Source organism: Streptomyces sp. F63 (genome assembly GCF_018070345.1).
Taxonomy (GTDB): Bacteria; Actinomycetota; Actinomycetes; order Streptomycetales; family Streptomycetaceae; genus Streptomyces.
The window spans coordinates 1-115343 of sequence record NZ_JAGPXX010000015.1 but is presented as its reverse complement, the minus strand read 5'-3'; the positions used below and the strand labels follow the sequence as shown (position 1 = coordinate 115343).

General features: G+C 71.4%; 100 protein-coding genes, 4 tRNA genes and 1 pseudogene (1 of these 105 running past the window's edge). 26 read left to right on the top strand and 79 right to left on the bottom strand.

The window, feature by feature from the left end; translation table 11 throughout:
• The 5 genes in view from rplB to rpsJ are tightly spaced (at most 39 nt apart) and all read right to left on the bottom strand, a layout consistent with a single transcriptional unit that may run on beyond the window.
• A protein-coding gene (gene rplB, locus KBZ10_RS17300; RefSeq protein ID WP_210988545.1) for a 50S ribosomal protein L2 crosses the window boundary here: on the bottom strand, positions 1-693 show its 5' portion. The gene continues 144 nt to the left of window position 1, outside the view; 693 of the gene's 837 nt are visible here — the first part of the coding sequence; the start codon lies at positions 691-693; its stop codon lies beyond the left edge, outside the window.
• 39 nt (positions 694-732) lie between these two features.
• On the bottom strand, positions 733-1065 hold the full coding sequence (gene rplW / locus KBZ10_RS17295; RefSeq protein ID WP_030542565.1) for a 50S ribosomal protein L23: 333 nt from the start codon (positions 1063-1065) through the stop codon (positions 733-735).
• Positions 1065-1739 carry a 50S ribosomal protein L4 gene (gene rplD, locus KBZ10_RS17290; protein ID WP_210988544.1) on the bottom strand — a complete coding sequence of 225 codons (675 nt, stop codon included), beginning with the start codon at positions 1737-1739 and terminating at the stop codon, positions 1065-1067. The genes rplW and rplD overlap by 1 nt, the downstream gene beginning before the upstream one ends.
• A 7-nt stretch (positions 1740-1746) precedes the next feature.
• Positions 1747-2391, bottom strand: coding sequence for a 50S ribosomal protein L3 (gene rplC / locus KBZ10_RS17285; RefSeq protein ID WP_019707822.1), 645 nt, complete (start codon positions 2389-2391; stop codon positions 1747-1749).
• Between the two features lie 13 nt (positions 2392-2404).
• Positions 2405-2713 (bottom strand): 30S ribosomal protein S10, encoded by a 309-nt coding sequence (gene rpsJ / locus KBZ10_RS17280; RefSeq protein WP_004571821.1) that lies wholly within the window; start codon positions 2711-2713, stop codon positions 2405-2407.
• A gap of 525 nt (positions 2714-3238) precedes the next feature.
• On the opposite strand from rpsJ, the gene KBZ10_RS17275 reads away from it, so the two are divergent.
• Positions 3239-4123, top strand: coding sequence for a hypothetical protein (locus tag KBZ10_RS17275; RefSeq protein ID WP_210988543.1), 885 nt, complete (start codon positions 3239-3241; stop codon positions 4121-4123).
• 88 nt (positions 4124-4211) lie between these two features.
• Here KBZ10_RS17275 and panD read toward each other — a convergent pair whose 3' ends face one another.
• Complete coding sequence (panD, locus tag KBZ10_RS17270; RefSeq protein ID WP_210988542.1) at positions 4212-4634, bottom strand: aspartate 1-decarboxylase; 423 nt, start codon at positions 4632-4634, stop codon at positions 4212-4214.
• Positions 4635-5054: 420 nt separating this feature from the next.
• Between panD and KBZ10_RS17265 the strand changes: the two genes are divergently transcribed.
• The 3 genes from KBZ10_RS17265 (at position 5055) to KBZ10_RS17255 (ending at position 11320) form a co-directional block, all read left to right on the top strand.
• Positions 5055-5261, top strand: coding sequence for a hypothetical protein (locus tag KBZ10_RS17265; RefSeq protein WP_210988541.1), 207 nt, complete (start codon positions 5055-5057; stop codon positions 5259-5261).
• A gap of 3 nt (positions 5262-5264) precedes the next feature.
• Positions 5265-8873, top strand: coding sequence for a SpoIIE family protein phosphatase (locus tag KBZ10_RS30600; RefSeq protein WP_374223367.1), 3609 nt, complete (start codon positions 5265-5267; stop codon positions 8871-8873).
• Between the two features lie 170 nt (positions 8874-9043).
• Entirely contained in the window at positions 9044-11320 is a 2277-nt protein-coding gene (locus KBZ10_RS17255) for a glycoside hydrolase family 44 protein (RefSeq protein WP_210988540.1), read from the top strand.
• A 225-nt stretch (positions 11321-11545) separates the two neighbouring features.
• Here the strand turns inward: KBZ10_RS17255 and KBZ10_RS17250 are convergent, their stop codons facing one another.
• From KBZ10_RS17250 to rpsL, 8 genes are all read right to left on the bottom strand, one after another.
• On the bottom strand, positions 11546-11749 hold the full coding sequence (locus KBZ10_RS17250) for a DUF1214 domain-containing protein (protein WP_210988539.1): 204 nt from the start codon (positions 11747-11749) through the stop codon (positions 11546-11548).
• A complete protein-coding gene (locus tag KBZ10_RS17245; RefSeq protein WP_210988538.1) occupies positions 11746-12189 on the bottom strand; it encodes a DUF1254 domain-containing protein in 444 nt (147 codons plus the stop codon). The genes KBZ10_RS17250 and KBZ10_RS17245 overlap by 4 nt, the downstream gene beginning before the upstream one ends.
• Positions 12186-12554: a hypothetical protein gene (locus KBZ10_RS17240; RefSeq protein ID WP_210988537.1), complete on the bottom strand. Its 369-nt coding sequence runs from the start codon at positions 12552-12554 to the stop codon at positions 12186-12188. Before KBZ10_RS17240 ends, KBZ10_RS17245 begins: the two co-directional genes overlap by 4 nt.
• Positions 12555-12664: 110 nt before the next feature.
• Entirely contained in the window at positions 12665-14257 is a 1593-nt protein-coding gene (locus tag KBZ10_RS17235) for a DUF1254 domain-containing protein (protein WP_247702514.1), read from the bottom strand.
• Positions 14258-14497: 240 nt separating this feature from the next.
• Positions 14498-15691 (bottom strand): elongation factor Tu, encoded by a 1194-nt coding sequence (gene tuf, locus KBZ10_RS17230; protein WP_210988535.1) that lies wholly within the window; start codon positions 15689-15691, stop codon positions 14498-14500.
• A 213-nt stretch (positions 15692-15904) separates the two neighbouring features.
• Positions 15905-18043, bottom strand: coding sequence for an elongation factor G (gene fusA / locus KBZ10_RS17225; protein WP_210988534.1), 2139 nt, complete (start codon positions 18041-18043; stop codon positions 15905-15907).
• Positions 18044-18081: 38 nt separating this feature from the next.
• A complete protein-coding gene (gene rpsG / locus KBZ10_RS17220; RefSeq protein WP_019707816.1) occupies positions 18082-18552 on the bottom strand; it encodes a 30S ribosomal protein S7 in 471 nt (156 codons plus the stop codon).
• 2 nt (positions 18553-18554) lie between these two features.
• Positions 18555-18926, bottom strand: coding sequence for a 30S ribosomal protein S12 (rpsL, locus tag KBZ10_RS17215; protein ID WP_003948652.1), 372 nt, complete (start codon positions 18924-18926; stop codon positions 18555-18557).
• A gap of 616 nt (positions 18927-19542) precedes the next feature.
• Between rpsL and KBZ10_RS17210 the strand changes: the two genes are divergently transcribed.
• On the top strand, positions 19543-20361 hold the full coding sequence (locus tag KBZ10_RS17210) for a L,D-transpeptidase family protein (RefSeq protein ID WP_210988533.1): 819 nt from the start codon (positions 19543-19545) through the stop codon (positions 20359-20361).
• 36 nt (positions 20362-20397) lie between these two features.
• Here the strand turns inward: KBZ10_RS17210 and KBZ10_RS17205 are convergent, their stop codons facing one another.
• The 9 genes from KBZ10_RS17205 to KBZ10_RS17165 form a co-directional block, all read right to left on the bottom strand.
• Positions 20398-20871: a DUF1707 and DUF4190 domain-containing protein gene (locus KBZ10_RS17205; protein ID WP_210988573.1), complete on the bottom strand. Its 474-nt coding sequence runs from the start codon at positions 20869-20871 to the stop codon at positions 20398-20400.
• 243 nt (positions 20872-21114) lie between these two features.
• A complete protein-coding gene (locus KBZ10_RS17200) occupies positions 21115-25020 on the bottom strand; it encodes a DNA-directed RNA polymerase subunit beta' (protein ID WP_210988532.1) in 3906 nt (1301 codons plus the stop codon).
• 140 nt (positions 25021-25160) lie between these two features.
• On the bottom strand, positions 25161-28643 hold the full coding sequence (gene rpoB, locus KBZ10_RS17195; protein ID WP_210988531.1) for a DNA-directed RNA polymerase subunit beta: 3483 nt from the start codon (positions 28641-28643) through the stop codon (positions 25161-25163).
• A gap of 613 nt (positions 28644-29256) precedes the next feature.
• A complete protein-coding gene (rplL, locus tag KBZ10_RS17190; protein ID WP_210988530.1) occupies positions 29257-29646 on the bottom strand; it encodes a 50S ribosomal protein L7/L12 in 390 nt (129 codons plus the stop codon).
• 99 nt (positions 29647-29745) lie between these two features.
• Positions 29746-30306 (bottom strand): 50S ribosomal protein L10, encoded by a 561-nt coding sequence (gene rplJ / locus KBZ10_RS17185; protein ID WP_019707811.1) that lies wholly within the window; start codon positions 30304-30306, stop codon positions 29746-29748.
• Positions 30307-30666: 360 nt separating this feature from the next.
• Positions 30667-31590 carry a hypothetical protein gene (locus KBZ10_RS17180; RefSeq protein ID WP_210988529.1) on the bottom strand — a complete coding sequence of 308 codons (924 nt, stop codon included), beginning with the start codon at positions 31588-31590 and terminating at the stop codon, positions 30667-30669.
• Positions 31591-31730: 140 nt separating this feature from the next.
• Entirely contained in the window at positions 31731-32447 is a 717-nt protein-coding gene (gene rplA / locus KBZ10_RS17175; protein WP_210988528.1) for a 50S ribosomal protein L1, read from the bottom strand.
• A gap of 91 nt (positions 32448-32538) precedes the next feature.
• Positions 32539-32973 carry a 50S ribosomal protein L11 gene (gene rplK / locus KBZ10_RS17170; RefSeq protein WP_019707809.1) on the bottom strand — a complete coding sequence of 145 codons (435 nt, stop codon included), beginning with the start codon at positions 32971-32973 and terminating at the stop codon, positions 32539-32541.
• A gap of 896 nt (positions 32974-33869) precedes the next feature.
• Positions 33870-34604 carry a GntR family transcriptional regulator gene (locus KBZ10_RS17165; protein WP_210988527.1) on the bottom strand — a complete coding sequence of 245 codons (735 nt, stop codon included), beginning with the start codon at positions 34602-34604 and terminating at the stop codon, positions 33870-33872.
• 230 nt (positions 34605-34834) lie between these two features.
• On the opposite strand from KBZ10_RS17165, the gene KBZ10_RS17160 reads away from it, so the two are divergent.
• Genes KBZ10_RS17160 through KBZ10_RS17145 form a run of 4 tightly spaced genes read left to right on the top strand, consistent with a single transcriptional unit; the run spans position 34835 to position 38440 of the window.
• Entirely contained in the window at positions 34835-35575 is a 741-nt protein-coding gene (locus tag KBZ10_RS17160; protein ID WP_210988526.1) for a helix-turn-helix transcriptional regulator, read from the top strand.
• Entirely contained in the window at positions 35572-36996 is a 1425-nt protein-coding gene (repSA, locus tag KBZ10_RS17155) for a replication initiator protein RepSA (RefSeq protein WP_210988525.1), read from the top strand. The genes KBZ10_RS17160 and repSA overlap by 4 nt, the downstream gene beginning before the upstream one ends.
• A gap of 2 nt (positions 36997-36998) precedes the next feature.
• Positions 36999-37193 (top strand): AlpA family transcriptional regulator, encoded by a 195-nt coding sequence (locus KBZ10_RS17150; RefSeq protein WP_125623142.1) that lies wholly within the window; start codon positions 36999-37001, stop codon positions 37191-37193.
• Positions 37193-38440, top strand: coding sequence for a site-specific integrase (locus KBZ10_RS17145; RefSeq protein WP_210988524.1), 1248 nt, complete (start codon positions 37193-37195; stop codon positions 38438-38440). The genes KBZ10_RS17150 and KBZ10_RS17145 overlap by 1 nt, the downstream gene beginning before the upstream one ends.
• Before the next feature lie 74 nt (positions 38441-38514).
• Here KBZ10_RS17145 and nusG read toward each other — a convergent pair whose 3' ends face one another.
• The 3 genes from nusG to KBZ10_RS17130 form a co-directional block, all read right to left on the bottom strand.
• Positions 38515-39387: a transcription termination/antitermination protein NusG gene (nusG, locus tag KBZ10_RS17140; RefSeq protein WP_210988523.1), complete on the bottom strand. Its 873-nt coding sequence runs from the start codon at positions 39385-39387 to the stop codon at positions 38515-38517.
• 73 nt (positions 39388-39460) lie between these two features.
• The gene (gene secE / locus KBZ10_RS17135) at positions 39461-39751 is read right to left on the bottom strand and encodes a preprotein translocase subunit SecE (protein ID WP_210988522.1); all 291 of its coding nucleotides are present in this window, start codon (positions 39749-39751) and stop codon (positions 39461-39463) included.
• Positions 39752-39858: 107 nt separating this feature from the next.
• Positions 39859-39931, bottom strand: a tRNA-Trp gene (locus tag KBZ10_RS17130).
• Positions 39932-40168: 237 nt separating this feature from the next.
• Here KBZ10_RS17130 and KBZ10_RS17125 point away from each other — a divergent pair.
• Together KBZ10_RS17125 and KBZ10_RS17120 are read left to right on the top strand one after the other, a co-directional pair.
• Positions 40169-40792, top strand: a pseudogene (locus KBZ10_RS17125) (aminotransferase class I/II-fold pyridoxal phosphate-dependent enzyme); the annotation flags it as partial.
• Positions 40793-40908: 116 nt separating this feature from the next.
• Positions 40909-41967: an adenosine deaminase gene (locus tag KBZ10_RS17120; protein ID WP_210988521.1), complete on the top strand. Its 1059-nt coding sequence runs from the start codon at positions 40909-40911 to the stop codon at positions 41965-41967.
• Positions 41968-42171: 204 nt separating this feature from the next.
• Here KBZ10_RS17120 and KBZ10_RS17115 read toward each other — a convergent pair whose 3' ends face one another.
• The 6 genes from KBZ10_RS17115 to KBZ10_RS17090 form a co-directional block, all read right to left on the bottom strand.
• Complete coding sequence (locus tag KBZ10_RS17115) at positions 42172-43227, bottom strand: UDP-N-acetylmuramate dehydrogenase (RefSeq protein WP_210988520.1); 1056 nt, start codon at positions 43225-43227, stop codon at positions 42172-42174.
• A gap of 263 nt (positions 43228-43490) precedes the next feature.
• On the bottom strand, positions 43491-43925 hold the full coding sequence (locus KBZ10_RS17110) for a MaoC family dehydratase (protein ID WP_210988519.1): 435 nt from the start codon (positions 43923-43925) through the stop codon (positions 43491-43493).
• Between the two features lies 1 nt (position 43926).
• A complete protein-coding gene (locus KBZ10_RS17105) occupies positions 43927-44379 on the bottom strand; it encodes a MaoC family dehydratase N-terminal domain-containing protein (RefSeq protein WP_210988518.1) in 453 nt (150 codons plus the stop codon).
• 222 nt (positions 44380-44601) lie between these two features.
• On the bottom strand, positions 44602-44766 hold the full coding sequence (gene rpmG, locus KBZ10_RS17100) for a 50S ribosomal protein L33 (RefSeq protein WP_003948671.1): 165 nt from the start codon (positions 44764-44766) through the stop codon (positions 44602-44604).
• Between the two features lie 83 nt (positions 44767-44849).
• Positions 44850-44922 (bottom strand) — tRNA-Met (locus KBZ10_RS17095).
• A 46-nt stretch (positions 44923-44968) separates the two neighbouring features.
• Positions 44969-45041, bottom strand: a tRNA-Thr gene (locus KBZ10_RS17090).
• A gap of 234 nt (positions 45042-45275) precedes the next feature.
• Here KBZ10_RS17090 and KBZ10_RS17085 point away from each other — a divergent pair.
• Positions 45276-46592, top strand: coding sequence for an amidohydrolase family protein (locus KBZ10_RS17085; protein WP_210988517.1), 1317 nt, complete (start codon positions 45276-45278; stop codon positions 46590-46592).
• A 179-nt stretch (positions 46593-46771) separates the two neighbouring features.
• Positions 46772-47434 (top strand): NAD(P)H-binding protein, encoded by a 663-nt coding sequence (locus KBZ10_RS17080; RefSeq protein WP_210988516.1) that lies wholly within the window; start codon positions 46772-46774, stop codon positions 47432-47434.
• 92 nt (positions 47435-47526) lie between these two features.
• Here the strand turns inward: KBZ10_RS17080 and KBZ10_RS17075 are convergent.
• Positions 47527-47608: transfer RNA gene (locus KBZ10_RS17075), tRNA-Tyr, on the bottom strand.
• Positions 47609-47800: 192 nt separating this feature from the next.
• On the opposite strand from KBZ10_RS17075, the gene KBZ10_RS17070 reads away from it, so the two are divergent.
• Entirely contained in the window at positions 47801-48289 is a 489-nt protein-coding gene (locus tag KBZ10_RS17070; protein ID WP_210988572.1) for a YajQ family cyclic di-GMP-binding protein, read from the top strand.
• Between the two features lie 137 nt (positions 48290-48426).
• Here KBZ10_RS17070 and KBZ10_RS17065 read toward each other — a convergent pair whose 3' ends face one another.
• Positions 48427-49302 carry an ATP-binding protein gene (locus KBZ10_RS17065; protein ID WP_210988515.1) on the bottom strand — a complete coding sequence of 292 codons (876 nt, stop codon included), beginning with the start codon at positions 49300-49302 and terminating at the stop codon, positions 48427-48429.
• Between the two features lie 371 nt (positions 49303-49673).
• On the opposite strand from KBZ10_RS17065, the gene KBZ10_RS17060 reads away from it, so the two are divergent.
• Entirely contained in the window at positions 49674-50318 is a 645-nt protein-coding gene (locus KBZ10_RS17060; protein WP_210988514.1) for a GNAT family N-acetyltransferase, read from the top strand.
• A gap of 112 nt (positions 50319-50430) precedes the next feature.
• Here the strand turns inward: KBZ10_RS17060 and KBZ10_RS17055 are convergent, their stop codons facing one another.
• The 12 genes from KBZ10_RS17055 to KBZ10_RS17000 all read right to left on the bottom strand — a co-directional run bounded on the left by KBZ10_RS17055 (position 50431) and on the right by KBZ10_RS17000 (position 63323).
• Complete coding sequence (locus tag KBZ10_RS17055) at positions 50431-50823, bottom strand: YccF domain-containing protein (protein ID WP_210988571.1); 393 nt, start codon at positions 50821-50823, stop codon at positions 50431-50433.
• Between the two features lie 437 nt (positions 50824-51260).
• Entirely contained in the window at positions 51261-52118 is an 858-nt protein-coding gene (htpX, locus tag KBZ10_RS17050; protein ID WP_210988513.1) for a zinc metalloprotease HtpX, read from the bottom strand.
• Positions 52119-52414: 296 nt separating this feature from the next.
• On the bottom strand, positions 52415-53986 hold the full coding sequence (locus tag KBZ10_RS17045) for an NADH-quinone oxidoreductase subunit N (RefSeq protein ID WP_210988512.1): 1572 nt from the start codon (positions 53984-53986) through the stop codon (positions 52415-52417).
• Complete coding sequence (locus KBZ10_RS17040) at positions 53983-55593, bottom strand: NuoM family protein (RefSeq protein WP_210988570.1); 1611 nt, start codon at positions 55591-55593, stop codon at positions 53983-53985. The genes KBZ10_RS17045 and KBZ10_RS17040 overlap by 4 nt, the downstream gene beginning before the upstream one ends.
• A 30-nt stretch (positions 55594-55623) precedes the next feature.
• Entirely contained in the window at positions 55624-57855 is a 2232-nt protein-coding gene (locus KBZ10_RS17035; RefSeq protein WP_210988511.1) for an NADH-quinone oxidoreductase subunit L, read from the bottom strand.
• Entirely contained in the window at positions 57852-58256 is a 405-nt protein-coding gene (nuoK, locus tag KBZ10_RS17030; RefSeq protein WP_210988510.1) for an NADH-quinone oxidoreductase subunit NuoK, read from the bottom strand. The genes KBZ10_RS17035 and nuoK (KBZ10_RS17030) overlap by 4 nt, the downstream gene beginning before the upstream one ends.
• Entirely contained in the window at positions 58256-59014 is a 759-nt protein-coding gene (locus KBZ10_RS17025; protein ID WP_210988509.1) for an NADH-quinone oxidoreductase subunit J, read from the bottom strand. The genes nuoK (KBZ10_RS17030) and KBZ10_RS17025 overlap by 1 nt, the downstream gene beginning before the upstream one ends.
• Positions 59011-59661 (bottom strand): NADH-quinone oxidoreductase subunit I, encoded by a 651-nt coding sequence (locus KBZ10_RS17020; RefSeq protein WP_210988508.1) that lies wholly within the window; start codon positions 59659-59661, stop codon positions 59011-59013. The genes KBZ10_RS17025 and KBZ10_RS17020 overlap by 4 nt, the downstream gene beginning before the upstream one ends.
• Positions 59661-60626, bottom strand: coding sequence for a complex I subunit 1 family protein (locus KBZ10_RS17015; protein WP_210988507.1), 966 nt, complete (start codon positions 60624-60626; stop codon positions 59661-59663). The genes KBZ10_RS17020 and KBZ10_RS17015 overlap by 1 nt, the downstream gene beginning before the upstream one ends.
• Positions 60623-62029: an NADH-quinone oxidoreductase subunit C gene (locus KBZ10_RS17010; RefSeq protein ID WP_210988506.1), complete on the bottom strand. Its 1407-nt coding sequence runs from the start codon at positions 62027-62029 to the stop codon at positions 60623-60625. The genes KBZ10_RS17015 and KBZ10_RS17010 overlap by 4 nt, the downstream gene beginning before the upstream one ends.
• Positions 62026-62922, bottom strand: a complete 897-nt coding sequence (gene nuoB / locus KBZ10_RS29530) for an NADH-quinone oxidoreductase subunit NuoB (RefSeq protein ID WP_374223366.1) — start codon at positions 62920-62922, stop codon at positions 62026-62028. Before nuoB ends, KBZ10_RS17010 begins: the two co-directional genes overlap by 4 nt.
• On the bottom strand, positions 62913-63323 hold the full coding sequence (locus KBZ10_RS17000) for an NADH-quinone oxidoreductase subunit A (RefSeq protein ID WP_210988504.1): 411 nt from the start codon (positions 63321-63323) through the stop codon (positions 62913-62915). The genes nuoB and KBZ10_RS17000 overlap by 10 nt, the downstream gene beginning before the upstream one ends.
• A gap of 273 nt (positions 63324-63596) precedes the next feature.
• On the opposite strand from KBZ10_RS17000, the gene KBZ10_RS16995 reads away from it, so the two are divergent.
• From KBZ10_RS16995 to rarD, 6 genes are all read left to right on the top strand, one after another.
• Positions 63597-64823 (top strand): sensor histidine kinase, encoded by a 1227-nt coding sequence (locus KBZ10_RS16995; protein ID WP_210988503.1) that lies wholly within the window; start codon positions 63597-63599, stop codon positions 64821-64823.
• A 210-nt stretch (positions 64824-65033) separates the two neighbouring features.
• Positions 65034-66353: a sensor histidine kinase gene (locus KBZ10_RS16990; protein ID WP_210988502.1), complete on the top strand. Its 1320-nt coding sequence runs from the start codon at positions 65034-65036 to the stop codon at positions 66351-66353.
• A gap of 223 nt (positions 66354-66576) precedes the next feature.
• Positions 66577-67236 (top strand): response regulator transcription factor, encoded by a 660-nt coding sequence (locus tag KBZ10_RS16985; protein ID WP_210988569.1) that lies wholly within the window; start codon positions 66577-66579, stop codon positions 67234-67236.
• 595 nt (positions 67237-67831) lie between these two features.
• Positions 67832-69781, top strand: a complete 1950-nt coding sequence (locus KBZ10_RS16980) for a 2-oxoacid:acceptor oxidoreductase subunit alpha (RefSeq protein ID WP_210988501.1) — start codon at positions 67832-67834, stop codon at positions 69779-69781.
• Positions 69774-70913, top strand: a complete 1140-nt coding sequence (locus KBZ10_RS16975) for a 2-oxoacid:ferredoxin oxidoreductase subunit beta (protein ID WP_210988500.1) — start codon at positions 69774-69776, stop codon at positions 70911-70913. Before KBZ10_RS16980 ends, KBZ10_RS16975 begins: the two co-directional genes overlap by 8 nt.
• Before the next feature lie 252 nt (positions 70914-71165).
• Positions 71166-72263 carry an EamA family transporter RarD gene (gene rarD / locus KBZ10_RS16970; protein ID WP_374223365.1) on the top strand — a complete coding sequence of 366 codons (1098 nt, stop codon included), beginning with the start codon at positions 71166-71168 and terminating at the stop codon, positions 72261-72263.
• A gap of 194 nt (positions 72264-72457) precedes the next feature.
• Here the strand turns inward: rarD and KBZ10_RS16965 are convergent, their stop codons facing one another.
• The 3 genes from KBZ10_RS16965 to KBZ10_RS16955 form a co-directional block, all read right to left on the bottom strand.
• On the bottom strand, positions 72458-72868 hold the full coding sequence (locus KBZ10_RS16965) for an ester cyclase (RefSeq protein ID WP_210988498.1): 411 nt from the start codon (positions 72866-72868) through the stop codon (positions 72458-72460).
• Positions 72869-72970: 102 nt separating this feature from the next.
• Entirely contained in the window at positions 72971-73570 is a 600-nt protein-coding gene (locus KBZ10_RS16960; protein ID WP_210988497.1) for a Uma2 family endonuclease, read from the bottom strand.
• A gap of 150 nt (positions 73571-73720) precedes the next feature.
• Complete coding sequence (locus tag KBZ10_RS16955; RefSeq protein ID WP_210988496.1) at positions 73721-74383, bottom strand: alpha-ketoglutarate-dependent dioxygenase AlkB; 663 nt, start codon at positions 74381-74383, stop codon at positions 73721-73723.
• Positions 74384-75002: 619 nt separating this feature from the next.
• Between KBZ10_RS16955 and KBZ10_RS16950 the strand changes: the two genes are divergently transcribed.
• Positions 75003-76334: a M28 family peptidase gene (locus tag KBZ10_RS16950; protein ID WP_210988495.1), complete on the top strand. Its 1332-nt coding sequence runs from the start codon at positions 75003-75005 to the stop codon at positions 76332-76334.
• Between the two features lie 260 nt (positions 76335-76594).
• On the opposite strand, the gene KBZ10_RS16945 is transcribed toward KBZ10_RS16950, so the two are convergent.
• From KBZ10_RS16945 to KBZ10_RS16905, 9 genes are all read right to left on the bottom strand, one after another.
• Positions 76595-77590: a sulfite exporter TauE/SafE family protein gene (locus tag KBZ10_RS16945; protein ID WP_210988494.1), complete on the bottom strand. Its 996-nt coding sequence runs from the start codon at positions 77588-77590 to the stop codon at positions 76595-76597.
• Positions 77587-78183 (bottom strand): rhodanese-like domain-containing protein, encoded by a 597-nt coding sequence (locus KBZ10_RS16940; protein WP_210988493.1) that lies wholly within the window; start codon positions 78181-78183, stop codon positions 77587-77589. The genes KBZ10_RS16945 and KBZ10_RS16940 overlap by 4 nt, the downstream gene beginning before the upstream one ends.
• A gap of 273 nt (positions 78184-78456) precedes the next feature.
• Positions 78457-79845, bottom strand: coding sequence for a rhodanese-like domain-containing protein (locus KBZ10_RS16935; protein ID WP_210988492.1), 1389 nt, complete (start codon positions 79843-79845; stop codon positions 78457-78459).
• A gap of 259 nt (positions 79846-80104) precedes the next feature.
• Positions 80105-81328, bottom strand: coding sequence for an FAD/NAD(P)-binding oxidoreductase (locus tag KBZ10_RS16930; protein ID WP_210988568.1), 1224 nt, complete (start codon positions 81326-81328; stop codon positions 80105-80107).
• Between the two features lie 151 nt (positions 81329-81479).
• A complete protein-coding gene (locus KBZ10_RS16925; protein ID WP_210988491.1) occupies positions 81480-82448 on the bottom strand; it encodes an ABC transporter permease in 969 nt (322 codons plus the stop codon).
• 262 nt (positions 82449-82710) lie between these two features.
• Positions 82711-83679 (bottom strand): ABC transporter ATP-binding protein, encoded by a 969-nt coding sequence (locus KBZ10_RS16920; protein WP_210988567.1) that lies wholly within the window; start codon positions 83677-83679, stop codon positions 82711-82713.
• A 612-nt stretch (positions 83680-84291) separates the two neighbouring features.
• Positions 84292-85677, bottom strand: a complete 1386-nt coding sequence (locus KBZ10_RS16915) for a sigma-E factor regulatory protein RseB domain-containing protein (RefSeq protein WP_210988490.1) — start codon at positions 85675-85677, stop codon at positions 84292-84294.
• 355 nt (positions 85678-86032) lie between these two features.
• On the bottom strand, positions 86033-87043 hold the full coding sequence (locus KBZ10_RS16910; protein ID WP_210988489.1) for a polyprenyl synthetase family protein: 1011 nt from the start codon (positions 87041-87043) through the stop codon (positions 86033-86035).
• Between the two features lie 308 nt (positions 87044-87351).
• Positions 87352-87651: a hypothetical protein gene (locus KBZ10_RS16905; RefSeq protein ID WP_210988488.1), complete on the bottom strand. Its 300-nt coding sequence runs from the start codon at positions 87649-87651 to the stop codon at positions 87352-87354.
• 531 nt (positions 87652-88182) lie between these two features.
• Between KBZ10_RS16905 and fahA the strand changes: the two genes are divergently transcribed.
• Positions 88183-89406, top strand: coding sequence for a fumarylacetoacetase (gene fahA / locus KBZ10_RS16900; RefSeq protein ID WP_210988487.1), 1224 nt, complete (start codon positions 88183-88185; stop codon positions 89404-89406).
• Between the two features lie 66 nt (positions 89407-89472).
• On the opposite strand, the gene KBZ10_RS16895 is transcribed toward fahA, so the two are convergent.
• The 15 genes from KBZ10_RS16895 to KBZ10_RS16825 all read right to left on the bottom strand — a co-directional run bounded on the left by KBZ10_RS16895 (position 89473) and on the right by KBZ10_RS16825 (position 106105).
• Complete coding sequence (locus tag KBZ10_RS16895; protein WP_210988486.1) at positions 89473-89652, bottom strand: hypothetical protein; 180 nt, start codon at positions 89650-89652, stop codon at positions 89473-89475.
• 98 nt (positions 89653-89750) lie between these two features.
• Positions 89751-91403, bottom strand: coding sequence for an NADH-quinone oxidoreductase subunit NuoN (gene nuoN, locus KBZ10_RS16890; protein WP_210988485.1), 1653 nt, complete (start codon positions 91401-91403; stop codon positions 89751-89753).
• Positions 91400-93043: an NADH-quinone oxidoreductase subunit M gene (locus KBZ10_RS16885; protein WP_210988484.1), complete on the bottom strand. Its 1644-nt coding sequence runs from the start codon at positions 93041-93043 to the stop codon at positions 91400-91402. Before KBZ10_RS16885 ends, nuoN begins: the two co-directional genes overlap by 4 nt.
• 2 nt (positions 93044-93045) lie before the next feature.
• Positions 93046-94986 (bottom strand): NADH-quinone oxidoreductase subunit L, encoded by a 1941-nt coding sequence (gene nuoL / locus KBZ10_RS16880; RefSeq protein ID WP_210988483.1) that lies wholly within the window; start codon positions 94984-94986, stop codon positions 93046-93048.
• A 12-nt stretch (positions 94987-94998) separates the two neighbouring features.
• Complete coding sequence (nuoK, locus tag KBZ10_RS16875; protein WP_210988482.1) at positions 94999-95298, bottom strand: NADH-quinone oxidoreductase subunit NuoK; 300 nt, start codon at positions 95296-95298, stop codon at positions 94999-95001.
• Positions 95295-96116 carry an NADH-quinone oxidoreductase subunit J gene (locus KBZ10_RS16870; protein ID WP_210988481.1) on the bottom strand — a complete coding sequence of 274 codons (822 nt, stop codon included), beginning with the start codon at positions 96114-96116 and terminating at the stop codon, positions 95295-95297. Before KBZ10_RS16870 ends, nuoK (KBZ10_RS16875) begins: the two co-directional genes overlap by 4 nt.
• Complete coding sequence (nuoI, locus tag KBZ10_RS16865) at positions 96113-96724, bottom strand: NADH-quinone oxidoreductase subunit NuoI (RefSeq protein ID WP_210988480.1); 612 nt, start codon at positions 96722-96724, stop codon at positions 96113-96115. Before nuoI ends, KBZ10_RS16870 begins: the two co-directional genes overlap by 4 nt.
• A complete protein-coding gene (gene nuoH, locus KBZ10_RS16860) occupies positions 96714-98126 on the bottom strand; it encodes an NADH-quinone oxidoreductase subunit NuoH (protein ID WP_210988479.1) in 1413 nt (470 codons plus the stop codon). Before nuoH ends, nuoI begins: the two co-directional genes overlap by 11 nt.
• Positions 98123-100735 (bottom strand): NADH-quinone oxidoreductase subunit G, encoded by a 2613-nt coding sequence (locus KBZ10_RS16855; RefSeq protein ID WP_210988478.1) that lies wholly within the window; start codon positions 100733-100735, stop codon positions 98123-98125. Before KBZ10_RS16855 ends, nuoH begins: the two co-directional genes overlap by 4 nt.
• Positions 100732-102066: an NADH-quinone oxidoreductase subunit NuoF gene (nuoF, locus tag KBZ10_RS16850; RefSeq protein ID WP_210988566.1), complete on the bottom strand. Its 1335-nt coding sequence runs from the start codon at positions 102064-102066 to the stop codon at positions 100732-100734. Before nuoF ends, KBZ10_RS16855 begins: the two co-directional genes overlap by 4 nt.
• A 59-nt stretch (positions 102067-102125) precedes the next feature.
• Complete coding sequence (gene nuoE / locus KBZ10_RS16845) at positions 102126-102926, bottom strand: NADH-quinone oxidoreductase subunit NuoE (protein ID WP_210988565.1); 801 nt, start codon at positions 102924-102926, stop codon at positions 102126-102128.
• 41 nt (positions 102927-102967) lie between these two features.
• A complete protein-coding gene (locus KBZ10_RS16840; protein ID WP_210988477.1) occupies positions 102968-104290 on the bottom strand; it encodes an NADH-quinone oxidoreductase subunit D in 1323 nt (440 codons plus the stop codon).
• A 109-nt stretch (positions 104291-104399) separates the two neighbouring features.
• The gene (locus tag KBZ10_RS16835; RefSeq protein ID WP_210988476.1) at positions 104400-105176 is read right to left on the bottom strand and encodes an NADH-quinone oxidoreductase subunit C; all 777 of its coding nucleotides are present in this window, start codon (positions 105174-105176) and stop codon (positions 104400-104402) included.
• Positions 105173-105727, bottom strand: coding sequence for an NADH-quinone oxidoreductase subunit B family protein (locus KBZ10_RS16830; protein WP_030548135.1), 555 nt, complete (start codon positions 105725-105727; stop codon positions 105173-105175). Before KBZ10_RS16830 ends, KBZ10_RS16835 begins: the two co-directional genes overlap by 4 nt.
• 18 nt (positions 105728-105745) lie before the next feature.
• Complete coding sequence (locus KBZ10_RS16825; RefSeq protein WP_019707756.1) at positions 105746-106105, bottom strand: NADH-quinone oxidoreductase subunit A; 360 nt, start codon at positions 106103-106105, stop codon at positions 105746-105748.
• An 818-nt stretch (positions 106106-106923) separates the two neighbouring features.
• Between KBZ10_RS16825 and KBZ10_RS16820 the strand changes: the two genes are divergently transcribed.
• Positions 106924-107751 carry a C40 family peptidase gene (locus KBZ10_RS16820; RefSeq protein WP_210988475.1) on the top strand — a complete coding sequence of 276 codons (828 nt, stop codon included), beginning with the start codon at positions 106924-106926 and terminating at the stop codon, positions 107749-107751.
• 139 nt (positions 107752-107890) lie between these two features.
• Here the strand turns inward: KBZ10_RS16820 and KBZ10_RS16815 are convergent, their stop codons facing one another.
• The 4 genes from KBZ10_RS16815 to KBZ10_RS16800 form a co-directional block, all read right to left on the bottom strand.
• On the bottom strand, positions 107891-108316 hold the full coding sequence (locus KBZ10_RS16815) for a PIN domain nuclease (protein WP_210988474.1): 426 nt from the start codon (positions 108314-108316) through the stop codon (positions 107891-107893).
• A complete protein-coding gene (locus KBZ10_RS16810) occupies positions 108313-108522 on the bottom strand; it encodes a type II toxin-antitoxin system VapB family antitoxin (protein ID WP_210988473.1) in 210 nt (69 codons plus the stop codon). Before KBZ10_RS16810 ends, KBZ10_RS16815 begins: the two co-directional genes overlap by 4 nt.
• A gap of 66 nt (positions 108523-108588) precedes the next feature.
• Positions 108589-109875 (bottom strand): geranylgeranyl reductase family protein, encoded by a 1287-nt coding sequence (locus tag KBZ10_RS16805; RefSeq protein WP_210988472.1) that lies wholly within the window; start codon positions 109873-109875, stop codon positions 108589-108591.
• A 248-nt stretch (positions 109876-110123) separates the two neighbouring features.
• Positions 110124-111122 carry an asparaginase gene (locus KBZ10_RS16800; protein WP_210988471.1) on the bottom strand — a complete coding sequence of 333 codons (999 nt, stop codon included), beginning with the start codon at positions 111120-111122 and terminating at the stop codon, positions 110124-110126.
• Between the two features lie 237 nt (positions 111123-111359).
• On the opposite strand from KBZ10_RS16800, the gene KBZ10_RS16795 reads away from it, so the two are divergent.
• Both KBZ10_RS16795 and KBZ10_RS16790 read left to right on the top strand, forming a co-directional pair.
• A complete protein-coding gene (locus KBZ10_RS16795; RefSeq protein ID WP_210988470.1) occupies positions 111360-111815 on the top strand; it encodes an Lrp/AsnC family transcriptional regulator in 456 nt (151 codons plus the stop codon).
• 248 nt (positions 111816-112063) lie between these two features.
• Entirely contained in the window at positions 112064-113725 is a 1662-nt protein-coding gene (locus KBZ10_RS16790) for a cation:proton antiporter (protein WP_210988469.1), read from the top strand.
• A gap of 147 nt (positions 113726-113872) precedes the next feature.
• Here the strand turns inward: KBZ10_RS16790 and KBZ10_RS16785 are convergent, their stop codons facing one another.
• Both KBZ10_RS16785 and KBZ10_RS16780 read right to left on the bottom strand, forming a co-directional pair.
• The gene (locus KBZ10_RS16785) at positions 113873-114565 is read right to left on the bottom strand and encodes a demethylmenaquinone methyltransferase (RefSeq protein ID WP_210988468.1); all 693 of its coding nucleotides are present in this window, start codon (positions 114563-114565) and stop codon (positions 113873-113875) included.
• A gap of 57 nt (positions 114566-114622) precedes the next feature.
• Positions 114623-115343: Uma2 family endonuclease (locus tag KBZ10_RS16780; protein WP_307847486.1), on the bottom strand; the 721-nt coding region annotated here is incomplete at its 5' end.

The window sequence follows — 115343 nt, the reverse complement described above, 5'->3', positions numbered from 1 at the left end:
GTGGTCGACGGGGTTCATCACGACACCGCGGACGGTCGGGCGGACGCCCTTCCAGCGCATGCGGCCGGCCTTGCCCCAGTTGATGTTCGACTGCTCGGCGTTGCCGACCTCGCCGACCGTGGCGCGGCAGCGGACGTCGACCAGGCGGATCTCACCGGACGGCATGCGGAGGTGGGCCATGGTGCCCTCCTTCGCCAGCAGCTGCACCGAGGCGCCCGCGGAGCGGGCGAACTTGGCGCCGCCGCCGGGCCGCAGCTCGATGGCGTGCAGCGTGGTACCGACCGGGATGTTGCGCAGCGCCAGGTTGTTGCCCGGCTTGATGTCCGCGCCCGGCCCGTTCTCGATCCGGTCGCCCTGCTGCAGTCCGCGCGGGGCGAGGATGTAGCGCTTCTCGCCGTCCGCGTAGTGCAGCAGCGCGATGCGCGCGGTGCGGTTGGGGTCGTACTCGATGTGCGCGACCTTGGCCGGCACGCCGTCCTTGTCGTGACGACGGAAGTCGATCACGCGGTAGGCGCGCTTGTGGCCACCGCCCTGGTGGCGAACGGTCACACGACCGGCGTTGTTACGGCCGCCCTTGCTGTGCAGGGGGCGGACCAGCGACTTCTCCGGCGTGGACCGCGTGATCTCGACGAAGTCGGCGACGCTGGAGCCACGACGGCCCGGGGTCGTCGGCTTGTACTTGCGGATACCCATTTCTCAGTCCTCGTCCGATTCCGGACGACTCGGACTCCCTTAGGAGACCGGGCCGCCGAAGATGTCGATACGGTCGCCCTCGGCGAGGGTCACGATGGCGCGCTTGGTGTCCTTGCGCTTGCCGTAACCGGTGCGGGTGCGCTTGCGCTTGCCCTGGCGGTTGATCGTGTTGACCCCGGTGACCTTGACCGAGAAGACCGCCTCGACGGCCTGCTTGATCTGGGTCTTGTTGGCGCGCGGGTCGACGATGAACGTGTACTTGTTCTCGTCCAGCAGCGCGTAGCTCTTCTCCGAGACCACCGGCTTGACCAGGATGTCACGGTGGTCCGTGAAGGTCTTGCTGGTGACCGCGGTTGCCGTTGCCTCGCTCATCAGGCGTTGCTCCCTTCGAGCTCAGCCTCGGAGGCGACAGCCTTGGCGGCCGCGGCGGGACCCGCCACGAAACGCTCGTAGGCGGCCTGCGTGAAGACCACGTCGTCGGAGACGAGCACGTCGTACGTGTTCAGCTGGCCCGGCTCCAGGAGGTGCACCTGGGGCAGGTTGCGGGCGGAGAGCCACGCGGCCTCGTCGGACCGCTCGGCGACCAGGAGCACGTTCTTGCGCTCACTGACCTTGCCCAGCAGGGTCTTCGCGGCCTTGGTGGAGACCTCGCCCTCGACCACGCCGGTGACGACGTGGATGCGGCCGTGGCGCGCCCGGTCCGAGAGGGCACCGCGGAGCGCGGCGGCCTTCATCTTCTTCGGGGTCCGCTGCGAGTAGTCGCGCGGCACGGGACCGTGCACGACGCCACCGCCGGCGAACTGCGGCGCGCGGGTCGAGCCCTGACGGGCGCGGCCGGTGCCCTTCTGGCGGTACGGCTTCTTGCCGCCGCCGCGGACCTCGCCACGGGTCTTGGTCTTGTGCGTGCCCTGGCGGGCAGCGGCCAGCTGGGCGACGACGACCTGGTGGATCAGCGGAATGCTGACCTGCGCGTCGAAGATCTCCGCGGGGAGCTCGACGGTCCCGGCCTTGTCGCCTGCCGGCGAAAGGATGTCAATGGTGCTCATCGTTACCTCAGGCCCCCTTGGCCGCGGTACGGACCAGGACGAGGCCGCCGTTCGGACCAGGAACCGCTCCCTTGATCAGGAGCAGGCCCTTCTCCGCGTCAACGGCATGGACGGTCAGGTTCTGGGTGGTGACCCGCTCGTTGCCCATGCGGCCGGCCATGCGCAGGCCCTTGAACACGCGGCCCGGCGTGGCGCAGCCGCCGATGGAGCCCGGCGAGCGGTGCTTGCGCTGGGTGCCGTGGCCGGCGCCGAGGCCGGCGAAGCCGTGGCGCTTCATGACACCGGCGGTGCCCTTGCCCTTGCTGGTGCCGGTCACGTCGACCTTGACACCGGACTCGAACACCTCGGCGGTGACCTCCTGGCCGAGCGTGTACTCACCGGCGTCGGTGGTACGCAGCTCCACCAGGTGGCGGCGCGGGGTGACGTCGGCCTTGGCGAAGTGGCCCTTGAGGGGCTTGTTCACCTTGCGCGGGTCGATCTCGCCGAAGGCGATCTGGACGGCGTCGTAGCCGTCGGAGTCAGCGGTACGGACCTGGGTCACGACGCAGGGGCCGGCCTTGACGACGGTGACCGGGACGACGCGGTTGTTCTCGTCCCACACCTGCGTCATGCCGAGCTTCTCGCCCAGGACGCCCTTGATCTGCTTAGCCATCTCGCGCGTCACCTCAGAGCTTGATCTCGATGTCGACGCCCGCCGGCAGGTCGAGACGCATGAGCGAGTCGACGGTCTTCGGCGTGGGGTCGAGGATGTCGATGAGGCGCTTGTGCGTGCGCATCTCGAAGTGCTCGCGCGAGTCCTTGTACTTGTGCGGCGACTTGATGACGCAGTACACGTTCTTCTCTGTGGGCAGCGGCACCGGGCCCGCGACCGACGCACCAGTGCGCGTCACCGTCTCGACGATCTTCTTCGCCGAAGTGTCGATGACCTCGTGGTCGTAGGCCTTGAGCCGGATGCGGATCTTCTGTCCCGCCATGGCTACTTCGTAGTCCTGTCTCTCGTAACGCTCTGGGACCCGGCGGGTGAGCGTCTCTCTCCGACCCACGCGGTCGGGCGTGTCGCACTCCCGCCAGTACGGATTTCCCGAAGGATTTCCCTGCTGAGGGGTGCGGACCGAAGACCGCGAGCCGGGGGAAGACACCCACCGGGCGCCTGGCCGGTACCCCGCTGACGCTTCCCGGAAGATTCCCGTACTTCCGCCCCTGATGAGAGGCGACGAGTACTGCGGGACTCGCTTCCAGTCCTCCCGGCGGGAGGCGCGCAGCATCGGCACTCAACCGAGCAACCTGGACAGTGTGCCACACGGGGCAGGCCCGTAGCCAATTGGGAACCGGGGATCGTACCCCGCGAAACGGCCCCGGAACCCTCCGCCGCACCCTGCTTCCGCGAAGCCGTCCGCAGAGCGCTTCCGTCAAGAACAAGACGGTTCGAATCACACCTTCGTGCGAACACCATACCCATACCCGGAAGAAGCTCACCGGCCGGACCTACCGTCCACCGCATGGTCAGCTCATCGCACGAGGCGATGCACCGGATCTTCCAGGAAGACCCCGGCATCTTCGCCCGGACCTTCGACAGACTCGGCATTCCTTTCACCGATCCCGTCGCGGTCTCTCTGCTCCCCACCGATCTCACCGAGATCAAGCCGCTGGAACGGCGGCTCGACACACTCCTGCGCGTCGACACGGCTCACGGCGACAGCTACCTGCTCGCCGTGGAGGCCCAGGGCAGAAAGGACCCGGACAAACACGGCAGCTGGGCCTACTACCTGTCCCATCTGTACGCCAAATACCGCATGCCGCCCGTGCTGCTGGTGGTCTGCCAGGAAGAATCGACCGCTCGCTGGGCATCGGCACCGCTCCACATCGGCCCGCCGCAGTGGCGCACCCTCACCATCCGGCCGCTCGTTCTCGGGCCGCACAACGTCCCACTCATCACGGACTCGTCGACAGCGGCCCGCGACGTTCCGCTCGCCACGTTCGCCGCCATCACCCACGGTAAGCATCCCTGTGCGGATACCATGCTGAAATCGCTGGCTACCGCGCTGAAGACCCTCGACGCCGAGACAGCGACGATCTTCAGGGAGCTCACCGAACTCGGCCTGGGCAAGAGCCCGGGCGCTCAGATCTGGAGGGACCTCATGGCCATCGACCTCTCCTTCTTCCGTTCGGAGACGTCTCAGAAGCTGCGCGAGGAAGGCCGGGCGGAAGGCCGGGCGGAGGGCCGGGCGGAGGACATCCTCATGATCCTCGAAACCCGCGGGCTCCCCGTCTCCGGCGACGCGCGCGAGCGCATCACCGGCTGCGCCGACCCCGAGATCCTCCGTCACTGGCTGAGCCGGGCGGTCACCGCCGACCATGCCGAGGAGATCTTCGCCGAGGAATGAGGCGGCCTCCGGCCCGCCCGCCCGCGTGCGGTGGGCGGGCGGGCCGGGCCGTTCCTGCTCGGCACGCGTCCGCCCGGTTCCGCATCCGTCAGCCGACCGGGACCGCCTGCGGGCTGCGCCGCTGCTCGCTGCCCGGGACGGGCGCGGAGGCGTCGCTGCCGAGTTCGACGATCCGGTTGTCCGCGTCGACGTGCACCACGCGGGGCTTCAGCGCCCGTGCCTCGGCGTCCTCGACCTGGGCATAGCTGATCAGGATGACCAGATCGCCGGGATGCACCAGATGGGCGGCGGCGCCGTTGATGCCGATGACCCCGGAGCCCCGCTCGCCCTCGATGACGTAGGTCTCCAGCCGGGCGCCATTGGTGATGTCCACGATGTGCACCAGTTCGCCGGGCAGCAGGTCCGCGGCGTCCAGCAGATCGGCGTCGACGGTGACGGAGCCGACATAGTGCAGGTCGGCCTGGGTCACGGTGGCACGGTGGATCTTGGACTTGAACATGGTCCGAAGCACGAAGAAACTCCCGATTCGTCTGCTCCCTGCCTGCTTCGGCAGGTCAAGGGCGTTCACCGGAGGCTACATCGTTCCGTATGCCCAGTCAGCTGCCGGCAGGTGTTCGAGGGCTCACACCGACGAGTGGCCGGTGCGATGACGGCGCACTCCTCCAGCTCACCGCGCATAACGCTGCACCGGCCCATGACCATCGACGTCAAGATGGCGGATCTTCCGTGGGCGTGCCGGGGACGGCCGGCCGTCCTTCACGCACAGCAGACAGTGGGTGTGGCGGTTCGGCGAGGTGACAGGCGCCTCGGTGCCGTGTTGAGCCGAGCAGAGCGCGCTTCACGCCACGGCACCGATCGACTCCGTAGTGTGACATTGCGCAAATTCGAGGGTACGTTGCACAGCGTGACATCGAGGACGCGGAGGCAGCTCATGGGGGAGTCGCGAGACGACGAGCAGCTCGGTCTGCGCCTGACGGCTGTAGCGGCGTTGGGGTTCGTGCTGATCATTCCGCCGTTCTTGGCGCGGTTCGATCACATGGGCCAGGTCCTGGGCGTCCCCGTTCTCGCGGCTTACCTCTTTCTCGTCTGGGCGATCGTGATCGGTCTGGTCGCCGTGATCGGCCACAGATCGAGGTAGGCCGTGCTCCAGACCTGGTTCATCGTCGCAGTTTCGGCCGGATATCTGGGCCTGCTCTTCGCTGTGGCCTTCTACGGTGACCGGCGGGCGGATTCCGGTCGGAGCATCATCAACAATCCCACGCTCTACGCGCTGTCCTTCGGCGTGTACGCCACCTCGTGGACGTACTACGGCAGCGTGGGCTGGGCCGCCAGGGCCGGAGTCGGCTTCCTGCCGATCTACCTGGGGCCGACGCTCATGCTCGCGCTGGGCTGGCTGGTGCTGCGCAGGATCATCCGGACAAGCCACCGGCACCGGGTCACCTCGCTGGCCGACTTCGTCTCCGCCCGCTACGGCAAGAGCACCGCACTGGGCTGTCTGGTGACGATCATCGCTGTGGTGGGAGTTGTTCCCTACATCTCGCTGCAGCTCAAGGCGGTCTCCCTCACCTTTACGGTCATTCGGCGGCACCCCGTGGTCACGTCCGATCCTGGCCCTGTCCCGCTCTTTCAGGACACCGGGTTGTACGCAGCGCTGGTGCTCGCCGCGTTCACCATCGTCTTCGGCACCCGTCATCTGGACGCCACCGAACGCCATGAGGGCATGGTCGCTGCCATCGCGTTCGAGTCCGTGGTCAAGCTCGTGGCGTTCCTCTCGGCCGGGATCTTTGTGGTCTTCTGGATGTTCGGGGGGTTCCACGACCTGTTCTCCCGGGCCGCGGACGCCGGCCTCACCACGCTGTTCACGCTGCGCGAGCAGACCGGCTACGGCATGTGGGTCTGGCTCACGGTGCTGTCCATGCTGGCGATCGTGCTGCTGCCCCGGCAGTGGCAGATCAGCGTTGTCGAGAACGTCGACGAGAACCACCTCAGGCGGGCGATGTGGCTGTTCCCGCTGTACCTGCTCGCGATCAGCATCTTCGTGCTGCCGATCGCAGCCGGCGGCCTTCTGCGGTTCGGACAGACCGTCGACGCCGACACCTATGTGCTGACCCTGCCGATGGCCGGAGGCCAGGAGGCACTCGCCCTGCTCGTCTTCATCGGCGGCCTCAGCGCGGCCACCAGCATGGTCATCGTCGAGACGACCGCACTCAGCACCATGGTGTCGAACTCACTCGTGATGCCGCTGCTGCTGCGCGGCACATCCCGGCTGGCGCACCGGGGCAACCTCGCCGGGCTGGTGCTGGGCATCCGCCGGGCGACCATCGTGCTGATCCTGCTGCTCGGGTACGCGTACTTCCGGGTTGCGGGCGAGCAGACGGCATTGGTGTCGATCGGCCTGGTGTCGTTCGCGGCTGTGGCACAGTTCGCGCCCGCCATCCTGGGCGGCCTGTTCTGGAAGGGTGGAACCCGCCGGGGCGTGCTGGTCGGCCTGGTGGCGGGGTTCGCCGTGTGGGCGTACACCCTGGTGCTGCCGACCTTCGCCGATGCCGGTTTGCTGTCTGCTTCCTTCTTGCGGGAGGGCCCGCTCGGCCTTGGGCTGCTCCGGCCACAGCAGCTGTTCGGCCTGGCGGGGATGGACCCGATCAGCCATGCGATGTTCTGGAGCGCACTGCTGAACTTCGGCGGCTATGTCGCAGTCTCCCTCGCGGACCGACCGGACGCTGCCGAGCGGGCGCAGGCGGTGCAGTTCGTCGACGTTCTCGAAGAGCCGGTCAGGGAGCGGCGCTGGCAGGTCCGTGCCACGGTCGGCGAACTGCAGAGCCTGCTGGAGCGCTTCCTCGGACGGGAGGGCGCCCAGCGGGCGTTGCGCTCCTACCCCGGGAGGAAGCCCGGCTCACCGGCCGCCGAAGCGCCGCCGGAGCTGGTCCATCACGCGGAAGCCCAGCTCGTCGGTTCGGTAGGCGCCGCGTCCGCACGGCTTGCGGTCGCCGCGGTGGCCGGAGAGGAGGAGGTCGGCACCGATGAAGTGATGGAGATGATCGGCGAGGCGTCGCAGCGGGTCGAGCTGGTCCGGTGGCGGCTGAAGTTGCTCTACGACGCGACCGGCGGCATCGGCACCACCCTCGATGTGACCCGTACAGCCGAAGAGCTGACGCAGGTCGCCGTTCCGCGCTTCGCCGACTACGTCGCCGTCGACCTGGCCGAGTCCGTGCTGCGCAATGAGGAACCGGGGATGAACGGCATAAGCACCGGCAGCAAGCGGATGCAGCGCGCGGCCGTCAGCGGTATCCGGGACGACGCTCCCTTCTTCGCCGTCGGTGACCTGATCACCTTCGGGCCGTCCTCGCCACAGGCCCGCAGCGTCGAGAGCGGGCAGGCGGTCCTGGTGCCCCGTCTGCGTGATGCCACGCGTTGGCAGGAGGTGGACCCCGCGCGGGGCTCCCGCATCATCGGCTACGGGATCCATTCGCTCATCACGGCGCCGCTGTCCGCCCGCGGCGTGCTGCTGGGCGTCGTCCACTTCTGGCGCTCCGAGAAGCCCGAGCCCTTCGATCAGGACGATCTGTCCCTCGCGGCCGAACTGGCCACCCGAGCCGCCGTGTCCCTCGACAACGCACGCCGCTACACCCGCGAGCACGGCTTGGCCGTGGCGCTGCAGCGGAGACTGCTGCCCCGCGCGCTGCCCGAACAGAACGCCGTCGAAGTCGCTTCCCGTTACCTCCCCGCGCAGGCAGTCGGCGGCGACTGGTTCGACGTCATCCCGCTGCCGGGCGCCAGGGTGGCGCTGGTCATGGGCGACATCGTCGGGCACGGACTGCATGCCGCGGCCACCATGGGGCAGCTGCGCACCGCCGTGCACAACTTCTCCACCCCCCTGGACCTGCCGCCCGACGAGCTCCTCAGCCACCTCGACGAGTTGGTCTCCCTTATCGACCAGGACACGATCGCGGCCGGCGACAAGACCACCGTCACCGGTGCCACCTGCCTGTACGCGGTCTACGACTCCGTGTCCGGCAACTGTGCCATCGCCAGCGCCGGCCACCTTGCGCCCGCGCTCGTACACCCCGACGGGACGGTGGAGTTCCTGGACCTGCCGTCCTGCCTTCCCCTCGGCATCGGCGGACAGCCCTTCGAAGGCGCCGAGTTGCGTCTGCCCGAGGGCAGCAGGCTCGTCCTGTTCACCGACGGCCTCGTCGAGCGCCGCGACCTGGACGTCGACACCGGGCTCCAGTTGCTCCGCGAAACGCTGGCGCACGCGGACCGTTCGCCCGAGGAGACCTGCGACGCCGTGCTCGACGCCCTGCTCCCGGAGTCCCGGAGCGACGACATCGCGCTGCTCGTCGCCCGTACGCGGCTGCTGGGGCCGGGGCAGGTCGCCGAGTGGGACGTGGAGTGCGAGCCTGCCGCCGTTCGCCGCGTACGCGCTGCCGTGTCCGCCCGGCTCATGGAGTGGGAGCTGGAGGACCTCGTGTACACCACGGAGCTGATCTGCAGCGAACTGATCACCAACGCCATGCGCCACGCCACGGGGCCCATCAAGGTGCGGCTGATCCGCGACCGTTCGCTCACCTTCGAGGTCTCCGACCACAGCAGCACCTCGCCGCATCTGCGCTACGCGGCCGGCACGGACGAGGGCGGACGGGGCCTCTTCCTCGTGGCCCAGTTCGCCGCGCGCTGGGGCACGCGCTACACCAGGGACGGCAAGGTCATCTGGGCGGAGCAGGCGACACCGGGGACGCTCGGCGGCTGACCGGCGCCGCCCGCGGACCCGGCCGCCCGCCGCGCAGGCCCACCGGAGCTGACCACCGCAATCGTGAAAGCGCTTGCCCACGCTCTTGACACCAAGTGACCAAGCCATGACAGTTCGATGGGCATTCGACGATGAAAGCGCTTCCACTCCAGCCGTACGAGAGGGACCTCATGCGTCTCAGAACCGCCTTAATCCCCGTGGCGATGGCCGGGGTCATCGCCACGGGCGTGCCCCTGCCCGCGACGGCGGCCGCCGCGGTCGGCCCGGCCCTGACTGTCGACGCGACCGCCGCCGGGCACTCCATCAGCCCGTACATCTACGGGATGAACTTCGCCGACAAGGACCTGGCCTCCGACCTGCGGCTGCCGGTCCACCGCTGGGGCGGCAACCACACCACCCGGTACAACTTCCGCAACGACACCACCAACCGGGCCTCGGACTGGTACTTCGAGAACATCCCCAACGACAACCCCGACCCCGGCAGCCTGCCGAACGGATCCGAGACCGACCGCTTCGTCGAGCAGAACCGGGCGACGGGCACTCAGACGATCCTGACCGTGCCCCTGCTCGGCCAGGTCGCCAAGGACCGGTCCAGGGCCTGCGGCTTCAGCGTGCAGAAGTACGGGCCGCAGCAGTCCACCGACCCCTGGTCGCCGGACTGCGGCAACGGCAAGACACCGGACGGCACGCCCATCACCGACAACGACCCCGCCGACACCAGCGTCGAAGTCGGTCCGCAGTACGTGACCGACTGGATCAACCACCTCAAGAGCCGCTACGGCGGCGCGGCCGGTGAAGGGGTGCGGTTCTACAACCTGGACAACGAGCCCGACCTGTGGCACTCCACGCACCGCGACGTCCGCCGCAAAGGGCTGGGGTACGACGAACTGCGCGACCTCACCTACCGGTACGCGGCAGCCGTCAAGGCTGCCGATCCCGCAGCCAAGACACTGGGGCCCGTTGGCTGGGGACTGAACTCCATCTTCTACTCGGGACTCGACCAGGACGTCTGCGGCCGGACGGGCTGCTGGAGCGACCCGCCCGACCGGGCAGCACACGGCGGCCAGGACCTGGGCCCGTGGTACCTGGACCGGATGCGCGCCTATGAGAGGGAGCACGGCACCCGCATCCTGGACTACTTCGACATCCACCTGTACCCCCAGCAGTCGGGAGTGCACAGCAAGGAGGCCGGCGACGCCGCCACCCAGGAACGCCGGCTGCGCTCCACGCGGCAGCTGTGGGACCCCACTTACGTGGACGAGAGCTGGATCAACCGCCCGGTCCAGATGATCCCCCGGATGCGGAAGCTGGTCGACGACCACTATCCCGGCACCAAGCTCGCCATGACCGAGTACAGCTGGGGAGCCTACGGGCACATCAACGGCGCCCTGGCCCAGGCCGACGTCCTGGGCATCTTCGGCCGGGAGGACATGGACCTGGCCTCGCTGTGGACCGCGCCGGAAAGCAACGAACCGGTCGCGCACGCCTTCCGCGTCTACCGCAACTACGACGGCAAAGGCGGCGCGTTCGGGGAGACCTCCCTCCCCGCGGTCAGTGAGGACCAGGGCAAGCTCGCCGTCTACGCGGCCCGGCGCGCCTCCGACGACGCCCTGACCGTTGTGGTGATCAACAAGAGCGGAACAGACCTCACCAGCTCGGTCGAGATCAACGGCGCCGGCAGCGGCACGGCCGAGGTCCACCGCTACAGTGCCGGACACCTGGACGGCATTCTCCGCGAGAACGACCAGACCGTTACGGCCGGCGCGTTCACGGCCGGCTTCCCCGCCGACTCCATCACCCACCTCGTCCTGCCCCCGGGCGACAGTGGCGGTGAGGACACCGAAGCGCCCACCGCGCCGGGCGAACCCACCGCTTCGGACATCACCGCGGACCGCGTCACCCTCAGCTGGCCGGCGGCCACCGACAACACCGGCGTCACCGGCTACGACGTGTATCGGCTCGACGGCGACACACCCGTCAAGGTCGCCGCCACAACCGGCACCTCGCAGACCATCACCTCACTGCAGCCCGACACCGCGTACACCTTCGCCGTCAAGGCCCGTGACGCCGCCGGCAACCTCTCACCGGCCTCACCCGGCGCCACTGTGCGCACCATGGCCGGACCCGCGCAGCAGTGCAGGGTGGACTACACCGTGGCCGACCACTGGCCCGGCCGTTTCACGGCCAATGTGAAGATCATCAATACCGGTGACGAGCCCATCGACGGCTGGCTGCTGAGCTGGGACTTCACGGGCGGACAGCGCGTCGACCAGGGCTGGGCCGCCCAGTGGAAGCAACGAGGCACAACGGTCACCGCGCAGAACCTCGGCTGGAACGCGAAAATCGCAGCGGGCGCCTCGACCACCATCGGCTTCAACGGCAGCCGCACCCAGGACGGCCCCGCACCGACCGCCTTCACCCTCAACGGGCACGCCTGCGGCACCTGATCCGGCACACACCACCTGACCCGACCGGACCGGTGGGAAGCGGCGGTAGCTCCCCCGGCGGACACTCCTTGCCGTGCCCGAAGCCCCAGCGGCACGGCAAGGAGTGCTCCATGACGTCTGTTCCCCCACGCAGCACGACGACGCCCGGGCCCGGGAACGGGCTCCGCGTCCCTGCGACGCCGCAGGACGGAAGCCGGCCGATCACCTCACCCGCGGCCGGCTTCCTCACACCGGTTCGATCTCGCCCGGACGCCAGCTCTGGTCGAACCAGCTTTCGAGCGGGCCGTAGAGCCGCAGCACGACGAACCACCCCTTGCCGGGCACCGTCCGGATCCCGGTCGCCTCCCTGCCCCGCGGGGCGGTGGGGCCGAAGTGGAGGACCGTGTCCCCGCCGGCCTCGGCCCGCACGCCGTCCGAGAGGCTGTTCACACTCGGCTGGGGGTCATCGGTGCGCAGCAGGGACCGGGTCCGGGGGGGGCGCAGGCGGTGACGGACCAGAAGTTCTTCGCCGGGATGCCGCCCGGAAGAGTGAGCGTGTAGCCGCGTGCGCCGTCGAGCAGCACGCCGGTGGAGTCCTCCGCCGTGTAGACGTACTGGGATCCCGTCCCGACGGCCGCCGCGGCCGAGAGCGGATAGCTCCGCGCCTGGAGCAGGCCCTCCGTACCGCTGAGCGCCCGCAGCACCCAGGAGGAGAAGGTCGGCGGCCGCACGACGACGTATCCCTCGGGAAGGTCACCGCCGTGGCCCGGGGGCAGGAAGAGGTACTTGCCGCCCTCTCCCCTGTCGGGTCCGGCGATGCCCATGTCGGTGACATGGCGCTGCCAGAGGTCGTTGACGAAGCACAGCGGGTTCCCCGGCGCCTCGATCACGTGGGTCCGTCCTGGGCGAGTGCCAGGCACGTCATCCCGTACGTCGTCTCCGTGTTGGCGGTGAGCACCAGCGGGGCCGAAGTGCACCGCGGGACCAGGCAGCCGATCGTGTGGGAGTCGATGCCGATGGCACGCAGGCCGCGTCGCATGGCCACCATCGAGGCACCGGGCACACAGTTCAGGAACACCTCGATCCCGCGCAGCAGATCGAGCGCGTCATAGCTGCGGGTCACCGTGTCGGGCAGGGGCATGCCGTCGAAGAAGTCCATCGTGCCGAAGACCGTCTCCAGCCGGTCCGGACTGCGGATCGACGTGAGGGTGTCGGCCGGAGTGCCCGGGCTGGGGGCGTCGTGCACCTGTACCACCGCGTTCCTCCCGAAAGAGGTCGTGTGGTGAGCACTGCGTTCCAGTCGTTCCGCACGCCGGCCGCCGTCCGGCCTGCGGCGACGACCGCCAAAGGGGCCGGGCAGGGAGGTCAGTCCACCGCCTCGACCTCGCCCGGCCGCCAGGTCTTGTCGAAGAACGGCCGCAGTGGGCTGTAGAGCCGCAGGACCACGAACCACCCCCGGGCCGGCACGGTCCGGATCCAGTTGCCCTCCGGCACGCCGTCCGGGCGGACGGGCCCGAAGTGCACCGTGGTCGTGCCGTCGGCGGCGGCGACCGCCGCCGGGGTGGGGTAGTCCTGGCTGCCGGCCCGTGGGAACCGCTGCGGCGTGTCGATCATCGACCGCGTCTGGTTGTCGTAAACGGTGACCGACCAGAACCGGGCGGCGGGGATAGCCGGCGGAAGCACCAGGCGGTGGTGTCTGCCGCCGTCGAGTGCCCGGCCCTCCCGGTCCGCGAACGAGAACAGGTACTGCGAGCCCACTCCCGTCAGCCTCGTGGCGAACGTCGGACTGATGCCCACGGCCAGGTACCACCACCAGGACCGCAGGTTCAGCTTCCGGGCACCGCTGCTCGGACGGGGCTCGACGCCCTTGTCGGTGATGTCCGCGGGCGGGGTCATGAAGTCGTGGCCGGACGCGAGCAGACCGTTGACCCACTGCGAGGACGGGCCGTAGAAGTGCGCTCCTTCCTCGGGACGCGGACGGCTGGCAAGGGTGCGGGCCGTGGCGTTGCCCACCGCGGCCGCCTCGGTGAGGAGCCTCCGCATCCGCGCGTCCGGCCGGAAGGGCTCGCCCTTGACGATCCCGACCGCGGCCAGCGGACCGGCGATCTCCGGATCGAACGACTCGGCCGGCTGGTCCTGGACCAGCTCGTTGGCGAGATCGAAGTACGTCACGTCCGCGGGCGGAACCGTGTTGAGGGGCAGCCCGGATGCCACGACGAAGCGCGGTGGACCGGGCCTGCGCAGAGCGGCGGTCCACGTCTCCGCGGTCCACGGCAGCGGCGGGGCGGTGCCCCCGGTCACGATCTCCCCCACGCTCGTTCCGTACAGGCCCGGCACGTAGCGGTGGATACGCAACCGCTCCTTGATGCGCTCGACCGCCGGCTTCGGATCGCCGTCCTCAAGGAACGCCCGGCCGGCCAGGATGAGCCGCGTGGTGCGGACCCGGTGCCTGAAGAACCCGCCTTCCGGAAGCGGGCCCGCATAGCCGGGCGGTACGAAGAGGTAGGTGCCCCCGGTTCCGCGATCCGGTCCGGGCAGGCCGGGATCGGCGACCCAGCGGAACCACAGGTCATTGACGAAGCTGAGGGTGAGGGGCGGCATCTCCACCACCACGGGCCCCTCGGTCAGGTCGAGGAAGGTCAGGAAGTAGACGGTGTCCGCGTTCCCGGTCAGCACCAGCGCCCCGGGGTCCATGAACTCCGGGAAGAGCAGGACGTCGTGGTCCTTGGCCCCCGTCGCCAGGAAGCCCTTGCGCGCCGCCCACACACTGACGCCGGAGTAGGCGTCGAGGAACGCGCGGATGCCGTCCAGCCGGTCCAGATGGTCGTAGAGGCGGTCGGCGGTCTCCTCGGTGGGCATGCCCAGCGGGAAGTCCAGAGTGCCCAGGTGCGTCTCCACCCGCTCGGGAGTCGAGATGGACTCCAGGGCCCGAGGTGAGAGCTGTGCGGCTCGCTGCAAGGAAAACGCTCCGTTCTCGGAGAAGGCGTCCTGTCGGCCATGAGCCATACATACCGCGGAGAGCCGCACCGCACCTGGGCCGTTGGAGGGCATCGGGACCGCGGTGTGGGGGATTCCGCCTGCCCGGCTGTTCACTGACCGCGCACGGTACAGCGGGCAGCGCGAAGGGCCCGTACGACCGGAGTCGTACGGGCCCTCGCGTGCCGGCCGGGGCCGGCGGTGCCTAGACGGCGACCGGGGTCACTTGACGATCTTGGTGACCTGGCCGGCGCCGACGGTCCGGCCACCCTCGCGGATGGCGAACTTGAGGCCCTCCTCCATGGCGACCGGCTGGATCAGCTGGACGGACATGGAGGTGTTGTCGCCCGGCATGACCATCTCGGTGCCCTCGGGGAGGGTCACGACGCCGGTCACGTCCGTGGTACGGAAGTAGAACTGCGGGCGGTAGTTGTTGAAGAAGGGGGTGTGACGGCCACCCTCGTCCTTCGACAGGATGTACGCCTGCGCCTCGAACTCCGTGTGCGGGGTGACCGAGCCCGGCTTGATGATGACCTGGCCGCGCTCGACGTCCTCGCGCTTGATGCCACGGAGGAGCAGACCGACGTTCTCACCGGCCTGACCCTCGTCGAGCAGCTTGCGGAACATCTCGATGCCGGTGACCGTGGTGCTGGTCTTCTCCGGCTTGATGCCGATGATGTCGACGTTCTCGTTGACCTTGAGGACACCACGCTCGATGCGGCCGGTGACGACCGTGCCGCGGCCGGTGATGGTGAAGACGTCCTCGATCGGCATCAGGAACGGCTTGTCGGTGTCGCGCTCCGGCTCCGGGATCGCCTCGTCGACGGCCTGCATGAGCTTGAGGACGGACTCGCCCCACTCCTTGTCGCCCTCGAGCGCCTTCAGCGCCGAGACGCGCACGACGGGGAGGTCGTCGCCCGGGAACTCGTACTCGGAGAGCAGCTCACGGACCTCGAGCTCGACGAGCTCCATGATCTCCTCGTCGTCCACCATGTCGGCCTTGTTCAGGGCGACGACGATGTACGGCACGCCGACCTGGCGGGCCAGGAGCACGTGCTCCTTGGTCTGCGGCATCGGGCCGTCGGTGGCGGCGACCACGAGGATGGCGCCGTCCATCTGCGCCGCACCGGTGATCATGTTCTTGATGTAGTCCGCGTGACCCGGGCAGTCAACGTGGGCGTAGTGACGCGACTCGGTCTGGTACTCGACGTGCGCGATGGAGATGGTGATACCGCGCTGGCGCTCTTCCGGCGCCTTGTCGATCTGGTCGAAGGCCGAGGCCTCGTTCAGGTCCGGGTACGCGTCGTGCAGCACCTTGGTAATCGCCGCGGTGAGCGTCGTCTTACCGTGGTCGATGTGACCGATGGTGCCGATGTTGACGTGCGGCTTAGTCCGCTCGAACTTCGCCTTCGCCACTGGGGTCCTCCTGTGGACTGGTGCTGTACTCCATCCACACTTTGCGGATGGGTTCAGGTGGTCTTTCCGAACCGACCAGGACCCCGAGGGGATGCCCTTGGCCGTATTCGCTTGGGGGCAGACTGCCGGGGCCCCCGCCGCGGACCATGACGGCCCGCGGCGGAGATTCCCGCAGCCTTGTGTGCTCCAGCCTAATAGCTGAGCAGCCTAGTGCTACTCGCCCTTGGCCTTCGCGATGATCTCCTCGGAGACGTTCCGCGGAACCTCGCCGTAGGAGTCGAACTGCATGGAGTAGCTCGCGCGACCGGAGGTCTTGCTGCGGAGGTCACCGACGTAGCCGAACATCTCCGACAGCGGGACCAGCGCCTTGACGACACGGGCGCCGCTGCGCTCGTCCATCGCCTGCACCTGGCCACGACGCGAGTTGAGGTCGCCGATCACATCACCCATGTAGTCCTCGGGGGTGGTGACCTCCACGGCCATCATCGGCTCCAGCAGCACGGGGGACGCCTTGCGGGCGGCCTCCTTGAACGCCTGGGAACCGGCGATCTTGAACGCGAGCTCCGAGGAGTCCACGTCGTGGAAGGCACCGTCGAGCAGGGTGACGCGGACGCCCACCATCTCGTAGCCGGCCAGGATGCCGAACTGCATGGCCTCCTGACAGCCCGCGTCCACCGAGGGGATGTACTCCTTGGGGATGCGGCCACCGGTGACCTTGTTGACGAACTCGTAGGCCGAGCCGTCCGTGGCCTCCAGGGGCTCGATCGAGATCTGCACCTTGGCGAACTGGCCGGTACCGCCGGTCTGCTTCTTGTGCGTGTAGTCGACCTTCTCGACCATCTTGCGAATCGTCTCGCGGTAGGCGACCTGCGGCTTGCCGACGTTGGCCTCGACCCTGAACTCGCGCTTCATGCGGTCGACCAGCACCTCGAGGTGCAGTTCGCCCATGCCGCCGATGATGGTCTGGCCGGTCTCCTCGTCCGAGTGGACCTGGAAGGAGGGGTCCTCGTCCGAGAGCCGCTGGATGGCGACACCCAGCTTCTCCTGGTCACCCTTGGACTTGGGCTCGATCGCGACCTCGATGACCGGGGCCGGGAAGTCCATGGACTCCAGGATCACCGGGTTCTTCTCGTCGCAGAGCGTCTCACCGGTGGTGGTCTGCTTCAGGCCCATGACGGCGACGATGTCGCCGGCGCCCACGCCCGAGATCTCCTCACGCTTGTTCGCGTGCATGCGGTAGATCTTGCCGATGCGCTCCTTCTTGCCCTTCACGGAGTTGAGCACCGCGGTGCCCGCCTCCATGCGGCCGGAGTACACCCGGACATAGGTGAGCTTGCCCAGGTGGGGGTCGCTCATGATCTTGAAGGCGAGACCGGCGAACGGCTCCTCCTCGCTGGGCTTGCGCTTGATGACCGTCTCCGGGTCCTTCACGTCGGTGCCCTCGATGGCCTCGACGTCCAGGGGGGACGGCAGGTAGCGCACGACCGCGTCGAGCAGGGGCTGAACACCCTTGTTCTTGAACGCGGTACCGCAGAACACCGGGGTGAAGGTCGGCTGCCCCTCGTTCTCCGAGTGCGTGGAGGCGATCGTGGCACGGCGGATGGCGGCGATGAGCTGCTCCTGGGTGGGCTCCTGGCCCTCCAGGTACATCTCCATCATCTCTTCGTCGTGCTCGGCGATGGTCTCCAGCAGCTTGCCGCGCCATTCCTCGGCAGCCTCGGTGTGGGTGTCCGGGATGTCGACGACGTCGTACATCTCGCCCTTGGTCGCCTCGGCGGACCAGACCAGGGCCTTCATCGCCACGAGGTCGACGACGCCCTTGAAGTCCGCCTCGGCACCGATCGGGAGCTGCATGACCAGCGGCACCGCGCCCAGGCGGTCCACGATCATGTCGACGCAGCGGTGGAACTCAGCGCCGGTGCGGTCGAGCTTGTTGACGAAGCAGATGCGCGGAACGCCGTAACGGTCCGCCTGCCGCCACACCGTCTCGGACTGCGGCTCCACACCCGCGACACCGTCGAACACCGTGACCGCGCCGTCGAGGACGCGGAGCGAACGCTCCACCTCGACGGTGAAGTCGACGTGGCCCGGGGTGTCGATGATGTTGATGGTGTGATCGACGTCGTTCAGGGGCCAGTGGCAGGTCGTCGCGGCGGACGTGATGGTGATGCCGCGCTCCTGCTCCTGCTCCATCCAGTCCATCGTGGCAGCGCCCTCGTGGACCTCACCGATCTTGTAGCTCACACCGGTGTAGAACAGGATCCGCTCGGTGGTGGTCGTCTTGCCCGCGTCGATGTGGGCCATGATCCCGATGTTGCGGACCCTGGCCAGGTCAAGTGAAGTGGTGGCCATATGGCTCAGTCTTCTCTCGGTCTCGATGGGGGTAGCGACTACCAGCGGTAGTGCGCGAAGGCCTTGTTGGACTCGGCCATCTTGTGGGTGTCCTCGCGGCGCTTCACGGAGGCGCCCAGACCGTTGCTGGCGTCCAGGAGCTCGTTCATGAGCCGCTCGGTCATGGTCTTCTCCCGGCGGGCGCGGGAGTAGCCGACGAGCCAGCGCAGCGCGAGGGTGGACGCGCGGCCGGGCTTGACCTCGACCGGCACCTGGTAGGTGGCGCCACCGACACGGCGGGACTTGACCTCAAGGGTCGGCTTGATGTTCTCCAGAGCGCGCTTCAGCGTGATGACCGGGTCGTTGCCGGTCTTCTCGCGGAGGCCCTCCATGGCGCCGTAGACGATGCGCTCGGCGGTGGAGCGCTTGCCGTTCAGCAGCACCTTGTTGATCAGCGACGTCACCAGAGGAGAACCGTAGACCGGGTCGATGATGACCGGGCGCTTCGGGGCGGGGCCCTTACGAGGCATGCTTACTTCTCCTTCTTGGCGCCGTAGCGGCTGCGGGCCTGCTTGCGGTTCTTGACACCCTGGGTGTCGAGAGAGCCGCGGATGATCTTGTAGCGAACACCCGGCAGGTCCTTCACACGGCCACCACGCACGAGCACGATGGAGTGCTCCTGCAGGTTGTGTCCCTCACCCGGGATGTAAGCGGTGACCTCGATGCCGCTGGTGAGACGCACACGTGCGACCTTACGCAGGGCCGAGTTCGGCTTCTTCGGGGTGGTGGTGAACACACGCGTGCAGACGCCGCGCCGCTGAGGGGAACCCTCGAGCGCGGGCGTCTTGTTCTTCTCGACCTTGTCCTGCCGGCCCTTGCGGACCAGCTGCTGGATCGTAGGCACCGTTTCTCCGGTTTCTGTGTGCCAGTCTCGTTAAAGCTAACCTGGGATTTTGTACGGATTCCCGACCACTTCCCCGACCCACGCGGTCGGGTGTGTCGAAGCTGCGGACTTCCTGCGGGGCAGTCAGGACACAGATGTCGGTGTCGCGGACCGTAACGGCCTCCGGCCCCCGGACGGGAGGCGTTTCCCCCGCCGAAGACGGGACGAAATGCGCGCACGGGAGCCCAGGGACACCCCAGGCACAAGGTCAGAGCGTACCTACCGCATGGGCTCCGGTCAAAACAAGTCCGCGCGGGCAGTGGAGCGACGGACAGGGGAGTGAATCCGGCCCCGGGCCTTCGTCTCCCCGGTCTCCGCCGGTTCCCGCGCCGCCCCGGGAACCGATGCCCGCGGGGCTCCGCGGCCGGGCCCCCGCCGCGTTCCCCGGACCGCCGGCACCGTCTCCGCGCCGTGCGGGGCCGGGCACTCCGGGGGAGGCTGGGCCGGAACGCGGAAGCCGCCCGGCGCGCCCGCCCGCCGGCACCGCGGCCGGAGCCGCGTCCCACCCCTCCCCCTCCCGACCCGTATCCGACAACCGGCCGGCGCGTCCGGCCGGGCAGCGCAGAGGAAGCAGCCCATGCCGTTCCCCCCACCTCTCTTCCGTCCCACCGGTGCCGTGCTCGCCGCGGCCGGCTCCCTCCTCGCCCTCGCCACGCTCGGCGGAGCGGCGGTTCCGGCCTCGGCGCAGGCCCCGCACACCCGCCCCCGGGCCGCTGCCCCGGGGAACGGCGGCGGACCCGCCGTACCGGAGCTGCCGGCCGCGGAGCCCGGTGGCGCTCCGGCACGCGCCCTGCCGGCCTCCGTGGTGAGAGGGCGCAGCACCCAGCTGATCACGGTGAGCGCCCTGGGCACGTACGCCACCGTCACCGCCTGGGACAAGGAGGACGGCACCTGGAGACCGGCTTTCTCCACCGGCAGGGGCCGTGTCGGCGGGAACGGCGTGGTCGACGGCGCCGCGCGGAAACAGGACACCTCGACCACCCCGTCCGGGACCTACACCCTGACCGAGGGCTTCGGTCTCGAACCCAGCCGGACCGCCATGCCCTACACCCGCGTCGACGACCGGCACTGGTGGGTGGAGGACACCCGGTCGAAGTACTACAACCAGATGCGCACTCCGGAGGAGATGGACTACCCCCTCACGACGCAGGGCCCCCACGCCAGCGAGCACCTGGTGGACTACCCCGTCCAGTACGCCAAGGCGCTGGTCATCGACTTCAACCGGTGGCCGGCCGTACCCGGACGCGGGGCGGGAATCTTCCTGCACGTCAACGGCCCCGGGCCGACGGGCGGCTGCGTCTCGGTGCCGTACCGGACGATGGACCGGATCCTGCGCTGGATCACCCCGTCCGCGCATCCCGTGATCTCCATCGGCTGGCAGCCGGGGCCGCGGTGAGCCACCGCGCGGAGGCGCTGCGCCGTGCCCGTGCGGTCAAGCCGCGGCCGCCACCACCAGCAGCACGAAGAACAGACCGAACGCTATCGACAGCCAGCCGATGACGATCCCCGCTGTGGCGAAGCCCTCGCCGCCCTCTCCCGTCCTGCGGATCTCGGCCCGCGCCTTGTGGCCCAGGATCACGGCGGGGATGGCCGTCAGGCCCCAGGTCATCGGGGAGAGAATGCCGCAGACCAGGGCGCCGGTGGCGCTGCCGTTCGTCCGGGTGGGCATGGGCGGGGCGGGCAGGAACGTGTGCGGGACCGCGAACTGCGCCGGGTGCGCGGGGAAGCTCTGGGGCACCGGCCCCTGGGGCAGGTCGGCGACGATGGCCTGCAACTGGCCGTGCGTCTGCGCCTGGTAGGCCCGGCCGATGCGCTGCTCGTACTCCCCCTGGGAGAGCCGGCCCTCGGCGAAACCGGCCTTGAGCACGTCCACCGCGCGCTCCCGGTCCGCGTCCGAGGCGCGCATCACCGACATCTGCGGAAGGTGCACGGGCTGAGTGGGCTGCATGTGCTGCGGGGGCTTGCCCCCCTGCCACGGTTCGAATGTCACCGCAGAACCTCCCCGTCTCGCGTCTCCCCCTCATCATCCCCGACGCAGGGCGGGACCGGGGAGTTCCGGTGGAGGGCCTTCGCTCCCCCGGGCTCCCGGAAACGCCGCAGGGCGGCCACTCCGCGGGGAGTGGCCGCCCTGGAAGACGCAGGCCCGGGCCTACTGGTTGTACGGACCGTAGTCGTAGTCCTCCAGCGGGACCGCCTGGCCGGAGCCGGTGCCGAAGGGCGAGTAGTCGATGTCGTCGTAGCCGACGGCCGAGTACATCGCGGCCTTCGCCTCCTCGGTGGGCTCCACCCGGATGTTGCGGTAGCGGGACAGGCCCGTACCGGCCGGGATGAGCTTACCGATGATGACGTTCTCCTTGAGGCCGATCAGGGAGTCCGACTTGGCGTTGATCGCCGCGTCGGTGAGGACCCTGGTCGTCTCCTGGAAGGACGCCGCCGACAGCCAGGACTCGGTGGCGAGCGAGGCCTTGGTGATACCCATCAGCTGCGGACGGCCGGAGGCCGGGTGGCCGCCCTCCTGCACCACACGGCGGTTCTCGCCCTCGAAGCGCGTGCGCTCCACCAGCTCGCCCGGCAGCAGCTCCGCGTCGCCGGACTCGATGATCGTCACGCGGCGCAGCATCTGCCGGATGATGATCTCGATGTGCTTGTCGTGGATCGACACACCCTGCGAGTTGTAGACCTTCTGCACCTCGCCGACCAGGTGGACCTGGACGGCACGCTGCCCGAGGATGCGCAGCACGTCGTGCGGGTTGGTGGCACCCACGGTCAGCGGCTGGCCGACCTCGACGTGGTCGCCCTCGCCCACCAGCAGACGGGCCCGCTTGGAGATGGCGTAGGCCGTCTCGTCGGAGCCGTCGTCCGGGGTGACGACGATCTTCTTCGTCTTCTCGGTCTCCTCGATGCGGACCCGGCCGGCCGCCTCGCTGATCGGGGCCACACCCTTGGGGGTACGGGCCTCGAAGAGCTCGACGACACGGGGCAGACCCTGCGTGATGTCGTCACCGGCCACACCACCGGTGTGGAAGGTACGCATCGTCAGCTGGGTGCCGGGCTCACCGATCGACTGGGCCGCGATGATGCCGACGGCCTCGCCGATGTCCACCAGCTTGCCGGTGGCCAGGGAGCGGCCGTAGCAGTAGGCGCAGGTGCCGACCGCCGACTCACAGGTGAGGACGGAGCGGGTCTTGACCGTCTCCACGCCGTGCGCGACGAGCTGGTCGATGAGCACATCGCCCAGGTCGACGTTGGCCGGCGCGATGACCTTGCCGTCCACGACGACGTCCTCGGCGAGCATCCGCGCGTACACGCTGGACTCGACGTCGTCCGCCTTGCGCAGCGTGCCGTCGGTGCCCTTGACCGCGATCCGCAGCTTGAGACCGCGCTCGGTGCCGCAGTCCTCCTCACGGATGATGACGTCCTGCGAGACGTCCACCAGACGACGGGTGAGGTAACCGGAGTCGGCGGTACGCAGGGCGGTGTCCGCGAGACCCTTACGGGCACCGTGCGTGGAGATGAAGTACTCCAGCACGGAGAGACCCTCGCGGAAGGACGCCTTGATCGGCCGCGGGATGGTCTCGTTCTTCGCGTTGGACACCAGACCGCGCATACCGGCGATCTGACGCATCTGCATCATGTTTCCGCGAGCACCCGAGTCGACCATCATGAAGATGGGGTTGGTCTTCGGGAAGTTCACGTTCATGGCCTCGGCGACCTCGTTCGTCGCCTTGGTCCAGATCGCGATGAGCTCCTGGGTGCGCTCGTCCTTGGTGATCAGACCGCGCTCGTACTGCTTCTGGACCTTCTCGTCCTGCGCCTCGTAGCCCCGGATGATCTCCTTCTTGGCCTCGGGGACCACGATGTCGGAGATCGAGACGGTGACACCGGAGCGGGTGGCCCAGTGGTAGCCGGCCGCCTTCAGGTTGTCGAGGGTCGCCGCGACCGTCACCTTGGGGTAGCGCTCCGCGAGGTCGTTGACGATCTCGGAGACCTGCTTCTTGCCCACGACGTGGTCGACGAACGGGTAGTCCTCGGGCAGCAGCTCGTTGAAGAGCGCCCGGCCCAGGGTGGTGCGGAGCCGGAAGCCGTCACCGATCTGCCAGTCCTCACCGCCCTCGGTGGCCTGGTCGGCCGGCGGGGTCCAGCCGCGCGGCGGGACCGTGCCGGCCTTGAAACGGATGTCGATCTTCGCCTGGAGCGAGAGCTCCCCGGCGTCGAACGCCATGATCGCCTCGGCGGTGGACGCGAACGACCGTCCCTCGCCCTTGACCTCGCGCTCCTCGGGCTCGGTGGTGAGGAAGAACAGACCCAGCACCATGTCCTGGGTCGGCATCGTCACCGGACGGCCGTCGGCGGGCTTGAGGATGTTGTTCGAGGACAGCATCAGGATGCGGGCCTCGGCCTGCGCCTCCGCGGAGAGCGGCAGGTGCACGGCCATCTGGTCACCGTCGAAGTCCGCGTTGAACGCGGTGCAGACGAGCGGGTGGATCTGGATGGCCTTGCCCTCGACCAGCTGCGGCTCGAAGGCCTGGATACCGAGGCGGTGCAGCGTCGGCGCACGGTTCAGCAGCACCGGGTGCTCGGCGATGACCTCTTCGAGCACGTCGTACACGACCGTGCGGCCGCGCTCGACCATGCGCTTCGCCGACTTGATGTTCTGCGCGTGGTTGAGGTCCACCAGGCGCTTCATCACGAACGGCTTGAAGAGCTCCAGCGCCATGGCCTTCGGCAGACCGCACTGGTGCAGCTTGAGCTGCGGGCCGACGACGATCACGGAACGGGCCGAGTAGTCGACGCGCTTGCCGAGCAGGTTCTGGCGGAACCGGCCCTGCTTGCCCTTGAGCATGTCGGACAGCGACTTCAGCGGACGGTTGCCGGGGCCCGTGACGGGGCGGCCGCGGCGGCCGTTGTCGAAGAGCGCGTCGACGGCCTCCTGCAGCATCCGCTTCTCGTTGTTGACGATGATCTCGGGCGCGCCGAGGTCGAGAAGCCGCTTGAGGCGGTTGTTCCGGTTGATCACCCGGCGGTACAGGTCGTTCAGGTCGGAGGTCGCGAAGCGGCCACCGTCCAGCTGCACCATCGGACGCAGGTCCGGCGGGATCACCGGGACGCAGTCCAGCACCATGCCCTTGGGGCTGTTGCGGGTCTGCAGGAAGGCGGAGACGACCTTGAGGCGCTTGAGCGCCCGGGTCTTCTTCTGGCCCTTGCCGGTCCGGATGATCTCGCGGAGGCGCTCGGCCTCCTCGTCGAGGTCGAAGGTCTCCAGGCGCTTCTGCAGCGCGGCGGCGCCCATCGAGCCGTCGAAGTAGGTGCCGAAGCGGTCGCGCAGCTCGCGGTAGAGCAGCTCGTCGCCCTCCAGGTCCTGGACCTTGAGGTTCTTGAAGCGGTTCCACACCTCGTCGAGACGGTCGATCTCGCGCTGGGCGCGGTCCCGGAGCTGCTTCATCTCGCGCTCGGCGCCCTCGCGCACCTTGCGGCGGACGTCCGCCTTGGCGCCCTCGGCCTCCAGCTCGGCCAGGTCGGTCTCGAGCTTCTTGGCACGCGCCTCGAGGTCGGCGTCGCGGCGCTGCTCGACCTGCTGGCGCTCGACGGAGACATGGGCCTCCAGCGAGGGCAGATCGCGGGTGCGGCGCTCCTCGTCCACGTACGTGATCATGTACGCGGCGAAGTAGATGACCTTCTCCAGGTCCTTCGGGGCGAGGTCGAGCAGGTAGCCCAGCCGCGACGGAACGCCCTTGAAGTACCAGATGTGGGTGACGGGAGCGGCCAGCTCGATGTGGCCCATCCGCTCACGGCGCACCTTGGCGCGCGTGACCTCGACGCCGCAGCGCTCGCAGATGATGCCCTTGAAGCGGACGCGCTTGTACTTTCCGCAGTAGCACTCCCAGTCCCGGGTCGGACCGAAGATCTTCTCGCAGAAGAGTCCGTCCTTTTCGGGCTTGAGGGTGCGGTAGTTGATGGTCTCCGGCTTCTTGACCTCGCCGTGCGACCACTGACGGATGTCGTCGGCGGTGGCCAGGCCGATCCGCAGCTCGTCGAAGAAGTTGACGTCGAGCACTTTGTCGTCAATCCCTCTTTCGGGGTTTGTCGCCGCTGCCGAGGGGGGCGCCTGCCGGCTGCGGCTGTGTCTTCATCATGGTCTGGACGGTCCGGGCCGGCCGGGCCCGCCACCTGGGGCGGCGGGTCCCGGCCCGGCCGTCAGACCTCTTCGACGCTGCTCGGCTCGCGCCGGGACAGGTCGATGCCGAGCTCCTCCGCGGCGCGGAAGACGTCCTCGTCGGTGTCACGCATCTCGATGGACATGCCGTCCGAGGACAGCACCTCCACGTTGAGGCAGAGCGACTGCATTTCCTTGATGAGCACCTTGAAGGACTCGGGAATGCCGGGCTCGGGGATGTTCTCGCCCTTGACGATGGCCTCGTAGACCTTCACGCGGCCGGTGACGTCGTCGGACTTGATGGTCAGCAGCTCCTGGAGAGCGTAAGCGGCGCCGTACGCCTCCAGCGCCCACACCTCCATCTCACCGAAGCGCTGGCCACCGAACTGGGCCTTACCACCCAGCGGCTGCTGGGTGATCATCGAGTACGGACCGGTCGACCGGGCGTGCAGCTTGTCGTCGACCAGGTGGTGGAGCTTGAGGATGTACATGTACCCGATCGAGATCGGGTCCGGGAACGGCTCGCCGGAGCGTCCGTCGAACAGCCGCGCCTTGCCGGAGCCCTGCACCATGCGGTCGCCGTCGCGGTTGGGGATCGTGGCCTCGAAGAGGCCGGCGATCTCGTCCTCGCGGGCGCCGTCGAACACCGGGGTGGCGACGTTGGTGCGCGGCGCCACCTCGTCGGCGCCGATGGCCTTGAGGCGCTGCATCCACTCCTCGTCGCCCTCGACCTTCCAGCCCTGGCTGGCGAGCCAGCCGAGGTGGATCTCCAGCACCTGTCCCGGGTTCATCCGGGACGGGACGCCGAGCGGGTTGAGGATGATGTCGACGGGGGTGCCGTCCTCCAGGAACGGCATGTCCTCGACCGGCAGGATCTTGGAGATGACGCCCTTGTTGCCGTGACGGCCGGCGAGCTTGTCACCGTCGGTGATCTTGCGCTTCTGGGCGACGTAGACGCGGACGAGCTGGTTGACGCCGGGCGGCAGCTCGTCGCCCTCCTCGCGGTCGAAGACGCGGACGCCGATGACCTTGCCGGTCTCGCCGTGCGGCACCTTCAGCGAGGTGTCACGGACCTCGCGCGCCTTCTCACCGAAGATCGCGCGGAGCAGCCGCTCCTCCGGGGTCAGCTCGGTCTCGCCCTTGGGCGTGACCTTGCCGACCAGGATGTCGCCCGCGACGACCTCGGCACCGATACGGATGATGCCGCGCTCGTCGAGGTCGGCGAGGACTTCCTCGGAGACGTTCGGGATGTCCCGGGTGATCTCCTCGGGGCCCAGCTTGGTGTCACGGGCATCGACCTCGTGCTCCTCGATGTGGATCGAGGAGAGGACGTCGTCCTGCACCAGACGCTGGCTGAGGATGATCGCGTCCTCGTAGTTGTAGCCCTCCCACGGCATGAACGCCACGAGGAGGTTCTTGCCGAGGGCCATCTCGCCCTGCTCGGTGGAGGGGCCGTCGGCGAGGACCTGTCCCTCGACCACCCGGGCGCCCTCGTCCACGACGACCTTCTGGTTGAAGGAGGTGCCCTGGTTGGAGCGGGAGAACTTGGCCACCCGGTAGGTGGTGTAGGTGCCGTCGTCGTTGGCGACGGTGATGTAGTCCGCGGAGACCTCCTGGACCACACCGTCCTTCTCCGCCTTGATGACGTCACCGGCGTCAACCGCGCAGCGGTACTCCATGCCGGTGCCGACCAGCGGCGCCTCGGCCTTCAGCAGCGGCACGGCCTGGCGCATCATGTTCGAGCCCATGAGCGCGCGGTTGGCGTCGTCGTGCTCCAGGAACGGGATCATGGCGGTCGCGACCGACACCATCTGGCGCGGCGAGACGTCCATGTAGTCGACCTCGGTCCCGGGGACGTAGTCGACCTCACCGCCGCGGCGGCGGACCAGGACCCGGCCCTCGGCGAAGTGGAAGTCGTCCGTCAGCGGGGCGTTGGCCTGCGCGATGACGAAGCGGTCCTCCTCGTCGGCCGTGAGGTAGTCCACGTGGTCGGTGACGACACCGTCGGTGACCCGGCGGTACGGGGTCTCGACGAAGCCGAACGCGTTGACCCGGCCGTACGAGGCCAGCGAGCCGATCAGACCGATGTTCGGACCCTCGGGCGTCTCGATCGGGCACATGCGGCCGTAGTGCGAGGGGTGGACGTCACGGACCTCGAAGCCGGCCCGCTCACGGCTCAGACCGCCCGGGCCCAGCGCCGACAGGCGGCGCTTGTGGGTCAGCCCCGAGATGGGGTTGGTCTGGTCCATGAACTGGGACAGCTGGCTGGTGCCGAAGAACTCCTTGATGGAGGCGACGACCGGCCGGATGTTGATCAGGGTCTGCGGCGTGATCGCCTCGACGTCCTGGGTGGTCATCCGCTCGCGGACAACGCGCTCCATCCGGGCCAGGCCGGTGCGGACCTGGTTCTGGATGAGCTCGCCGACGTTGCGCAGGCGGCGGTTGCCGAAGTGGTCGATGTCGTCGGTCTCGACGACGATCTCCTGGCCCTCGGCGCTGACCGACTCGGTCTCGCCCGCGTGCAGCTTCACCAGGTACTTGATGGTGGCGATGATGTCGGCGGTGGTGAGCACGCCGGCGTCCAGCGGCTCCTCCCCGCCGAGCTTCTTGTTCACCTTGTAGCGGCCGACCTTGGCGAGGTCGTAGCGCTTCGGGTTGAAGTAGAGGTTCTCCAGCAGGGTCTGCGCGGCCTCGCGCGTGGGGGGCTCACCCGGACGCAGCTTGCGGTAGATGTCGAGCAGCGCGTCGTCCTGACCCTGGGTGTGGTCCTTCTCCAGGGTGGCGCGCATGGACTCGTACTCGCCGAACTCCTCCAGGATCTGCTCGGTGGTCCAGCCGAGCGCCTTGAGCAGGACGGTGACGGACTGCTTCCGCTTGCGGTCGATACGGACACCGACCATGTCGCGCTTGTCGATCTCCATCTCCAGCCAGGCACCCCGGGACGGGATGATCTTGGCGGAGAAGATGTCCTTGTCGGAGGTCTTGTCGATCGAGCTGTCGAAGTAGACACCCGGCGAGCGGACCAGCTGCGAGACGACGACACGCTCGGTGCCGTTGATGCAGAAGGTGCCCTTGTCGGTCATGAGCGGGAAGTCGCCCATGAAGACCGTCTGGGACTTGATCTCGCCGGTCTCGTTGTTCGTGAACTCGGCGGTGACGAAGAGCGGCGCGGCGTACGTGAAGTCGCGTTCCTTGCACTCCTCGAGGGAGTTCTTCGGCGGCTCGAAGCGGTGGTCGCGGAAGGTCAGCGACATCGACCCGGAGAAGTCCTCGATCGGGGAGATCTCTTCGAAGATCTCCTCCAGACCGGACTTCGTGGGGACGTCCTGCCCACTCTCCAGGGCCGACTCGACCCGGGCCTTCCAAGCGGCGTTGCCGAGCAGCCAGTCGAAGCTCTCGGTTTGCAGCGCAAGGAGGTTGGGAACCTCAAGAGGCTCCTGGATCTTTGCAAAGGAGATGCGCAGCGGGGCGGTGCTGGCGCCGTTGTTCGTATTGGCGGTCGAGGCGTTGCGCGAGGCGGCCAAGAGGGGGTCCTTCCGAGGGCTCGGACTCACTACGCGCGTACCGGCCCCGTTCCGTGCGCGGAGAAGACGTCCCAGGTCAGATCCCTGGTCCGGGGAGTCTTCAGCAGCTTTCGAGAACGGGTCATGCCCCTGGTGACGGGCAGAGGGCAGCTAACAGGCAGCGCAAAGGGTCAGTGTAGCCACAAGGCACACTGATGTCCAGAGCAGATTTCCGGAGACCGGCGCAGTACCACTCTCTCCCTCCGGGAAGTGACGGCCGCCCCCTCGGAAAAGGGGCCGCACTTCGTTGTTCCTCACGCTGTCCAACGCCTGCGGCAAGGTTTCCCACTTCGTACGCGATCCATGCATCGAACCCGGGATCGATGTCGCGGCGCGTGGAGAGAATCGCGTGCCGCGGTGCCGTACGTCAAGGCCCCCGCCTCGCGAAGATCGTTCCGGAGGCACCGCCGGAGCAGCGGTGATCACCATACCTGCCGGGCCCGGCAGGGCAAGGACGCCCGCCACACCGGCCCCGGAGAACGCCCGAGGGCGGCCACCCGTGCGGGTGGCCGCCCTCGGATGCGGCACCGGAGCGGACGGCCTCACGGAGGCGCCCGGCTTCAGGCCGCAGGGGTCACTTGACCTCGACGGAGGCGCCGGCGCCCTTGAGGGACTCGGCGGCCTTGTCGGCCTGCTCCTTGTTGACCTTCTCGAGGACCGGCTTCGGGGTGCCGTCGACGAGGTCCTTGGCCTCCTTGAGACCCAGGGAGGTCAGCTCACGCACGACCTTGATGACCTGGATCTTCTTGTCGCCGGCGCCGGTGAGGATGACGTCGAACTCGTCCTTCTCCTCGGGGGCCTCGGCGGCGGCACCACCGGCGGCACCGCCGGCAGCGGCGACGGCGACCGGGGCGGCGGCCTCGACGTCGAACTTCTCCTCGAAGGCCTTCACGAACTCGGAGAGCTCGATGAGGGTCATCTCGCTGAACTGCTCGAGCAGGTCTTCCTGGGACAGCTTCGCCATGATGGCGTCCTTCCACTCATTCGGCAGGTGCCGGATCTACATTTCGGCGGGCGTGCGCCTGGCGGCGTTACTTCACGGGCCCGCTGCGACCGCGTCCGCTTATTCGGCGGACTCGGCCTCGGCGGGAGCCGGCGTACCGGCACCGCCCTGCTCGACCTTGCTGCGCAGCGCGTCCGCGGTGCGGACGAACTTCGAGAGCGGGGCCTGGAAGGTCGCCGCGGCCTTGGCCATGGACGCCTTCATGCCACCGGCCAGCTTGGCGAGCAGCACCTCGCGGGACTCGAGGTCCGCAAGCTTCTTGAACTCGTCGGCGGACAGCGCCTTGCCGTCAAGGACACCGCCCTTGATGACGAGACTGGGGTTGTCCTTGGCGAAGTCACGGAGACCCTTCGCCGCCGCGACCGGGTCACCGGTCACGAAGGCCACGGCCGACGAACCCGCGAACAGGTCGTCGATCGTCGTGATCCCGGCTTCGTTAGCCGCGATCTTGGTCAGCGTGTTCTTCACCACACGGTACTGAGCGTTCTCACCGAGCGAACGGCGCAGCTCCTTGAGCTGAGCCACGGTGAGACCGGTGTACGCGGTCACAACGGCCGCGTTGGAGTTCTGGAACTTGTCCTTCATCTCCTCGACGGCATCGACCTTGTCGGGCCTCGCCATGAGCCTCGGCCTCCTTCCGGGTGATGATCCTCGACTGACCTCACGATCAGCCGCACACGTCGCCGGACCGCCCGCATCGGGCACGCGAAGAAGGGGGCTCAACAAGAACGAAACGCCCCGGTGCAGGCGCACGGGGCGTGGCTCGACCACGGAAGCCCCAAGGGCTCCGGGGGAGTCTCTCCTCATTCACCTGCACGGGCCGTCCGCGGAAGCGGATCCTTCGGCCACCGCGCACTCGGGAGCGCACGGCAACGACCAGCGGTCTTTGGCTACCGCAGCAGCGTACGCGGACGGCCCGTGTGCAGGCAAATCGGAACGGCGCCGGCCCGGGCGGCCGGGCCGGGACGGCGCACCGGCCGATCAGGCTCCGGCCGCCAGCTCCTCCATCATCTCGGTGAAGTCGAAGGTCTCGGCCGCCGGCGGTGCCGTCACATCCGCCTTCGCCCCGTAATCGGAGTAGACGGCCGATATGTTCACCGTGCCCTCCGGGCTGTCCATGCCGATGTCCATCTTCACCGGGTAGTTGTCCTCGTTGACCCAGACCTCGGTGTCGTAGCCCGTGATCCCGCTCTTCTCCAGATTGGCGATGAGCTCCTTGCGCTCCTTCGCGTCCAGCAGCTTGAGCGACTCGTTGGCCTCCATCATCTCCTTGACCGAGAGCGTGCCCTTGTAGTGCCGGGTCTGCATGCCCTCGACCTTCTCCTCGCCGAGGTCCTTCAGGTTGGGGGACTCGAGCAGCATCGCCATCTGCTGGGCGGGATCCTGGTTCATCTCCTCCAGGCCGCCGGTCATCTGCTTGCTGAGCGCCTCGTCCCCGGAAGCCTCCGCCATCGCGGCGATGTCCATCTTCATCCAGCGCTTGCCGTCCATCTCCGCGCCGGCCTCGGCACCCATGTCCATGTACATGACGTTGTCCAGCCACATCATGCGCATGGACTTCGGGCCGCCCTTCGCGCCGCCCCCGTTCGCCAGCGCGGAACCGCTCATGGTCATATCCATGACCATCGGGTCCCAGCCCATGACCCCGGACATCTCCATCTCGCCGCCGCCCTCCGCGGAGTCGGGCATCGACATGGTCATCCGGACCTTCGCCGACTTCGCCTCCGCGGTCTTCTCAAAGGCCGCGGTGATGGCCTCGGCCGGCGACAGGATCGTCTTCTGCTCCCCTGCGGCCTTCTCCGGCGCACCGGAGGTCTTCTCGTCGCCCCCACAGCCCGCCACACCGGCGAGCACCGCCACGGACGCCGCAGCGGCGCCCAGGCGCTTCCACACGGACTTGTTCATTTCCCCGCCCCTCACTTCTGTCTGGTTGCGCCTGCACGGTAGCGCAGTCCGCTGACACAGCGAACGGACATACGACAGGCCCCGCGCCTCAGAATGAGGTGCGGGGCCCGTCGGTCACAGCGTGCCGCTGCCGTCGTCGGTCAGACGGCGGCCTCCTCCTCAAGGAGGTTGCGGGTGCGGTTGGCGTCCAGCTGGATGCCGGGGCCCATCGTGGTGCTCAGAGTCGCCTTCTTGATGTAGCGGCCCTTGGCGGCGGACGGCTTGAGGCGGGTGATCTCCTCCAGCGCGGCGCCGTAGTTCTCCACCAGCTGCTTCTCGTCGAAGGAGAGCTTGCCGATGATGAAGTGGAGGTTCGCGTGCTTGTCGACGCGGAACTCGATCTTGCCGCCCTTGATCTCGGTCACGGCCTTGGCCACGTCCGGGGTCACGGTGCCGGTCTTCGGGTTCGGCATCAGGCCACGGGGACCGAGCACGCGGCCCAGGCGGCCGACCTTGCCCATGAGGTCCGGGGTGGCGACGACGGCGTCGAAGTCCAGACGGCCCTTGGAGACCTCGTCGATCAGTTCGTCGGAGCCGACGATGTCGGCGCCCGCGGCCTCCGCGGCCGCTGCACGCTCACCGGTCGCGAAGACCAGGACCCGGGCGGTCTTGCCGGTGCCGTGCGGAAGGTTCACGGTGCCGCGCACCATCTGGTCCGCCTTGCGCGGGTCGACACCCAGGCGCATGGCGACCTCGACGGTCGCGTCGAACTTGGTGGGAGAGGTCTCCTTGGCCAGACGGACGGCCTCGAGCGGGGCGTAGAGCTTGCCCGTCTCGATCTTGGCGTCCGCAGCGCGGAGGGACTTGCTGCGCTTCACTGCTGCTCCTCGGGTTCTTGGGAGTCGTGGTGCGGGCCGCGCCGGCCCTTCCACGGTGACGGTGCGAGGGGGCCCTCGACCGGGACGGGCGTCAGCCCTCGACCGTGACGCCCATGGAGCGGGCGGTGCCGGCGATGATCTTCTCGGCGGCGTCCAGGTCGTTGGCGTTCAGGTCGGGCATCTTGGTGGTGGCGATCTCACGCACCTGGTCGCGGGTGATCTTCGCGACCTTCTTGACGTGCGGCTCGCCGGAGCCCTTGTCCACGCCCGCGGCCTTGAGGATCAGCTTCGCGGCCGGCGGGGTCTTCGTCACGAAGGTGAAGGAGCGGTCCTCGTAGACCGTGATCTCCACCGGCACGACCATGCCGCGCTGCGACTCGGTCGCGGCGTTGTAGGCCTTGCAGAACTCCATGATGTTGACGCCGTGCTGGCCCAGCGCCGGGCCGACCGGCGGGGCCGGGTTGGCGGCGCCGGCCTGGATCTGGAGCTTGATCAGCCCCGTGACCTTCTTCTTCTTGGGAGGCATTGCTCTCTCCGGGTCCTAGTGAGAGGTTTCCGCCCCGGTCCGGTCATCCGGACGGAGGCATACCGCACCACGATAGCGGGTAGGACAGTGCGGCCAAAAACCGAGCAGGTCAGACGGTCCCCGTGCTCCCGCGCACGGGATGTCCGGAGAGCCGTCCGACCTGTTCGGAAGCTGTCTCGGGCGCGGCCCCGGAGGGGCGGGCGCCCGGTTCCTAGTTCTTCTGGAAGTGATACGAGAAGTCTCTCACGTGGGATTCTCCCTCGCCACGCCCTTCTGACCTGCATTGGCGCGCTGATTGGCTGTCATGGTCTGTCAACGCCGGTTCTCCTTGGACGGCCCACGGACGGCCCGTCTGTCTAGCCTTCTTGATCGCGTCTCGCCTTCAAGATCGCTTCGCGCGCAGCCGGTGAGAAGTCCTGGCCGCAGGCTCTACAGACGTAGTCGCCTGTCTGGGCGCCTAGGTACCGCTCCTTGTCGAATCCGGCTGAATGGTCGCAAGGCGTCTGATCTATACCTGAGTGAGTCATAGCGACAGCGTAGGGACCGCGTGAGGTCGGTGGAGCAGGTTTGGGCGGTGGCCTGCCCGGTCTGGGGTCGAGCATGATCAGGGGGCCGTACGCTTGCCAGCAACTCGGGCAGGCTTCACCCCTGCCCGCAATGTGACCGAGTGGCCCCCTGGTCTTGCTCGACGCGGGACCCGGACCGGGGAGGTGCCTAAAGCTGCGGAGCCGACCGGCCCCGCCGGCCTTTTCCTCGGGCCCGTTGCACGTAGCGCGCCGCCGGGCGCGGCCAGCCGGGGCGAAGACAGGAGGCAGGCCGCGCCGCAGAGGCGGCGCGCGCCCGCGCCGTGCGCGGGCCTTGATGAGGTAGAGAAACCTGTAACCGACTTGCTGGGCTCAGCTGCTCAGGCGGTACTCAAGGACGTAGGAACCGGCGTCCAGCAACATCTGATTCACTTCGACCGGTCGGTCCTCAGCCGTGTAGGCGATACGGCAGATCTCAACTACGGGCGTACCTGGGGCCAATCCCAGAGCGGTCCGCTCGTCCTCGCTGGGCATGCGGGCGCGCAGTTCTTCACTGAACCGCACTGGTTCGGCTCCGAGTTCGGCAAGACGGGCGTAGCTTCCACCCGGGCCGGTGTTCTCCTGAGCGATGGCAGTCCCCCGTACCAGTTCGGCCGGAAGGTATGACGTAGCCATCTGAACCGGACGGTCTTCCACCACGAACTTGCGGCTTCGAACGATCACCGGGGCGCCGGGTTCCATGTTCAGGCAACGGCTCACCTGGTGAGGTGCCTCGGTCTCGTAGACCTGCACGTCGGCCACCAGAGGCCGCTGGGCCACGTCCGCAGACCAGATGGATTGTCCAGCAGCCCACCGCGACTTAGCCAAGCGATCATTCGCCACACGCCGGATCGGACGGAACTGTCGAACGTAGGTCCCGGAGCCTGGGCGAGCGACGGCGAGTCCTTCGCTCACAAGGATCTTGAGGGCCTGGTTCGCGGTCATCTTGGCTACGCCGTACTTGCGTACGAGCGACGGTTCACCGGGCAGTCGATCACCCGGTGTCAGCTCACCGGACTCGATCAGCGCCCGGAGATCGTCGGCGATCTGCCGCGCAGTCTCGGGCATGCTCCACTCTCCGTGCTCCCTAGGGTGGTTTCTCTTCCCACCCTAGCGCACCCCCCCTGTGCACACCCCCCGGTGCGCGGCCGCACGAGACCCGGATAAGCCCGTTGACATCCCTAGGGAGGATCGGGGAATATCTCCCTAGGGAGGTAGAACTCCCACGCAAGAAGGGGCGACGCCCTACCGCCAAGCAGACGCGTCGCCCCTCGTGTCCCTCGAAGGGAGCTTCCATCATGCCCGCGACGCTGACTGCGACGCACTCCCAGACATGTAACGAACGGCTTCGTGGCGCCATGGTCGCCGCGAACGTGACGATCGAGGGCCTCGCCGACCGGCTCCGCATCGATCCCAAGTCGGTGGAGCGGTGGATCACCTCGGATCGCACTCCGCACGCGAGGAACGCGCACGCCGCTGCGAAGATCCTGCACGCGGACGCCTACCACCTGTGGCCGCGTCTGGATGAACGTCGCCGGTCGGTGGCCACGCCCCGGGATGAGCTGGTGACCTGCTACCCGACGCGGAGCGTGGTCCCGCTGGACCTGTGGCGCTCGCTGCTGGCCGATGCGGTCGGCACCATCGACATGGCGGTGGCGAACCCGCTGTTCCTGGCGGACGCGGTGTGGGACCTGCCCGGCCTGCTCGCCGACAAGGCCGCCGCCGGTGTCCGGGTGCGCCTGGTCGGACCGGCCTCCGGATCTCCGGCAACGGTGGCGGACGTCTTCCCCTCGCTGCTGTCGGTGCCCGGTATCCGGCTGGCCGAGCACGGAGGACTGCACGCTGATGTGGTCCGGGCCGATGATGACTTGATCGTCACCACTCCGGTGGATGGCATGGCCCCGGTCCTCTCCCCGGTCATGCACCTGCGCCGCCTCGGCCCGGCCCCGCTGACCTCTGGCTACCTGACCGCCCTGGATCACCTCTTCGCCACCGCCACCCCGGTCCGCGCTCCCCGGCTGCGGGCGGTGGTCGCATGACGGCCCAGTCCGTCGCCCCTGCGGCCGTGGCCGGTGCTGCGGCCGCTTGCGGCGTTGACCCCGTGCCCCTGGCCGACCTGCTCCGGGTGGCGAACTCGCCCGGCTTCGACCGCTGGCAGGAACAGATCCGCCGCACCGGTGGCTGCTCGGACCCCATCCACCTGCAAGGCTCCACGGTCACCCGTGACGCGCGGACCGGGGATGTCCTGTACTCCTACAGCACCGATGCCGAGCCGGGTGGTCGGCTGCGGGTCGCCTGCGGTAACCGCCGGGCCTCGCGCTGTCCCTCCTGCGCCTGGACCTACGCCGGGGACACCTTCCACCTGATCCGCGCGGGCCTGGTCGGCGACCCCGGGAAAGGCGTCGCTCCCACGGTGCGGGCGCACCCGAAGGTGTTCGCCACCCTGACCGCCCCGTCCTTCGGCCCGGTCCACAACCGTCCCGCCTCCGGCCGCTGCCGCTGCGGTGCCGTCCATCCGGAGGGAGCTCCCGAACTCGGCACGCCCCTGGACGCGGAGCGCTACGACTACGCGCATGCCGTGCTGTGGAACAACCATGCCGGGGATCTGTGGCGCCGCTTCACGATCTACCTGCGCCGGGAGATCGCTGCCCGTGCCGGGCTCTCCCAATCCGCATTGAGGGAGGTGTGCCGGGTCTCCTTCGGCAAGGTCGCCGAGTTCCAGAAGCGCGGCGCGGTCCACTTCCACGCCATCGTGCGCCTCGACGGCCCCGACGGTCCCGGAGACGTCCCGCCCGCCTGGGCCCGGGTCGAGCTGCTGTCCGAGGCGATCCAGGCTGCCGCCCGGCGGGTCTGCGTCCCGGTCCCGGCCGCCGGTGACTTCCCCGCCCGGGTCCTGCGCTGGGGCGATCAGGTGGACGTACGCCCCATCGGCACGGACGACGGCCAGGAGCTGACCGAGCAGGCGGTGGCGGCCTACGTGGCCAAGTACGCCACCAAAGCGGCCGAGACCACCGGCACCGTGGACCGCCGGATCGGAGAGCTGCGCGAGCTGGACCGGCTGGCCGACCTGCCCGCCCACACCCGCCGCCTGATCGAAGCCTGCGCCGACCTGGATGCGGCCTACCCGGACCGCAAGCTCTGGGCCTGGGCCCACATGCTCGGCTTCCGGGGCCACTTCTCCACCAAGTCCCGCCGCTACTCCACCACCCTCGGCGCGCTCCGCCAGGTCCGGGCCGACTACCGCGCCCGGCAGGAACGCGCCGCTCGCGGCCTCCCGGACCCGGACGACCTGGAGGGCTCCACGCTGGTCCTCGCGCACTGGACCTACGCCGGACACGGCCACACCCCCGGCGAATCCTGGCTCGCCTCCACTATCGCCCGGGACATCCGCACCAACCGCGAAACCGCCCGCGAAGCCCTGGCAGACCTGCCCGGCCTGGACGACGACGGGGAGTGGTGACCGTGCGCCGACAGCTTCCCACCCGCTACCTGACCCCCATCGACCTCGCGGACCTGCTCGGGGTGCCCGTCGAAACCGTGTACCAGTGGCGCCGCAAGCGCACCGGTCCCCGCGGCTTCCGGGTTGGCCGGCACCTGCGCTTCGACCCCGAAGACGTACGGGCCTGGGTCGAGTCCCAGATGGAAGGAGCTGCCTGATGGCCGGGCACATACAAGACCGCTGGTACAAGACCGAACCCGGCCCGGACGGCAAGCCCGTCAAGGTCAAGACCGACCGGCACGGCTCCGGCCTGCGCTACCGCGCCCGATACATCGGCCCGGACGGCTCGGAGAAGTCCAAGAGCTTCCCCGACCGGCAGAAACGCCACGCTGAGCAGTGGCTGGCCCACATCGAAGCCGACATGTCGCGCGGCCAGTACATCGACCCGAAGGCCGGGAAGATCACATTTCAGCAGTACGCCACGGACTGGCTGGCCTCTCAGACGACAGACCCGAGTACTCGCGTGGCGGTCGAGAGCCGGTTACGGCTGCACGCCTTCCCCCACCTGGGGAACCGGCCGCTCTCGTCCTTCCAGCCGTCGCACCTGCGTGCATGGGTCCGCCTACTGGAAGACACCGGGGCTGCCAGCTCGTACCGCCGTGTGATCTTCGGGAACGTCTCGGCGGTCCTGTCGGCCGCGGTCGATGACGGCTACCTGGCCCGCAACCCGTGCCGGGCGGGCTCGGTCCGGCCTCCGAAGCCTTCGCCCGGGCGGGTGACGCCCTGGTCGGCTGATCGGGTCTTCGCTGTCCGTGAGGGCCTGCCCGACCGCTTCCGGGCAATGATCGACGTCGGCGCCGGATGCGGGCTGCGACAGGGGGAGATCTTCGGTTTGCCCGTGGACGACGTTGATCCCTTGGCGGGCAGGCTGCACGTCACTCAGCAGATCAAGTTGGTGAACGGGCATCTGCTCTTCGCGCCGCCGAAGAACGGCAAGCTCCGTGACGTGCCTCTCCCCGATTCGGTCGCCCGTGCCCTGGCCGAGCACGTGACTGCCTTCCCTCCAGTGGAGATCACCTTGCCGTGGTTGCGGCCGGACGGTCCGCCTGTGACCAAGCTGCTCTACTTCACGGGCGCTGAGCTGGGTGCGCTTCGGCGGACCGACTTCAACCGGCACGTCTGGAAACGCGCGCTCGTTGCAGCCGGGGTGATCCCTGAGCCGGGGCCCGGGGAGCGGTACAAGGAAGCCCGTGAAGATGGGATGCACGCGCTACGGCACTTCTACGCCTCGGTGCTCCTGGACGCGGGCGAGAGCATCAAGGCCGTGAGCGCCTACCTCGGCCACGCTGACGCGGGCTTCACGCTGCGGACGTACACGCACCTGATGCCTGCCAGTGAGACCCGTACCCGCAAGGCTGTCGATGCGGTCTATCGCAAAGCCTGGGGGCGGCCCACGGCCCGGTGACGGCCTCCAGCACGCGAGAGAGCCCCTGCCCAACGGAAACCGCTGGTCAGGGGCTCTTTCGTGAGCTAGAACACTCAGTTCTTCTGGATCTGGTCGAAACTCAGCTCGACCGGGGTCTCGCGGCCGAAGATCTCGACCAGGCCCTTGACCTTCTTCGAGTCGGCGTTGATCTCGTTGATGGTGGCCTGCAGGGTGGCGAACGGGCCGTCGGTGACGGTGACCGAGTCGCCGACCTCGAAGTCCAGCACCTGAACCTCGACCTTGCGGCTGGGCACCGGGACACCCGCCTCCTCGGCCGCGGCCTTGGCGGCCTTCTCCTCGGCCTCCGGGGCGAGCATCTTGACGATCTCGTCCAGCGTCAGCGGGTACGGGTCGTAGGCGTTCCCCACGAAGCCGGTGACACCCGGGGTGTTCCGGACGACGCCCCAGGACTCGTTCGTCAGATCCATGCGCACCAGCACATAGCCGGGGAGCTTGTTCTGGCGGACGTTCTTCCGCTCCCCGTTCTTGATCTGGACGATCTCTTCCTCGGGGACCTCGGCCTGGTAGATGAACTCCTCGACGTTCAGCGAGACGGCGCGCTGCTCCAGGTTGGCCTTCACGCGCTTCTCGTAACCGGCGTACGTGTGGATCACGTACCACTCGCCGGGGAGGGCGCGCAGCTCGCGGCGGAGCTCTTCGACCGGGTCGGCCTGGGGCTCCTCGGCCACGGCGGGCTCGGCGGACGCCTCGTCCTCCGCGCCTTCCGCTGCCTCGGCCACGCCCTCGGCGGACTCGGCCGGCTCCGCGGTCTCGGCCACGGCCGGCTCCGCCGGCTCCGCGGCCGGTCCGGTGCTCTCGGTGCCGTCGCCGACCGTGTCCGGTGCAGCCTGGGCCGCCTCGGCCGTCGCCGCAGCCTCTTCGCCCTCGTCGGGCTCGATGGCGTCGTTCAGGTTCGGGTCAGACACGGTGGCTGCTTCTTCCTGGCTTCAAGGGGTTGAACATGCGTCGTGGGGCGCCGAGAGCGGCGCCGACGCGGGATCAGCCGAAGACGTACTTGACGGCCTCGGCGAATCCAAAGTCAATCACAGTCACCAGGGCAATCATGATGACGACGAAGATGATCACCACGGTGGTGTAGGTCGTGAGCTGGTTGCGGGTGGGCCAGACGACCTTCCGCAGCTCGGCCACGATCTGCCGGTAGAAGAGCGCGAGCCGGCCCAGAGGACCCTTCTTGCCGCGCTTGCCGCCGCGCCGGACCTTCTTCTGCTCATCCGCCTCGTCGGACCGACCGCTCTCAGGCGTGTCGATGGAGCCCAGGGCGTCCGTCACTCGTCCTCACCTGAATCCGGGTCGTGGCCGTGCCGCGCCCGGTGGAGCCGCACGGCGGTGCGTTGTCGTACGTACCTGCGCACACATCCTGGCGAAGATGCGTGTAGCAGGGCCGGAGGGACTTGAACCCCCAACCGCTGGTTTTGGAGACCAGTGCTCTACCAATTGAGCTACGACCCTTTGTCCCCCTCAACCTACCGCATCCGGCGCGCCCCATGGAGTGGGCGTGACCGGAACGGCCGTGAGGGCCAACGCCCAGTGAGTGTACGTGTTCTGCGGCCGGGCGTCGAACAGGTACCGGCCCGGGGCCCGCACGGGACCGGCCCGGCCGTTCCCCCAACGACCGCCCGCCCCTCCCGAGACGGGCGTTCCGTCCGCACCGCACCGCCCCGGACCGGCCGGCGGGTGTCCGCCCGTATCGCCGCGATCTCCGAGTCCGCGACTCTCGCCGGTGCCACCGGTCCCCCCGGCCGGCGGCCTGCCCGAGCTCGGGGCCGCCATCGCCGAGAGGACCCGGCGCGATTCCGGCTACGAGATCGAGGCCTCGCAGGTGCTCGTCACCAACGGCGGCCAGCAGGCGGTCCACGAGGCGTTCGCCACGCTGCTCGATCCGGGCGACGAGGTCATCGTCCCCGCCCCGTACCGGACCACCTGTCCGGAGCCGATCCGGCTGGCCGGCGGGGTGTCGGTGCCGGTCATCGCGGACGAGACCACCGGCTACCGGGTCACCGTGGAGCGGCTGGAGGCGGCGCGCGCCGGGAACACCAGGATGCTGCTGTTCGTCTCACCCTCGAACCCGACCGGAGCCGTCCACGGCCGGGCGGAGGTGGAGGCGATCGGCCGCTGGGCGGCCGGGACGGCCTGTGGGTGATGACGGACGAGATCCGCGAACACCTCGTGTACGGCGACGCCCGGTTCACGTCGACGCCCGTGGTGGTGCCGGAGCTGCGGGACAGGTGCGTGGTCGTGAACGGCGTGGCCGAGACGTACGCCATGACCGGCTGGCGCGTCGGCCGGGTGATCGGCCCGCGGGACGTGATCGGGGGGCGGCCGGTCCGCAGTCGCACGCGAGTCGGCCGGCGGCACGCGGAAGCGTTCGGAGAGGCGGATTCCGGAATCCCTACCGTGGCGGGCGGGTCATACGGCAGGATTTTGGGATGTCGCCGCACCACCACGGGAATCCCCCGCTCCCCCGCACTGTCACACGCGATGTCCGGCTGCTGCCGAAGGCCCATCTGCATCTGCACTTCACCGGCTCGATGCGGCCCACCACGCTGCTCGAACTCGCCGACAAACACGGTGTGCACCTGCCGGAGGCGCTGAGCGGCGGCGAGCCCCCGAAGCTGCGGGCGACGGACGAGCGGGGCTGGTTCCGGTTCCAGCGGCTCTACGACATCGCCCGGTCGTGCCTGCGGACCGCCGAGGACATCCAGCGGCTGGTGCGCGAGGCCGCGCAGGAGGACGCGCGGGACGGTTCCGGCTGGCTGGAGATCCAGGTCGACCCCACCTCGTACGCGCCGCGCCTCGGCGGGCTCATCCCCGCCATGGAGATCATCCTGGACGCGGTGGACGCGGCGTCGCGGGAGACGGGCGTCGGGATGCGGGTGCTCGTGGCGGCGAACCGGGTGAAGCACCCGCTGGACGCGCGCACCCTGGCTCGGCTGGCCGTGCGCTACGCGGACCGCGGGGTGATCGGCTTCGGGCTGTCGAACGACGAACGGCGGGGATTCGCGCGGGACTTCGACCGGGCGTTCGCCATCGCCCGGGCCGGCGGGCTGATCGCCGCCCCGCACGGGGGCGAGCTGTCGGGGCCCGGCAGCGTACGGGACTGCCTGGACGATCTGCACGCCGACCGGGTGGGCCACGGGGTGCGGGCCGCGGAGGACCCGCGGCTGCTGGAGCGGCTGGCCGAACGGGGCGTGGCCTGCGAGGTCTGCCCGGCGTCCAACGTGGCGCTGGGCGTCTACGAGAAGCCGGAGGACGTGCCCCTGCGGAAGCTGTTCGACGCGGGGGTGCCGGTGGCGCTGGGAGCGGACGACCCGCTGCTGTTCGGGTCGCGACTGGCGGACCAGTACGAGCTCGTCCGGTCGGTGCAGGGGTTCACCGATGCGGAGCTGGCCGAACTGGCGCGGCAGTCCGTGCGGGCGTCCAGGGCCCCGGAGGACGTGCGGAAGCGGATGCTCCGCGGCATCGACGACTGGCTCGCGGCCGAGTAGGGGAAGCGGCCGCGCAGGGGAAGCGGCGGAACGGGTGGCGAGCCGGAAGCGGCCGCGCAGGGCGGGGCACCGCCGCCCGGTCCGTCCGCTCCCGGAGGCCGCGCGGCGTTCGTACGGTGCCGTCCTATCCCGGGGGCCGGGCGGCGTTCGTACGGTGCCGCGGCGGCCCGCGGGCGCCGGCGCAGCAGCATCCGCGCGAATGCGCTAGAGGCTGACGCCCACCGTCACCGGTTCGTTGACCAGGGTCACCCCGAAGGCGTCGCGTACACCGTCGCGGACCTCCCGGGCCAGGGCGAGGAGGTCCTCGGTCGTGGCCTCACCGCGGTTGGTGAGCGCCAGGGTGTGCTTGCCGGAGATACGGGCCGGGCCGGTGCCGTAGCCCTTCGTGAAACCGGCCTTGTCGATCAGCCAGGCAGCCGAGGTCTTGACCCGCCCCTTCCCCGCCGGATACGCGGGAGGCTCGGCGCCGGGACCGAGGCGGTCGGCGACGCGCGCCAGGAAGGCGGCGTGCTCGTCGGCGTCCAGAACGGGGTTGGTGAAGAAGGAGCCCGCGGACCAGGTGTCGTGATCCTCCGGGTCCAGCACCATGCCCTTGCCGGCACGGAGTCCGAGGACGGTCTCCCGGGCGGCGGAGGCCGGGACACGCTCGCCCGGCTCGACTCCCAGGACACGGGCCGTCTCGGCGTACTTCAGGGGCGCCGACAGACCGCCCGCGTCCTCCAGTTCGAAGCGCACGCGCAGGACGACATGGCGGTCGGGGTCGGACTTGAAACGGCTGTGGCGGTAGGAGAAGCCGCACTCCGCGCCGGGGATGGTCACCGTCTCGCCGGACAGCCGGTCGTAGGCCACCACCTCGGTGAGCGTGGTGGCCACCTCCTGCCCGTAGGCCCCGACGTTCTGGATGGGCGTCGCCCCGGCGGAGCCCGGGATGCCGGCGAGGCACTCGACCCCGGCAAGGCCCGCGTCGACGGTGCGGGCCACGGCGTCGGACCAGTTCTCCCCGGCAGCCAGTTCGAGCCGGGTGCCGTCGAGCTCGAAGCCGCGGGTGGCGATGCGCAGGGCCGTGCCGTCGAATCCCTTGTCGGAGATGACGAGGTTGCTGCCGCCGCCGATGAGGAGGAGCGGGGTGCCCGCGGCGTCGGCTTCGCGGACGGCCGCGACCACCTCTTCGTCCGTCACCGCGGTGACCAGGCGGTTGGCCGGGCCGCCGAGGCGGAAGGTGGTGAGCGGGGCCAGCGGGGCGTCGTGGAGTACCTGCACGGTCACAGCGTACGGGGCCGCCTCCGGCGCGGCCGTGCCCGGCCCGGGCGGGGCCGCCTCCGGCGCGGGCGTGCCCAACCGGGGCGGGGGCGGTTCCGAGCCGGGTGCTCGTCGCGTGCCGGGCGCGGCGCCGGTTCACCGCGCTTCGCGCGGGTGTTCTCCCTCCCGCCCGCCCGTTTCCCCGGAGCGGAGGAACGGGCGGGCGGGGCGGGGCCGGGGTGGGGTGGGGTGGTGGCCGGGTCGTCGTTCCCGTCCGGCTCCGGTCAGCTCAGCTGGACCACCGCGCGGGACATGCCCAGGACCTTCTGGCCCGCGCTCGTCGCCGTCAGGTCGACCCGGACCCTGCGGGTGTCCTCGCCCAGCTTCGCGGCGACCTTCGCCGAGACCTCGATCACGGCGCCCTTGTCGTCGTCCGGTACCACCACCGGCTTGGTGAAGCGGACCCCGTACTCCACCACCGCCGCCGGGTCGCCCGCCCAGTCGGTGACGACGCGGATCGCCTCGGCCATGGTGAACATGCCGTGCGCGATGACGTCCTCCAGCCCGACGCTCTTCGCGAAGCGCTCGTTCCAGTGGATCGGGTTGAAGTCGCCGGACGCGCCCGCGTAGCGGACGAGGCCGGCGCGGTCCACCGGGAAGCTCCGGGGCGGCAGTTCGGTCCCGGGCTCGACGTCGTCGTAGGAGAGGGCGGCGGCCATGTCAGTTCTCCTCCGGAGCGCGGGAAACGATCACGGTGTGGGCGGTGACCACATGCTCGCCGGCGGCGTCGTGGACATCGCCGCGGATGTCGAGGATGTCGTTGCCCGCGAGGGTCTTGACCTCGTCGATGGTGGTGGTGACCGCGAGCCGGTCGCCGGCGCGCACCGGGCGGCTGTAGACGAACCGCTGGTCGCGGTGGACCACCCGGCTGTAGTCGAGGCCGAGCTGCGGGTCGTCGATCACCTGCCCGGCCGCCCTGTACGTGAGCGAGAACACGAAGGTCGGCGGGGCGATCACATCCGGGTGACCGAGTGCCCGGGCCGCCTCCGGGTCGGTGTAGGCCGGATGCGGGTCACCGACGGCCTCGGCGAACTCCCGGATCTTCTCGCGTCCGACTTCGTACGGCGCGGTGGGCGGGTACGCCCGGCCGACGAAGGACTGGTCGAGCGCCATCTGCTCGGCACCTCCTGCTCGGGGCTGATGCTGATCGGTCTACCAGATGGCCCCGGTCGCCCCGGCCGTGGTCATCCGGCAGACCGTTGGCCCGGTCGTCCGATACCCCTCCGGGCCACCGCCGGCAGACCCTGCGGGCCCCGTCGACCAGCGGGTTCACGGGACCCCGGCAACGCCATGAGGCCGCCCCCGGCGGGGGCGGCCTCATGGACGAGCCTGTTGTTATCGCGTCTCGCGGTGCGCGGTGTGCGCGTTGCAGCGCGGGCAGTGCTTCTTCATCTCCAGTCGGTCCGGGTTGTTGCGCCGGTTCTTCTTGGTGATGTAGTTCCGCTCCTTGCACTCCACGCAGGCCAGCGTGATCTTCGGGCGGACGTCGGTGGCAGCCACGTGAGTGCTCCTTGGACGAACAGTGGATGAACGCAGAAAGAGTAGCCGATCGAAGGACTGAGCCTGCAATCGGCTACTGTTCGTAGCGGTGACCGGACTTGAACCGGTGACACAGCGATTATGAGCCGCTTGCTCTACCGACTGAGCTACACCGCTTCGATGTCGGACAACCCGCCGCCAGGACGGATTGTTCCCACACCAGAGCCCCAATACGGAATCGAACCGTAGACCTTCTCCTTACCATGGAGACGCTCTGCCGACTGAGCTATTGGGGCGAGCGATGAAGACATTACACGCTGACCGGCCGAAGGTGAAATCCGTATCGGCCCCGCCCGCCCCTGCCGCTCACCGCCCGGCCGCCCCCTCCCCCGCGCCCCGGCGACCTCACCGGTACGACTATTCCGCTCCTGCTCGTGGCCGCCGCGGAGGCCGCCTAGGCTCGCCTCACGCTTCGTGACCTTTACCCCGGAACCCGGACGGAACCGCCCGCAGAAGCCCGCAGGAGCGCGATGCCCGACAGCCGCCGACCGCAGCCCTCCGGCAGCCAGGGCGCTCCCGAGCCGTCCGCGCTCGTCCTGTCCGGCGCCCGGCTCCCCGACGGCCGCACCGTGGACGTCCGGCTCAGCGGAGGGTGCATCGAGGCGGTCGGCACGGCCGGGAGCCTCACCCGCTTCCCCGGTACGGGAGAGCACGCCGGGAGCCGCGCGGGGGATGCCGCCCGGATCGACCTCAGCGGCTATCTCCTGCTCCCCGCGCCGGCCGAGCCGCACGCCCACACCGACACCGCACTCACCGCCGACGGGGACGGCCCCGCCCCCTGCAGCGCAGACGACGTGCAGCGCCGCACCACCGAGGCGGCCCTGCTCCAGCTGGGGCACGGCGCCACCGCCCTCCGGGCACACGTCCGCGTCGGCGGAGTACACGGGCTGCGGGCCCTGGAGGGAGCCCTCCAGGCGCGGCGGGCGCTGGACGGGCTGACCGATCTGACGACGGTCGCCGTACCGCGCGTGCTGACGGGGGCGGCGGGCGCGGACGGGCTGGCGATACTGCGGGACGCGGTCAAAATGGGCGCGGCGGTCGTCGGCGGCTGCCCGGATCTCGATCCGGACCCCTCCGGCCATGTCGAGGCCGTGCTCGGGGTGGCGGCCGAGCACGGCTGCCCCGTCGACCTCCACACGGAGGGTGACGACCCGGCGCGACTGGCGCGGCTGGCGGCGATGGCCGGCGGGCTGCGGCCCGGGGTGACCATCGGACCGTGCGCGGGGCTCTCACTGCTTCCCCGGCCGGACGCGCGCCGGGCGGCCGACCGGCTCGCGGCAGCGGGCGTCTCCGTCGTCCTGCTGCCGCAAGGCGGGTGCGCGGCCATGGAGTGCGACGGAGCGGTGCCCCCGGGACCACCGGCTCCCGCTGCCGCCCCGGTGCGGTTGCTGCGGGCGGCCGGGGTGCGGGTGGCCGCGGGCAGCGGGGCGCTGCGGGACGCGGCCAACCCCGTGGGGCGCGGCGATCCGCTGGAGGCCGCGTATCTGCTGGCCGCGCAGGGCGGGGAGAGCCCGGAGGCGGCCTACGCGGCGGTCAGCGACCGCGCCCGGGCCGTCATGGGGCTGCGGCCGGTACGGCTGGAGGCCGGCTTCCCGGCGGAGTTGCTGGCGGTACGGGGGGAGAGCGTGGCCGGGGCGCTGTCGCTGGCGTACAGCCGGATCGTGGTGCACGAGGGGCGGATCGTGACCCGTACCAGCGCGGTGCGCGAGTATTGCGGCTCGGACACGGTGGCCTCGCTCGACCTGCCCCGCCAGGCGCGGCAGGGGCCGCGGAGCGACACTCCCTGACGGACGGCCGTGCGCCGGGACACGTGGCCGTCGGAGGGCCGGGGCGGGAGGGCGCGGGGCGGTGCGGTGCGGCAGCCGGCGTGCAGTCATCCGAGGGGCGTGGAGAGGACTTCGGTGGCGCCTGTGTGACCAGCGCGCCCTCTGTCTGCGGCTCACGCCCTCGGCGTACGGTCGGAACCATGCGCATTGTCATCGCTGGAGGACACGGTCAGATCGCACTGCGGCTGGAGCGGTTGCTCGCCGGGCGCGGTGACGAGGTCGCGGGCCTCATCCGCCGTCGCGAGCAGGGGGACGACCTGCGGGAAGCGGGAGCCGAACCCGTGCTGTGCGACCTGGAGTCGGCCATCACCGAGGAAGTCGCGGCCCATCTGCAGGGCGCCGACGCGGCGGTCTTCGCGGCGGGCGCCGGACCGGGCAGCGGCACCGCCCGGAAGGACACCGTGGACCGGGCGGCCGCGGAGCTCTTCGCCGCGGCGGCCGAACGGGCCGGGGTGCGGCGCTTCCTCGTCGTCTCGTCGATGGGGGCCGACAGCGAGCCGCCCCCGGGCACCGACCCGGTCTTCGCCGCCTACCTCCGGGCGAAGGGCGCGGCGGACGCCGCCGTACGGGCCCGCACCGGACTGGACTGGACGATCCTGCGGCCGGGCCGGCTCACCGACGATCCGGGGACGGGGCTGGTCACGCTCGCCGAAAGCACCGGGCGCGACGCGGTGCCGCGGGACGACGTGGCGGCGGTGCTGGCCGCGCTGCTGGACGAGCCGGGCACCATCGGCCGGACGCTGGAGCTGATCAGCGGCACGGTCCCGGTGGCGGAGGCGGTGAAGGCCGCCGGGGCGGGCTGAACGGAGACGAACGGAGAGAAGTGAGGACCGGACGGGGCACGAAGAAGGCCCCTGATCTGCTGAACGCAGGTCAGGGGCCTTTTCGTTTCCTGTGGCGGCGCCAGGATTCGAACCTGGGAAGGCTGAGCCGGCAGATTTACAGTCTGCTCCCTTTGGCCGCTCGGGCACACCGCCTGGGAAGTGCCGCCGCCGTCCCGCTCGGTGGCGGTGCTCGGTGGCAACGTCGTAAACCATACCCGATGAACCGGGGTGGTCCGCCACCCGGTTGATCGCGGTTGGATCATGAGTCGGATGGCTAGGCTGGGCGCCGCGGGCCGGGATGGTGCCGCAATAACGGATGATCTACGGATGAGGAGCCAACTCACGATGGCCGACTCCAGTTTCGACATCGTCTCGAAGGTCGAGCGGCAGGAGGTCGACAACGCTCTCAACCAGGCCTCCAAGGAGATCTCGCAGCGCTACGACTTCAGGAACGTCGGCGCGTCGATCGAGTGGTCGGGCGACAAGATCCTGATGCAGGCGAACTCGGAGGACCGGGTCAACGCGATCCTGGACGTCTTCCAGTCCAAGCTGGTCAAGCGCGGGATCTCCCTCAAGGCACTGGACGCCGGGGAGCCGCAGCTCTCCGGCAAGGAGTACAAGATCTTCGCGAGCATCCAGGAGGGCATCTCCCAGGAGAACGCGAAGAAGGTCGCGAAGATGATCCGCGACGAGGGCCCGAAGGGCGTCAAGGCACAGGTGCAGGGCGACGAGCTGCGGGTGTCGTCCAAGAGCCGGGACGACCTGCAGGCGGTGCAGCAGCTCATCAAGGGCGCGGACCTGGACTTCGCGGTGCAGTTCGTGAACTACCGGTGAGGCCGGTGGCCTGAGGTCCGCGTCCGCGCGGCCTGCTGCGACACAGCGAGGGCAGTACGTCGGAATCGCCGTCCGACGCACTGCCCTCGTTGTGCGTTTCTCGTTGTGCGTTGCGGTGTCCGGGGCGTCGTGCCGTGTCAGCCGGCGGCGAGTTCCGGGGATGCGACGGCTGCCAGGGCGCGAGCCACGGACAGGGCACGGCCGGGATTGCCGCCGGAGGCGCGGTGCACCGCGTCCCTGAGCCGGGGCGGCACCCCGTGGCGGGCGAGGAGTTCGGCGGTCGCCGCCGTGTCGAGCGGCGGCAGGGTGATGGTGTCCCGGGGCGTGGCGCCGCAGAGGGCGAGGGCCACGGGTTCGCGCGGTTCGCCGGGCACGATGCGCTCGGCGATCAGCAGGCGCAGCTCCGCCGGGACGGTTCCGGCGCCCGGGTGCAGGACGGAGCGCAGCAGCAGCACGCTCTCCTCGTCCAGCCACTGGGCGTCGTCGATGACGAGAAGCACCGGCCACTCCCCCGCCAGTCTGCGGAGGAGCGCGGGTACCGAGGCGGCGGGTGCGGCACCGAGCGGGCCGCCCCTGCGGGCCCGGCCGGTGGACGCACCCGCGGCGCGGCGGCCTCCGGCGGCACGGGCACCACCGGTGCTCCGGCCGCCGCCGCGGACGGTGGCGCGGGGGAAGCCGGCTCCGGCGGTGCCCGGTCGCGTACCGCCGCCGGAGCGGAGGCCGGTGCCGGCGGTGGGCAGGCTGCCGGGGAGCGAGCGGAAGGACATCCCGGGCAGCGGGGCGAGTGCCGCGGTCGGGATGGCGGCGAGCAGTTCGGTGGCGGCGGCGCCGGGCACGCTCCGGTCGCGTTCGCCCGGGACCAGGCGGAGCACGGTCTCGCCGCGCGACTCGGCGGTCGCCGCGACCGCGTCCAGGACCGCCGAGCGGCCGGCTCCCGGCGCGCCGGTGAGCACGGCGCGGCCGTGGGTGCGCAGGGTGCCGTGCAGCCGGTCGAGGAGATCCGAGCGTCCCACGGGGGCTCCCGGTCGTCCGGCGGTTTCTCCGCCGTGCACTGTCGACCGCATGACACGTCCACCGCCTTCGCGCGCCGTTGCGTCGCCGCATCGTGTTCCACGGGCCGCGATCCCGTGTCCCGGATGGGGAGTTGGGGTGGAGACGGGATCGCGGAGCGCGGGGGACCAGCCGGACCGGGTCGCCACAGAGGGGGAGGTGGTGACCGGTTCTTCGAGCGTAGGTTCGGGGCGGCGGGCCCGATACGGGGAAAACCCTTGTCGGGACCCTGGCCCGCCGCCCCCGGGGTGCGGGTGCTCCGGTGTGCCGTGCCGGTGGGGACGCGGGGGCGGGGGCTGGTGGACGGGCTCCGCCGGTCCACCAGAATGGGGCCATGGACGGCATCCCGGGTGACGGCGCGCAGGCCCTTCCCGACGGCCACGAGGGCGGTGCTCCCGGCCTCGCGGCGAGCGGTGTCCCGGAGGCAACGGCGGACGGCCCTCCCGGCGTCGTCCTCCGGGCCGCCGGGGAGGACGAGTTGGCGGCCGTCGCCGCGCTGCGGTGGCAGTGGGTGCTGGAGAACGGGGGAACGCCCGTCACCACGCGCGAGGAATTCCTGCGGCACTTCGCCGCCTGGGCGCGGGAGAACGCGGCGTCGCACCGCTGTGTGGTGATGCTGCGCGGCGCGGAGGTCATCGGGATGGCGTGGCTGGCGGTCGTACGACGGGTACCGAGCCCGCGGGCGTTGGAACGGGCGTCGGGCGATGTGCAGTGCGTGTACGTCGTCCCGGCGGAGCGGGGCGCCGGGCTGGGCGGGCTGCTCATCGACGCCGTGCGGGAACTGGCGCGGGAGTCGGGGCTGGAGCGGGTGACGGTGCACTCCAGCCCCCGGGCCGTCCCCGCGTACGTTCGGCACGGATTCGCGGTCTCGCCGCAGCTCCTTCAGGCGGCGGGGGGCGGGGGCCCCGCCGGTTCTGCCGGCCCCGCCGGTTCCCCGGGACGTCCGGGGACCCCGGTCGCGGGTTCCTCCGGGAGCTGAGCCGCCCCGTGGGCCGGATCCGGTGGGCGGAGCCGGTGGGCGGAGCCGGTGGGCGGGGCCGGTGGGCGGATCCGGTGGGCGACCGCGCGCCACCGCTTCGACGGCCGCGGCCTCAGCGGGTGGCGAACGGACGGTCCGTCGGGACGATCTCGCGGCCGAGCGGCATCAGGGAGATCGGGATCAGCTTGAAGTTGGCGATGCCCAGCGGAATTCCGATGATCGTCACGCAGAGGGCAAGGCCGGTGACGATGTGCCCGAGAGCGAGCCACCAGCCCGCGAAGATGATCCAGACGACGTTGCCGATCAGTGAGCCCGCGCCCGCGTCGCGCCGCTCGACGGTCGTCTTGCCGAACGGCCACAGGGCGTAGCCCGCGATCCGGAACGACGCGATGCCGAACGGGATCGTGACGATCAGGACGAAGCAGATGAGCCCGGCGAGCACATAGCCGAGGGCCAGCCAGAATCCGGAGAACACAAGCCAGATCAGGTTCAGAAGTGTCTTCACTCCTCCAGCCTGCCAGAGGTGGGCCTCGTTGCCCGCCTTGACGACGGCCGCCGAGGTCCTGGCCGTCCGCTGCCCGGACTCGCCGAGCGGCCAGGCGGCCAGGAACGGGTTGTAGTACGTCATACCCGCGTACCGGGTGCCCGCCGAACCGGCCTTGCGCAGTTTCCCGGTGATCTCGGTGAGGTTGGCGCCGATGGTCTGTGAGGCCCTGGCGAGATCCGGGCCCCGGGGAGCTCCCTGGCACGGCCCCGGGGGCAGGACGGGGACACCGGGGCCTGCCCGGGCCCGGTTCACCGGCCCGGCCGGTGCCGCGGGAGGAGGCCGGTGCCGCGGGAGGAGGCCGGTGCGCCGGGCCCGCCCGCGCACCGGGGTGCTGCGGACCCCGGTTCCCGGGCCGGGCTCCGGGCTCCCGTCTCCCGGCGCGGGCGGGCGTTCCCTCAGCGGCCGCCCGCCATGCGCTCCAGCCGGGCAACGCGCTCCGCCATCGGCGGGTGGGTCGAGAAGAGTTTCGACACCGTGCCCGGGCGGAAGGGGTTGACGATCATCATGTGGCTCGCTGTCTCCAGGCGCGGCTCGGGGGGCAGCGGCAACTGCTTCGACCCGGCGTCGAGCTTGCGGAGGGCGCTGGCCAGGGCCAGCGGGTCACCGGTCATCCCGGCGCCGGACGCGTCGGCCTCGTACTCCCGGGACCTGCTGACCGCGAGCTGGATGAGCGAGGCCGCGAGCGGGCCGAGCAGCATGATCAGCAGGAAGCCGAAGAGCCCGGGGCCCTCGTCGTCGTCGGTGCGGCCGAAGGGGATCAGCCAGGCGAAGTTCACCAGGAACATCACGACGGAGGCGAGGGCGCCGGCGACCGAGGAGATCAGGATGTCGCGGTTGTGGACATGGCTCAGCTCATGGCCGAGGACGCCGCGCAGCTCGCGCTCGGTGAGGATGCGCAGAATGCCGTCGGTGCAGCAGACGGCCGCATGGCGCGGATTGCGGCCGGTCGCGAAGGCGTTCGGCGCCTGCGTCGGGGAGATGTAGAGCCGCGGCATGGGCTGCCGGGCGGCGGTGGAGAGCTCACGGACGATGCGGTACAGCTGCGGGGCCTCGAACTCGCTCACGGGGCGGGCCCGCATCGCGCGCAGGGCGAGCTTGTCGCTGTTCCAGTACGCGTAGGCGTTGGTGCCGAGCGCCACGAACACCGCGACGAGGAGGCCCGTACGGCCGAAGAGGCCACCGATCACGATGATCAGTGCCGAGAGTGCGCCGAGGAGTACGGCGGTCTTCAGCCCGTTGTGCCGGCGGTGCACGGTACGCCCTCCTGGTGCTGGGGTGGGGAACTTGCCGCTCTGTGCTCCACCTTCGAGTGGCCCCTTCCTCTTCCCGGTCAACGCGGGACGGGAACGGTGAGTTCCCAGGTGGCCGCGGGGTGCGCGGGATGCCGCCGGGCCGGGCGCGGGCGCGCGGCCGCCCGTGGCCGCGGCCTGCCGGCCCATGAGCGCGGAGACCGCGCCCGGGCGTACGCCCTGGTGCTCCGGGCAGCGGGCGGGGTGCCGGCCGGCCGCGCCCGGCGGGCCCGTCCGCGCCGGGGACGGCCGTGATCAGGTCACAGCAGGGCGGCGGTGGCGAAGCGCAGGACGAGCTGCGGAGCGCCGGAGAGAGCGACGCCCAGGACGGCGGCGAGGCCGATGGCGGCGGTCAGGGGAGCCGGGGCCCCCGGCGGCCGGGGAGGGGCGGTGGGCGGTGCGGTGGCGGCCCGCGCGGCCCCGGCCGGTGCGGTCGCTGTCCGCGGGGCGGCCGCGGCCGGTTCGCGGGCCGGCCCTCGGAAGAGGACCGCCGTCCAGCGGAGGTAGTAGGAGAGCGCGATCACGACGTTCACGGCCATGACGGCCGCGAGCCAGCCGAGTCCGGCCTCGACCGCCGTCGCGAAGACCGCCACCTTGGCGAAGAGCCCGATGATCCCCGGCGGCAGCCCGGCGAGCGCGAGCAGGAAGAAGCCGAGGGCGAGCGCGGCCGCCGGGCGGGCGCTCCACAGGCCCCGGAAGTCGCTGATCCGGCCCTCCGGTCGCGTGCGGACGACCAGGGCGGTGACGCCGAAGGCACCGAGGTTGACCACCGCGTACATCAGGGCGTAGGCGACGGTGGTGCCGATGGCGCCGTTCGGGTCGTCCGTGTACGCGGCGGCGGCGATCGGCACCAGCAGGTAGCCGGCCTGGCCGACGGACGACCAGGCCAGCAGGCGGACGGCGCTGTGCGGGCGGTCGGGGCGCTGGCGCAGCGCGGCGGCGTTGCCGGCCGTCATGGTGAGCGCGGCGAGCACGGCGACCACCGGGCCCCAGATCTCCGCGTACGAGGGGAACGCCAGGGCGGTCACCAGGATCAGGCCGGAGAACCCCGCCGCCTTGCCGACCACCGACAGATAGCCCGCGATGGGCACCGGCGCGCCGACATAGGTGTCGGGCACCCAGAAGTGGAAGGGCGCGGCGGCCGTCTTGAACGCGAAGCCGACGAGGGTGAGGGCGACGCCCGCGGTGGCGAGGGTGGACAGCCGCGCGGGCACCGTGCCGAGTCCCTCCGCCACCCGCGAGAGGTGCATCGAGCCGGTGGCCGCGTAGACGAAGCTCACGCCGAGCAGCATGACGGCGGTGGCAACCACGGACGACAGGAAGAACTTGAGCGCCGCCTCGGAGGAGAGCCGGTTGCCGCGCCTCAGGCCGACGAGGGCGAAGGCGGGCAGCGAGGCGACCTCCAGGGCGACGACCAGGGTGGCCAGATCGCGGGAGGCGGGGAGCAGGGCGGCGCCGGCGGCGGAGGCGAGCAGCAGGAACCAGTACTCGCCGGCGGGAAGACCGAGGTCCCGGACGGTGTGCACGGAGAGCAGGGCCGTCAGCAGCGCCCCGCCGAGCACCAGGAACTGGAGGGAGAGCGCGAACGGATCGGCCGCGTAGCTGCACGTGTCGGGCGCGGCGGTGAGGCAGAAGGTGCGCCGGCCGCCGCCGAGCAGCGGCAGCAGGGCCAGGGCCGCGAGGACGAGGCCCGCGAGCGCGAGGGCGCCGAGCAGCGGCTTGCGGCGCTCTGGCAGGAAGAGGTCGGCGACGAGCACCACCAGGGCGGCCGCGGCGGCGATGGCGGGCGGGGCGATCGCGAGCCAGTCGACGGACTGGACGAGGGAGGTCATCGGCTGCCTCCGGTCAGGAGCGTCTGCACGGCCGGATCGGTCAGACCGAGGAGGGCCGCGGGCCAGAGGCCGGCGAGGACGGTGAGGACGACGAGCGGGGTCCAGGCCGCGAACTCGGGGCCCCGGACGTCGGTGAACACGGCCGGTGCGGCCTCGCCGCCGTCGGGACCGTCGCCCATGCAGACGCGGCGGACGACGACGAGCAGGTACGCGGCGGTGAGCAGGGTCCCGAAGGCGGCCACCGACATGAAGACGAGGAAGGCGGGCCGGCTCAGACCCTCGGCGGGCCGGAAGGCCCCGAAGAGAGTCAGCATCTCGCCCCAGAAGCCGGCGAGCCCGGGGAGGCCGAGTGAGGCGACGGCGGCGAAGGCGAGCAGTCCGCCGAGCCGGGGGGCGCGGCCGTAGAGAGCGCCCCCGGAGACGCCGGCGAGCCGGTCCAGGTCGGCGGTGCCGTAGCGCTCCTTGACCGCGCCGACGAGGAAGAAGAGGAGGCCGGTGATGAGGCCGTGGGCGACGTTGGCGAAGAGGGCGCCGTTGACGCCGGTGGGGGTGAGGGTGGCGATGCCGAGCAGCACGAAGCCCATGTGGCCCACGGAGGAGTAGGCGATCAGGCGTTTCAGATCGCCGCCCGCGCCGCTGCGGGCCAGGGCCAGGCAGGCGAGGGACCCGTAGACGATGCCGGCGACGGCGAAGGCGGCCAGATACGGGGCGAGGGTCAGCATGCCGTCGGGGGCGATGGGCAGCGCGATGCGGACGAAGCCGTAGGTGCCCATCTTCAGCAGGACACCGGCGAGGAGGACGGACCCGGTGGTGGGGGCGGCGGTGTGGGCGTCGGGGAGCCAGCTGTGGAACGGCCACATCGGGGTCTTCACGGCCAGGCCGGCGCCGATGGCGAGCACGGCGATCAGTTGCGTGGTGTGACCGATCGACGACCCGTTGTCAGTGGCGAGTGCCACCATGTCGAACGTGCCGCCGCGGAGTCCGAGGAGGAGGAGGCCGAGCAGCATCACGACGGAGCCGAGCAGCGTGTAGAGGATGAACTTCCAGGCCGCCCGCTCCCGGCCCTCGCCGCCCCAGCGGGCGATGAGGAAGTACATCGGGATCAGGACGGTCTCGAAGGCCAGGAAGAAGAGGAGGAGGTCGAGGACGGCGAAGGTGGCGAGGGTGCCGCCCTCCAGGAGGAGGAGCAGCGCGACATATCCCCGGGCGGAGGGGGCTGAGGGGGCGGAGGTTGCTGAGGGGGCCGCAGGACCGGACCCGGACCCGCCGGGTCCGCGGTAATAGGCGTGGACCGCGCACAGGAAGGTCAGCAGCGCGGTCAGCACGAGAAGGGGGAGCGAGACGCCGTCGACGCCGAGGTGGATCCGGGTGTCCAGGGCGGGGATCCAGCCGACGTCCGTGGTGGCCTGCATGCGGGCGGGGTCGTCGCGGTCGAAGCCCACGGCCAGGGCGACGGACAGCAGCAGGACGGCGCCGGTGACGGTGACGCCGTGGCGGAGTACGGCCTGTTCGGGGCCCCGGCCCCTGAGACCGGGGGGCGCGGGGAGCAGGGCGGCGGCGGAACCCAGCAGGGGGAGGAGGACGATCGCGACGAGGAGGTACCGCATCACGGTGTCATTGAGCAGGCCACTCACGGGTCACGCTCCGGTTCCGGTGGCGACGAGGACGGCGGTTACGGCCAGGACGACGGAGCCCGCGAGGAGGGCGCCCAGATAGGTCTGCACATTGCCGGTCTGGGCGCGGCGGACGGCCGCGCCCACGAGGCCGGGTCCGGCGGCGGCAGCGCGGACCCAGGTGTCGACGACCTCGCGGTCGAGGAAGGCCACCAGTCGCGCGGCGGCGCGGACGGGCAGGACGAAGGCCGTGGAATAGAGCCGGTCGAGGTGGAAGCCGGCGGCGGCGTGGCGGTGCAGCGGGCCGAGGAGGAGCCGTCCGGGGTCGGCCGGGTCGGGGGCGGAGGCGATGTCCCCGTAGGCCGGTTCGTGAGTGGCGATGGCCTCCGCCTCGGAGCGTGCGGGCTCCGGGGTGCCCGGGTGCGCGGGCACGGCCGCCACCGCGAAGGGGCGCGCCGGGCGGGCCAGGGCTGTGGTGTGCCGCCAGGTGGCGTAGGTGAGGAGGATGCCGACGAGGGCGAGACCGGTACCGAGGACGGAGGTGACCAGGGTCGGGGCGAGCGAGTCGCCGTCGAACCAGTGGGGCAGCCACCCCACGGCGGCGCCGAGCCCGGCGGCGGGGAGGAACAGCACCCAGAGCACGGCGTTCATGACGACCGGGGTGCGGGTGTGGTGCGGGGTGCCGGGCGCGGGGCCCGGGGCGTCGGCCGGCGCGGGCTCCCGGCCGGGGAGGGAGTCCACGGCCGCGGTGGCCGGCGCTCCCGTCCCCGCGCCCGCCTCGGCCGCGGGGACGGCGGCTTTCCCGGGCCGCGCGCCGTCGCGGGCGGCGTCGGCGGCGTCGGCGGCGGCGTCGGCCGGGCCCGGCTCCGCGCCCCCGCCGGTGCCGGTCGCGGCGGCGGACGCGCGGGCGCCGGGGACGCCCATGAGCAGCCAGAGGCGGGTGGCGTAGGCGGCGGTGAGGAGGGCGGTGAGCAGTCCGGCGGCGAGCACGGTCCAGCCCGCGGCGGCCGGGATGCCCGGGGCCTCACCGAGGGCGGCGTGCTCGGCGGCGCCGAGTACGGCCTCCTTGGAGAAGAAGCCGCTGAACGGCGGGACGGCGGCCAGGGCGAGCAGCGCCACGGTCATCGTCCAGAAGGCGTCGGGCGCACGCCGGCGAAGCTCCGGCATGCGGGACATGGCGGCGAGCGAGTTGGTCCCGGCGACGTGGATGAGCACGCCCGCGCCGAGGAAGAGGAGGGCCTTGAAGGCGCCGTGGGTGAGGAGGTGGAAGACGGCGGCACCGCGCTCGCCGACGGCCAGGGCCCCGGTCATGTAGCCGAGCTGTCCGAGGGTGGAGTAGGCGAGGACGCGTTTGATGTCGTCCTGGGCGAGCGCGGCGAGCGCGGAGCCGGCCATCGTCACGGCGGCCATCAGCCCGAGGACGACCAGCGCGGCGGCGGAGGAGGCGAAGACGGGCAGCAGCCGGGCGACGAAGTAGACGCCGGCGGCGACCATCGTCGCCGCGTGGATCAGCGCGGAGACCGGCGTCGGGCCGGCCATCGCGTCGGGCAGCCAGGTGTGCAGGGGGAACTGCGCGGACTTGCCCGCCACGCCGGCGAGCAGCAGCAGGGCGATCAGCGTCGGGTGGGCGAGCCCGTCACCGGAGGAGGCGGCGGTGAGGACGCCGCTGATGCGGAAGGTGCCGGCCTCGTCGGCGAGTGCGAACAGGCCGATCAGGAAGGGGACGTCACCGAGCTTGGTGACGAGGAACGCCTTGAGGGAGGCGGCGCGGGCGGCCTCCGTCTCCCAGTAGTGGCCGACGAGGAAGTACGAGCAGATGCCCATGACTTCCCAGCCGACCAGCAGCACCATCAGGTCGCCGGAGTAGACGACCAGCAGCATGGCGGCGGTGAAGAGGGAGACGAGGGCGGCGTAGGAGGTGTAGCGGGGGTCGTCCCGGAGATAGCCGGTCGAGTAGAGCTGCACGCAGGTGGCGACGGTGCCGACGAGCACGGCCACCAGCACCGCGAACCCGTCCAGGCGCAGGGCGAGATCGATGGGGACGGAGCCGGTGGCCGTCAGCCGGATCCCGGCGTCCAGGGGCTCGCCGCCGCCCTGGCGGACGGCGGTGACCGCGGCCAGGACCGCGGAGGCGAGGGTCGGCAGCACGGCGAGTGGCTGTATGAAGCCGGGGGCCCGCCGGCCGAAGAGCAGGATCGCCACGGCGCCGAAGAACGGCAGGAGGGGGACGAGGACGGCGAGGGTCGTGGTCGTCACGCGGCGGCCTCTGCCTTCTGTTCCGGTGCCTGCTGGGTGCCGTCCGCCCGCGCGGCCGTGGTCCCGCCGGGGCCGGTGTCCGGGCCGGGCCCGCCGGGTTCGGCGGTGTCCCGGAGCCGGTCGATGTCCGAGTTGCCGCGGCCCCGGTGGACGAGGAGGACGATGGCGAGGCCGATGCCGATCTCGGCGGCGGCGATGGTGATGGTGAAGAGGGTCAGCGCCTGCCCGGCGTGCAGGGTGTCACGGAGCCAGACGTCGAAGGCGACCAGGTTGAGGTTGACGGCGTTGAGCATCAGCTCGACCGACATCAGGACGAGGATCGCGTTGCGCCGGGCGAGGACGCCGTAGAGGCCGGTGCAGAAGAGGAGAGCGGCCAGCACGGCGGGATAGGCGAGATGCATCAGCCCTGCTCCTTGTCGTCCGGGTCGCCGTTCCGGACGGTGCCGGTGCCGTCGGGGGCGCTGCCGCCGTGACCGGCGTGGTCTCCCTCACCGCCCCGGCCGGGGGACGAGGCGCCGGCGGGCCCCTCCCGCGCCGGGGCGGAAGCGCCGGGGGTGCCGGAAGCGGCCGGCGAGCCGGCCGCGCCGCCGTTGCGGCGGGACAGGACGATCGCTCCGACGAGGGCGGCGAGCAGCAGCACGGACAGCGCTTCGAACGGCAGCACCCAGTGGCTGAACAGCATCCTGCCGGAGGCCTCCGTGCTGCCCCGCGCGGGCCCGCCGAGGTCGATCCAGGTGGTGCGGAAGGCGTCGGCGACCACCCAGACCAGGGTCACCGCGGCCACCGACGCCACCGCCAGGGCGACCGGGCGGTTGCCCGAATCCGCGTCCGGGGAGCGGCCGATGGGGGCCCGGGTCAGCATCAGCCCGAAGAGCAGCAGGACCACCACCGAGCCGACGTAGATCAGCACCTGTACCCAGGCGATGAACTCGGCCGTCAGCAGCAGGTACTCGACGGCCAGCCCGCCGAGCGCCACCACCAGCCAGAGCGCGGCGTGCACCAGCTGCCGGGTGGTGACGGTGACGACGGCCGCGCCCAGGGTGACCAGGCCGACCAGCAGGAAGGCGATCTCCACACCGGACGGTGAGAGAAAGCCCCGGGTCTGCGCGGAGGCGGCCAGGGCCTCGGCGGCGAGGGCCGCGGGACCGGTCCCGGTCATGCGCCGCTCTCCCGCCGCCGGCCCGGCCGCTGTTCCGGCTCGCCGCCGGGCGCGGAAACGTCACCGCCGGCGGGTGCCCGGCCGGACGCCGCTCCGCCGGACGCCGCTCCGCCGGCCGTCTCCCCTGCCGCTGCGATCTTGTCGGCCGTCCTGCGCGCCGCCACGACCTCCTTCGGCTCCTCGGCCGCCGCGTCGAGCGCGGGCGGGGCGGGCACCGTCCACATCCACTCGCGCAGCTTGTCGCGCTCATGGGTGAGGTCGAGGATGTCGGTCTCGGCGTACTCGAACTCCGGTGACCAGAAGAGCGCGTCGAAGGGGCAGACCTCGATGCAGATGCCGCAGTACATGCACAGCGCGAAGTCGATGGCGAACCGGTCCAGCACATTGCGGCTGCGTTCGCGCCCGCCCGGAGCGGCCGGGGGAACCGTCTCCTTGTGGGAGTCGATGTAGATGCACCAGTCCGGGCACTCCCGGGCGCAGAGCATGCAGACCGTGCAGTTCTCCTCGAACAGCCCGATCACACCGCGTGAGCGCGGCGGCAGTTCGGGCTGCACGTCCGGGTAACGGGCGGTGTGCGCGCGCCGCGTCATCGTCCGCAGCGTCACGGCCAGCCCTTTGGCGAGGCCGCTGCCCGGCATGGGGGACATCAGGAAATCACCACCTTGACGACACCGGTGAGCGCGATCTGGGCGAGCGCGAGCGGGATGAGCACGGTCCAGGCGAGCTTCTGCAACTGGTCCTCGCGGAGTCTCGGATAGCTGACCCGCAGCCAGATGACGACGAAGGCGAGCAGCCCCGTCTTGAGCAGGGTCCAGACCCAGCCGAGCCCGTCGGCCGCGAACGGTCCGTGCCAGCCGCCGAGGAAAAGGACGGTCGTCAGCGCGCAGAGCACGACGATGCCCGCGTACTCGGCGAGCAGGAACAGCGCGAAGCGCAGACCCGTGTACTCGGTGTACGCGCCGAAGATGATCTCGGAGTCGGCGACCGGCATGTCGAACGGCGGCCGCTGGAGTTCCGCGAGTCCGGCCGTGAAGAACACCAGCGCCCCGACGATCTGCCAGGGCACCCACCACCACTGGAAGCCGTCCACGATGCCGGTGAGCGACACCGTTCCGGCGGCCATCGCCACCGAGGCGGCGGCCAGCAGCATCGGCAGCTCGTACGCCAGCAGTTGGGCGGCCGTGCGGAGCCCGCCGAGCAGCGAGAACTTGTTCGCCGACGCCCAGCCGCCCATCAGCGAGCCGAGCACGCCGACACCCAGCACCGCCAGCACGAAGAAGATCCCCGCGTCCAGGGACTGGCCGACGGCGTCGCCCGGTCCGACCGGGACGGCGACCAGCACCAGCAGATACGGCAGCAGCGCGACGGCGGGCGCGAGCCGGAAGACGCGGCGGTCGGCGCCCGCCGGGACGATGTCCTCCTTCTGCGCGAACTTCACGCCGTCCGCGACCAGTTGGGCCCAGCCGTGGAAGCCGCCCGCGTACATCGGGCCGAGCCGGCCCTGCATATGGGCCATGACCTTGTGTTCGGTCTGGCCGACCACGAGCGGCAGCACGAGGAACGCCACGAAGACCGCGAGCAGCCGCCATACGACGTCGAGCACGTCGGTCACGAGTCGCCTCCCGCGGAGTGGGAACCGGCGTCCGGGCCGGGGCCGGGACGGCGTGTCCGGCCGGGATCCCGCCCGTGCGCGCCGGGGTCGGGCTCCCCGGGGCCGGACTCCCCGCGCCCGGGTTCACGGCCGGACCCGTCTTCGGGGCTCCGGCCGGGTCCCTCGCCGGAATTCGGGGTCCCAGCGCTGCCGGGGTCCGCCGCCGTGGAACCGGCCGTCTTCCCGGTTTCCGTGGCCGCCCCGGAGGCGCCCTCGCCTCCGGCTGCCGCACCGCCGGCCGCAGCGCCGCCGGCCGTGCCCTCGCCGGCCGGCGGCTGCGGCTCCGCGGGACCCGGGCCGGGGTTGAGCCAGGGCGCGTCGGGGGAGCGCGGCGCCGGCTTCCGCCCGGCGGACTCCCCCGCCGGGCGCTTCCCGGCCGCGCGTCCGGTGGCGCGCGGGCCGCTGTCGTGCGGGCCGCTCTCCGGCGTGCCGGTGTGCCGGGCGGGCTCACCCGTTCCGGTCGCGGGCGGGGCCGCCGCGCCGTCCGGGGGAGTTCCCGTCCGCTCGGCCGCGGGAGTTCCCTCCCGCTCGGCCGCCCGCTGGCTCGCGGAGCCCGCGCTCGCGCTGCGGGCGCGGCGCGGCCTGCGCTCGGCCGTGCCCGGGGCGCCGGAGGGAGCGCCCGCGCCCGCCGCACCGGTCCGGCCCGCCGCCCCCGCGGCCCGCGCGCCACGGGCGGCGCGGGCGGGAGCCGGCGGCAACTGGCCCTTCAGCGGGCCCCATTCGTTCGGGTCCGGCACCCCCGGCGGCAGCATCTGCCGCCGCTTGGGCCCGCCGTGCCCGGACTCCCCCGGTTCCTTGGCGCCCGGCCACGCCTTGGCGACCCGGGCCGCGAGCACGAAGTCCTTGCGCAGCGGATGCCCCTCGAAGTTCTCGGGAAGCAGCAGCTTCTCCAGACCGGGATGGCCGGTGAAGACGATGCCGAACATTTCGTGCGTCTCGCGCTCGTGCCAGGCCGCGCCCGCGTACACGCCGGTGGCGGTGGGCAGTTCGGCGGCGTCGTGCGGGACGGTCGTCCGCAGGAGCAGCCGTCGCACGCCGGCGCCGGAGGCGGTGTCGGGCAGGGCGACGAGGTGGGCGGCGACCCGGAAACCGGTGCCGGGCTCGTCCACGGCGCTCAGCCAGTCGAAGTACGTGCAGCGGAGCGCGTCCCGGGCGATCTCCAGGGCGAGCAGCCAGGAGGCGGCGGGCACGTCGACGGTGAGCAGGTCGTACGCGTCCACGGCCGTGGCCCCGGCGCCGAAGAGTTCGTCGGCGGCCCCGGGCAGCCAGCCGACGGGCGGCTGCCCGGGGGTGCCGCCCGCCGCATCCGCCCCGCCTGGCCCGCCTGGCCCGCCTGGTGCCTCGGGCCGGTTCGGCTCGGTCATCGGCCGTCCTCCTCGGGAGCGGTCGGCGGCTTCGGCGTGCCGCCGGGACGCCCGGGCCCGGCCGCCGGCCCCTCGCTCGCGGGGGTCCCGGCGGACGGGCGGTCGGCGGACGGGCGATCGGCGGGCGGCTCGGCCGGAGCGGTGTCGCCGGCCGTGCCGCCCCCGGAGCGCGGTTCCCCGGCGGCCCTCTCCGCCGCCGCTGCCGCCGGGGTGGGCTCGGCCGCGGCTCGCGCGCCGGAGTCCGTACCGTCCGCCACGGGGGCCGCCGGCCCCTCGACCGGCCCGCTGCGGAGCTGGGCCGCCGTGGGGCGGCGTCCGGTGGCGGATGCCGCCCCGGGGCCGTACCGCTCGCCCAGCGATTCCCGCGCGATCTTCTCCTGGAGCTTGAGGATGCCCTGGAGCAGCGCCTCCGGCCGGGGCGGGCAGCCCGGGACGTAGACGTCGACCGGGATGATCTGGTCCACGCCCTTCGTCACCGCGTACGAGTCCCAGTACGGGCCGCCGCAGTTGGAGCAGGCGCCGAAGGAGATGACGTACTTCGGCTCGGGCATCTGTTCGTACAACCGGCGGACGGCGGGCGCCATCTTGTCCGTGACCGTGCCGGAGACGATCATCAGGTCGGCCTGGCGCGGGCCGGGCGCGAAGGGGATCACGCCGAGCCGGATGAAGTCGTGCCGGGCCATCGAGGCGGCGATGAACTCGATCGCGCAGCAGGCGAGTCCGAAGTTGAAGACCCAGAGGCTGTAGCGGCGGCCCCAGTTGAGGACGACCTTCATCGGCTCCGGCGCGAGCCGCGAGAGCACGCCGAGGCGGCGCGGCTCGGGCAGGAACTCCGGGCCGCCGCTGCCGCTTCCGTCCGCGCCGTCCGCGCCGTCCGTGTTCGTCACGTCCACTCCAGGACGCCCTTCTTCCAGGCGTACAGCAGGCCGACGGCGAGGAAGCCGAGGAAGACGAACATCTCGACCAGCGTGACGCCGCCGAAGCCCGGTGCGGCGAAGACCGTCGCCCACGGGAACAGGAAGATCGAGTCCACCGCGAAGATCACATACAGGAAGGCGTAGACGTAGTAGCGGACCTGGGTGTGCGCCCAGCCCTCGCCCACGGGGTCGACCCCGCACTCGTAGGTCAGCAGTTTCTCGGGTGTCGGCACCACCGGCCGGAGCAACCGTCCGGCCGTGAAGGCCACGACGACGAAGAGCACCCCCGCCGCGGCGAGCACGCCGACGACCGCGTAGCCCTCGAAGTAATCCGCCGCCAACTGGACAGGTGCCGTGCGTACGGTCGGCTCCAGCACGTCCGCCCCTCGCTCCTCGGCTGCGTTCTCTCCACGTCGCCCGGACGCCGTTCCCGCGCCGTCCAGCCGCCGTCCACACTCTCTTCACGACGATCGCACGGGCGCCCCACCGGCCGTCCGTCCGACGATCTGTACGCAGGGAGTCTAGGGCCTGCCCGCCCGCGTGTGAGCAGCCCGTACCGCACCCGGCGGGGGAACGGTGGGGTTGTCCCCACCCCGGCACCCCCGGGTTCCCCATGGCGCGGGCCGGTCCGCCTCCGGCAGGGTGAGCGCATGACCGAGAGCTCCCCGCCCCGCGCAGCCGGCCGTCCCGGGCACCGGGGAGGACGTACGGACGGGACGGACCGGGGTGAGGGCACCGGGCTCCCGTCGCCCGGTTTCGCGTACGGCGCGCAGACCTGGCGGGAGATCGCGCACCTGCTCGCCAATCTGCCGCTGGGCCTCGCCGGGTTCACCTATGTGTCGGTGTGGCTGTACGCGGGCGCGCTGCTCTCCCTGACGGTGGTCGGTCTGCCGATCCTGGCCCTCGGACTGCTGGGAGCACGCCAGTTCGGGAAGCTGGAGCGGGCCCGCGCGCGGGTGCTGCTGTCCCTGCCGGTCGAGGAGCCGAGCCCCATCCGGGGCCGTGCGCACGGCGGTTTCCTCCCCTGGCTGTGGGCCGGGCTGAAGGATCCGGTGGGCTGGCGCACCGTGCTGTACTCGCTGATCAGGCTGCCGTGGGGGGTACTCACCTTCACCCTCACCCTGGTCTCGCTCGTCGTCGCCTGGCCCGTGCTGGGCTGGACGGCGCGGGCGCTGACGCACGGCGACCGCGCGATGGTGCGGGGGCTGCTGTCGCCCTCGGACGAACTGGAGCGGCGCATCGCCGAGCTGGAGTCGGGCCGGGGGGCGGTCGCCGACACGGCCGCCGCGGACCTCCGCCGCATCGAACGCGACCTGCACGACGGAGCACAGGCCCGCCTCGTCGCCCTCGCCATGGACCTCGGCCTCGCCAGGGAGAAACTCCCCGAAGACCCCGAGGCCGCCGCCAAAATGGTCGACGAAGCCCACGGCGAAGTGAAAACCGCCCTCCGCGAACTCCGCGACCTCGCCCGCGGCATCCACCCCGCCATCCTCACCGACCGCGGACTCGGCCCCGCCCTCTCCCACCTCGCCGCCCGCTGCACCGTCCCCGTCACCGTCACCACCGACCTCCCCCACCGCCCCGCACCCGCCATCGAAGGCATCGCCTACTTCACCGCCTCCGAACTCCTCCAGAACATCAGCAAACACAGCCACGCCCACCACGCCACCCTCGACATCTGGCAAACCGGCGACCGCCTCATGCTCCACGTCACCGACGACGGCACCGGCGGCGCACACCCCGACAACGGCACCGGCCTCACCGGACTCACGGAACGACTCCACGCGGTCGACGGACTCCTCGCCCTCGACTCACCCCCGGGCGGACCCACCTCGGTCACGGCCGAACTACCCTGGCGCGACCGGCCGGCGGACTGAGCGCGCCCGGCCCGGCCGGCCGCGGCGACGGCCCTCCTCCCCGATCGGCCGGGCCCGCCTTCCCCCGCCGGTGGGGAAAACCCCACCCGGGAGACGCCGACGCGCTCCATGGCCCCGCCGGTCCCCGCCGCCGCAGCATGGAAGCACCCCATCCGGTGGACCGCGCGGCACGGGCCCGCGGCCACCACGGCAGAACGGACGGACGACACCATGGCCAGCGCGTTCGACGCACCGGAGACCCGTGTCCGCAGGCGGCTGCCGGCGGTGCTGCGCGCTCCGCTGGAGGGCCGGACCTGGCGGGAGTTCCTTCATCTGCTGCTGGGGCTGCCGATGGCGGCCGTGGCGTTCGTCTTCGCGGTGTCCATGACGGCCACGGCCCTGGGGCTGCTCGTCACCTTTCTCGGCATCCCCGTGCTCGCGGCCGCCCTCGCGGGCTGCCGCGCGCTGGGCGCGGCGGAGCGCGGCCGGGCACGGCTGCTGCTGGATCTGGACGTCGCCGCCCCGGCGCCGGTGCGGCCGGAGAAGCCGGGGCCGTTCGCGTGGGCGGGGGCCCTCCTCAGGAGCGGTGTGTCCTGGCGGCATCTGCTCTACGCCCTGGTGCACTTCCCGTGGGCGGTCTTCGCCTTCTCCGTCGCGGTCTTCCTGTGGGCGTACGGCTGGGCGCTGCTGCTCTACCCCGTCTGGTACCGGTTCCTGCCGGACAGCGCCGGGCAGTCGGGGATCCAGCTGTACGGCGACGGGCGCGGCAACACCCTGTACCTCGACAGCCCGTTCGAAATCCTCCTGACCGGCGCGGCCGGCCTGCTGGTCGTCCTGGTGACGCCGTGGGTGTTCCGCGGGCTGACGATGGTGGACCGGGCCCTGATCAGTGGTCTGCTGGGGCCCTCGCGGCTGGCCACCCGGGTCTCGGAGCTGGAGTCGGGCCGGGGGGCGGTCGCCGACACGGCCGCCGCGGACCTCCGCCGCATCGAACGCGACCTGCACGACGGAGCACAGGCCCGCCTCGTCGCCCTCGCCATGGACCTCGGCCTCGCCAGGGAGAAACTCCCCGAAGACCCCGAGGCCGCCGCCAAAATGGTCGACGAAGCCCACGGCGAAGTGAAAACCGCCCTCCGCGAACTCCGCGACCTCGCCCGCGGCATCCACCCCGCCATCCTCACCGACCGCGGACTCGGCCCCGCCCTCTCCCACCTCGCCGCCCGCTGCACCGTCCCCGTCACCGTCACCACCGACCTCCCCCACCGCCCCGCACCCGCCATCGAAGGCATCGCCTACTTCACCGCCTCCGAACTCCTCCAGAACATCAGCAAACACAGCCACGCCCACCACGCCACCCTCGACATCTGGCAAACCGGCGACCGCCTCATGCTCCACGTCACCGACGACGGCACCGGCGGCGCACACCCCGACAACGGCACCGGCCTCACCGGACTCACCGAACGACTCCACGCGGTCGACGGACTCCTCGCCCTCGACTCACCACCGGGCGGACCCACCTCGGTCACGGCCGAACTACCCTGGCGGGGCTGACCGGGGCAGCACGGCGGCGGGCCCCGCGGGGCCGATGCCCCCCGGGCCGGGGACCCGCGCCCCCTCGCTCCCTGCCGCTCCGCGTTCGCGGGGCGGCGGGCGCGCGCCCGCGTCCGGGAACTGGGATGCTGGTGCCGGCCGTCGGGGGATCGCGGAGTTGGGGGACCACAACGTGAATGACACGGACAGCGCGGCATGGGCGCGGGAGCAGGAGAACACCGGGGTGCGCGTGGTGATCGCCGAGGACTCGGTCCTGCTCCGGGAGGGCCTGACCCGGCTGCTCACCGACCGGGGCCACGAGGTCGTCGCGGGGGTGGGCGACGCGGAGGCCCTGCTCAAGGTCGTCGGGGAGCTGGCGGCCGGGGGGTCGCTGCCGGACGTGGTGGTCGCCGATGTGCGGATGCCGCCGACCCACACCGACGAGGGGGTGCGGGCGGCGGTGTCACTCCGCCGCGACCATCCGGGGCTGGGCGTGCTGGTGCTGTCGCAGTACGTGGAGGAGCAGTACGCGACCGAACTGCTGGCGGCGAGCAGCCGGGGTGTGGGCTATCTGCTCAAGGACCGGGTCGCCGAGGTGCGGGAGTTCATCGACGCGGTGGTGCGGGTCGCCGGGGGCGGCACCGCCCTGGACCCGGAGGTCGTTGCCCAGTTGCTGGGCCGCAGCCGCAAACAGGACGTGCTGGCGCACCTCACCCCGCGCGAGCGCGAGGTGCTGGGGCTGATGGCGGAAGGACGGACGAATTCGGCCATCGCACGGCAGCTGGTGGTGAGCGACGGCGCGATCGAGAAGCATGTGAGCAACATCTTCCTGAAACTCGGCCTCTCGCCGAGTGACGGGGATCACCGCCGGGTGCTGGCGGTACTCACCTATCTGAGGTCCTGACCGCCGCCCGGCCGGGCTGCCGCGGCCCTCCCGGAGGGGCCGGGCGGGCTCCCGGTACGCCCCCGGAGACCGTCCCCGGCGGTCCCGCCGGGTCCCGCCGGGTCCCGCCGGGTCCCGCCGGGTCCGGGCCGACGGGCTCCGGGGGCACGGCCGTGCCGGGCGGGGCGGGCCCGCCCGGCACGCCCGCACGGGCTGCGACCGGGGTGGAAGAGAGCCGGTCACCGTGGTGTTGGACCATGGGCCAGGCGGGCGGCGAAACGGTTCACCGCGCCCCGGCGACGGGTTACCGTCGGTACGCCCACTGGCCGGGGCCGGTTCGGGCACACCGCGGCCCCGGAGCCGGAGAGGGGCGAAACGGGACGGACGACAGCGGAAGGACGGAGGAACCGGCCATGGGCGCCACCGGAGAAAGCCCGGAAAGGCACGGGGGAATGGCGGAAATGACCAGTACTGACCTTTCATGTCCGTCTCATAATCAAGTCCACCATATGAACTATCCAGGGAAGGTCACCCTTACCCACGTAGAGTGGCCAGCGGGACGGCCGGCCGACGTGTCCGGATCCCGGAGTCGCCGCCTCAAGGGAGGTCCAGTTCAGTGACCAGCCAGGTCAGTAGCCCAGCCGAGCAGGACGGCGGGGCAGCCGCCGGGGACCACGCGCCCGGCACGTCCGGCGCGCCCGGCACGCCGGGCAAGGAAGTCCGCCGTCTCGACCGCGTGATCATCCGCTTCGCGGGCGACTCGGGCGACGGCATGCAGCTGACGGGGGACCGTTTCACCTCGGAGACCGCCTCCTTCGGCAACGACCTCTCCACGCTGCCCAACTTCCCCGCCGAGATCCGCGCCCCCGCCGGCACCCTGCCCGGCGTCTCCAGCTTCCAGCTGCACTTCGCCGATCACGACATCCTCACCCCGGGCGACGCGCCGAACGTCCTGGTGGCGATGAACCCGGCCGCGCTCAAGGCCAACCTCGCCGACGTGCCGCACGGCGCGGAGATCATCGTCAACACCGACGAGTTCACGAAGCGCGCCATGGCCAAGGTCGGCTACGCCACGAGCCCGCTGGAGGACGGCTCCCTGGCGGCGTACCGGGTCCACCCGGTACCGCTGACCACACTGACCGTCGAGGCCCTGAAGGGCTACGACCTCTCCCGCAAGGACGCCGGCCGCTCCAAGAACATGTTCGCGCTCGGCCTGCTGTCGTGGATGTACCACCGGCCGACCGAGGGCACCGAGCGCTTCCTGCGCAGCAAGTTCGCCAAGAAGCCGGAGCTCGCCGAGGCGAACGTCACGGCGTTCCGGGCGGGCTGGAACTTCGGCGAGACCACCGAGGACTTCGCGGTGTCCTACGAGGTGGCCCCGGCCGCCGCCGCGTTCCCCGCCGGCACGTACCGCAACATCTCCGGCAACCTCGCGCTGTCCTACGGGCTGATCGCCGCGTCTCAGCAGGCGGACCTCCCGCTCTACCTGGGCTCGTACCCGATCACCCCGGCCTCGGACATCCTGCACGAGCTGTCCAAGCACAAGAACTTCGGTGTGCGCACCTTCCAGGCCGAGGACGAGATCGCCGCCATCGGCGCGGCGCTCGGCGCGGCCTTCGGCGGGGCGCTGGCGGTGACCACCACCTCCGGCCCCGGTGTGGCGCTCAAGTCCGAGACCATCGGCCTCGCGGTCTCCCTGGAACTGCCGCTGCTGGTCGTCGACATCCAGCGCGGCGGCCCCTCCACCGGCCTGCCCACCAAGACCGAGCAGGCCGACCTGCTGCAGGCGATGTACGGCCGCAACGGCGAGGCCCCGGTGCCGGTCGTCGCCCCGGCGACCCCGGCGGACTGCTTCGACGCCGCCCTCGACGCCGCCCGGATCGCGCTCGCCTACCGCACCCCGGTCTTCCTGCTCTCCGACGGCTACCTCGCCAACGGCTCCGAGCCCTGGCGCATCCCCGAGGTCGAGGATCTGCCGGATCTCACCGTCCGCTTCGCCTCCGGCCCGAACCACGAACTCGCCGACGGCACCGAGGTGTACTGGCCCTACAAGCGCGACCCGCACACCCTCGCGCGCCCCTGGGCCGTCCCCGGCACCCCCGGCCTGGAACACCGCATCGGCGGCATCGAGAAGCAGGACGGCACGGGCAACATCTCCTACGACCCGGCCAACCACGACTTCATGGTCCGCACCCGCCAGGCCAAGGTCGACGGCATCGAGGTCCCGGACCTCACGGTCGACGACCCGTCCGGCGAGGCGAAGACGCTGGTCCTGGGCTGGGGCTCGACCTACGGGCCCGTCACGGCCGCGGTGCGCCGCGTCCGCGCGGAGGGCCGCCCGGTCGCCCAGGCCCATCTGCGCCACCTCAACCCCTTCCCGCGGAACCTGGGCGAGGTGCTGCGGCGGTACGACAAGGTGGTCGTACCCGAGATGAACCTCGGCCAGCTCGCCGCCCTGCTGCGGGCGAAGTACCTGGTCGACGCCCGCTCGTACAACCAGGTCAACGGGATGCCGTTCAAGGCCGAGCAGCTCGCCGGCGTGGTCAAGGAGGCCATCGATGACTGAGACAGTGGCGGAGGGGACGACCGCGGGGGCGCCGAACGGCGGGTCCGCCGCGCCGTTCGAGGCGCTCTCCCTGGTGCCCCGCGCCGAGGCGCCGCAGTCGATGAAGGACTTCAAGTCGGACCAGGAGGTCCGCTGGTGCCCCGGCTGCGGTGACTACGCCGTGCTGGCCGCCGTGCAGGGCTTCATGCCCGAGCTGGGGCTGGCCAGGGAGAACATCGTCTTCGTCTCCGGCATCGGCTGCTCCTCCCGCTTCCCGTACTACATGAACACCTACGGGATGCACTCGATCCACGGCCGCGCCCCCGCGATCGCGACCGGTCTCGCCTCCTCCCGGCGCGACCTGTCCGTCTGGGTCGTCACCGGCGACGGCGACGCGCTCTCCATCGGCGGCAACCACCTCATCCACGCGCTGCGCCGCAACGTCAACCTCAAGATCCTGCTGTTCAACAACCGGATCTACGGGCTGACCAAGGGCCAGTACAGCCCGACCTCCGAGCTCGGCAAGATCACGAAATCCACGCCGATGGGCTCGCTGGACGCGCCCTTCAACCCGGTGTCGCTCGCGATCGGCGCCGAGGCGTCCTTCGTCGCCCGCACGGTCGACTCCGACCGCAAGCACCTCACCGAGGTGCTGCGCCAGGCCGCGGCCCACCCGGGCACCGCGCTGGTGGAGATCTACCAGAACTGCAACATCTTCAACGACGGCGCCTTCGAGGTGCTGAAGGGCAAGCAGCAGGCGCAGGAAGCCGTCATCCGCCTCGAACACGGCCGGCCGATCCGCTTCGGCACCCCGTGGAGCGAGGAGGACGGCGGCGACGGCCTCGGCTCCAAGGGCGTCGTCCGCGACCAGGCCACCGGCGACCTGCTGGTCGTCGACGTGACGGCGGAGAACGCCGCCGCGGTCCTCGTCCACGACGCCCACGCCACGTCCCCGACCACGGCCTTCGCCCTCTCCCGGCTGGCCGACGCGGACACCCTGCACCACACGCCCATCGGCGTGCTCCGCAGCGTCGAGCGCCCGGTCTACGACACCCTCATGGCCGACCAGCTGGAGGCCGCCGTCGAGCGGCACGGCAAGGGGGACCTCTCCGCCCTCCTGCACGGCAACGACACCTGGACGGTCGCGGGCTGACCCGCCCGCCCCCAAGGGCTCCGCGCGGTAAGGGCTCCGCGGTAAGGGCCGCTGCTCCTGGGCAGCGGCCCTTACCGATGCCCGCACCCGTGCCCGCGCCGGGCCTCCGCCGCGCTCCGGTGGCGCTCGCCGCCGCACTCCGGCCACCCTCCCGTCATGACCATGGAGCGATACGGACATGACACGGCCCCCCTGGCGGCGTTACCGTCGTTGCCGTCGCCGCGCCGCCCCTGGAGGAACCCCTTGAAGCCGATGAGCGAGCACCGGACCGGGCTGGCCTACGGGTTCGCCGCCTACGGGATCTGGGGCCTCTTCCCGCTCTACTGGCCGCTGCTGGAACCGGCCGACGCGGTGGAGATCCTGGCCCACCGCATGGTGTGGTCCCTCGTCGTCGTGGGGCTCGTGCTGCTGGTGCTGCGCCGCTGGTCCTGGCTGCGGCCGCTGCTGCGGCAGCCCCGGCGGATCGGGCTGATCGCCCTGGCCGCCACCGCCATATCGGCCAACTGGGGCCTGTACATCTGGAGCGTCAACTCCGGCCACGTCGTCGAGGCCGCCCTCGGCTACTTCATCAACCCCCTGGTCAGCATCGCCTTCGGGGTCCTGCTGCTGCGCGAGCGGCTGCGGCCGGCGCAGTGGGCGGCCGTCGGTATCGGCGCCGGCGCGGTGCTCGTCCTCACCATCGGCTACGGCGAACTGCCCTGGATCGCCCTCTCCCTGGCTCTCTCCTTCGCTCTCTACGGCCTGGTCAAGAAGCACGTGGGCCTGGACGGCCTGGAGTCCCTGGCCGCCGAGACCTCGCTGCAGTTCCTGCCGGCCCTGGGCTTCCTGCTCTTCCTGGGCTCGCGCGGCGAGAGCACCTTCACCTCCGGCGGCACCGGGCACGCCCTGCTCCTGGTCAGCGCCGGCGCGGTCACCGCGCTCCCGCTGGTCTGCTTCGGCGGCGCCGCCGTCCGGCTGCCGCTGTCCACGATCGGCCTGCTGCAGTATCTGACGCCCACCGCCCAGTTCCTCCTGGGCGTCGCCGTCTTCCACGAGGAGATGCCGCCGGAGCGCTGGGCCGGCTTCTCCCTGGTCTGGCTGGCGCTGTCGGTGCTGACCTGGGACGCGCTCCGCACCGCGCACCGGACCCGGGGCGACCTGCGCCGGGCGGGCGTCGCGGCGGCGGAGAAGGCAGCGGCGGAGGCGGAAGCCGCGGCGGACGCGGCGGCGAGGGCCGGGACGGACACCGGGCCCGGCAGCGCGCCCGGCGGCGCGGAGCACCCCCGTACGGGGCTTCCGCCGGCGGGCCCCGTCGCGCGGGCCGGGACGGCCGCCGCCCGCGCGCAGGCCCAGGGGCCCGGGGGCTCCTGAGACCCGGGCGGCGGGCCGGGGCGCGGAAGGCGGCGGGCGGGACGCGAACGGACGACGGGCGGGATGCCGGCCGGATGCCTGCGGCGGTTACGAGCCCGGACCCCTCGGGCCCCGCCCAGGTCCCGTCACGGTCCCGTCCAGGCCCCGGCTCGGGGCAGGCCCCGCTCAGGGCCCCTCAGGTCCGTCCGGCCCTGTCAGCCGCCGAGCGCGCCGAGGCGGGTCATCATGCCGAGCACGTCGGAGACCACCCAGTACTCGGCGAAGCGGCGCCCCTCGGCACGGAAGATGTCGTGGCCGGTGAAGCTGATCCGGGTGCCGGGCGGGGCGGTGGCGCCGGGGATTCCGCCCCGGTAGGTGCCGTGGAAGGTCCAGCGGGCGGCGAGCCGGTCGCGGTCGATGACCGGGCCGAGGTCGAGGGTGGTGTTGATGTCGCCGAAGAGGGCGTGGGACTCGCGGATCGCGTCGACGGCGCCGTCCGGGCCGTGCACGTCGCGGTCGGGCCAGTGGCCGGTGAAGCCGGGGGTCAGGATCTCGGGCGCCAGATCGAAGTCGCCGCCCCAGAGATCCTGCAGCCAGTGCCGGTAGAGCTGTTCGAGATGGTCCATACGGTCCAGTCTGGGACGGCCGGGGGCCCGCGTCACCCCGGAGGACGCCGCAGGGACGGGTGGGCTCCGCGCGCCGGGGCGGGGGCGCCCCGGGCCCTGCCCTCAGTCGTCCAGGTCGTCCAGCAGCGCCGTGACGTCCAGGTCCACCGGGAACGCCCCACCGACCTCGACGGTCTGCTTGCCCGTGACCCGCTGGACCTCGCGGTAGGTGTCCCCGGAGAGCTCGTGCACCAGCACGGCCGGCTCCGGTTCGAGCTCGATCCGCCAGTAGGCGGGCACCTTGGCCTGGGCGTAGAGCGCGGGCTTGAGAATGCGGTCGGCCGCCCGGTTGTGCGGCGAGACGATCTCCGCCAGCAGCAGCACGGCCTCCAGGGGGACCGCGACGGTGTCCCGCCGGACGGCCGACCTGTCCACGACCACGATGTCGGGGATGAACAGCCGGGACTCACCGATCACGTTGAACGCCTCGGCCAGGAGGAAGGGGGCCCCGGCCACCGAGATGGCGTCATCGATACGGCGTGCGAGGCGCTTGGACGCGATCTGGTGCGCCCAGCTGGGCGCGGGGGACATCATCAGGACACCGTCCACCAACTCATAGCGGGCGCGTGCCGGGTGTTCGGGGAGGGCGAGGACTTCTTCCACGGTCCAGGGACCTTCGTGGTCGTCCACGCACTTGTGCTTCATGACGCTCATCGTCGTCATCACCGCCTCCTCGCGTGTCTCGGCAACAGCATCCCATGCAGGTCTGTACCCCGCCGGGTCTCGGCTTCCGGACACATCAGCGAGGGCGAAGCCGCAGGGAACGCCCGGACGGTGAGCGCGTGCCACGACGGCTTGACGCCCGCCGCCCGCTCAGTCCCCCGGCAGGCCGGTCTCGCGGAGGGTGATGTTGAGGCGGCCGGTGAGGCCGAGGGCCGGGTCGGCAGTGCCCGGCAGGGTCTTCGGGACGGCGTGGTACGCGAAGCGGGAGGGGCCGCCGAAGACGAACAGATCGCCGGAGGCCAGTTCGAGATCGGTGTACGGCCTGGTGCGGGTCTCCGTGGTGCCGAAGCGGAAGACGCAGGTGTCGCCGAGGGAGAGCGAGACGACCGGGGCGGCGGAGCGTTCGTCCTTGTCCTGGTGCATGCCCATGCGGGCCGTGGCGTCGTAGAAGTTGACCAGCGCGGTGTCGGGGGCGTACGCGGCTCCGGCCGCCGGGTCCCCGTAGGCGTCCGCCACGGCGCGGCGGCCCAGCTCCGCCAGCCAGTCCGGCATTGCGGCCACCCGGCCGCCGCCGGCGTCCACGGCGGTACGGGTGTAGCGGTACGGGGACCAGTGCCACCCCAGGCAGACCGTCTGCACGGACATGACTCCGCCGCGCGGCAGCCGGGTGTGCCGGATCGGCACCGGTCCGCGGGCCCACGCACGGCAGGCGGCGACCAGGCGGCGCCGGGTGTCCGGGTCCAGCCAGCCGGGGACGTGGACGGCGCCGGGCGCGATCTCCCGGCGGGCGGGCGGGAAGAGGCCGTCGGTCATGCGGCGGGCCTCCCCGCGGCCCTCTCGCGGGGCGCTCCCTCCCAGGGCGGTTCCTCCCGGGGGACGGTGCTCATGTGCGGCGGTTCCTCCTGCGGGCGGTGGGCGGGGCGCGGCCCGGCCGGCTCCCCGCGCCGTTCCGGCGGCCGGGTCACGGCCACGACCGGAGCGCGGCCGGAGCGCGGCCGGAGGGCCGCGTCCCCCGGTGTCCGAGGGGCGCCTCGTTCCTGCGGCTCCTCGCGCATCTTCGCCCATTTCCAGCTCGTGCTCCAGGCGCGCGGGGGTGCCCCGCTCAGGGATGCCGGTCCGCCCGCCCGGCTCCGCCGCGCCCGCCGAACCCCAGCCCCCCGCCCGGCTCCGCCCGGGACCGCCGTACCCGCCGTACCCGCCCCGGAAGCCGGCACGGCACCCGTACCGGCGCTGGCGAACGTCCGGTGAGCGTCCGATCTCCGAACACTCGGGTCCGGATTGCGTCTTGACGGGATGGCGGCACGGAGTCGACCATCATGCTCACGTCAATCGAACGTTCGGTGAACCTCCCGTCCCGCGCCCACCCAGCGCGGAGCGGCCCGCGCGGTCCGTCACCCAACCGTCCGCACTCCCGTCCGGAAACGGAGCCCCCATGCGCCTCACTCATCCGCACGCCGAGCACCGCCCCGCCCGAAGACAGCGTCCCCGCCTCCGACGGACCACCGTGGCCTCCGTCGCGTCGGCCGCCTCCGCTGCGGAGTCCGCGCCCCGGGCGTCCGCCGCCGCGGCCCCGGACATCTCGCTCTCCGCCGTCAAGGCGCACCTGACCGACCTGGAGTCGATAGCCTCCGCCAACGGGGGCAACCGCGCCCACGGCCGTCCGGGCTACAAGGCCGCCGTCGACCACCTCAAGGCGAAGCTCGACGCCGCCGGATACACCACCACCGTCCAGCAGTTCACCTCGAACGGATCCACCGGCTACAACCTCATCGCCGACTGGCCCGGCGGCGACACCGGCAACGTCCTCATGGCCGGGGCCCACCTCGACTCCGTCAGCAGCGGTGCCGGGATGAACGACAACGGCTCCGGTTCGGCGGCCGTCCTGGAGACCGCGCTCACCGTGGCGCGCGAGGGCCACCAGCCGGACCGGCATCTGCGCTTCGGCTGGTGGGGCGCCGAGGAGCTGGGCCTGGTCGGCTCCAACCACTACGTGCGCAATCTGACGAGCGCCCAGCGGTCCGCGATCGGCGGCTACCTCAACTTCGACATGATCGCCTCGCCGAACCCGGGCTACTTCGTCTACGACGACGATCCGGCCATCGAGACGGTCTTCAAGGACTTCTTCGCCGCCAAGGGGGTGCCGACGGAGATCGAGACCGAGGGCGACGGCCGTTCCGACCACGCCTCGTTCAAGAACTACGGCATCCCGGTCGGCGGTCTGTTCACCGGCGCGAGCCGCACCAAGACCTCGGCGCAGGCCCAGAAGTGGGGCGGCACGGCCGGGCAGTCGTTCGACAACTGCTACCACTCGTCCTGCGACACCATGGCGAACGTCAACGACACCGCCCTGGACCGCAACAGCGACGCCCTCGCCCACGCCGTCTGGACCCTCGGCGCGGACGGCGGCGGCACGGACCCCTCCGGCGTCTACGAGAACACCGCCGACGTCACCATCCCCGACGGCACCTCCGAGGCGGTCTCCGCCATCGAGGTGACCGGCCGCACGGGAAGCGCCCCGGCGGCGCTCAGGGTCGGGGTCGACATCAAGCACAGCTACCGGGGCGATCTGGTGATCGATCTGCTGGCCCCGGACGGCACCGCCTACCGGCTGAAGGACTCCGGCTGGGACAGCGCCGACAACGTGATCACGACCTACACGGCCGACGCCTCGGCCGAGACGGCGAACGGCACCTGGACGCTGCGGGTCCGGGACGTGTACAGCCAGGACACCGGCTACATCGACAGCTGGAAGCTCACCTTCTGAGCGGGGCGGGCGCCGGCCTCACCGGCGGCACCGGCGGCACGGGGCCGCCCTGCCGGGCTCCGGCGCCCGCTCGTACGCGCGGCCCGCGTCCGCCCGTACCGGTGGCCGGGAGACCGCCGGTACGGGCGGGTGTCCCGGCACACACGAGGCCCGCGGTGGCACGGTGCGTACCGTGCCACCGCGGGCTGTGCCGTGCTGCGGGCGGCCCTTCCGCGCTCCGGCGACCGGGCCTTGCGCCCGGGTGACCGGGCCGGAGGGCGTCAGGTCCGGGCCGAGCCGGTGCTGCCGGCCTGCTCCCGCTCGTGCCGTCCGGCCTCGGCGTCGGCGTCGCTCCGGGCGGCCTTCGCGTCCTCCCGGGCGGCGATGTCGCGCTCCGCCGGGCAGCCGGGGCCGTCCTGGCCGGCGGTACCGGCGGCGCAGCTCTTGCGCCGCAGGCCGAAGATCAGGAACGCCGCGAGGACGGCGACCGCGGCCCAGGTGATCGGGCTGGTCAGCAGCGTCTCCCGGAGGTCCGCGCTGAGCTGCTGGCCGAGGACGAAGACGCCCATGACGACCACGAACCAGCCGAAGCCCTTGCGGAGCGTGTCCTGCGGGATGCGGCCCGCGAGCCGTCCGCCGATCAGGCTGCCGACCACGGCCGTGGCGGTGACGATGCCCGCCAGGCCCCAGTCGATCTGCACGCTGGAGAGGTAGCCCGCCAGTCCGGCGAAGGACTTCATGGAGATCACCAGCAGCGAGGTGCCCACGGCGACGCCCATCGGGAGCCCGCCCAGCAGGGCCAGGGCCGGGACGATGAGGAAGCCGCCGCCGGCGCCGACGAGCCCGGTGACCAGGCCGACGACCACACCGTCCACCAGGACGTGCAGGATCGGCATCTCGTCGTGCTTGCTCTTGAGCTCCTTCTTGCGGCCCTTGAGCATGGCGACGGCCGTCGCGAGCATCATCAGGGCGAACGCGATGAGCAGCACGGTGCCCGGGATGAACTCGGCCAGCCGGCCGCCCGCGTAGGCACCGGTCATGCCCGCCACGCCGAACAGCAGTCCGGTGCGCCAGCGGACCCGGCCCGCACGGGCGTGCGACACGAGGCCGGCGAGCGAGGTGACGCCGACGACCAGCAGCGAGGTGGCGATGGCCGCCTTCGCCTCCATGCCGGCCAGGTAGATGAGGATCGGGACGGTGAGGATGGAACCGCCGCCACCGAGGATGCCGAGGCTGATCCCGATGAGCAGCGATCCCGCAATGACGAGTGCTATCACGCGCGGTCACCCCTCAGGGACTGGATGACGGTCTTGAGGTCCGTCTTGGGGCCGCGGTTGTAGGGGAGCTTGGAGAGCATCATGCCCATGGCGCAGGTGTTGCTGAGCGCCGCGAAGGTCAGGCCCGCGCCGACGAAGGTGCCGACCAGGTGCCAGCCCGGGAGGAAGATCCCGGCGATGCCGCTGATGAGGACGATGGAGCCGGCGACCAGCCGGACCTGGCGCTCCAGGTCCCAGCGGTCGGCTCCGCGGGCGACGTCGCCGCCGGAGGTCTCCCAGGCGACCATGCCGCCGTCGAGCACCCGCAGGTTGGGCAGGCCGGCCTCGGCCAGCGCCTGCTCGGCCTGGGCCGCGCGGCCGCCGGAGCGGCAGATCAGCACGACGTCCTCGTCCAGGTGCGACAGCAGCTCCTGGCGGTGCTCCTTGAGCGTGTCGAGGGGAACGTTGTAGGAACCGGGGATGTGGACGCTCTGGAACTCGCCCGGAGTCCGAACATCCAGCAGGCGGGGGCCTCCGCCGCCCCGGATCAGCGCCTGCAGGGCGCCCGGACCGAGCTTCGCGGTGGTGGTGTCGCCCGTGGAGTTGGGGCTCATGACTGGATCCTCACTGTTTCGGGGTCTGGATGCACTGGGGATGCACCGGGGTCATTGGGGTACTGACCGGTGGTTTCGGCTCCGGAGGTCTTCCGGGAGCGGGCACCCGGCCCCGGAGGGCCGGGTGCCCGCGGGCGGCTCGCCGGTAACAGGGGGCTTTGCGAGCCGGTGGGCTCCGGTGGCGGAGTCATCAGGGCAGGACCTCTCCGCCACCGGTACCCGGTACGGTCCGCGCCCCGGGGGGACGGGCACGGACCGCGCTGGGGGCCCGGGTCAGGAACGGGCCGCGGGCTCGGGCAGCAGCAGCCAGGCGCCGTAGCCGCCGAGCAGGTCGGAGACGTCCTCCATGCCGGCGTGCCGCAGCAGGCTGGCACCGATGGAGGAGCGGTGGCCGCCCGCGCAGTGGACGACGACCGGGCGGTCCGCCGGGATCTCGTCACGGCGCTTGGACAGCTCCGCCAGCGGGATGTGCAGGGAGCCCTCGATGTGGCCCTCCTCGCGCTCTCCGCCGCCGCGCACGTCCACGACCACCGGGGGCTGCTCGGAGGCGAGCACCTTGCGGAGCTCGTCCGCGGTGACCCGGCTGGCCTGGGTCATCTCCGCGGCCAGGCCGGGGAAGACGCCCTCCGGGTCGCGCAGGTAACCGGCCACGTGGTCGAAGCCGATCCGGGCGAGGCGGGTGACGAGCTCCTCCTCGCGGTCCTCCGGGGCCACGACGATGATCTCCGCGTCCGGGGCGACGACCGAGCCGGTCTGCTCGGCGAAGCGGCCGTCGGCGGGAACGTTGACGGAGCCGCGCAGGTGGCCCGCGGCGAACTCCTGCGGGTCGCGGCCGTCGACGATCACGGCCCCCGCGTCCCGGCGGGCCAGGAACTCCTCGGTGGAGAGGGAGGGCGCCGTGGTGGACGGGTCGAACAGGTCGTGCGCCTTGCGGTTGAGGATCGCGTCGTAGACGAAGTAGCCGGGGGCGGAGGGCTGGCCCGCCGTGACCACGGCCAGGAACTGGTCCTCGTCCATCGGGGCGCAGGCGTAGTTGGTCGCGCGCTGCTCGCCGATGGTGGACTGCCGCGCGGTGGAAAGGTTCTTGCCGCAGGCGGAGCCGGCGCCGTGGGCGGGGAAGACCCGCACCTCGTCCGGGAGGGCCATCAGCTTGTTGTGGACGCTGTCGTAGAGCATCCGGCCGAGCTCGTCGGCGGTGACGCCGATGGAGGCGAGCAGGTCCGGACGGCCGACGTCGCCGATGAAGAGCGCGTCACCGGTGAGGACGCCGTAGGCGACCTCGTCGTCGGCGTGCTCGTAGACCAGGACGCTGACGGACTCCGGGGTGTGGCCCGGGGTCTCCATGATCTCCAGGGTCACGTCACCGAGGCTGATGCGCTCGCCGTCGGTCAGCTTGCGGCTCTCGTACTCGGTCTCCGCGCGCTGCCCGTAGCCGATCCAGGCGCCGGTGCGGTCGGCGAGCTCCAGGTGGCCGGCGATGAAGTCGGCGTGGAAGTGGGTGTTGATGACGCCCACGATGGTGAGACCGCGGTCCTTGGCGTCGGCCACGTACTCGGAGACGTCGCGGCGGGGGTCGACGACGACGGCCTTGCCGGTGGTCTCGTCAGCGATCATGTACGAGGCCTGGGAGAGGCAGTCGAGGTAGTACTGGGCGAAGAACATACGGAGCCTCCGTGTCGGGATCTCTCGGACTCTCGGATACCTGGGGGGGTATATAAGAAGGTAAGCGATACCGGGCCGGGTATATTTCCCCCATCTGCGCCCGGTCATGCAGAACATCAGAAAACAGCAGGTCAAGCAGGCAAAACAGGCCAGGCGGCCACAACAGGCCGAGCGGATCGAGCCCATCGGAACGGATCAAGCAAGCCGGACCGGCGGACCGGGGAGACCCCGGACGCCGGCACCCGGACCGCGGCCGCGGTCAGACGCGGCCGGTCATCATGCCGCGCCAGTACACGGCCGGCAGGACGTAGCGCTTGAACACCCACATGTCGCGGCGTTCCTTGAAGGTGTTGACGCCCGGGAAGCTCTTCGCCGGCTTGAGGTCGTAGTCGAACTCGGCCAGCAGCATCTTGTCGCGCGCGGTCACCAGCGGGCACGACGTGTAGCCGTCGTACTTCTTGCCGGCCTCGGCGCCCTTCATGGCGGCGACCATGTGGGCGACCACCACGGGGGACTGCTTGCGCACGGCCGCGCCGGTCTTGGACGTGGGCAGGTTCGCCACATCGCCGAGCGCGAAGATCTCCGGGTGGTCCGGGTTGCGCAGGGTGTGCTTGTCCGCCTTGACGAAGCCGTACGGGCCGTCGGCGAGCGGGCTCTTCTTCACCCAGTCCGGGGCGCTCTGCGGCGGGACCAGGTGCGCCAGGTCGTAGCCGAGGGTCTCCTCGGTGCCGGTCTTCTTGTCGGTGATCGTCAGCTCGCGGCGCGCGCCGTCCACGGCGGTCACCTCGGACTCGTACCGGACCTCGATGCCGTAGCGCTCGACGACCTTCTCCAGCGCCTTGGTCCACACCGGGACCTTGAAGAGCTTGGGGTCGGGAAGCACGAAGACCATGCGGATCTTGTCCAGGACACCCTGCTTCCGCCAGTAGTCGGCGGCCAGGTACGCGATCTTCTGCGGAGCACCACCGCACTTGAGCGGGGTGGCGGGGTGGCTGAAGACCGCGGTGCCGGAGCGCATGCCCTTGATGAGCTCCCAGGTGTAGGGGGCGTACTCGGGCGAGTAGTTGCTGGTCACGCCGTCGTGCCCGATGGCCTCGGCGAGGCCCGGGATCTTGTCCCAGTCGAGCTGCAGACCGGGGGCCATGACCAGGTAGTCGTAGCCGACCAGGCCACCGCCGGCGAGGGACACCGTGCGGGCGTCCGGGTCGACCGCCGCGGCCGCCTCGCGGATCCAGCGCACGCCGTCCGGGATCAGGGACTCCTCGGAGCGCCGGGAGGTCTCCAGTGGAGCCTGCCCGCCGCCGACGAGCGTCCAGAGCGGCTGATACCAGTGGGTACCGGAGGGGTCGAGCACGGCGATGTCACCGACGCCCGCGCGACGGAGCCGGGCGGCGACGCTGATGCCGGCCGTACCGCCGCCGACGATGACCACACGGTGGTGAGCGGAGCCTGTGGGCTCCGTGGAATGGGGGGACAAGTCCAGAACCTCCTTCCGATACCCCTATGGGTATCCATGTCCAGGAGCGTAAACCACCCGCGGTGGGGTTGGCAAATACCGCAGGGGGTATAAGGGGCCGGCACGTCACCCGCCCCATCGCCCCGCCACCCGGAACCGGCGGACGGCTCCCGGGCCGCTACACCGTGATGTCCCGGTTGGAGAAGCGCGCCCACGCTACGGAGCCGCAGACCGCCGCGTACAGGGTCTGAAGTCCCAGGTTCCGCAGCAGCTCCTCCCAGTGGACGGGGGCGCGGAGCAGATCCGCGAAGCTCAGCCAGTAGTGCGGGAAGAGATAGGGGTGCACCACGTCGAGCTGCGGGATGGTGTTGACGATCTGGACGGTGATCAGCAGGCCCACCGTGGCCGCCATCGCCGCGATCCCGCTGTTGGTGAGGGTGGAGACGCACAGGCCCAGCGCCGCGAACCCCGTCAGGGAGACCGCGACGGCGACCGCCACGGCCAGCGCCCGCAGCAGTCCCTCACCGAGGGTGATGGTCGTCCCGGAGATCAGCGTGACCTCGCCGAGCGGGAACAGCAGGGCACCCACCGCGAGCGCCGAGACGGCCACCGTCACCGTCGCCACCAGGCAGAAGGCCAGGACGGCGGTGAACTTGGCGAGCAGCAGCCGGGTCCGGCCGGCCGGTGCCACCAGCAGGTAGCGCAGCGTGCCCGCGCTCGCCTCCCCCGCGATCGCGTCCCCCGCGACGACGCCGACGGCCATCGGGAGGAACAGCGGAAGCGTGGCCGCCAGGGCGGCGAAGACGAGGAAGAGGCCGTTGTTGGTGATCTGCGTGAGGAAGGCCGGGCCTCCCCCGCCGTGACCACCGCCGCCCGGACCGCCGTCACCGGTCTCGATCCGCACCGCGATCCCGATCAGCAGCGGCACGGCGGCCAGCACCCCGAGCAGGGCGAGCGTCCGCCAACGGCGGAAGACCGTCACCAGCTCACTGCGGAAGAGGCCGAGGGCCCACAGCGCGCCCGGACCGGACCGGCGCCGCGCTCCGGCCTCCGCGGCCGGCTCGGGAGACGGCTCGGGGGACGGCTCCGGGAACGGGGCGGGCCCGGCGGACGGGGCGGGCCCGGGCGCCGGGGGCGGGGACGGCATGCGGGCGCGGGACGCCCCCGGGGCCCCGGGGCCGCCGCCGGCCCGCGCCGCCGTGCCGGTGCCCGCCGTGCCGGTCCCCGCCGTGCCGGTCCCCGCCGTGCCGGTCCCCGCCGTGCCGGTCCCCGCCGTGCCGGTCCCCGCCGTGCCGGTCCCCGCCGTGCCGGTCCCCGCCGTGCCGGTCCCCGCCGTGCCGGCGGGCCCGGGCCCTCCGGTACGGCCGGCTCGTTCCGTCCGCCCGCTTCCCCCGTCCCGGCCCGCGCCGTCAGCCCGCGACATCGAATCCCTCCCCGGTCAGTGCCACGAACGCGTCCTCCAGCGACGCCCGTTCGAGCCCGAAGCCCCGGACCCGTACCCCGCCCCGGACGAGCGCGGCGTTGAGATCGGCGAGGTCGAGCGCCCCGGCCGGACCGGGTGCGCCGTTCCGCGGCCGGGGCGGCGATCCGGACGGTGGCTCGCCCGTCACCCTGCCGCCCGCCACCACCAGGTTCGCCACCCCGTGCTCCTTCAGCACCCGGACGGCGTCCGCCGTGTCCGGTGTGGTGACGGACAGCCGGCCGCGCGCCCCGGCCGCCAGGTCGGCCACCGGGCCCTGCACCACCAGCCGGCCCCGGGCCATCACCGCGGCATGGGTGCACACCTGCTCGATCTCGTCCAGGAGATGGGAGGAGAGGAACACCGTGGTGCCGTCCTCCGCCACCTCCCGCACCAGCGCCCGGATCTCCCGCATGCCCTGCGGGTCCAGGCCATTGGTCGGCTCGTCGAGGACGAGCAGCCGGCGCGGCCGCAGCAGCGCCGAGGCCAGGCCGAGGCGCTGCTTCATACCGAGGGAGTAGGCCCGTGCCTTCTTGCTCCCGGCGGCGGCCAGCCCCACCCGCTCCAGGGCCGCGGCGATCCGGGCGTCGCGGGTACGGGGATCGGCGTCCGGGTCGGCGGCGTCCAGCCGCCGGAGGTTGTCCCGGCCGGAGAGGAAGCCGTAGAGGGCCGGGCCCTCGATCAGCGCGCCGACCTGCGGCAGCACCCGGCGCTCGGCGCCGGGCACGGGCGCGCCGAGCACGCGGGCGCTGCCGGAGGTGGGCCGGATCAGGCCCAGAAGCATCCGGATGGTGGTGGTCTTCCCGGAGCCGTTCGGCCCGAGGAAGCCGAAGACCGAGCCGGCGGGCACGGTGAGGTCGAGTCCGTCGACGGCCAACTGCCCGCCGCGGAACCGCTTGGTGAGACCGCGCGTCACGATGACGCTCCCGCCGGCCGCTCCGCTCGCGCCCTCGGGGGTGGCGTGGGCAGCGGCTCCGGTGGTGGTTCCGGTGGTGGTTCCGGTGGTGGTTCCGGCGGCGCTGCTTGCGGCTCCGGTGGCCGCGGGGACGGAACCGGGTGCGGGTGCGGATCCGGTACCGGGAGCCCCGGAGTCACGGGGAACGCCGGGGCCGTGCCCGGCGGCGGCTCGGGTGGCGGCCACCCGGTCGGCGCGACCGGCTACCGCTCCGGCGGCGCTCTCGTTCCCGGGCCCGGCGGTGGACCCGGCGAGGAACCCGGCGGTGGGCTCGGCGGTGGATCCGGCGGTGGGCTCGGAGGCGCCGGATCCGTTCCCCGTCCCGGACGCGTTCCCGGCGTCGTCGCCGGTTCCCGTTCCGGTTTCGCTCCGGGCGGCGGGCGGCTGCTTCATCGTTCTCCTGTCCGGCCGCGGGTGCGGCTGCGTCCGGCGCACGGGCCGGGGGCGTACGGCAAGGGAGGCGTACGGTACCGGCGGCCCCGGCCCGTCGTCCCGTACCCGGCCGGACGGCGCGCTGCCCGCCCGGAACCCGGGCGGGCGGCGCCGGCGGTGCCGGGGGCCGTGCCGTCCTGCTCCCTACTCCGCCTTTTCGGCCTTCTCGGCGGCCTTCACCAGCGTGGCCTGGTCGACCGCGCCCGCGTAGACCCCGCCGTCGTCCGTCAGCAGGACGTTGACCAGCCGGGTGCTGAAGACCCGGCCGGTGCCGAAGTCGCCGCGGACCCGCTCGCCGAAGCTGTCGAGCAGTTGCTGCGCCTCGGCGGGAAGCTCCTCGCCGCCGGGTCCGCGCTTCCCGGCCGGGGCCTGGAGCTGCGCGACGCTCGCCCAGCCCTCGCCGAGGACGTTCAGCCCGGCGGGACCGTGCCGGCCCGTCTCCGCCGGGGCACCGTGCCCGCCATGGGCCCCGCGCTCGCCGTCCCCCCGGTGCCCGGCATGCTCCCCGGCGCGCTCGCTCAGGTCCTCCTCGGTGACCTTCGCGCCCTTCGGCGGCTTGAACGCGAAGGTCTCCGCCGCCGGCTTGCCGAAGTCGACGGACGTGAAGCCCACGTCGATCACGGCCTTGCCGCCGCTCCTGGGCGTCAGCGTGAACTTGAGCGGCACGCCGTTCTCCGCGTCCACCGAGACGCGGACCGCCTCGACCGTGGACTCCCCGGCCTTCGGCGCGATCACGAGCTGGTAGGCGTCGCGCCCGGCGACCTTGGCGGTGCCGTCCACGGTGACCTTCGTCGTCTCGTCGACGGCCTTCAGGGCGTGCTCGGCGAGTTCCCGGGGGGTGGCGTCCGCCAGGCCCTCCGGCAGACCGTGCCCGCCGTCCCGCCCCTTCTCGCCGTCCCCGCCCTGCCCGTGGTGCTCGGCGTGCCGGCCGGCGTCGTGCTCCGGAAGCGTCGCGTGGTACGCGGAGTTGCTGGCCGAGTCGTACGCCCACAGGTCCTCGCCGTTGCGGATGACGCTGTACTCGTCCGCCTCGCCCATGACCGACAGCCGCTGCCTGCCGGGGCCGTCGGCCGCGACCCGCAGCGTGTGCGAGCCGGACGCCAGCTCCATCAGCTTCGCCTGCGGATCGGCGGGCGAGCCCTGCTCGTCACCCCCGCTTCCCGGGCCCGCGGGCCCCCGGTCCCCGTCGGCTCCGTCACCGCCGTCGCCGGACCCCGGCCCGCCGAGACCGCCGCCCCCGGCGCTCATTCCGGGAAGCGCGGGGAGACCGAGATCCGTGGTGATCCTGACGGTGCCGGACAGCTGCTCGGTGTCCGACCCGGCCATGCGCTCGATCAGTTCGGCGGCGGTGATCTCCGGCAGATCGGGGCTGCCCGAGCTGGCGAGGGCCGGTACGAGACCGATGCCCGCCACCGCCACTCCCGCCACCGCGACCGGCACCCCCCAGCGCGCCAGTCCGCGCGCCGGCGCCGCCGGGGCGCCCTCGCCGTCCCATTCGTCGGTGACCTGCGTCGGTCGCTTTCCTGGCATGTGCCTACCTCCGTGGTCGGCGGCGGTTCGCGTACACCTTCGCAAGACCCCGCCGCCCGGACTTCCCGGCATCGGACGGGGCGCTGCCCACCCGGTCCATTGTCTCCCGAGCCCGCCGCGTTCGTATGCCCATCACACCAAAACGCACGGCGCGGGGCGTCAACCGGCGGCATCAACTTCGCGTAGTCCCAGGGGAGGAGACTCCTCCCCCGGCCGTCGCGCTCCGTACCGCCGATGGCGCAGCCACCCGTAGGGGTGCACGGGGGCTCCGCCCGGACCGCCCCGGGCGGACCGCTCCGTCCCGGACTCCGGGGACGACGCGGGGGCTCGGGGGCGCACCGCCCCGCTCGCGGCGTCAGCCCGCCCGGTGCACCACCGCGTCGCACAGGCTCTCCAGCGCCGCCTTCGCCGGGACGTCCGGCAGCGGGGCGAGGGTGGCGCGGGCCTCCTCTGCGTAGCGCACCGTGTCCTGCCGCGCCTGCTCCAGTGCGGGGTGCTCGCGCAGCCGCCGCAGGGCCTCGGTCACCACCGCGTCGTCCGTGAGGTCACCGTCCAGCATCGCGCACAGCTCGCGGTCCTCCGGGCGGCCGTGCCGCTCGGCCGCCGCCCGCAGATGCAGCACCGGCAGGGTGGGGATGCCCTCGCGGAGGTCCGTGCCCGGGGTCTTGCCCGACTCGCTGCTGTCGCTGGCGATGTCGAGGACGTCGTCCGCGAGCTGGAAGGCCGTGCCGAGCCGCTCGCCGTACTGGGTGAGGATGTCCACCACCGGCTCGCCGGCGCCCGCCATCATGGCTCCGAAACGGCCGGCGACGGCGATCAGCGAGCCGGTCTTGCCGGCGATCACGTCGAGGTAGTGGGCGATCGGATCACGCCCGGCGCCCGGTCCCGCGGTCTCCAGGATCTGTCCGGTGACCAGCCGCTCGAACGCCCCGGCCTGGATGCGGACGGCCTCCGGGCCGAGGTCGGCCAGCAGGTGCGAGGCGCGGGCGAAGAGGAAGTCGCCGGTGAGGACGGCCACCGAGTTGTCCCAGTTGGCGTTGGCGCTGGGGACGCCCCGGCGCACATCCGCCTCGTCCATGACGTCGTCGTGGTAGAGGGTGGCGAGATGCGTCAGCTCGACGACGACGGCGGACGGCACGACGCCCGGCGCGTGCGGATCGCCGAACTGCGCGGCGAGCGTCACCAGCAGCGGGCGGAACCGCTTGCCCCCGGCGCGGACGAGGTGCTGCGCGGCCTCGGTGATGAAGGGCACGTCGCTTTTCGTGGCCTCCAGCAGGCCCTCCTCGACAGCCGCCAGCCCGGCCTGGACATCGGCTTCCAGAGCCTGGTCCCGCACGCTCAGCCCGAAGGGCCCGACGACGGTCACGAGGGGTTCTCCTGTCTGCGGACGACTCCGCGGCTCACGCACGACCCGCGGAATGTCGATGTATCGCTGTCACGGCCATCACCATCACGCGCAGCGTATCCGGTCGCCCGACGATCACTGCGGGCGCCCGTTCGCCGGGAGAGACCGCCGGAAGCGTCTTCCCGCAGCGGCTCCCGGCACTCCGCCGCGCCGGACGGCGTCCGGTGTGTTCTTGGTCACGCCGGATGGAATCGCTCGCTCCGCTCCGGCCCGGCGGCCGGGAGGCCCCGCCCGGTCCACGGGGGCCGGGACGCCCACGGCCGGGGCCGTCACCAGCAGTCGGCGGCCACCGCCTTCGCCGGCCGCGGGGAGGCCCACGCCGTACCGCGGACGAAGCGCGTCACCGGCCCGTACGAGAACGCGGCCGGCAGCAGTCCGGTGAAGCAGAGGCCGGGGAGCGAGGAGCGGTAGCCCGCGCGGTCCGGGAGCACCCCGGCCGGCCGCCGGTCCGGCGCGCAGCCCGGGCCCGAGGAAGTCCGTCGCGGCCAGATCCCCGCGATACGCGCCGTGGCCGCGAACTCCTCGATGCCGGCGTACGAGCCGGGGAAGGCGGCGGCGGGCAATGGCACCCCGTGCTCGGCGCAGAGTTCGCGCGGGCCCGTTGGCCGGCCGGCCGGCGCGGCAGCCCCGGGTCCGCCCGGGGGAAGACGAAGTGCTCCGCGAGCGCCCCGGCGTGCTCCGCGATGAGGACCGCCACCTCCTCGCCGGTGGGCACCAAGAGCGCTGGGCGGCCGATCTCCCGGCCCACGCCCAGGAGTTGGCCCGCCAGCCGCTCCGGCTCCTCCCGGCCCGCCGTGCGGCCGGTGAAGGGCCGCCGCAGGCCGGCTCGCCACTCCCCGCCGCCTCGGCCACAGCGGCCGGCGGCCCCCGCTGTTCGTGATCCGCCGGGAAAACCACTCCGGTATGTCCGGCGGCAGCAAGGCTTTTCCGGACATCACACTTTCTACGCCTTGTTTCCGCTCACTTCACAGCCGATCCCCTCCGACTGCGACCGCATCGGCCCGGCCCCCGATCAGCCCCCGAGCCCGGCGCGCCCGCCCCCCGGCCCCGTAATCTGAGGCCGAGCACGATCCAGGCGACATGAAGGCGAGGCAGAGTCCATGCCCCAGCAGGATCCGTTCGATCTCGCGAGACCCGCGGTGAACGACCGCGACGATCTCTACGGTGCGCACAACCTGCCCTACGGCGTCTTCAGCACCCCCGACGAGCCCGGCCGCAGGCGCATCGGCGTCCGCTACGGCGACCGCGTCCTGGACGTGCACACGGCCGCCACCGCCCTCGGCTCCCCGCACGCCGACGTGCTGGCCCATCCCACCCTCAATCCGCTGATGGCCGCCGGACGCCCCACCTGGCGGGCCGTCCGGGCCAGCGTGGCCACCTGGATCGGCTACCCCGCCATCGAGCCGTTCCTGCACCCGCTCACCGAGGTGACGCTCCACCTCCCCTTCGAGGTCGCCGACTACGCCGACTTCTACTCCAGCGAGCACCACGCCGCCAACGTCGGCCGGATCTTCCGGCCGGAGGGGCCCGCGCTGACGCCCAACTGGAAGCACCTGCCGATCGGTTACCACGGCCGGGCGGGCACCGTCGTGGTCTCCGGCACTCCGGTCGTCCGCCCGAACGGCCAGCGCGCGGCGGGGGACAAGCCCGTCTTCGGCCCCACGCAGCGCCTCGACATCGAGGCCGAGGCCGGCTTCGTGGTCGGCGTACCGTCACGGCTGGGCGAGCGGGTGCCGCTCTCCGCCTTCCGCGAGCACGTCTTCGGCGTCTGCCTGCTCAACGACTGGTCCGCCCGGGACATCCAGTCCTGGGAGTACCGCCCCCTCGGGCCGTTCCTCGGCAAGTCCTTCGCCACCTCCGTCTCGGCCTGGATCACCCCGCTGGAGGCTCTGGACGCGGCCCGCGTCGCGCCGCCCCCGCGCGATCCCCGGCCGCTGCCGTACCTCGACGACACGGCGGGGACCGAGCCCGGCGGCTTCGACCTCCGCATCACGGTGGCCGTGAACGGCCACACCGTCGCCGAGCCGCCGTTCTCCGGCATGTACTGGACGGCCGCCCAGCAGCTGGCCCACCTCACGGTGAACGGCGCCTCCCTGCGCACCGGGGACCTCTATGCCTCCGGCACGGTCAGCGGCCCGGAGCCGCACCAGCGGGGCTCCCTGCTGGAGCTCACCTGGAACGGCCGCGACCCGCTCGACCTGCCCGGCGGCAAGCGCACCTACCTGGAGGACGGCGACGAGGTCACCCTCACCGCCTGGGCCCCCGGCCCCGAGAACTCCCGCATCGGCCTCGGCGAGGTCACCGGCCGCATCGTCCCCGCCTGACGCCCGCCCGCTTCCCGGCCCGCCCGGCCCCGGAAGCGGGCGGGCGGGGCCCGCGCGGCGCAGCGGTCAGACCACCACGACCGGGTGCTCGAAGGCGTCCGGCGCCTCCAGCAGACTCCGGATGCCGCCCTCGTCGACGGTCACGACGGGTGCCCGGTGGACGACAGCGGTCGCCGCGACGACCGCGTCGACGGCGTCGTCCGTGCCGGTTTCCCGCAGGGCCCGCGCCGCCGGATCGGATATCACACTCCGCCGCCGGACACGGCGACGGGCCGCCGCCCCTGCTGCCAGGGGCGGCGGCCCACCGCCGTACCGGGGGTGCGGCGCCTGCCGGCCGCGCCGTGTCAGCGCACGAAGACGCCCGCCTGGCCGGCCAGGTCCAGGAAGTACTGCGGCGCGATGCCGAGCACGAGCGTGACGACGACACCGACCGCGATGGCCGCCGAGGTCAGCGCGCTGGGCACGGCGACCGTCGGACCGCCGGCCTGCGGCTCGTTGAAGAACATCAGGACGATGACGCGGATGTAGAAGAACGCGGCGATGGCCGACGCGACCACACCGACCACGACCAGCGCCCCCGCGCCGCCCTCCGCCGCCGCCTTGAAGACCGCGAACTTGCCCGCGAACCCCGAGGTCAGCGGGATGCCCGCGAAGGCCAGCAGGAAAAGCCCGAACACGGCCGCGACCAGGGGCGACCGCCGGCCCAGCCCGACCCACTTCGACAGGTGCGTGGCCTCGCCGCCCGCGTCGCGGACGAGCGTCACCACGGCGAAGGCGCCGACCGTGACGAAGGAATAGGCCAGCAGGTAGAAGAGGACCGAGGAGATGCCGGACGGAGTGGTGGCCACGACACCGGCCAGGATGAACCCGGCGTGGGCGATCGACGAGTACGCCAACAGCCGCTTCACATCGGTCTGGGTGACCGCGACGATCGCGCCCACGGCCATCGTCACGATGACGACGCCCCACATCACCGGCCGCCAGTCCCAGCGCAGCCCCGGCAGCACCACGTACAGGATCCGCAGCAGCGCGCCGAAGGCCGCGACCTTGGTCGCCGCCGCCATGAAACCGGTGACCGGGGTCGGGGCGCCCTGGTAGACGTCCGGGGTCCACATGTGGAACGGGACGGCGCCGACCTTGAACAGCAGGCCCATCAGCACCAGCGCGGCACCGATCAGCAGCAGCGCGTCATTGCCCATGGTGGCGGCCACGGCGGGCTCCACCTGCTGGAGGTCGCCGGAGATCACCTGGGCGATGCCGCCGTAGGTGACGGTGCCCGCGTAGCCGTACAGCAGCGCGATGCCGAAGAGGAGGAACGCCGAGGAGAAGGCGCCGAGCAGGAAGTACTTGACCGCCGCCTCCTGCGACAGCAGCCGCTGCCGGCGGGCCAGCGCGCACAGCACGTACAGCGGCAGCGAGAGGACTTCCAGGGCCACGAACAGCGTCAGCAGGTCGTTGGCCGCCGGGAAGACCAGCATGCCGGTGACCGCGAACAGCAGGATCGGGAAGACCTCGGTGGTGGTGAACCCGGCCTTCACCGCGGCCTGTTCTGCCGTGCCGCCGGGGGTGGCGGCGGCCTGCGCCGCGAAGGAGTCCACCCGCTTGCCGTGCGCCGCCGGGTCCAGCCGCCGCTCCGCGAAGGTGAGGACGGAGACGAGGGCCACCAGCAGCACGGTGCCCTGGAGGAAGAGCGCCGGACCGTCGACCGCCAGGGCCCCCATCGCCGCGACCTGGGCCTTGTCCGTGCCGTGTCCGCCCGCCGCCAGACCGATGACGGAGGCGAAGGCCGCGGCCAGGCCGGCCGAGGTCAGCCCGAACTGGGCGTAGTAGCGGGCCCGGCGCGGGAGGAACGCCTCGATGAGGATTCCGCCGACCGCCGCGACCAGCACGATCAGCACCGGGGCGAGCTGGACGTACTCGATCTCCGGGGCATCGATCTTCAACGGCGCCTCGGCCGAGATCGCCCACAGGCTGTGGACGGATGCCATGGGGCTCACTTCGCGGCCTCCACATCAGGTGACGGAATGTCGACGTCGGGCCGGGGATCCGTCTTCCGGACATCCGACATGGTGTGCTCGACAGCCGGGTTGACGATGTCCGTCAGCGGCTTGGGGAAGACACCGAGGAAGATCAGCAGAGCGATCAGCGGCGTCACGACCACCAGCTCCCGCAGCCGCAGATCGGGCATCTTCAGCACCCCCTCCTTGACCGGCCCGGTCATGGTGCGCTGGTACAGCACCAGGACGTAGAGCGCGGCCAGGACGATGCCGATGGTGGCGATGATCCCGATCACCGGATACCGGCTGAAGGTGCCGACCAGCACCAGGAACTCGCTGACGAACGGGGCGAGTCCGGGCAGCGACAGCGTGGCCAGACCGCCGATCAGGAAGGTGCCGGCCAGCACCGGGGCCACCTTCTGGACCCCGCCGAAGTCGGCGATGAGCCGCGAGCCGCGCCGCGAGATGAGGAAGCCGGCGACGAGCATGAGCACCGCCGTCGAGATCCCGTGGAAGACCATGTAGAGGGTCGCCCCGCTCTGGCCCTGGCTCGTCATGGCGAAGATGCCCAGGATGATGAAGCCGAAGTGGGACACCGAGGCATAGGCGATCAGCCGCTTGATGTCCCGCTGGCCGACCGCCAGCAGCGCCCCGTAGACGATGCTGACCAGGGCCAGCACCAGCACCACCGGCGTCGCCCACTCGCTGGCCTCCGGGAAGAGCCCGAGGCAGAAGCGGAGCATCGCGAAGGTGCCGACCTTGTCCATCACCGCGGTGATCAGCACGGCGACGGGGGCCGTCGACTCGCCCATGGCGTTGGGCAGCCAGGTGTGCAGCGGCCACAGCGGCGCCTTCACCGCGAAGGCGAAGAAGAAGCCGAGGAAGAGCAGCCGCTCGGTGGTGGTCGCCATGGTCAGCTCGCCGGAGGCGCGGGCCTCGGTGATCTGCTGGAGCGAGAAGGTGCCCTCGCCGAGCTGGTCGGCCGTCACGGCGTACAGCCCGACGACCGCGGCGAGCATGATCAGGCCGCCCGCCAGGTTGTAGAGCAGGAACTTGACGGCGGCGTAGGTGCGCTGCTTGGCCGCGTCCTCGTCGCTCAGGGCGTGCGCCCGGTCCCCGAAGCCCCCGATGAGGAAGTACATCGGGATGAGCATGGCCTCGAAGAAGATGTAGAAGAGGAAGACGTCGGTCGCGGCGAAGGAGATGACCACCATCGCCTCGATCATCAGGAGCAGCGCGAAGAAGCCCTGCACCGGCCGCCAGCGCCGGCCGGGCCGGTCGCCGTTCCCCTCGGCCGCCGGGTCGGCGTCGCGCCAGGAGGCGAGGATGATGAAGGGCATCAGCAGCGCGGTGAGCCCGATGAGGGCGGCGCCGATGCCGTCCACGCCCAGCTCGTAGCGGACGCCGAAGTCGGCGATCCAGGCCCGGGACTCGGCCAGTTGGTAGCGGTCGCCGCCCGGGTCGAAGCGGGCCAGCACCACGCCCGCCAGCACCAGGGTGCCCAGCGAGAAGAGCAGCGCCGTCCACTTGGCGGCGGCGCGCTTCGCGGCGGGCACCGCCGCGGTCGCGATCGCTCCCAGTGCCGGCAGCACGGCCGTGGCCGTCAGCAGCGGGAAGCCGTCGTTGACAACAGAAGACATGATCAGACCGCCCTCATCAGCAGGGTCGCGGCGATCAGGACCGCCGTACCGCCGAACATCGAGACCGCGTAGGAGCGGACGAAGCCGTTCTGCATCCGCCGCATCCGGCCGGAGAGCCCGCCGACCGCCGCCGCGGTGCCGTTGACGACCCCGTCCACGCCCTTGTTGTCGACGTAGACCAGACCCCGGGTCAGATACTCGCCGGGCTTGACCAGCACGACGTGGTTGAAGTCGTCCTGGAGCAGATCGCGGCGGGCGGCCCGGGTGAGCAGCGAGCCGCGCGGCGCCGTGGCGGGCACGGGCTTGCGGCCGTACTGCAGCCAGGCCACGAGCACACCGAGCAGCAGGACGGCGACGGTCGCGCCGGTCACGGCCGCCGCGCTCAGCGGGGAGTGGCCGTGGTCGTGTCCGGTGACCGGCTCCAGCCAGTGCAGGAAGGAGCTGTTCCAGCTGAACAGCCCGCCCGCGAAGACCGATCCGAAGGCCAGCACGATCATGGGGATCGTCATGGACCTGGGCGACTCGTGCGGGTGCGGCATCGTGTGGTCGCCGGCCGTCTCCGCGGCGGGTTCCACGTCCGGCGCGGCCGGGGAGGGCGTCGGGGCCCAGCGCTTCTCGCCGAAGAAGGTGAGCAGCATGACCCGGGTCATGTAGTACGCGGTGATCGCGGCGCCCAGCAGGGCGACGCCGCCCAGGATCCAGCCCTCGGTGCCGCCCTTGGCGAAGGCCGCCTCGATGATCTTGTCCTTGGACCAGAAGCCGGACAGGCCGGGGAAGCCGATGATCGCCAGATAGCCGAGGCCGAAGGTGACGAAGGTGACCGGCATGTACTTCCGCAAGGCCCCGTACTTCCGCATGTCGACCTCGTCGTTCATGCCGTGCATGACCGAACCGGCGCCGAGGAAGAGCCCGGCCTTGAAGAAGCCGTGGGTGACCAGGTGCATGATCGCGAAGACGTAGCCGATGGGCCCGAGCCCGGCGGCCAGCACCATGTAGCCGATCTGCGACATCGTCGAGCCGGCCAGTGCCTTCTTGATGTCGTCCTTCGCGCTACCGACGATCGCACCGAACAGCAGCGTGACGGCGCCGACGATGGCGACGACGAGCTGCGCGTCCGGCGAGCCGTTGAAGATGGCGCCGGAGCGGACGATGAGGTAGACGCCGGCGGTGACCATGGTGGCGGCGTGGATGAGGGCCGAGACCGGGGTCGGGCCCTCCATCGCGTCACCCAGCCAGGACTGCAGCGGCACCTGGGCCGACTTGCCGCAGGCGGCCAGCAGCAGCATCAGGCCGATGGCCGTCAGCATGCCCTCGGAGGTCTCGCCCGCCGAGGCCAGCACCGGCTCGAAGGCGAAGGTGCCGAAGGTCGTGAACATCAGCATGATGGCGATCGACAGGCCGACGTCGCCGACGCGGTTGACGATGAACGCCTTCTTCGCGGCGGTGGCCGCGCTGGGCTTGTGCTGCCAGAAGCCGATCAGCAGGTAGGACGCCAGGCCGACGCCCTCCCAGCCCGCGTACAGCAGCAGGTAGTTGTCGGCCAGGACCAGCAGCAGCATCGCCGCCAGGAACAGGTTGAGATAGCCGAAGAATCGGCGGCGCCGCTCGTCGTGCTCCATGTAGCCGATCGAATAGATGTGGATCAGCGAACCCACACCGGTGATCAGCAGCACGAAGGTCATCGACAGCTGGTCCAGCTGGAAGGCGACATCCGCCTGGAAGCCCTCCACAGGCACCCAGCTGAACAGGCTCTGGTGCAGGGCACGGTCCTCGCCGTCCCGGCCCAGCATGTCGGCGAAGAGCACCGCGCCGACGACGAAGGAGGCCACCGCGAGCGCCGTGCCGATCCAGTGCCCGGCGCGGTCCAGCCGCCGGCCGCCGCTGAGCAGCACGGCCGCGCCGAGCAGCGGCGCCGCGACGAGCAATCCGATGAGGTTCTCCACTTCTTCGACCCCTTACAGCTTCATCAGAGAGGCGTCATCGACCGAGGCCGAGTGGCGGGTACGGAAGAGCATCACGATGATCGCCAGACCCACCACGACCTCCGCGGCGGCGACGACCATCGTGAAGAAGGCGATGATCTGCCCGTCGAGGTTGCCGTGCATCCGGGAGAAGGCGACCAGCGTCAGGTTGCTCGCGTTGAGCATCAGCTCCACGCACATGAACACGACGATCGCGTTGCGCCGGAGGAGCACTCCGGCGGCGCCGATGGTGAACAGCAGCGCTGCGAGATAGACGTAGTTCACCGGGTTCACTTGCCGGCCTCCTCGGATGTGGCGTCCCGGCGTTCCAGCCGCACCTCGGAGCGCTGCTCCAGGGCGGCCAGATCGGCCAGCGCGGTACCGGACACGTCCCGGATCTGGCCGCGGGCGCGCAGCGTCGGGTTGACGGTGAGCTCCGAGGGCGTGCCGTCGGGCAGCAGGCCGGGGATGTCCACGGCGTTGTGCCGGGCGTACACGCCGGGCGCGGGCAGCGGCGGGACGTGCTTCCCCTCGCGGACCCGGCGCTGGGCGAGTTCGCGCTGGCTGGGCATGCGCTCGGTGCGCTCGCGGTGGGTGAGGACCATGGCGCCGACGGCGGCGGTGATCAGCAGGGCGCCGGTGATCTCGAAGGCGAAGACGTACTGGGTGAAGATGGTCTCCGCCAGCCCCTGGACGTTCCCGCCGGAGTTGGCCGCCCCGAGTCCGGCGAAGGTGGTCAGCGAGGCGTTGCCGATGCCGGCGATCAGCAGGATGCCGAAGCCGAGGCCGGTGAGGGCGGCCAGCCAGCGCTGGCCCTTCAGGGTCTCCTTGAGCGAGTCGGCGGCGGTGACACCGACGAGCATCACCACGAACAGGAACAGCATCATGATCGCGCCGGTGTAGACGACGATCTGGACGACGCCCAGGAAGTAGGCGCCGTTGGCCAGATAGAACACCGCGAGGATGATCATGGTTCCGGCGAGGCAGAGCGCGGAGTGGATCGCCCGGCGCAGCAGGATCGTGCCGAGCGCCCCGAGGACGGCCACGGTGCCCAGGACCCAGAACTGGACGGCCTCCCCGGTGGAGGTGGTGTAGGCGGCGAACGTGTTCATCGTTCGACCACCTTCTCCGAGGCGGGCTCGCCCGGGCCGAAGTCGGAGGCCGCGTCCTGCGGCATCTCGCCCTTGGAGACGGCCGGCTGCCGGACGGTCCCGGGGGCGGCCTCGGTGACCAGGCCCCGGTAGTAGTCCTGCTCGGTCATCCCCGGGAAGATCGCGTGCGGCGAGTCGACCATGCCCTCCTTCAGCCCCGCGAGCAGCTCCTCCTTGGTGTAGATGAGCGATTCGCGGGTGCGGTCGGCGAGTTCGTACTCGTTGGTCATGGTGAGTGCCCGGGTGGGGCACGCCTCGACGCAGAGGCCGCAGAGGATGCAGCGCAGATAGTTGATCTGGTAGACGCGGCCGTAGCGCTCGCCCGGCGAGTAGCGCTCCTCGTCGGTGTTGTCGGCCCCCTCGACGTAGATGGCGTCGGCGGGGCAGGCCCAGGCGCAGAGTTCGCAGCCGACGCACTTCTCCAGCCCGTCCGGGTGCCGGTTGAGCTGGTGCCGGCCGTGGAACCGGGGCGCCGTCGGCTTCTTCTCCTCCGGGTACTGCTCGGTCAGCCGCTTCTTGAACATGGCCTTGAAGGTCACGCCGAAGCCGGCCACGGGGTTATCGGGCATTGTCGGCCTCCTCTCCGTTGGTCGTCGCGTCGGAACCGGCGGCGACGGTCACGGGCGGCTGCTCGTGACGGGGACGCCGGCGCGGAACCGGGGGCAGGGTCTGCCCCGGCATCGGCGGCACGGGGTAGCCGCCTGCCATCGGGTCGAACTCGCCCCCGCCGCCCGCGCCGTCCGCGCCGGTGCCGTCCGGCTGCTCCTGCCTGCCGCGGAAGAGGTCCGCGACGAAGGACAGCAGCAGGACGACGAGCACGGCGCCGATCACGTAGAACGCGATCTCCTGGAAGTCGTAGTTCTCGTTCCGCAGGGCCCGGACGGTGGCGACCATCATCAGCCAGACCATCGCGACCGGGATGAGGACCTTCCAGCCGAGCTTCATCAGCTGGTCGTAGCGGACCCGGGGGAGGGTGCCGCGCAGCCAGATGAAGCCGAACAGCAGGAGGTTGACCTTGATGACGAACCAGAGCATCGGCCACCAGCCGTGGTTCGCGCCCTCCCAGAAGGTGCTGACCGGCCAGGGGGCGCGCCAGCCGCCGAGGAAGAGGGTGACCGCCACCGCCGAGACGGTGACCATGTTGATGTACTCGGCGAGCATGAACATCGCGAACTTGATCGACGAGTACTCGGTGTTGAAGCCGCCGACGAGGTCGCCCTCGGACTCGGGCATGTCGAACGGCGCCCGGTTGACCTCACCGACCATCGACACCATGTAGATGAGGAAGGACACCGGCAGCAGGATCGCGAACCAGCGGTCCTCCTGCGCGTCCACGATGGCCGAGGTGGACATCGAGCCGGAGTAGAGGAAGACAGCCGCGAAGGACAGGCCCATCGCGATCTCGTAGGAGATCACCTGGGCGACCGAGCGCATGCCGCCGAGCAGCGGGTACGTCGAGCCGGAGGACCAGCCGGCGAGCACGATGCCGTAGATGCCGACGGAGGCGACCGCCAGGATGTACAGCACGGCGATCGGCAGGTCGGTGAGCTGCAGCGCGGTGCGCTCCCCGAAGATCGACACCTCGTTGCCGGGCGGGCCGAACGGGATCACCGCGATCGCCATGAAGGCGGGGACCGCCGCGACGATCGGTGCCAGGACGTAGACGAGCTTGTCGGCCCGCTTGACGATGATGTCTTCCTTGAACATCAGCTTGGCGCCGTCGGCGAGCGACTGCAGCAGCCCCCAGGGGCCGTGCCGGTTGGGGCCGATGCGCAACTGCATCCAGGCGACGACCTTGCGCTCCCACACGATGGAGAACAGCACGGTCAGCAGCACGAACGCGAAGCAGAACACCGCCTTGATCGCGACGAGCCACCAGGGGTCGCCGCCGAACACCGACAGGTCCTCGGCCGCGAGGTGCAGGGCCCGGCCGGGCTCCGCTGCCTCGGCCCACAGCGGGGCGGAACTCATGAGCGCACCTCCTCGGCTTCGGTGCCCGCCGCGGCGCCGGCCGCGGAGAGCCGGACGAGCTCCCCGGGGCGGGCCCCGGTGTCGGACAGGACGCCGCCGCCGACGGAGTTCAGCGGCAGCCAGACGACGCGGTCGGGCATCTCGGTGATCCGCAGCGGCAGTTCGACCGAGCCGGCCGGGCCGGAGACCCGCAGCGGCTCGCCCCCGGCGATCCCGGCCTCGGCGGCCGTGGCCGCGGAGAGCCGGGCGACCGCTTCGTGCCGGGTACCGGCCAGTGCCTCGTCGCCGACCTGCAGGACGCCCTGGTCGAGCAGGAGCCGGTGGCCGGCGAGGACGGCCTCGCCCGCGGACGGGCGGGCCGCGGACCGGGCGGTGCCGCCCGCCGGGCCGCCGTAGTCGGAGTCGCCGGGCCCGGCGGGCACGGCGCCGGCCCAGCCGCCGAGCCGGTCCATCTCCCGGCGGACGGCGAGCAGATCGGGCAGGGCCAGCCGGGCGGCGGACCGCTCGGCGCCGCGCTCGCCGTCACCGGCACGGAGATCGGCGAGGGCGTCCGCCAGCATGTGCAGCACGCGGCTGTCGGAGACGACGTGACGGCGGGTCATCTGGTCGGGCTTGATGGCCGCCTCGAACATGCGGGCCCGGCCCTCCCAGTTGAGGAAGGTGCCGGCCTTCTCGGCGACGGCGGCGACCGGCAGGACCACATCGGCCCGTTCCGTGACCTCCGAGGGCCGCAGCTCCAGGCTGACCAGGAAGCCCACCTCGTCCAGGGCCCGCCGCGCCCGCGCCGGGTCCGGGAGGTCCGCGACCTCCACGCCGCCGACGATCAGCGCGGCCAGTTCGCCGGTGGCCGCCGCCTCGATCATCTCGCCGGTGTCCCGGCCGAGGCGGTGCGGCAGTTCCGCGGCGGAGACGCCCCAGGCGGCCGCGGTCTCCTCGCGGGCGCGCGGGTCCGTGGCCGGGCGGCCGCCGGGCAGCAGCCCGGGCAGGGCGCCGGCCTCGATCGCGCCCCGCTCCCCCGCCCGGCGCGGAATCCACACCAGCCGGGCCCCGGTGGCGGTCGCCGCCCGTACGGCCGCCGACAGCGCGCCGGGGGAGGCGGCCAGCCGTTCACCGACGACGATGACGGCGCCCTCGGCGCGCAGCGCGTCGGCGGCGGCCTCGCCGTCCGCGTCCAGGCCGATCCGCCCGGCGAGGGCGTCCAGCCACTCCGCCTCGGTGCCCGGCGCGGCCGGCAGCAGGACACCGCCGGCCTTGACCAGGCCCGGGGTGGCCCAGGGCGCGAGGGAGAAGGTCTTCTGGCCGTGCTTGCGCATGGCCTTGCGGAGCCGCAGGAAGACGCCGGGGGCCTCCTCCTCGGACTCGAAGCCCGCCAGCAGGACGGCGGGCGCCTTCTCCAGCGCGGTGTACGTGACACCCGTGCCGTCGAGGTCCGTGCCGCGTCCGGCGACCCGGGAGGCCAGGAAGTCGGCCTCCTCGGCGCTGTGGACCCGGGCGCGGAAGTCGATGTCGTTGGTGTCGAGGGCGATCCGCGCGAACTTGGCGTAGGCGTAGGCGTCCTCGGCCGTGACACGGCCGCCGGTCAGCACACCGGTGCGGCCGCGGGCGGCGGAGAGCCCGCGGGCCGCCGCCTCCAGGGCCGCCGGCCAGCTCGCCGGCTCCAGTTCACCGCTCTCGGCGCTGCGCACCAGCGGGGTGGTGAGCCGCTCCGGCCGCTGGGCGTAGCGGAAGGCGAAGCGGCCCTTGTCGCACAGCCACTCCTCGTTGACCTCCGGGTCGTGGCCCGCGAGGCGCCGCATGACCTTGCCGCGCCGGTGGTCGGTGCGGGTCGCGCAGCCGCCCGCGCAGTGCTCGCAGACGCTCGGTGAGGAGACCAGGTCGAAGGGGCGGGAGCGGAACCGGTACGCGGCGGAGGTGAGCGCGCCGACCGGGCAGATCTGGATGGTGTTGCCGGAGAAGTACGACTGGAACGGGACGTCCTCACCGGTGCCGATCTGCTGCAGCGCGCCGCGCTCCAGCAGCTCGATCATCGGGTCGCCGGCGATCTCCTTGGAGAAACGGGTGCAGCGGGCGCAGAGCACGCAGCGCTCGCGGTCCAGCAGCACCTGGGTGGAGATCGGGACGGGCTTGTCGTACGTCCGCTTCTGCCCGTCGAAGCGGGTGTCGGCCTGGCCGGTGCTCATCGCCTGGTTCTGCAGCGGGCACTCGCCGCCCTTGTCGCAGACCGGGCAGTCCAGCGGGTGGTTGATGAGGAGGAACTCCATCATCCCGCGCTGGCTCTTCTCGGCCACGGGCGAGGTGAGTTGAGTCCTCACCACCATTCCGTCCGTACACGTGATCGTGCAGGAGGCCATGGGCTTGCGCTGGCCCTCGACCTCGACCAGGCACTGGCGGCAGGCACCGACCGGATCGAGGAGGGGGTGGTCGCAGAACCGCGGGATCTCGATGCCCAGTTCCTCGGCGGCGCGGATGACGAGCGTTCCCTTGCGGACGCTGGTCGTGATGCCGTCGATGGTGAGCGTGACGAGGTCCTCCGGCGGCACGGCCGCCTCACCGCTCCCGGAGGACCCCGCGGCGGAGCCGCTGTTGGACGCTGCGGCGGTGACGGTCATGCGTTCACCTCCAGGTGAGAGGTCGTGGGCCCGTCGGCCCAGAGGGTGGACCGGGCCGGGTCGAAGGGGCAGCCCCGGCCGGTGATGTGCTGCTCGTACTCCGCGCGGAAGTACTGCAGCGAGGAGAAGATCGGGCTGGCGGCACCGTCCCCGAGAGCGCAGAACGCCTTGCCGTTGATGTTGTCGGCGATGTCGTTCAGCTTGTCGAGGTCGGACATCTTCCCCTTGCCGGCCTCGATGTCCCGCATGAGCTGGACGAGCCAGTACGTGCCCTCGCGGCAGGGGGTGCACTTGCCGCAGGACTCGTGGGCGTAGAACTCGGTCCAGCGGGTGACGGCGCGGACCACGCAGGTGGTCTCGTCGAAGCACTGGAGCGCCTTGGTGCCGAGCATGGAGCCGGCGGCGCCGACGCCCTCGTAGTCGAGGGGGACGTCGAGGTGCTCGTCGGTGAGGAGCGGGGTGGAGGAGCCGCCGGGGGTCCAGAACTTCAGCCGGTGCCCGGGGCGCATCCCGCCGCTCATGTCGAGGAGCTGGCGCAGGGTGATGCCGAGCGGGGCCTCGTACTGACCGGGGCGGGCCACGTGCCCGGACAGCGAGTAGAGCGTGAAGCCCGGGGACTTCTCGCTGCCCATCGAGCGGAACCACTCCTTGCCGCGGGCGAAGATCGCGGGCACGGAGGCGATGGACTCGACGTTGTTCACCACGGTGGGGCAGGCGTAGAGGCCGGCGACCGCGGGGAACGGCGGCCGCAGCCGGGGCTGGCCGCGGCGGCCCTCCAGGGAGTCCAGCAGCGCCGTCTCCTCGCCGCAGATGTACGCGCCGGCGCCGGCGTGCACGGTGATGTCGAGGTTCTTGCCGCTGCCGAGGGCGTCGGGGCCGAGGATGCCCGCCGCGTACGCCTCGCGCACCGCCTCGTGCAGCCGGCGCAGGACGGGGACCGTCTCGCCGCGCAGATAGATGAAGGCGTGGCTGGAGCGGATCGCATGGCAGGCGATCACGATGCCCTCGATGAGGGAGTGCGGATTGGCGAAGAGGAGCGGGATGTCCTTGCAGGTGCCGGGCTCCGACTCGTCGGCGTTGACGACGAGGTAGTGCGGCTTGCCGTCGCCCTGCGGGATGAACTGCCACTTCATGCCGGTGGGGAAGCCGGCGCCGCCGCGGCCGCGGAGGCCGGCCTCCTTGACGTAGGCGATGACGTCGTCGGGGTCCATGGCGAGGGCCTTGCGCAGCCCCTGGTAGCCGTCGTGGCGGCGGTAGGTCTCCAGCGTCCAGGACTCGGGCTCGTCCCAGAAGGCGGAGAGCACCGGGGAGAGGAGTTTCTCGTGGCCCATCCCGGCTCCGTTCCCGTTCCCGTTGCCGTCGCTGTTGCCGCCGGTGCGGTCGGACGCGGTCATCGCTCGCCCTCCTCGCTCACCGGTCCGGCCGGGTGGGCCGGGTCGGACGCGGCGGTCTTCTGCGGGGCGTCGTGGGAGCTGGGGTGGGTGTCCCGCTCCCGGCCCGTGGGGGCCGCGCCGTGGGACGGGCCGACGGCGCCCGGTTCCGGCTCGCCCTTGGCCAGCCGGAGCCCGGCCAGCGAGGCCGGTCCGGCGCCGCCGCTCTCGGCGACCGCGCCGGGCCGCTCGTCGGGGAAGCCGGCCAGGATGCGGGAGGTCGCCTTGAAGTCGCAGAGCTTGGCCCCGCGGGTGGGGGCGACCTCGCGGCCGGCCCGCAGGTCGTCGACGAGCGCCTTGGCGCTCTCCGGTGTCTGGTTGTCGAAGAACTCCCAGTTGACCATCACGACGGGCGCGTAGTCGCAGGCCGCGTTGCACTCGATGTGCTCCAGGGTGACCTTGCCGTCCTCGGTGGTCTCCTGGTTGCCGACGGCCAGGTGCTCCTTGAGCTCGTCGAAGATCTGGTCGCCGCCCATGACCGCGCAGAGCGTGTTGGTGCAGACGCCGACCTGGTAGTCGCCGGAGGGCTTGCGCCGGTACATCGTGTAGAAGGTCGCGACGGCGGTGACCTCCGCCGTGGTCAGCCCGAGCATCTCGGCGCAGAACTTGACGCCGGTGCGGGTGACGTACCCCTCCTCGGACTGCACGAGGTGCAGCAGCGGCAGCAGCGCGGAACGGCTGTCCGGGTAGCGGGAGATCACCTCCTTCGCGTCCGTCTCCAGCCGGGTGCGGACCTCGGCGGGGTAGTCGGGGGCGGGCATCTCGGGGATGCCGAGCGCCACCTCGCGGTTGGCTGGTGTGGTCACCGGTCCACGCCTCCCATCACGGGGTCGAGGGATGCGACGGCGACGATGACGTCGGCGACCTGGCCGCCCTCGCACATCGCCGCCACGGCCTGCAGGTTGGTGAAGGAGGGGTCCCGGAAGTGGACCCGGTACGGGCGGGTGCCGCCGTCGCTGACGGCGTGCACGCCCAGCTCGCCCTTCGGGGACTCCACCGCCGCGTACGCCTCGCCCGGCGGGACCCGGAAGCCCTCGGTGACCAGCTTGAAGTGGTGGATGAGAGCCTCCATGGAGGTCCCCATGATCTTCTTGATGTGGTCCAGGGAGTTGCCGAGTCCGTCCGGGCCGAGCGCGAGCTGCGCCGGCCAGGCGATCTTCTTGTCGGCGACCATCACCGGGCCGGGCTCCAGCCGGTCCAGGCACTGCTCGACGATCTTCAGGCTCTGCCGCATCTCCTCCAGCCGGATGAGGAACCGGCCGTAGGAGTCGGCGGTGTCGGCGGTCGCCACCTCGAAGTCGTAGGTCTCGTAGCCGCAGTAGGGGTCGGCCTTGCGCAGGTCGTGCGGGAGGCCGGTGGAGCGGAGGACCGGGCCGGTGACGCCGAGCGACATGCAGCCGGTCAGGTCGAGGTGGCCGATGCCCTGGAGGCGCGCCTTGAAGATCGGGTTGCCGGTGGCCAGGGCGTCGTACTCCGGAAGGTTCTTCCGCATCTGCTTGATGAACGCGCGGACGGCGTCGACGGTCCCGGCGGGCAGGTCCTGGGCGAGGCCGCCGGGGCGGATGTACGCGTGGTTCATCCGCAGGCCGGTGATCAGCTCGAAGAGGTCCAGGACCAGTTCGCGGTCGCGGAAGCCGTAGATCATGATCGTGGTGGCGCCGAGCTCCATGCCGCCGGTGGCGAGGGCCACCAGGTGGGAGGAGATCCGGTTGAGCTCCATCATCATCACGCGGATGACGTTCGCCCGGTCCGGGACGTCCGCCTCGATGCCGAGCAGCTTCTCCACGGCCAGGCAGTACGCCGTCTCGTTGAAGAACGGCGTGAGGTAGTCCATGCGGGTGACGAAGGTGGTGCCCTGCGTCCAGGTCCGGTATTCGAGGTTCTTCTCGATGCCGGTGTGCAGATAGCCGATGCCGCAGCGGGCCTCGGTGACCGTCTCGCCGTCGATCTCCAGGATGAGCCGGAGCACGCCGTGCGTGGACGGGTGCTGCGGGCCCATGTTGACGATGATGCGCTCGTCGTCCGCCTGGGCCGCGGCCTGGGCCACCTCGTCCCAGTCACCGCCGGTGACGGTGTAGACCTTGCCCTCGGTGGTGTCGCGCTCCTGCGCGTGCGAGGTCGTCATCGGGTCCCTCCCCGCGTGGTCGTGGCCGGCGCGCCGGGCCCCGTGGGGGCCGCGGCCGGCGGCTGCTGGTGCGTTACGGGGGCCGGTCGCCCCCCGGGGATGCGCGGCATCAGTGGTACGACCTCCGCTGGTCGGGGGCCGGGATCTGGGCGCCCTTGTACTCGACGGGGATGCCGCCGAGCGGGTAGTCCTTGCGCTGCGGGTGGCCCTGCCAGTCGTCCGGCATCATGATCCGGGTCAGCGCCGGGTGGCCGTCGAAGACCAGCCCGAAGAAGTCGTAGGTCTCGCGCTCGTGCCAGTCGTTGGTCGGGTAGACCTCGACGATCGAGGGGATGTGCGGGTCGCCGTCCGGGACGCTCACCTCCAGCCTGATCACCCGGTTGTGGGTGATCGAGCGCAGGTGGTAGACGGCGTGCAGCTCGCGGCCCTTGTCACCCGGATAGTGGACGCCGCTGACGCCCGTGCACATCTCGAAGCGGAGCGCCGGGTCGTCGCGGAGGGTGCGGGCCACCCGGGGCAGGTGCTCGCGGGCGATGTGGAAGGTCAGTTCGTTCCGGTCGACGACCGTCTTCTCGATGGCGTTCTCCGGGAGCAGGCCCTGCTCGTCCAGGGCGCCCTCCAGTTCGTCCGCGACCTCGTCGAACCAGCCGCCGTACGGCCGGACGGCCGGGCCGGGCAGCCGCACGGTGCGGACCAGCCCGCCGTAGCCGGAGGTGTCGCCGGGGCCGTCGGCGCCGAACATGCCGCGGCGGACGCCGATGGCCTCGCCGCGGTCCCCGCGGTTGCCGGGCAGGTTCTGGGTGTTCAGGTCCTGGTCGGGGTTGACCCCGCTCGCTCCGGCCTCGCGGCCGGTGGGCGCGCTCTCGTTCCCGTTCTTCTCGCTCACCTCAGCAGCCCCTTCATCTCGATCGTCGGGAGCGCCTTGAGCGCCGCTTCCTCCGCCTCGCGGGCGGCCCGCTCGCGGTTGACGCCGAGCTTGGAGCCCTGGACCTTCTCGTGCAGCTTGAGGATGGCGTCGAGCAGCATCTCGGGACGGGGCGGGCAGCCGGGCAGATAGATGTCGACGGGGACGATGTGGTCGACGCCCTGCACGATCGCGTAGTTGTTGAACATGCCGCCGCTGGAGGCGCAGACACCCATGGAGATGACCCACTTGGGGTTGGGCATCTGGTCGTAGACCTGGCGCAGCACCGGGGCCATCTTCTGGCTCACCCGGCCGGCCACGATCATCAGGTCCGCCTGCCGCGGCGAGCCGCGGAAGACCTCCATGCCGAAGCGGGCGAGGTCGTAGCGGCCGGCTCCGGTGGTCATCATCTCGATGGCGCAGCAGGCGAGTCCGAACGTGGCCGGGAACAGCGACGACTTGCGGACCCAGCCCGCGGCCTGCTCGACCGTCGTCAGCAGAAAGCCGCTCGGAAGTTTCTCTTCGATACCCATGGCTTCTCCTCCGGTCCTCTAGTCCCAGTCCAGTCCGCCGCGGCGCCAGACGTAGGCGTAGGCGACGAAGACGGTGAGCACGAAGAGGAGCATCTCGACCAGTCCGAAAATCCCGAGCATGTCGAAGGAGACGGCCCAGGGGTAAAGGAAGACGATCTCGATATCGAAAATGATGAAGAGCATCGCCGTCAGGTAGTACTTGATCGGGAACCGCCCGCCGCCGGCCGGCTGCGGCGTGGGCTCGATCCCGCATTCGTACGCCTCGAGTTTGGCCCGGTTGTAGCGCTTCGGGCCGACGATCGACGCCATGACCACGGAGAAGATCGCGAAGCCTGCACCGAGGGCGCCGAGCACGAGGATGGGTGCATAGGCGTTCACGCTGCTCGCTCCTTCCAGTCGACGGTGACTGCTGCTCCCTCCGCCCCGGGCGGAGGGACGGCCGCACCGTGGCCGCCCCACGAAGATCGTGATTATGTGAGGCAGTTCACAAGCCCAGGCCGATGGCATCTTATGCCCGGGGCTCTGTGAGCTGCGACACGGGGGTCACCTCGGGCTTTGTGATCTCCACCACCCGGCCCGCGGACGGGAAAACGGAACGCCGCAACACCGTGGACGCTGTGCTGTCATACGGCGACACAACGCAAGGAGCCCCTCAATCCTCGCAGGTCAGAGCGGTACTTGCACTATCAAGAACTGCCCCCCGAAGACAAATTGGCGCTGGACGGCGGCAAGTGATAGACGCCACCCGCGGCGACCGCCGGAGGAGCGGCCCGCCCGACCGCACCCCAAGATCGTTGGCACGTGCACGGATTCACGTACACCGGCCGGGGCGGCACCGGGGTCGCGGCGGCCGCTCCGCGGAGGCGGCGCGAAGCCCGTTCCGGCCCGGCGGAGACGGGCGCGGGCGGCCGGCCCCGCCGGCGGACGTCCGGGGAGCCGGAATACGTGAGCTTTCCCACCCCGCCCCCCGTGAACGGATTCGATGGTTGATCCGTACGCGGAGGGAGTGCTAGGTCCGGGACAAAACGGGCGAATCTTTGAAAGGGCTAGCTCATGACAGGTTTGTGAATGCGCTATCACAGCCCGGTAACGGCTATCGAAGATCGAATTCCGCTTAATGCCGTCGCGTACGCGTCAACTGTGGCTCATCACACTTCTGTTGATCGCGGCGACAATTCTTTGATAGCCAGGACCCCATGGCCCATACCGCTCACATACCCAGCCACCGGAAACCCCGGCGCAACGTCTCCACCAGAACGCTGCGCTCCGGAGTTGCCGGTGGCGTCCTCAGCACCATCGCCGTGACGGCGGCGGCCTCCTCCGCCAACGCCGCACCCGCCGCTCAGACGGCGGAGATGCCCACCATCAGCGCCTCGTTCGCGGCGGACGCCGCGATGTCCACCGCCGCCACCCAGCAGGCGGCCCTGGAACTGGAGATCGCAAGCGAGCGGGAAGCCCTCGCCGCGGCCGAGCAGAAGGCCGCGAAGCAGGCGCGCGCCGAGGCCGAGCGGAAGGCCGAGGCCGAGCGCAAGGCCAAGGCGAAGGCCGCCGCGGAGCGCGCCGAAGCCGCCCGTGAAGCCGCCGCCGAGCGCTCCGACCGCTCCCAGGAGCGCACCAAGCTCAGCACCGCCGCCGCGTCCACCGCCTCGCAGGCCGGCTCCTCCGCCACGGGCAGCGCCGCCACCGTGGTGAACTTCGTCAAGGCGCAGGTCGGCAAGGCGTACGTCAGCGGCGCCGTCGGCCCCTCCGCGTACGACTGCTCGGGCCTCACCACCGCCGCGTTCCGCACCGTGGGCGTCTCCCTGCCGCGTGTCTCCCAGGACCAGTCGACGGCGGGCACCCCGGTGTCGCTGAGCAATCTCCAGCCGGGTGACATCCTCTACTGGGGCAGCGCCGGCAGCGCGTACCACGTGGCCGTCTACATCGGCGACGGCAAGTACGTCGGCGCGCAGAACTCCAGCACGGGCGTCGTCGAGCGCACCCTCGACTGGGACCCGCCGACGGGCGCCGTCCGCGTCCTCTGACGCTTCCCCACCCCCGGCCGGCCCTCCGGGGCTCCGCCCGGAGCACCCGGGCCCGCCCGGCACGCGACGCACGCGCCGAGGGCCGTCATCCCGCTCGGGGATGACGGCCCTCGGCGCGTCCGGCCGCCCGGGAAAGGCGCTACTTGGCCGAGTCCGGGTCAGCCAGCCAACAGGTGGGCTGGCCGGTGTGCCGGGCGACGGTCTCGAAGTCACGGTCGTGATGGAGAAGGGTCATACCCGAGAGTTCGGCCACCGCCGCGACCATGAGGTCCACGGGACCGGCCGACCGGTGTTCGCCATGGTCGGTGAGGAGCTGCTGGGTCTCCCGGGCCCGTTGCAGTATGCCGTCGGGCACGGGAGCCCAGCCGAACAGCCACCGCAGCCGCTCCTGCTTGTTCTCCCTGTCCGGCCCCGAGCGGGCCGAGTGGAGCAGTTCGAGTTCCGTGATGTCACACAGAGCGATCAGCCCGCAAGTGAGTGCCTCGCCCCAGCGGCCGTCGTGTTCGTCGCTGAGCAGCAACCGGGCGGCCGCCGACGTGTCGATCAGGTAGGGAGGCGAACTCACCCGCGATAGTTCCTCTTGTCGAGCAGGATGTCGAAGTCGCCCCGGGCGCCCATGTCCCGGAGCTCGGCAAGCGCCTTCGCACGCTTGCGGAACCGGGCGACCTCCAGCAGAGCGGTGTTCACCGTGTCCTTCTTCGTCGCCGTTCCCAGTATCTCGGCGGCTTCGGCGAGCGCGTCGTCATCCACCTCGACCAGCAGCTTGGACATGAGGCCTCCCTTATATAGCAGATTTTAATCTGCTATATAGAAGGCCGTCGCGTCCACCCGTGCCCGTCAGGCCCGCGGGGCCACCTTGCTGAGGCCGTTGATGATGCGGTCCATCGCGTCGCCGCCCGTCGGGTCGGTGAGATTGGCCAGCATCTTGAGGGTGAAGCGCATCAGCAGCGGATGGGTCAGGCCGCGTTCGGTCGCGACCTTCATGACCTTCGGGTTGCCGATCAGCTTCACGAAGGCGCGGCCCAGGGAGTAGTAGCCGCCGTAGGTGTCCTTGAGGATCTTCGGGTAGCGCTGGAGGGCCAGTTCCCGCTGGGCCGGGGTCTGCCGGGCGTGCGCCTGGACGATCACCTCGGCCGCGATCTGCCCGGACTCCATGGCGTACGCGATGCCTTCGCCGTTGAAGGGGTTGACCAGGCCGCCCGCGTCACCGACCAGCAGCAGCCCGCGGTGGTAGTGCGGTTGCCGGTTGAAGGCCATCGGCAGCGCGGCGCCGCGGATCGGGGTGGTCATGTTCTCCGGGACATAGCCCCAGTCCTCGGGCATCGACGCGCACCAGGCCTTGAGCACCTCGCGCCAGTCCAGCTCCTTGAAGGCCGAGCTGCTGTTGAGGATGCCCAGGCCGACGTTGGAGGTGCCGTCGCCCATGCCGAAGATCCAGCCGTAGCCGGGCAGCAGCCGGTCCTGCGGGCCGCGCCGGTCCCACAGCTCCAGCCAGGACTCCAGGTAGTCGTCGTCGTGGCGCGGGGAGGTGAAGTACGTGCGGACGGCCACGCCCATCGGCCGGTCCTCGCGCCGGTGCAGGCCCATCGCCACCGACAGCCGGGTGGAGTTGCCGTCGGCGGCCACCACGACGGGGGCGTGGAAGGTGACGGGCGTCTTCTCCTCGCCGAGCTTCGCCTCCACGCCGGTGACGCGGCCGGTGCGGGGATCGAGGATCGGAGCGCCGACGTTGCAGCGCTCGTGCAGCCGGGCCCCGGCCTTCTGGGCGGCGCGGGCGAGCTGCTCGTCGAAGTCGTCGCGCTTGCGGACCAGTCCGTAGTCCGGGAACGAGGCCAGCTCCGGCCAGTCCAGCTCCAGCCGGACCCCGCCGCCGATGATCCGCAGGCCCTTGTTGCGCAGCCAGCCGGCCTCCTCGGAGATGTCGATCCCCATGGCGACCAGCTGCTTGGTGGCGCGCGGCGTCAGACCGTCACCGCAGACCTTCTCGCGGGGGAAGGCCGTCTTCTCCAGCAGCAGGACGTCCAGCCCCGACTTCGCCAGGTGGTAGGCGGTCGCCGAGCCGGCGGGTCCGGCACCGACGACGATGACATCGGCGCTGCGCTCGTTGAGGTCGGTGTCGGTCACGTCGGCACTCCCGGCGAGAGGCGGAGCGCAGGCCCTCGTCGGGGCGGCCTGCGGGGGAACGGCCCAAGTCTATGCAGGGGGGCGGACGGCGCTCGGCCGGGTCGGTCACCGGCAGCGGGACGGCCGCGGGGCGGCCGGGACTCCGTACGGCCGGACGACCCCGGGACTCCGTACGGCCGGACGGCCGTGCGGGCCGGAGCCCCGGTTCCGGGCGGAACCGGGGCTGCCGCGGGCGGTGTCCGGTCCTGTCAGGCCGGGACCGGGGCCTCGCTCGGGTCGGCGATCCGGCGCAGGGTGGCCGTCCGCTCCGCCGTGTCCGTGGAGGACATCAGGGCGGCCAGGACGGCCATGCGCGACTGGCCGGCGCGCAGGGAGCCGGTGGGCACCGCGCCGGCCTCGATCAGGTCCACGGCCCCGCCGCCCGTGTAGATGGGGGTGACGGGGCCCGCCGGGACGCGGGTCGTGAGGGCGACCAGCACCCCCCGCCCGACGGCTCGCGTGACCGCTTCGGTGAACGCCGGGGTGGCGTTGCCCGCGCCGGTGGCGACGAGCACGATGCCCCGGGCGCCGGCCTCCACGGCCGCGTCGAAGAGCAGCGGGTCGGCGTCGGCGTGGTGCATGACCATGTCGACGCGCGGCAGGGGCGTCTCGACGGGCGGCAGCGGCAGCGCCTCCGTGCGCTCGGGGCGGCGCCGTACGGTGACCCGGCCCCAGCCGACCTTGCCGACCGCGTCGCAGGACGGGTCGTGGAAGGCGTCGGGGGCGGTGGTGTGGGTCTTGATCGTGCCGCGGGCGGCGTGGATCCGTCCGGCGAAGACGGCCAGGGTGCCCAGGTCCTCGACGGAGGATGCGGTCAGCAGCGCGTCGTAGAGATTGCCGGCGGCGTCGCCCTCGGCGTCCTCCAGCGGGCGCTGGGCGCCGGTGAAGACGACGGGGCGGCGGTCGGCGTGGTGCAGGTCGAGGAGGAAGGCGGACTCCTCCAGGGTGTCGGTGCCGTGGGTGACGACGACCCCGTCGACGCCCGGGTCCTCCAGCACCTCGTGGACCGCGCGCAGCAGGGTGATCTGGTGCGCGGTGGTCAGCCGGGGGCTGTTGACCGTGAAGAGATCGACGACTTCGGTGGTCACGTCCTCGGGGAGATCGGCGGCGGCGAGCACGTCCTGCCCGGCCGCGTCCGCCGCGTATCCCTTGCCCTGCCAGCGGCTGGCTATCGTCCCGCCCGTGGTGACCACGACGACACGTCGCATACTGCCCCCTCGCCCGTCCGGAATCCGGAGAAGAACACTGAAGGAAGAGCACCCGGGCGGACGGCCCGGCGCGCTCCGGGATCCTGGGACGGAACCCGTGGGCGGCCCGAGCCCCTGCCCGGAGAAGACCCATACGGACGAGTAACCTCGCCCTACCAGCAAGAATAGCCAGTTTTGCCCAGAATAAGTTGCCAACTCCTGTGATCTACGCGCCTTGATTTAGCAGATAATGACGCCATGGACGCCATCGACCACAGCATCTTGCGCGAACTCCAGAAGGACGGCCGGCTCACCAACCAGGAACTGGCCCAACGGGTCGGCCTCTCCCCCTCCCCCTGCCTGCGCCGGGTCCGCCAGCTCGAACAGGACGGGGCCATCCGCGGCTACCGCGCCCTGCTGGACCCCGCGGCCGTCGGCCGGGGCTTCGAAGTGCTCGTCTCCGTGGAGGTCCGCCGCGACCGCGAGACGGTGGAGGCCTTCGAGGACGCCCTGCAGGACCTCCCCGACGTGGTCGAGGCCTACCGCCTCTTCGGCAGCCCGGGCTGCCTGCTGCGCATCGCGGTCGCGGACATCGAGACGTACGAACGGCTCTGGATCGAGAAGATCACGGCCCTGCCGGGGGTGACGGAGGTCAACTCCCAGATCGTGATGAAGCGCATCAAGGAGCCGCAGGGACTGCCGATCGGGGGCTGACGCCGGCCCGGCGCCGGCGGAGCGCCGGACCGGCGGTGGACCCGTGGGCCCGGAAAGCGGCGAGGGCAGCACCCCCGATGTGTAGCCTGAGGCATGCGAAAAGCGGCTTTTGCGGGGTTTGCGAGGTGGTCCGGCTGGGGGTGGCTCGGCTCCGCCACGTGCCGGCGGCCTCTGACCCGTCCCTTCGCGGGAACCTCACCGCGTTCAGGGCGGATCACCTCCGCGTCCCGCCCTGAACGGACGGGGCCATGAGTCCGAGCGGATTCGCCCTGATCGCCGTCGTCCTGGCGGTCTCCGCGGCCGTCGGGCTGCTGGCCGTACGCCTGCGCCAGCCGCTGATCGTCGGATTCATCGGCGTGGGCATCCTGGTCGGCCCGACCGGCCTCGGCTGGGTGGAGGCGGACGGCACGATCGATCTGCTGGCGCGCATGGGGATCGCGATCCTGCTGTTCCTCGTGGGGCTGCGACTGGATCTGAACCTGATCCGGGCCACCGGACCCATCGCCGTGGCCACCGGTCTCGGCCAGGTGCTGTTCACCTCGGTCATCGGCTTTCTGATCGCCCTCGGGCTCGGCATGGACACGGTGACGGCCCTGTATGTGGCGGTGGCCCTGACCTTCTCGTCCACGATCATCATCGTGAAGCTGCTGTCCGACAAACGGGAACTGGAGCAGCTCCACGGGCGCATCGCGGTCGGCTTCCTCATCGTCCAGGACATCGTCGTGATCCTGGTGATGATCGTGCTGACCGCGTTCGGCCGCGAGGCCGACGGCAGCCTGCCCGTGCACATCGCCCTGGTCTTCGCCAAGGGCCTGGGACTGCTGGCCGGCGCGGCCCTGCTGATGCGCTGGGTGCTGCCGCGGCTGGTGCGCCAGGTGGCCCGCTCCCCGGAACTGCTCGTCCTGTTCGGCGTGGCCTACGCCGCCCTGGTGGCCACGGTGAGCAACTGGCTGGGCTTCGGCACCGAGGTCGGGGCGTTCCTCGCGGGCGTCTCCCTCGCCGGCACCCCCTACCGGGACGCGCTCGGCGCCCGGCTCGTCAGCCTGCGGGACTTCCTGCTGCTGTTCTTCTTCCTCGAACTGGGCGCGCTCCTGCAGTTCGACGACGCCTCCCAGCAGCTCGCCCGCGCGGCGGTCTTCTCCGTCTTCGTCCTCGTGGGCAACCCGCTGATCGTCATCCTGATCGTGACAGCCATGCGCTATCCGGTACGGGTGGGGTTCCTGGCCGGGCTGGCCGGGGCGCAGATCTCCGAGTTCTCCCTCATCCTCGCGGCCCTCGGTCTCAGCCTCGGCCATCTCACCGGGGCCACGGTCAGCCTCATCACCGTCGTCGGCCTCGTCACCATCGGCGTATCCACCTACCTGATCCTCTACTCCCAGCAGATCTACGCACGCCTGGAGCGCCGGCTGTCCGTACTGGAACGGACGGAGGCCAGGAAACGGGACCTCGAAGGGAACGAGCGGGAGGCCGACGTGGTCCTCTACGGCCTGGGCCGCTTCGGCGGGGCCCTCGCCGACCGGCTCGGCCGGGCCGGACACCGCGTCCTCGCCCTGGACTTCGACCCCCACCGCGTCGCCCGCAACGACCGGGAGGGCGTCGACGCCATGTTCGGCTGCGTGGAGGACATGCACCTCCTCGAATCCCTGCCCCTGGCCCGGGCCCGCTGCGTGATCAGCACCGTGCCCCTTCCGGAGGAGGGAAAAGCCCTCGTCCAGGGCCTGCGGCAGCTCGGCTACGAGGGCAGCGTGGTGCTCACCGCCCGCTCCGGGCACGACGCCGAACTGCTCGACGGGGCGGGCGCCGACCTCGTCCTCCAGCCGTACCCCCTGGCGGCCACGGCCACGGCCGAGGCCCTCGACCGGCTGCTGCGACGGGACGGCGGCGAGGGAGCCACCGAGGCCAGGGGATGAGCCGGGGGCCTGCACTGCTCGCACGGCGCCGATGATCCGCCGCTTCGCCGTCCACCACGGCCACCCCGCGCCCCTCGTCCCCCGAGCCCGGACCCCGGACGTCCGCCCGGCCACCGTCCACCGGTCACCGGCCCACGGCCGCGCCGTTCAGGCCCGGACGCCCCGGTGGAGGGCCACGATGCCGCCGGTCAGGTTGCGCCAGGCCACCTTCGACCAGCCGGCCTTCTGCAGCCGGGCGGCCAGCGCCGGCTGGTCGGGCCAGGCGCGGATCGACTCGGCGAGGTAGACGTACGCGTCGGGGTTGCTGCAGACCGTGGTCGCGATGGGCGGCAGGGCCCGCATCAGGTACTCGGTGTAGACGGTGCGCAGCGGGGCCAGGACGGGGTGGCTGAACTCGCAGATCACCACGCGGCCGCCGGGCTTCGTCACCCGCAGCAGTTCAGCCAGGGCGGCGTCGGTGTCCTGGACGTTCCGCAGGCCGAAGGAGATCGTCACGGCGTCGAAGACCCCGTCGGCGAAGGGCAGCTTCGTCGCGTCCCCCGCAGTGAACGGCAGATGCGGCTGCCGCGTGCGGCCCTCGCGGAGCATGCCGAGGGAGAAGTCGCACGGGACGACGTACGCGCCGGCGGCGGCGAAGGGCTGGGAGGAGGTGCCGGTGCCGGCGGCCAGGTCGAGCACCCGCTCACCGGGGCGGGCGTCCACGGCCCGCACCACGGCCTTGCGCCAGAGCCGGGCCTGGCCCAGCGACAGCACGTCGTTCGTGAGGTCGTACTTGGGCGCCACGTCGTCGAACATGGCGGCGACTTCGTGCGGCTGCTTGTCCAGGGAGGCTCGGGTCACCGCTCCATTGTGTCCGGTCCCGGCCGGGGACGGCGCGGCGGGGGCCGGTGCCCTCGCTCAGCGCCCGACCAGACCCGCCAAGTCGATCGAGACCGGAAAAGGGAAGTCCGTGCTCAGCTTGCCGGTGTGGGTGGGATACGTGGGAGCCGGGATGGATGTGCCCAGGTCACGGTGGAGCCACAGCTCGTGCACCTCTGGAAGACCGTCCTCGCCACGTTCCACCCGCCAGTAATACGGCACCTTCACCTGGGCGAACATCGCCGGTTTCCGCACCCGGTCGTCCTGCCGGGAGCCCGGGGACACCACCTCGACCACCAGTGAGACCTTCTCGGCCGGCACACATTCCAGGGAGAAGAGATCAAGATCCCGCTCGTCGAAAACCACCACATCGGGTTTCGCCGGGTTGTAATCGTCCACGAGGACACACTGATCGGTGGCCACGGTGAAGGGCTCTTGAACGAGGCTCTCCAGCCGGTGGTAGCTCCGGTCACGGACCCGGTTGTGCCACCAGCTCGTCATTCCGCGTACCACGATGTTTCCGTCCACCAAGTCCCAGTCGAAGGGAAGGTCGAGGTCCTTCACCTGCTCGTAGGTCCAGCCCTCCTGGGGCGGGTACATCCAGGTGTCCGGAGTGGCCTTCTGCCGTTCGCGGTCGGGGTCGGGCTTGGGCTTGGGGGTGCGGGTCATGCCCGATGTGTTCAGCCGCTCGTGCGCGATCACGTCGTGGTCGGTGATGAGCGCGCGGGCGGTCTTGTGGTGGAAGTCGGCGCGCTGCCGC

Bases quoted from the DNA above. Each gene is read 5' to 3' on its own strand.
- repSA (WP_210988525.1), top strand. From the start codon at position 35,572: ATGACGGCCCAGTCCGTCGCCCCTGCGGCCGTGGCCGGTGCTGCGGCC.
- KBZ10_RS16975 (WP_210988500.1), top strand. From the start codon at position 69,774: ATGACTGAGACAGTGGCGGAGGGGACGACCGCGGGGGCGCCGAACGGC.
- KBZ10_RS17110 (WP_210988519.1), bottom strand. From the start codon at position 43,925: ATGGCCGCCGCCCTCTCCTACGACGACGTCGAGCCCGGGACCGAACTG.
- rplW (WP_030542565.1), bottom strand. From the start codon at position 1,065: ATGAGCGAGGCAACGGCAACCGCGGTCACCAGCAAGACCTTCACGGAC.
- KBZ10_RS16940 (WP_210988493.1), bottom strand. From the start codon at position 78,183: ATGAGCCCCAACTCCACGGGCGACACCACCACCGCGAAGCTCGGTCCG.
- KBZ10_RS16960 (WP_210988497.1), bottom strand. From the start codon at position 73,570: ATGACGACGATGAGCGTCATGAAGCACAAGTGCGTGGACGACCACGAA.
- KBZ10_RS16935 (WP_210988492.1), bottom strand. From the start codon at position 79,845: ATGTTCTTCGCCCAGTACTACCTCGACTGCCTCTCCCAGGCCTCGTAC.
- KBZ10_RS16915 (WP_210988490.1), bottom strand. From the start codon at position 85,677: ATGCCAGGAAAGCGACCGACGCAGGTCACCGACGAATGGGACGGCGAG.
- KBZ10_RS16830 (WP_030548135.1), bottom strand. From the start codon at position 105,727: ATGGGTATCGAAGAGAAACTTCCGAGCGGCTTTCTGCTGACGACGGTC.
- KBZ10_RS16870 (WP_210988481.1), bottom strand. From the start codon at position 96,116: ATGAACACGTTCGCCGCCTACACCACCTCCACCGGGGAGGCCGTCCAG.
- KBZ10_RS17070 (WP_210988572.1), top strand. From the start codon at position 47,801: ATGGCCGACTCCAGTTTCGACATCGTCTCGAAGGTCGAGCGGCAGGAG.
- rplD (WP_210988544.1), bottom strand. From the start codon at position 1,739: ATGAGCACCATTGACATCCTTTCGCCGGCAGGCGACAAGGCCGGGACC.
- nuoK (WP_210988510.1), bottom strand. From the start codon at position 58,256: ATGCATCTCGCCTATCCCGCCGTGCTGGCCGCTCTCCTCTTCTGCACC.
- KBZ10_RS16995 (WP_210988503.1), top strand. From the start codon at position 63,597: ATGACCGAGAGCTCCCCGCCCCGCGCAGCCGGCCGTCCCGGGCACCGG.
- KBZ10_RS17180 (WP_210988529.1), bottom strand. From the start codon at position 31,590: ATGAACAAGTCCGTGTGGAAGCGCCTGGGCGCCGCTGCGGCGTCCGTG.
- KBZ10_RS16965 (WP_210988498.1), bottom strand. From the start codon at position 72,868: ATGGACCATCTCGAACAGCTCTACCGGCACTGGCTGCAGGATCTCTGG.
- KBZ10_RS16840 (WP_210988477.1), bottom strand. From the start codon at position 104,290: ATGACGACCTCGCACGCGCAGGAGCGCGACACCACCGAGGGCAAGGTC.
- rplC (WP_019707822.1), bottom strand. From the start codon at position 2,391: ATGGCTAAGCAGATCAAGGGCGTCCTGGGCGAGAAGCTCGGCATGACG.
- KBZ10_RS17085 (WP_210988517.1), top strand. From the start codon at position 45,276: ATGCCCGACAGCCGCCGACCGCAGCCCTCCGGCAGCCAGGGCGCTCCC.
- KBZ10_RS17120 (WP_210988521.1), top strand. From the start codon at position 40,909: ATGTCGCCGCACCACCACGGGAATCCCCCGCTCCCCCGCACTGTCACA.
- KBZ10_RS17010 (WP_210988506.1), bottom strand. From the start codon at position 62,029: ATGACCGAGCCGAACCGGCCCGAGGCACCAGGCGGGCCAGGCGGGCCA.
- KBZ10_RS16855 (WP_210988478.1), bottom strand. From the start codon at position 100,735: ATGACCGTCACCGCCGCAGCGTCCAACAGCGGCTCCGCCGCGGGGTCC.
- nuoF (WP_210988566.1), bottom strand. From the start codon at position 102,066: ATGGGCCACGAGAAACTCCTCTCCCCGGTGCTCTCCGCCTTCTGGGAC.
- KBZ10_RS17165 (WP_210988527.1), bottom strand. From the start codon at position 34,604: ATGCCCGAGACTGCGCGGCAGATCGCCGACGATCTCCGGGCGCTGATC.
- nuoI (WP_210988480.1), bottom strand. From the start codon at position 96,724: ATGCCCGATAACCCCGTGGCCGGCTTCGGCGTGACCTTCAAGGCCATG.
- nuoE (WP_210988565.1), bottom strand. From the start codon at position 102,926: ATGCCCGCCCCCGACTACCCCGCCGAGGTCCGCACCCGGCTGGAGACG.
- fusA (WP_210988534.1), bottom strand. From the start codon at position 18,043: ATGGCCACCACTTCACTTGACCTGGCCAGGGTCCGCAACATCGGGATC.
- KBZ10_RS17020 (WP_210988508.1), bottom strand. From the start codon at position 59,661: ATGTCCCCCATGCCGGGCAGCGGCCTCGCCAAAGGGCTGGCCGTGACG.
- KBZ10_RS17145 (WP_210988524.1), top strand. From the start codon at position 37,193: ATGGCCGGGCACATACAAGACCGCTGGTACAAGACCGAACCCGGCCCG.
- KBZ10_RS16790 (WP_210988469.1), top strand. From the start codon at position 112,064: ATGAGTCCGAGCGGATTCGCCCTGATCGCCGTCGTCCTGGCGGTCTCC.
- KBZ10_RS17210 (WP_210988533.1), top strand. From the start codon at position 19,543: ATGCCGTTCCCCCCACCTCTCTTCCGTCCCACCGGTGCCGTGCTCGCC.
- KBZ10_RS17040 (WP_210988570.1), bottom strand. From the start codon at position 55,593: ATGCGGTACCTCCTCGTCGCGATCGTCCTCCTCCCCCTGCTGGGTTCC.
- KBZ10_RS16950 (WP_210988495.1), top strand. From the start codon at position 75,003: ATGCGCCTCACTCATCCGCACGCCGAGCACCGCCCCGCCCGAAGACAG.
- rpsG (WP_019707816.1), bottom strand. From the start codon at position 18,552: ATGCCTCGTAAGGGCCCCGCCCCGAAGCGCCCGGTCATCATCGACCCG.
- rplJ (WP_019707811.1), bottom strand. From the start codon at position 30,306: ATGGCGAGGCCCGACAAGGTCGATGCCGTCGAGGAGATGAAGGACAAG.
- rplL (WP_210988530.1), bottom strand. From the start codon at position 29,646: ATGGCGAAGCTGTCCCAGGAAGACCTGCTCGAGCAGTTCAGCGAGATG.
- KBZ10_RS17045 (WP_210988512.1), bottom strand. From the start codon at position 53,986: ATGACCTCCCTCGTCCAGTCCGTCGACTGGCTCGCGATCGCCCCGCCC.
- fahA (WP_210988487.1), top strand. From the start codon at position 88,183: ATGCCCCAGCAGGATCCGTTCGATCTCGCGAGACCCGCGGTGAACGAC.
- KBZ10_RS16955 (WP_210988496.1), bottom strand. From the start codon at position 74,383: ATGACCGACGGCCTCTTCCCGCCCGCCCGCCGGGAGATCGCGCCCGGC.
- KBZ10_RS16820 (WP_210988475.1), top strand. From the start codon at position 106,924: ATGGCCCATACCGCTCACATACCCAGCCACCGGAAACCCCGGCGCAAC.
- rpsJ (WP_004571821.1), bottom strand. From the start codon at position 2,713: ATGGCGGGACAGAAGATCCGCATCCGGCTCAAGGCCTACGACCACGAG.
- KBZ10_RS17025 (WP_210988509.1), bottom strand. From the start codon at position 59,014: ATGACCGGGACCGGTCCCGCGGCCCTCGCCGCCGAGGCCCTGGCCGCC.
- KBZ10_RS17105 (WP_210988518.1), bottom strand. From the start codon at position 44,379: ATGGCGCTCGACCAGTCCTTCGTCGGCCGGGCGTACCCGCCCACCGCG.
- rplK (WP_019707809.1), bottom strand. From the start codon at position 32,973: ATGCCTCCCAAGAAGAAGAAGGTCACGGGGCTGATCAAGCTCCAGATC.
- nuoH (WP_210988479.1), bottom strand. From the start codon at position 98,126: ATGAGTTCCGCCCCGCTGTGGGCCGAGGCAGCGGAGCCCGGCCGGGCC.
- KBZ10_RS16800 (WP_210988471.1), bottom strand. From the start codon at position 111,122: ATGCGACGTGTCGTCGTGGTCACCACGGGCGGGACGATAGCCAGCCGC.
- rarD (WP_374223365.1), top strand. From the start codon at position 71,166: ATGAGCGAGCACCGGACCGGGCTGGCCTACGGGTTCGCCGCCTACGGG.
- KBZ10_RS16810 (WP_210988473.1), bottom strand. From the start codon at position 108,522: ATGTCCAAGCTGCTGGTCGAGGTGGATGACGACGCGCTCGCCGAAGCC.
- KBZ10_RS16990 (WP_210988502.1), top strand. From the start codon at position 65,034: ATGGCCAGCGCGTTCGACGCACCGGAGACCCGTGTCCGCAGGCGGCTG.
- KBZ10_RS17080 (WP_210988516.1), top strand. From the start codon at position 46,772: ATGCGCATTGTCATCGCTGGAGGACACGGTCAGATCGCACTGCGGCTG.
- KBZ10_RS16925 (WP_210988491.1), bottom strand. From the start codon at position 82,448: ATGCCGTCCCCGCCCCCGGCGCCCGGGCCCGCCCCGTCCGCCGGGCCC.
- KBZ10_RS16885 (WP_210988484.1), bottom strand. From the start codon at position 93,043: ATGTCTTCTGTTGTCAACGACGGCTTCCCGCTGCTGACGGCCACGGCC.
- KBZ10_RS17255 (WP_210988540.1), top strand. From the start codon at position 9,044: ATGCGTCTCAGAACCGCCTTAATCCCCGTGGCGATGGCCGGGGTCATC.
- KBZ10_RS17205 (WP_210988573.1), bottom strand. From the start codon at position 20,871: ATGCGCGCCTCGGACGCGGACCGGGAGCGCGCGGTGGACGTGCTCAAG.
- KBZ10_RS16795 (WP_210988470.1), top strand. From the start codon at position 111,360: ATGGACGCCATCGACCACAGCATCTTGCGCGAACTCCAGAAGGACGGC.
- KBZ10_RS17265 (WP_210988541.1), top strand. From the start codon at position 5,055: ATGGGGGAGTCGCGAGACGACGAGCAGCTCGGTCTGCGCCTGACGGCT.
- KBZ10_RS17060 (WP_210988514.1), top strand. From the start codon at position 49,674: ATGGACGGCATCCCGGGTGACGGCGCGCAGGCCCTTCCCGACGGCCAC.
- KBZ10_RS17160 (WP_210988526.1), top strand. From the start codon at position 34,835: ATGCCCGCGACGCTGACTGCGACGCACTCCCAGACATGTAACGAACGG.
- KBZ10_RS17275 (WP_210988543.1), top strand. From the start codon at position 3,239: ATGGTCAGCTCATCGCACGAGGCGATGCACCGGATCTTCCAGGAAGAC.